100 protein-coding genes, 1 tRNA gene, 1 pseudogene and 2 riboswitches (1 of these 104 cut by a window edge) are annotated in these 115,343 nt (G+C 47.5%); of the genes and pseudogenes, 38 read left to right on the forward strand and 64 right to left on the reverse strand.

The window, feature by feature from the left end; translation table 11 throughout:
- The 5 genes from DWZ03_RS04715 to DWZ03_RS04735 all read right to left on the reverse strand — a co-directional run.
- Positions 1-1,929: the 5' portion of a SusC/RagA family TonB-linked outer membrane protein gene (locus DWZ03_RS04715; protein ID WP_005836952.1), read on the reverse strand. 1,251 nt of this gene lie to the left of the window's left edge; 1,929 of the gene's 3,180 nt are visible here — the first part of the coding sequence; its start codon is at positions 1,927-1,929; the stop codon falls past the left edge of the window.
- A 166-nt stretch (positions 1,930-2,095) separates the two neighbouring features.
- On the reverse strand, positions 2,096-3,013 hold the full coding sequence (locus DWZ03_RS04720) for a dihydrodipicolinate synthase family protein (RefSeq protein WP_005829247.1): 918 nt from the start codon (positions 3,011-3,013) through the stop codon (positions 2,096-2,098).
- Positions 3,014-3,050: 37 nt separating this feature from the next.
- Positions 3,051-5,519, reverse strand: coding sequence for a sodium:solute symporter family transporter (locus tag DWZ03_RS04725; RefSeq protein ID WP_120129011.1), 2,469 nt, complete (start codon positions 5,517-5,519; stop codon positions 3,051-3,053).
- A gap of 11 nt (positions 5,520-5,530) precedes the next feature.
- Positions 5,531-6,277, reverse strand: coding sequence for a FadR/GntR family transcriptional regulator (locus tag DWZ03_RS04730; RefSeq protein WP_005829254.1), 747 nt, complete (start codon positions 6,275-6,277; stop codon positions 5,531-5,533).
- 335 nt (positions 6,278-6,612) lie between these two features.
- Positions 6,613-6,685, reverse strand: a tRNA-Gly gene (locus DWZ03_RS04735).
- 141 nt (positions 6,686-6,826) lie between these two features.
- Here DWZ03_RS04735 and cobU point away from each other — a divergent pair.
- From cobU to cobC, 4 genes are read left to right on the forward strand one after another with little or no spacing between them, the layout of a single operon-like run.
- On the forward strand, positions 6,827-7,348 hold the full coding sequence (cobU, locus tag DWZ03_RS04740) for a bifunctional adenosylcobinamide kinase/adenosylcobinamide-phosphate guanylyltransferase (RefSeq protein ID WP_044467842.1): 522 nt from the start codon (positions 6,827-6,829) through the stop codon (positions 7,346-7,348).
- A 30-nt stretch (positions 7,349-7,378) separates the two neighbouring features.
- Complete coding sequence (gene cobT, locus DWZ03_RS04745) at positions 7,379-8,416, forward strand: nicotinate-nucleotide--dimethylbenzimidazole phosphoribosyltransferase (protein ID WP_120129013.1); 1,038 nt, start codon at positions 7,379-7,381, stop codon at positions 8,414-8,416.
- A 1-nt stretch (position 8,417) separates the two neighbouring features.
- Positions 8,418-9,161 (forward strand): adenosylcobinamide-GDP ribazoletransferase, encoded by a 744-nt coding sequence (cobS, locus tag DWZ03_RS04750; RefSeq protein ID WP_120129015.1) that lies wholly within the window; start codon positions 8,418-8,420, stop codon positions 9,159-9,161.
- A gap of 16 nt (positions 9,162-9,177) precedes the next feature.
- Positions 9,178-9,717 carry an alpha-ribazole phosphatase gene (cobC, locus tag DWZ03_RS04755; RefSeq protein WP_005836947.1) on the forward strand — a complete coding sequence of 180 codons (540 nt, stop codon included), beginning with the start codon at positions 9,178-9,180 and terminating at the stop codon, positions 9,715-9,717.
- Here cobC and DWZ03_RS04760 read toward each other — a convergent pair.
- From DWZ03_RS04760 to DWZ03_RS04780, 5 genes and pseudogenes are all read right to left on the reverse strand, one after another.
- Positions 9,698-11,659: a sensor histidine kinase gene (locus DWZ03_RS04760; RefSeq protein WP_120129017.1), complete on the reverse strand. Its 1,962-nt coding sequence runs from the start codon at positions 11,657-11,659 to the stop codon at positions 9,698-9,700. The two genes, cobC and DWZ03_RS04760, sit on opposite strands and share 20 nt — an antisense overlap.
- Positions 11,656-13,536 (reverse strand): annotated as a pseudogene (locus tag DWZ03_RS04765) (ATP-binding protein). The gene DWZ03_RS04760 and the pseudogene DWZ03_RS04765 overlap by 4 nt, the downstream one beginning before the upstream one ends.
- 108 nt (positions 13,537-13,644) lie before the next feature.
- Positions 13,645-14,613 carry an adenosylcobinamide-phosphate synthase CbiB gene (gene cbiB, locus DWZ03_RS04770; RefSeq protein ID WP_120129019.1) on the reverse strand — a complete coding sequence of 323 codons (969 nt, stop codon included), beginning with the start codon at positions 14,611-14,613 and terminating at the stop codon, positions 13,645-13,647.
- 3 nt (positions 14,614-14,616) lie between these two features.
- Positions 14,617-15,651, reverse strand: coding sequence for a threonine-phosphate decarboxylase (locus tag DWZ03_RS04775; RefSeq protein WP_057255893.1), 1,035 nt, complete (start codon positions 15,649-15,651; stop codon positions 14,617-14,619).
- Positions 15,644-17,161, reverse strand: a complete 1,518-nt coding sequence (locus DWZ03_RS04780; protein ID WP_195657440.1) for a cobyric acid synthase — start codon at positions 17,159-17,161, stop codon at positions 15,644-15,646. Before DWZ03_RS04780 ends, DWZ03_RS04775 begins: the two co-directional genes overlap by 8 nt.
- Before the next feature lie 177 nt (positions 17,162-17,338).
- Here DWZ03_RS04780 and DWZ03_RS04785 point away from each other — a divergent pair, with 177 nt between their 5' ends.
- The 4 genes from DWZ03_RS04785 (at position 17,339) to pncB (ending at position 23,586) form a co-directional block, all read left to right on the forward strand.
- The gene (locus DWZ03_RS04785; RefSeq protein ID WP_016273658.1) at positions 17,339-18,766 is read left to right on the forward strand and encodes a TolC family protein; all 1,428 of its coding nucleotides are present in this window, start codon (positions 17,339-17,341) and stop codon (positions 18,764-18,766) included.
- Positions 18,767-18,778: 12 nt separating this feature from the next.
- Positions 18,779-19,774 carry an HlyD family secretion protein gene (locus DWZ03_RS04790; RefSeq protein WP_005829289.1) on the forward strand — a complete coding sequence of 332 codons (996 nt, stop codon included), beginning with the start codon at positions 18,779-18,781 and terminating at the stop codon, positions 19,772-19,774.
- Positions 19,771-22,161, forward strand: a complete 2,391-nt coding sequence (locus DWZ03_RS04795) for an ABC transporter permease (RefSeq protein ID WP_120129023.1) — start codon at positions 19,771-19,773, stop codon at positions 22,159-22,161. The genes DWZ03_RS04790 and DWZ03_RS04795 overlap by 4 nt, the downstream gene beginning before the upstream one ends.
- 240 nt (positions 22,162-22,401) lie before the next feature.
- A complete protein-coding gene (gene pncB, locus DWZ03_RS04800; protein ID WP_005829296.1) occupies positions 22,402-23,586 on the forward strand; it encodes a nicotinate phosphoribosyltransferase in 1,185 nt (394 codons plus the stop codon).
- Positions 23,587-23,617: 31 nt separating this feature from the next.
- On the opposite strand, the gene DWZ03_RS04805 is transcribed toward pncB, so the two are convergent.
- From DWZ03_RS04805 to DWZ03_RS04845, 9 genes are all read right to left on the reverse strand, one after another.
- A complete protein-coding gene (locus tag DWZ03_RS04805; RefSeq protein ID WP_120129025.1) occupies positions 23,618-24,187 on the reverse strand; it encodes a cob(I)yrinic acid a,c-diamide adenosyltransferase in 570 nt (189 codons plus the stop codon).
- 3 nt (positions 24,188-24,190) lie between these two features.
- Positions 24,191-24,784: a zeta toxin family protein gene (locus DWZ03_RS04810; RefSeq protein WP_005829300.1), complete on the reverse strand. Its 594-nt coding sequence runs from the start codon at positions 24,782-24,784 to the stop codon at positions 24,191-24,193.
- Positions 24,784-24,981 carry a hypothetical protein gene (locus tag DWZ03_RS04815; protein WP_005836934.1) on the reverse strand — a complete coding sequence of 66 codons (198 nt, stop codon included), beginning with the start codon at positions 24,979-24,981 and terminating at the stop codon, positions 24,784-24,786. The genes DWZ03_RS04810 and DWZ03_RS04815 overlap by 1 nt, the downstream gene beginning before the upstream one ends.
- Before the next feature lie 143 nt (positions 24,982-25,124).
- Positions 25,125-26,867, reverse strand: coding sequence for a fimbrillin family protein (locus DWZ03_RS04820; RefSeq protein ID WP_120129027.1), 1,743 nt, complete (start codon positions 26,865-26,867; stop codon positions 25,125-25,127).
- Positions 26,868-26,926: 59 nt separating this feature from the next.
- Positions 26,927-28,000, reverse strand: coding sequence for a fimbrillin family protein (locus tag DWZ03_RS04825; RefSeq protein ID WP_120129029.1), 1,074 nt, complete (start codon positions 27,998-28,000; stop codon positions 26,927-26,929).
- Between the two features lie 11 nt (positions 28,001-28,011).
- Complete coding sequence (locus DWZ03_RS04830; RefSeq protein WP_005829307.1) at positions 28,012-29,151, reverse strand: fimbrillin family protein; 1,140 nt, start codon at positions 29,149-29,151, stop codon at positions 28,012-28,014.
- A gap of 37 nt (positions 29,152-29,188) precedes the next feature.
- Complete coding sequence (locus tag DWZ03_RS04835; protein ID WP_229076308.1) at positions 29,189-30,235, reverse strand: DUF5119 domain-containing protein; 1,047 nt, start codon at positions 30,233-30,235, stop codon at positions 29,189-29,191.
- A 345-nt stretch (positions 30,236-30,580) separates the two neighbouring features.
- Complete coding sequence (locus tag DWZ03_RS04840; protein ID WP_005836693.1) at positions 30,581-31,627, reverse strand: tyrosine-type recombinase/integrase; 1,047 nt, start codon at positions 31,625-31,627, stop codon at positions 30,581-30,583.
- Positions 31,628-31,795: 168 nt separating this feature from the next.
- A complete protein-coding gene (locus DWZ03_RS04845; protein WP_120129031.1) occupies positions 31,796-33,184 on the reverse strand; it encodes a cobyrinate a,c-diamide synthase in 1,389 nt (462 codons plus the stop codon).
- A 94-nt stretch (positions 33,185-33,278) separates the two neighbouring features.
- On the opposite strand from DWZ03_RS04845, the gene DWZ03_RS04850 reads away from it, so the two are divergent.
- Together DWZ03_RS04850 and DWZ03_RS04855 are read left to right on the forward strand one after the other, a co-directional pair.
- On the forward strand, positions 33,279-34,709 hold the full coding sequence (locus DWZ03_RS04850; RefSeq protein WP_120129033.1) for a phosphotransferase: 1,431 nt from the start codon (positions 33,279-33,281) through the stop codon (positions 34,707-34,709).
- A 25-nt stretch (positions 34,710-34,734) separates the two neighbouring features.
- The gene (locus DWZ03_RS04855; protein WP_120129035.1) at positions 34,735-35,475 is read left to right on the forward strand and encodes a nucleotidyltransferase family protein; all 741 of its coding nucleotides are present in this window, start codon (positions 34,735-34,737) and stop codon (positions 35,473-35,475) included.
- Positions 35,476-35,582: 107 nt separating this feature from the next.
- Here the strand turns inward: DWZ03_RS04855 and DWZ03_RS04860 are convergent, their stop codons facing one another.
- From DWZ03_RS04860 to accC, 4 genes are all read right to left on the reverse strand, one after another.
- Positions 35,583-37,268 carry a putative transporter gene (locus DWZ03_RS04860; protein ID WP_044467460.1) on the reverse strand — a complete coding sequence of 562 codons (1,686 nt, stop codon included), beginning with the start codon at positions 37,266-37,268 and terminating at the stop codon, positions 35,583-35,585.
- Between the two features lie 127 nt (positions 37,269-37,395).
- Positions 37,396-38,928 (reverse strand): acyl-CoA carboxylase subunit beta, encoded by a 1,533-nt coding sequence (locus DWZ03_RS04865; protein WP_044467659.1) that lies wholly within the window; start codon positions 38,926-38,928, stop codon positions 37,396-37,398.
- 54 nt (positions 38,929-38,982) lie between these two features.
- Positions 38,983-39,498 carry a biotin/lipoyl-containing protein gene (locus DWZ03_RS04870; RefSeq protein WP_057087685.1) on the reverse strand — a complete coding sequence of 172 codons (516 nt, stop codon included), beginning with the start codon at positions 39,496-39,498 and terminating at the stop codon, positions 38,983-38,985.
- Between the two features lie 31 nt (positions 39,499-39,529).
- Positions 39,530-41,041 carry an acetyl-CoA carboxylase biotin carboxylase subunit gene (gene accC / locus DWZ03_RS04875; RefSeq protein ID WP_120129037.1) on the reverse strand — a complete coding sequence of 504 codons (1,512 nt, stop codon included), beginning with the start codon at positions 41,039-41,041 and terminating at the stop codon, positions 39,530-39,532.
- Between the two features lie 134 nt (positions 41,042-41,175).
- Positions 41,176-41,381: riboswitch (cobalamin riboswitch) on the reverse strand.
- A gap of 42 nt (positions 41,382-41,423) precedes the next feature.
- Positions 41,424-41,632, forward strand: a riboswitch (cobalamin riboswitch).
- A gap of 121 nt (positions 41,633-41,753) precedes the next feature.
- Here accC and DWZ03_RS04880 point away from each other — a divergent pair.
- From DWZ03_RS04880 to DWZ03_RS04960, 17 genes are all read left to right on the forward strand, one after another.
- Complete coding sequence (locus DWZ03_RS04880; RefSeq protein WP_120129039.1) at positions 41,754-44,114, forward strand: TonB-dependent receptor; 2,361 nt, start codon at positions 41,754-41,756, stop codon at positions 44,112-44,114.
- A gap of 21 nt (positions 44,115-44,135) precedes the next feature.
- Positions 44,136-45,440, forward strand: a complete 1,305-nt coding sequence (locus tag DWZ03_RS04885; RefSeq protein ID WP_005829365.1) for a hypothetical protein — start codon at positions 44,136-44,138, stop codon at positions 45,438-45,440.
- Between the two features lie 17 nt (positions 45,441-45,457).
- A complete protein-coding gene (locus tag DWZ03_RS04890; protein ID WP_117681281.1) occupies positions 45,458-46,405 on the forward strand; it encodes a sirohydrochlorin cobaltochelatase in 948 nt (315 codons plus the stop codon).
- A gap of 69 nt (positions 46,406-46,474) precedes the next feature.
- Positions 46,475-47,989, forward strand: coding sequence for a PepSY domain-containing protein (locus tag DWZ03_RS04895; protein WP_005836677.1), 1,515 nt, complete (start codon positions 46,475-46,477; stop codon positions 47,987-47,989).
- A gap of 15 nt (positions 47,990-48,004) precedes the next feature.
- Entirely contained in the window at positions 48,005-51,919 is a 3,915-nt protein-coding gene (locus DWZ03_RS04900; RefSeq protein WP_120129041.1) for a cobaltochelatase subunit CobN, read from the forward strand.
- 12 nt (positions 51,920-51,931) lie between these two features.
- Positions 51,932-52,489: a hypothetical protein gene (locus DWZ03_RS04905; RefSeq protein WP_118274007.1), complete on the forward strand. Its 558-nt coding sequence runs from the start codon at positions 51,932-51,934 to the stop codon at positions 52,487-52,489.
- 33 nt (positions 52,490-52,522) lie between these two features.
- Positions 52,523-53,128 (forward strand): MotA/TolQ/ExbB proton channel family protein, encoded by a 606-nt coding sequence (locus DWZ03_RS04910; protein WP_005829373.1) that lies wholly within the window; start codon positions 52,523-52,525, stop codon positions 53,126-53,128.
- A gap of 21 nt (positions 53,129-53,149) precedes the next feature.
- Positions 53,150-53,482 carry a DUF2149 domain-containing protein gene (locus DWZ03_RS04915; protein ID WP_005829376.1) on the forward strand — a complete coding sequence of 111 codons (333 nt, stop codon included), beginning with the start codon at positions 53,150-53,152 and terminating at the stop codon, positions 53,480-53,482.
- Positions 53,483-53,597: 115 nt separating this feature from the next.
- Positions 53,598-55,667, forward strand: coding sequence for a TonB-dependent receptor plug domain-containing protein (locus tag DWZ03_RS04920; RefSeq protein WP_207805201.1), 2,070 nt, complete (start codon positions 53,598-53,600; stop codon positions 55,665-55,667).
- Between the two features lie 34 nt (positions 55,668-55,701).
- On the forward strand, positions 55,702-56,526 hold the full coding sequence (locus DWZ03_RS04925; protein ID WP_120129046.1) for a sirohydrochlorin cobaltochelatase: 825 nt from the start codon (positions 55,702-55,704) through the stop codon (positions 56,524-56,526).
- A 209-nt stretch (positions 56,527-56,735) separates the two neighbouring features.
- Positions 56,736-57,635 (forward strand): helix-turn-helix domain-containing protein, encoded by a 900-nt coding sequence (locus DWZ03_RS04930; protein WP_005836667.1) that lies wholly within the window; start codon positions 56,736-56,738, stop codon positions 57,633-57,635.
- 99 nt (positions 57,636-57,734) lie between these two features.
- Positions 57,735-59,144: a precorrin-3B C(17)-methyltransferase gene (gene cobJ, locus DWZ03_RS04935; protein ID WP_120129110.1), complete on the forward strand. Its 1,410-nt coding sequence runs from the start codon at positions 57,735-57,737 to the stop codon at positions 59,142-59,144.
- 99 nt (positions 59,145-59,243) lie between these two features.
- Positions 59,244-60,509: a precorrin-6y C5,15-methyltransferase (decarboxylating) subunit CbiE gene (gene cbiE / locus DWZ03_RS04940; RefSeq protein WP_120129048.1), complete on the forward strand. Its 1,266-nt coding sequence runs from the start codon at positions 59,244-59,246 to the stop codon at positions 60,507-60,509.
- A gap of 11 nt (positions 60,510-60,520) precedes the next feature.
- Positions 60,521-62,374 carry a precorrin-4 C(11)-methyltransferase gene (cobM, locus tag DWZ03_RS04945; protein ID WP_120129050.1) on the forward strand — a complete coding sequence of 618 codons (1,854 nt, stop codon included), beginning with the start codon at positions 60,521-60,523 and terminating at the stop codon, positions 62,372-62,374.
- Between the two features lie 32 nt (positions 62,375-62,406).
- On the forward strand, positions 62,407-64,302 hold the full coding sequence (cbiD, locus tag DWZ03_RS04950; protein ID WP_120129052.1) for a cobalt-precorrin-5B (C(1))-methyltransferase CbiD: 1,896 nt from the start codon (positions 62,407-62,409) through the stop codon (positions 64,300-64,302).
- On the forward strand, positions 64,299-64,973 hold the full coding sequence (locus tag DWZ03_RS04955; protein WP_120129054.1) for an outer membrane beta-barrel protein: 675 nt from the start codon (positions 64,299-64,301) through the stop codon (positions 64,971-64,973). The genes cbiD and DWZ03_RS04955 overlap by 4 nt, the downstream gene beginning before the upstream one ends.
- A 67-nt stretch (positions 64,974-65,040) precedes the next feature.
- Positions 65,041-66,126, forward strand: coding sequence for a linear amide C-N hydrolase (locus DWZ03_RS04960; protein WP_120129056.1), 1,086 nt, complete (start codon positions 65,041-65,043; stop codon positions 66,124-66,126).
- 13 nt (positions 66,127-66,139) lie between these two features.
- Here DWZ03_RS04960 and DWZ03_RS04965 read toward each other — a convergent pair whose 3' ends face one another.
- The 7 genes from DWZ03_RS04965 to DWZ03_RS04995 all read right to left on the reverse strand — a co-directional run bounded on the left by DWZ03_RS04965 (position 66,140) and on the right by DWZ03_RS04995 (position 73,735).
- A complete protein-coding gene (locus tag DWZ03_RS04965) occupies positions 66,140-67,519 on the reverse strand; it encodes an MATE family efflux transporter (protein ID WP_005829402.1) in 1,380 nt (459 codons plus the stop codon).
- The gene (locus DWZ03_RS04970; RefSeq protein WP_120129058.1) at positions 67,516-68,535 is read right to left on the reverse strand and encodes an ABC transporter ATP-binding protein; all 1,020 of its coding nucleotides are present in this window, start codon (positions 68,533-68,535) and stop codon (positions 67,516-67,518) included. The genes DWZ03_RS04965 and DWZ03_RS04970 overlap by 4 nt, the downstream gene beginning before the upstream one ends.
- Complete coding sequence (locus tag DWZ03_RS04975; RefSeq protein ID WP_120129113.1) at positions 68,528-69,565, reverse strand: iron ABC transporter permease; 1,038 nt, start codon at positions 69,563-69,565, stop codon at positions 68,528-68,530. Before DWZ03_RS04975 ends, DWZ03_RS04970 begins: the two co-directional genes overlap by 8 nt.
- The gene (locus DWZ03_RS04980; RefSeq protein ID WP_120129061.1) at positions 69,565-70,734 is read right to left on the reverse strand and encodes an ABC transporter substrate-binding protein; all 1,170 of its coding nucleotides are present in this window, start codon (positions 70,732-70,734) and stop codon (positions 69,565-69,567) included. Before DWZ03_RS04980 ends, DWZ03_RS04975 begins: the two co-directional genes overlap by 1 nt.
- Positions 70,735-70,836: 102 nt before the next feature.
- Positions 70,837-72,192, reverse strand: a complete 1,356-nt coding sequence (locus DWZ03_RS04985; RefSeq protein WP_120129064.1) for an FAD-dependent oxidoreductase — start codon at positions 72,190-72,192, stop codon at positions 70,837-70,839.
- Positions 72,193-72,196: 4 nt separating this feature from the next.
- Entirely contained in the window at positions 72,197-72,787 is a 591-nt protein-coding gene (locus tag DWZ03_RS04990) for a DUF417 family protein (RefSeq protein ID WP_044468336.1), read from the reverse strand.
- Positions 72,788-72,877: 90 nt separating this feature from the next.
- Entirely contained in the window at positions 72,878-73,735 is an 858-nt protein-coding gene (locus DWZ03_RS04995; protein ID WP_005836651.1) for an AraC family transcriptional regulator, read from the reverse strand.
- A 123-nt stretch (positions 73,736-73,858) separates the two neighbouring features.
- Here DWZ03_RS04995 and DWZ03_RS05000 point away from each other — a divergent pair, with 123 nt between their 5' ends.
- The 6 genes from DWZ03_RS05000 to DWZ03_RS05025 all read left to right on the forward strand — a co-directional run bounded on the left by DWZ03_RS05000 (position 73,859) and on the right by DWZ03_RS05025 (position 82,164).
- Positions 73,859-74,566, forward strand: a complete 708-nt coding sequence (locus DWZ03_RS05000; protein WP_016273623.1) for a precorrin-2 C(20)-methyltransferase — start codon at positions 73,859-73,861, stop codon at positions 74,564-74,566.
- A 91-nt stretch (positions 74,567-74,657) separates the two neighbouring features.
- Positions 74,658-75,053, forward strand: coding sequence for a DUF1573 domain-containing protein (locus DWZ03_RS05005; protein ID WP_005836647.1), 396 nt, complete (start codon positions 74,658-74,660; stop codon positions 75,051-75,053).
- 97 nt (positions 75,054-75,150) lie between these two features.
- Positions 75,151-77,142, forward strand: coding sequence for an OPT family oligopeptide transporter (locus tag DWZ03_RS05010; protein WP_120129066.1), 1,992 nt, complete (start codon positions 75,151-75,153; stop codon positions 77,140-77,142).
- 18 nt (positions 77,143-77,160) lie between these two features.
- The gene (locus tag DWZ03_RS05015; protein ID WP_005836645.1) at positions 77,161-78,048 is read left to right on the forward strand and encodes an alpha/beta hydrolase; all 888 of its coding nucleotides are present in this window, start codon (positions 77,161-77,163) and stop codon (positions 78,046-78,048) included.
- 8 nt (positions 78,049-78,056) lie between these two features.
- Positions 78,057-81,278 carry a glycoside hydrolase family 2 TIM barrel-domain containing protein gene (locus tag DWZ03_RS05020; protein ID WP_120129068.1) on the forward strand — a complete coding sequence of 1,074 codons (3,222 nt, stop codon included), beginning with the start codon at positions 78,057-78,059 and terminating at the stop codon, positions 81,276-81,278.
- A gap of 97 nt (positions 81,279-81,375) precedes the next feature.
- Positions 81,376-82,164, forward strand: a complete 789-nt coding sequence (locus tag DWZ03_RS05025) for an N-acetylmuramoyl-L-alanine amidase-like domain-containing protein (protein ID WP_120129070.1) — start codon at positions 81,376-81,378, stop codon at positions 82,162-82,164.
- Between the two features lie 77 nt (positions 82,165-82,241).
- Here DWZ03_RS05025 and DWZ03_RS05030 read toward each other — a convergent pair whose 3' ends face one another.
- The 16 genes from DWZ03_RS05030 to DWZ03_RS20445 all read right to left on the reverse strand — a co-directional run bounded on the left by DWZ03_RS05030 (position 82,242) and on the right by DWZ03_RS20445 (position 98,444).
- On the reverse strand, positions 82,242-83,807 hold the full coding sequence (locus DWZ03_RS05030; protein ID WP_120129072.1) for an ATP-binding protein: 1,566 nt from the start codon (positions 83,805-83,807) through the stop codon (positions 82,242-82,244).
- 125 nt (positions 83,808-83,932) lie between these two features.
- Complete coding sequence (locus DWZ03_RS05035; protein WP_120129074.1) at positions 83,933-84,883, reverse strand: MraY family glycosyltransferase; 951 nt, start codon at positions 84,881-84,883, stop codon at positions 83,933-83,935.
- 97 nt (positions 84,884-84,980) lie between these two features.
- The gene (locus tag DWZ03_RS05040; protein WP_035448386.1) at positions 84,981-85,877 is read right to left on the reverse strand and encodes an NAD-dependent epimerase/dehydratase family protein; all 897 of its coding nucleotides are present in this window, start codon (positions 85,875-85,877) and stop codon (positions 84,981-84,983) included.
- Positions 85,878-85,934: 57 nt separating this feature from the next.
- The gene (locus DWZ03_RS05045; RefSeq protein ID WP_035448384.1) at positions 85,935-86,780 is read right to left on the reverse strand and encodes a glycosyltransferase family 2 protein; all 846 of its coding nucleotides are present in this window, start codon (positions 86,778-86,780) and stop codon (positions 85,935-85,937) included.
- A 287-nt stretch (positions 86,781-87,067) separates the two neighbouring features.
- Entirely contained in the window at positions 87,068-88,039 is a 972-nt protein-coding gene (locus DWZ03_RS05050) for a glycosyltransferase family 2 protein (protein ID WP_035448383.1), read from the reverse strand.
- A 20-nt stretch (positions 88,040-88,059) separates the two neighbouring features.
- Complete coding sequence (locus tag DWZ03_RS05055) at positions 88,060-89,211, reverse strand: glycosyltransferase family 4 protein (protein WP_035448382.1); 1,152 nt, start codon at positions 89,209-89,211, stop codon at positions 88,060-88,062.
- Between the two features lie 21 nt (positions 89,212-89,232).
- Positions 89,233-89,997: a glycosyltransferase family 25 protein gene (locus DWZ03_RS05060; protein WP_035448381.1), complete on the reverse strand. Its 765-nt coding sequence runs from the start codon at positions 89,995-89,997 to the stop codon at positions 89,233-89,235.
- Positions 89,998-90,017: 20 nt separating this feature from the next.
- Entirely contained in the window at positions 90,018-91,259 is a 1,242-nt protein-coding gene (locus tag DWZ03_RS05065) for a hypothetical protein (protein WP_133303147.1), read from the reverse strand.
- Positions 91,222-92,241 (reverse strand): glycosyltransferase family 52, encoded by a 1,020-nt coding sequence (locus DWZ03_RS05070; RefSeq protein ID WP_227232477.1) that lies wholly within the window; start codon positions 92,239-92,241, stop codon positions 91,222-91,224. Before DWZ03_RS05070 ends, DWZ03_RS05065 begins: the two co-directional genes overlap by 38 nt.
- A gap of 49 nt (positions 92,242-92,290) precedes the next feature.
- Positions 92,291-93,553 (reverse strand): lipopolysaccharide biosynthesis protein, encoded by a 1,263-nt coding sequence (locus DWZ03_RS05075; RefSeq protein WP_120129076.1) that lies wholly within the window; start codon positions 93,551-93,553, stop codon positions 92,291-92,293.
- Positions 93,554-93,627: 74 nt separating this feature from the next.
- Positions 93,628-95,325 carry a DUF6044 family protein gene (locus DWZ03_RS05080; RefSeq protein WP_120129078.1) on the reverse strand — a complete coding sequence of 566 codons (1,698 nt, stop codon included), beginning with the start codon at positions 95,323-95,325 and terminating at the stop codon, positions 93,628-93,630.
- 10 nt (positions 95,326-95,335) lie between these two features.
- The gene (locus DWZ03_RS05085) at positions 95,336-96,301 is read right to left on the reverse strand and encodes an NAD-dependent epimerase/dehydratase family protein (protein WP_120129080.1); all 966 of its coding nucleotides are present in this window, start codon (positions 96,299-96,301) and stop codon (positions 95,336-95,338) included.
- A gap of 4 nt (positions 96,302-96,305) precedes the next feature.
- On the reverse strand, positions 96,306-96,635 hold the full coding sequence (locus tag DWZ03_RS05090) for a DMT family transporter (protein WP_230628266.1): 330 nt from the start codon (positions 96,633-96,635) through the stop codon (positions 96,306-96,308).
- Positions 96,636-96,658: 23 nt separating this feature from the next.
- Positions 96,659-97,258, reverse strand: coding sequence for an HAD-IB family hydrolase (locus tag DWZ03_RS05095; RefSeq protein ID WP_035448372.1), 600 nt, complete (start codon positions 97,256-97,258; stop codon positions 96,659-96,661).
- A gap of 1 nt (position 97,259) precedes the next feature.
- A complete protein-coding gene (locus DWZ03_RS05100; protein WP_207805202.1) occupies positions 97,260-98,141 on the reverse strand; it encodes a decaprenyl-phosphate phosphoribosyltransferase in 882 nt (293 codons plus the stop codon).
- 153 nt (positions 98,142-98,294) lie between these two features.
- On the reverse strand, positions 98,295-98,444 hold the full coding sequence (locus DWZ03_RS20445; protein ID WP_138298612.1) for a helix-turn-helix domain-containing protein: 150 nt from the start codon (positions 98,442-98,444) through the stop codon (positions 98,295-98,297).
- A 152-nt stretch (positions 98,445-98,596) separates the two neighbouring features.
- On the opposite strand from DWZ03_RS20445, the gene DWZ03_RS05105 reads away from it, so the two are divergent.
- The gene (locus DWZ03_RS05105; protein WP_171029017.1) at positions 98,597-99,226 is read left to right on the forward strand and encodes a BT4734/BF3469 family protein; all 630 of its coding nucleotides are present in this window, start codon (positions 98,597-98,599) and stop codon (positions 99,224-99,226) included.
- 54 nt (positions 99,227-99,280) lie between these two features.
- Positions 99,281-101,056 carry a DUF3987 domain-containing protein gene (locus DWZ03_RS05110; RefSeq protein ID WP_044468501.1) on the forward strand — a complete coding sequence of 592 codons (1,776 nt, stop codon included), beginning with the start codon at positions 99,281-99,283 and terminating at the stop codon, positions 101,054-101,056.
- A gap of 124 nt (positions 101,057-101,180) precedes the next feature.
- On the opposite strand, the gene DWZ03_RS05115 is transcribed toward DWZ03_RS05110, so the two are convergent.
- On the reverse strand, positions 101,181-101,399 hold the full coding sequence (locus DWZ03_RS05115; protein WP_005829478.1) for a DUF4248 domain-containing protein: 219 nt from the start codon (positions 101,397-101,399) through the stop codon (positions 101,181-101,183).
- A 208-nt stretch (positions 101,400-101,607) separates the two neighbouring features.
- Here DWZ03_RS05115 and DWZ03_RS05120 point away from each other — a divergent pair, with 208 nt between their 5' ends.
- Genes DWZ03_RS05120 through DWZ03_RS05125 form a run of 3 tightly spaced genes read left to right on the forward strand, consistent with a single transcriptional unit; the run spans position 101,608 to position 102,656 of the window.
- Positions 101,608-102,093, forward strand: coding sequence for a DNA-binding protein (locus DWZ03_RS05120; RefSeq protein WP_009038578.1), 486 nt, complete (start codon positions 101,608-101,610; stop codon positions 102,091-102,093).
- Positions 102,094-102,132: 39 nt separating this feature from the next.
- Entirely contained in the window at positions 102,133-102,240 is a 108-nt protein-coding gene (locus tag DWZ03_RS19930; protein WP_005829485.1) for a smalltalk protein, read from the forward strand.
- 2 nt (positions 102,241-102,242) lie between these two features.
- A complete protein-coding gene (locus DWZ03_RS05125) occupies positions 102,243-102,656 on the forward strand; it encodes an N-acetylmuramoyl-L-alanine amidase (RefSeq protein WP_044468502.1) in 414 nt (137 codons plus the stop codon).
- Between the two features lie 13 nt (positions 102,657-102,669).
- On the opposite strand, the gene DWZ03_RS19935 is transcribed toward DWZ03_RS05125, so the two are convergent.
- The 17 genes from DWZ03_RS19935 to DWZ03_RS05205 all read right to left on the reverse strand — a co-directional run bounded on the left by DWZ03_RS19935 (position 102,670) and on the right by DWZ03_RS05205 (position 115,231).
- Positions 102,670-102,807, reverse strand: a complete 138-nt coding sequence (locus DWZ03_RS19935) for a hypothetical protein (protein WP_162612924.1) — start codon at positions 102,805-102,807, stop codon at positions 102,670-102,672.
- Positions 102,808-102,911: 104 nt separating this feature from the next.
- Positions 102,912-103,307 (reverse strand): HEPN domain-containing protein, encoded by a 396-nt coding sequence (locus tag DWZ03_RS05130; protein WP_034529826.1) that lies wholly within the window; start codon positions 103,305-103,307, stop codon positions 102,912-102,914.
- Positions 103,307-103,630 carry a nucleotidyltransferase domain-containing protein gene (locus tag DWZ03_RS05135; protein WP_371413541.1) on the reverse strand — a complete coding sequence of 108 codons (324 nt, stop codon included), beginning with the start codon at positions 103,628-103,630 and terminating at the stop codon, positions 103,307-103,309. Before DWZ03_RS05135 ends, DWZ03_RS05130 begins: the two co-directional genes overlap by 1 nt.
- Positions 103,631-103,709: 79 nt before the next feature.
- Positions 103,710-104,723, reverse strand: a complete 1,014-nt coding sequence (pseI, locus tag DWZ03_RS05140; protein WP_009038591.1) for a pseudaminic acid synthase — start codon at positions 104,721-104,723, stop codon at positions 103,710-103,712.
- An 8-nt stretch (positions 104,724-104,731) separates the two neighbouring features.
- Complete coding sequence (locus DWZ03_RS05145; RefSeq protein WP_009038592.1) at positions 104,732-104,956, reverse strand: acyl carrier protein; 225 nt, start codon at positions 104,954-104,956, stop codon at positions 104,732-104,734.
- Positions 104,957-104,960: 4 nt separating this feature from the next.
- Positions 104,961-106,541 carry an HAD-IIIC family phosphatase gene (locus DWZ03_RS05150; protein ID WP_087332517.1) on the reverse strand — a complete coding sequence of 527 codons (1,581 nt, stop codon included), beginning with the start codon at positions 106,539-106,541 and terminating at the stop codon, positions 104,961-104,963.
- Positions 106,538-106,942 (reverse strand): VOC family protein, encoded by a 405-nt coding sequence (locus tag DWZ03_RS05155; protein WP_009038594.1) that lies wholly within the window; start codon positions 106,940-106,942, stop codon positions 106,538-106,540. The genes DWZ03_RS05150 and DWZ03_RS05155 overlap by 4 nt, the downstream gene beginning before the upstream one ends.
- 6 nt (positions 106,943-106,948) lie before the next feature.
- Entirely contained in the window at positions 106,949-107,551 is a 603-nt protein-coding gene (gene pseH, locus DWZ03_RS05160) for a UDP-4-amino-4,6-dideoxy-N-acetyl-beta-L-altrosamine N-acetyltransferase (protein WP_035448359.1), read from the reverse strand.
- Between the two features lie 87 nt (positions 107,552-107,638).
- Positions 107,639-108,631: a UDP-2,4-diacetamido-2,4,6-trideoxy-beta-L-altropyranose hydrolase gene (gene pseG / locus DWZ03_RS05165; RefSeq protein ID WP_081028740.1), complete on the reverse strand. Its 993-nt coding sequence runs from the start codon at positions 108,629-108,631 to the stop codon at positions 107,639-107,641.
- Positions 108,612-109,295 (reverse strand): pseudaminic acid cytidylyltransferase, encoded by a 684-nt coding sequence (pseF, locus tag DWZ03_RS05170; protein WP_057252550.1) that lies wholly within the window; start codon positions 109,293-109,295, stop codon positions 108,612-108,614. Before pseF ends, pseG begins: the two co-directional genes overlap by 20 nt.
- Entirely contained in the window at positions 109,292-109,627 is a 336-nt protein-coding gene (locus DWZ03_RS20155; RefSeq protein WP_227224503.1) for a DapH/DapD/GlmU-related protein, read from the reverse strand. The genes pseF and DWZ03_RS20155 overlap by 4 nt, the downstream gene beginning before the upstream one ends.
- Before the next feature lie 286 nt (positions 109,628-109,913).
- Positions 109,914-111,077, reverse strand: coding sequence for a UDP-4-amino-4,6-dideoxy-N-acetyl-beta-L-altrosamine transaminase (gene pseC / locus DWZ03_RS05180; RefSeq protein ID WP_087332518.1), 1,164 nt, complete (start codon positions 111,075-111,077; stop codon positions 109,914-109,916).
- The gene (gene pseB / locus DWZ03_RS05185) at positions 111,074-112,096 is read right to left on the reverse strand and encodes a UDP-N-acetylglucosamine 4,6-dehydratase (inverting) (RefSeq protein WP_022400702.1); all 1,023 of its coding nucleotides are present in this window, start codon (positions 112,094-112,096) and stop codon (positions 111,074-111,076) included. Before pseB ends, pseC begins: the two co-directional genes overlap by 4 nt.
- A gap of 14 nt (positions 112,097-112,110) precedes the next feature.
- Complete coding sequence (locus DWZ03_RS05190) at positions 112,111-112,599, reverse strand: UpxZ family transcription anti-terminator antagonist (protein ID WP_009038601.1); 489 nt, start codon at positions 112,597-112,599, stop codon at positions 112,111-112,113.
- Between the two features lie 35 nt (positions 112,600-112,634).
- Positions 112,635-113,171, reverse strand: a complete 537-nt coding sequence (locus tag DWZ03_RS05195) for a UpxY family transcription antiterminator (RefSeq protein ID WP_044468630.1) — start codon at positions 113,169-113,171, stop codon at positions 112,635-112,637.
- Positions 113,172-113,712: 541 nt separating this feature from the next.
- Positions 113,713-114,822: a PspC domain-containing protein gene (locus tag DWZ03_RS05200; RefSeq protein WP_044468510.1), complete on the reverse strand. Its 1,110-nt coding sequence runs from the start codon at positions 114,820-114,822 to the stop codon at positions 113,713-113,715.
- A gap of 82 nt (positions 114,823-114,904) precedes the next feature.
- Positions 114,905-115,231 (reverse strand): PadR family transcriptional regulator, encoded by a 327-nt coding sequence (locus DWZ03_RS05205; RefSeq protein WP_009038604.1) that lies wholly within the window; start codon positions 115,229-115,231, stop codon positions 114,905-114,907.
- Positions 115,232-115,343 lie beyond the last annotated feature (112 nt).

Below are 115,343 nucleotides of genomic sequence, written 5' to 3' on the forward strand. Positions count from 1 at the left end.
ACTTATAAAACCGATATTCTGCATAAAAGGCTCATCACTCATAACCCATCCGACAGACAATCCGGGGAAGAATCCCCATTGGTTGCCTTTGGCAAAACGGGAAGAGCCGTCCTCACGGAAAGTAGCAGTCAACATATATCTTTTCAGATAATCATAGTTCAATCGGCCGAAATAACCGATATTCACATCTTCCTGCTTGGTCGACGTTGCATCGGAATAAACAGAACCTCCGTTCAATGTCGGTATCTTGTCGGAGCTGTGTCCGGTAGTGGCAGCATACACATACTTGTACAAATATTGCTGATAGGAATATCCTACCATCGCACTGATGCTGTGTTTATCGGCAAACGTTCTTGTATAGCTGGTGTAGAATTCCAGTTTCTTCCGTTGCTCATCCGTCATGTTGGTAGTCGCCTTCCGCGTTCCATTCATCGGGTTGGCACGCATGAATGTATCTCCATGGCTGTTTTGCGTAAACAAAGAAGCGGTGCCCACAGCATGCCATCCTTTCAAAACTTCCCAATCAAGAGAGCCGACTAACCCCAAACGGTTGGTACGCTGATTGTTATCATTAAAATACGAGTAGAAGCTCGGATTCGGAGACGAAGAGTTTGGACCTGGCGTCGGGGTTCCGTACCATTCATTGTCAGACACCCAATATTTACGTTGAACAGCCGGGGTCATCAGTCCACGGGAAATCACCTGATACTGACTGGCATACTCTTCGCTATTCGTCTGGCTGTAATCTATGTTGCTACTGAAAGTCAGGTTCTCTCTGATTTTGGCAGTTACATTAGTACGGGCGTTAAAACGGTCGAATGCCGTGCCTACACCTACACCGGAATCTTTCATATAGCCAATACTGCCCACATAGCTCAATTTCTCCGTACCTCCTTCTATCCCCACATAATAATTTTGCCAAAGAGCATTCTTGAAACAAGTACTGGCCCAATCATTATCTTCAAAAATCAAAGTCTTACTGGGATCCAACGGATCAGCCACAGACTTCCATCCTGCCGGAATGCTCTCTCCATCCCTCAGGTAACGGGTAGAAAACTTGGAAGCATCCGTATTGCCGGAACTATAAGCATATCCGTCAAGGTATAACTTTTCCGGACTGGGTCCGGAAGCCCAACGATCGCGCATGATAGTAACAGCTTGGGTAGCATCCAGATACTCAATCATCCGCTCCACATTCTCGTTTGCAAAGGAAGCCTCAAACGTCACTCGAGGAGCACCGCTTTTTCCTTTTCTTGTCGTAATCAGGACAACTCCATTCGATGCACGCGAACCATAAATAGCAGAAGAAGCGGCATCCTTCAAGACTTCGATAGATTCGATGTCATTGGGATTGATACCCGCTGTACTGCGCTCTACGCCATCAACTAATATAAGAGGAGAATTACTCTGACTGATAGATGAACCACCACGAATCAAGAACGTAGCCTCTGCACCCGGAGTATTGTTCTCATTGTACACGCGTACACCCGCAATTTTACCCTTCAGCCCTTCTCCCACAGTATTGATAGGAGTTGCCTTCAATGTTTCTCCATCCACCTTGCTGATGGCGGATGTTACGGTACGCTTGGATTGGGTACCATAACCTACAACCACCACTTCATCCAGCCCCATGGTGGTCGGTTCCATCCGGATGTTAAGAATCTTTTGATTAGTAATCAGGATTTGCTGTTCATCATAGCCCACATAGGAAAATACAAGAGTTTCCCCCTTGCTTACTTTCAGCTGGAAAGCGCCATTCATATCCGTAATAACTCCTCGAGTCGTACCCTTCACAGCGATGGAAACTCCTGGAAGAGTTTCACCAGTATTGTCCACTACTACACCTGATAGGTTAAATTCTTGTGCCCAAAGCAAAAATGGGCAAAATAGTAGAAAAGTTATGAGGTGAAAATGAAATATTTTTCTCATCTTTGTTACGATTTTAATAATAAATTGTTTCAGTAATTTATTTAAGGGGAAACGGGAAGTGCCAATACTCGTTTCCCCTCCCTTTTCGGGGGTCAAACTTAAGTTGGCCAATGAGTTTTTTCATTGGATGTATTGTTGCAATATCTCCATAGGCAATCGTTTTTAGTTAATTAATGTATTTGAAGAATTCCGTATTTTTCAATTCGTTTCTTGTCTCCTCCAGCTCTTCTTCAGAACAAGGAGCTATCGGCAATCGACATGGTCCACAGTCTATTCCTGCCAGTTTCATGAATATCTTACCGGCTCTGACTCCTCCCCCATGCTTTATCAGCACATCAATGATTTCAACAGATTTCCATTGCATTTCACGGGCTGTTTCAAGGTCTCCCTTTTCCATGGCTTCCATCACAGCTTTGTATATACCCGGAACATAGTTGTAGGTACTGCCTACGGCAGCCTTAGCTCCAACCGACAATCCGGTAATCAGTATCTCATCAAAACCGTGCAAGACTTCGAACGCCCCACCGTCCGCATGAATGCACTGCTGCATCTCCATCAGGTTGTTATGAGTAAACTTGACTCCCACCAGATTGGGAATTTGCTTCTTGCCCTCTATAAGGAACTTGTGTACCGGCAAGGAAACCCCGGTTATGGACGGCATGTTATAGTAATAAAACGGCAAGCGGGAAGCCGATGCAGCTATCGGCTTGAAAAAACCTATCAGCTCATCTACAGAACCGGGCTTGAAAAAGCAGGGCGCCATGGCTGCTATCATATCAGCTCCAATAGCTTGCGCATGGGCTGCCAGCTCGGCACACTGAACCTGCGACATGCCACCTACATGCACTATCACTTTCAGTTTTCCCTTGGCTGCCTCCATCCATTTTTCCGCAACAGCCTTTCGTTCTTCTGTTGTCAGAGAAACGGATTCTCCCGTCGTGCCACAAATAAACACTCCCGTCACACATTTCTTTTGCATCAGAAACTCTGCATACGGCCCGATCACCTGCAAATTTAAGGAACCATCTTCGTGCATTGGCGTAAATGGTGCAGCGATTAATCCTGTTAAAAGTCGTTTGTTCATAAATAAAATTATATTATAATTAATGATAGGTTCAAACCTATTTTTTCTTAAAGAACAAGCTTGTCAGATAGCCTATGACAAAACATGAGATAAAGCCGGACGCCGTGTACAAAAGCAAATGGAACGTCTGGAATCTGGCAACAAACAATTGTACGATGATACTTGCGACTATACCAATGATTGCTCCTCCGGAATTGGCGCGTTTGGTAAGCATGCCCAACATGAACAGTCCTCCCATACTGCCCAATATGAGCCCGAGTATCTTGTTGAATTCGTCCCACAATGAAGCGATATTCCATGTTGCCATAAGAAAAGCAAAAGATAGACTAATGATTCCTATCACACAAGTTGCCATACGTGCCGCACGCAATTCATTGCCCCCCTCTCCCTTATGAAAGAAACGTGAATAAATGTCTACTATATAAGCTGTGGCTGCCGAATTCATACTGCCGCTCAAAGTGGACATTGCCGCTGCGAAGATGCCCGAAATAAGCAGCCCTACAATACCGACCGGCAATTGGGTAAAAATATACCACGGAAAAATGGCATCGCCGTTAGGAATACTGATACTCAGATTCTCAGGATACACCTTGTAATAGGCATAAAGCGCAGTGCCTATAAAGAAGAAAATCAGTGTGGCGGGAACAGTCAATATCGCATTGGTCCATACACTCTTCCGTGCCTCTTTCATCGAAGAGGTAGTGAGATAGCGCTGCACCATACTTTGGTCCGTCCCATAGGTGGTAAGATGGGTAAAACATGCGGCAATAATGACGGTCCACATCGTAGCATCCTTCAAGTCAAAGTTCGTCGCTCCCAAATCGAACTTACCGTTTGCCACGGCAATATCAATCGTTTCACCCAATCCGCCGGGAAGAGAACACGAGATGTATATCACTGCAAATATCGCTCCTCCCAACAGTATAATTACTTGAATGGCATCTGTCCATACAACCGCCTCTATTCCCCCTATCATTGTATATAGAATACTACAGACTCCCATAATACCGATACATAGGAATATATCCAATCCAGTCACCACATTCAAAGCAATGGAGGGCAGAAAAAGCACAACGCCCATACGCCCTACCTGGAAAATAATAAAGGCCAGACTGCAAATAATCCGGATAAAGACATTGAAACGTATCTCCAGATACTCATAGGCAGTCGTTATATTCAATTTCCGGAAAAAAGGAATAAAGACATAAACAATAACGGGGGCAACAAACACAATACCGGTATTGAACAACACATAACTCCAGTTCGTGGCATATGCCTTGGAGGGTATAGCCATGAAGGTGATGGCACTCAACGCGGTTCCGAAAAGACTCAGCCCGGCAGCCCACCACGGAATGCGTCCTCCACCCTTGAAATAGTCATTCGTACTTTTCTGGCGCCGTGAAAAGTAAATTCCAATTCCGGCCAATACGGCAAAATAACCGATAATCACAAGGATATTGACAAGTCCCAACCCCTTTTCCAAAGGAACAATATCCCCTTGAAGGCTGTACAGTCTATTCGTTCCGGAACTGGCATTGCTACCGAGTATAACGAAGGAACGGTTTCTTTGCAAGACTTGCATGGTGTCATAGGTACCTGGAATACATTCAGACTTGACAAGAGTCTGCGTAATTGTATGATATTTCCATAAAGTATTCTCTTTTTTAAGATGCTGTGTATCTTCCGGCTCTTTCTGAAAAAGAAGTATATGGTTGGCTCCGCTGGCGACAGCAGCACATATTCCTTTCGGAAAATCCGAACCTAATGAACTCCATTTACCCAATTGGGGGTTATAGACATATCCATCAGTCAAGCAAGAAGACAACCCTTCTTCCGTTTCCGTCTGTCCACCCAATAAATACAGACAAGGGGAAACGCCGTTGTTCTGTACCACGAGAATTGCATCTTCCCGGACGCATCCCGGATAGCCCGGTAGTTCTTTCCATCCTCTGGACTTGTTCGACAAGTCCAGCACAAAAAAAGAATCCGATAACCTGGACGGACTTACCGACTTCCTGCCTCCAAACAAATATACCTTATTGTCCAGTAGTGCTCCTGCCGCGTTAGACAACGGAAAAGGAAGTGGCGGCCAATCTTCCGAAACATTCAGTTTGCCCTGCTGCATTGTGACAAGAAATACATCTTTGTAGCATTGGGAAGAATCACGCCCTCCAATACACAAGATACCGTCAGAGAGTGTTATGGAAGCGCCATAAGCCAACGGCTTGGACAACACATCTTCATACAAAGCGAATCCGGCATTTTCAGAAAGGCATACCGCATTTCTTCCCCATCGGCTATAATCGTCGGAAGTGCCGCCTGCCAAGACAATTTGTCCGCCAAGTACTCCGGAAAAGAGTCCCAAAGTGTTGTGTTCCTCATTAAAAACACTCTCGTTGCCCCACTTTATCTGCTCAGAATGAGAAGCATCTGCAGCTCTTAGGCTTTGCCCCCAAAACAAACAAAGGCATACCAATGCAACACAATTATTTACAATCCGTGTCATTTGTCATATTTTTATTGTGATTGACCCTTATTCTGTTCTCCTAACACTGCCCTATCATAAATCAGCTTCTTATAGACATAAAAGTGTTGCTCGATAGCATTTCTGTAGCCCATTTCATCCTTATTCTTGATAAAGTTCAATAAATCGGTGTGAGTTACAATCTTTCCCTTTTTCTCCAGTTCTATATTTATAGCTTCCACCCGTTCCCTCAAATTGGTTTTTACAAAGTTCATAACCGGATGAATGATGCTTTGGAACTGTACAATCGTCTTATTCCCCGTTATTTCGTATAGTTTTGAATGGAAAGTATATTCGCTGAGATTGGCATATTCGTTGTTCCCCAATGCAACGCCTGCATTAACAATCTCTTCCAGTTCCATAATATCCTGCTCTTTAATATTATGAAATATGTCACTACTGATTCCTATCTCCAAGGCAACCCTAAATCCCAAAAGATCGAGAAGTGATTCCTGGCTCATAATACGGGGATCAACCACTCTCTTCATTCCCCCTAAGATGAAAGGCTCAGTTAATATCATTCCACGACGTGTACGGCTTTCAATCATTCCCATCATTTTCAGACGGCTAAGAGCTTCCCGAAGAACACTACGAGCTACCCCCAACGCTGACGACAACTCAATTTCGTTAGGGATAGAATCACCCACTTTCAAGTCCTGACTTCTGAAATAATTCAATAACTTGTCTTCCACTTGGTCTACCAAAGTAATCGACTGCCCATCAATTTTTAAGTTTTCCATATATTAAATCGTGTTATTATTAGTCCTATTAGTATTATTTGTCAGACAAATAAATGGATAATTTTTAATAAAAGCAACATATAAAGAATATATTATCACTTCTTTTATATTTATTAACTTTTAAAGTGTTGCATTTTTGCAAATTTACTATTCACGATGTAATATATATTTCGGCTATATTACATATGCGAACAAACAATAAGAAAAACAGAAAAAGGGGAAAAACAATATAAGTGCAGCTTAAAAAATAGTTTAGAAGAATTATTAATACCTGAGAATGAATGTTCTTAAAAAAGAAAAAGACTGAATAACTAAGTATTCAGCCTTTTATAAAGAGCGGCAAGCGAGACTCGAACTCGTGACCCTCAGCTTGGGAAGCTGATGCTCTACCAACTGAGCTACTGCCGCATAAACATTTCCAAGGTCATGCCTTAAAAACGGTGGCAAAGTTAATAAATTCCTTCCTAAAAAAACAAACGTTTCGTCAAATATTTCCTATTTTTGCTCGGGAAAACAAAGATATTCTTTCAAAATACAGACTAAATACCAATGAAACGAATCATACTCATCACCGGAGGAGCACGTTCCGGCAAAAGCACCTATGCGGAAAAGTTGGCACTCGAGCTCTCTCCCACTCCCGTTTATCTTGCCACAGCACGCATTTGGGACGAAGAATTCCGCCAGAGGGTAATCCGGCATCAGGAACGCCGGGGACCGGAATGGACAAACATCGAAGAGCAGAAAGAACTCAGCCGCCACCGGCTGGAGGGACGGATCGTCCTGATAGACTGCATCACCTTATGGTGTACCAACTTTTTCTTCGACCTGCATTCAGATACCGACCGGGCACTTGCCGCAGTAAAGGCAGAGTTCGACCGCTTCACGGCACAAGACGCAACCTTCATCTTTGTAACCAATGAAATAGGTATGGGAGGAGCTTCCGAGAACGAACTGCAACGAAAGTTCACGGACATGCAAGGCTGGATGAACCAATATGTAGCCGCCCGTGCCGACGAAGTGATACTGATGGTATCCGGCATCCCACTTACCGTAAAAAACACTCATTCATAAAACAACAAACAATTAAAATTCAACAGACTGATGAAAACATTTCATATCACCCGTCCGGACGAGTCAATCCGTCCCGCATTGATTGACAAAATCAACAACCTGACCAAACCCAAAGGTTCATTGGGCATTTTAGAAGAACTGGCACTCCAAATCGGACTCATACAACAGACATTATCCCCCACCTTGAAACATCCGCAAAACATTATCTTCGCCGCCGACCACGGCATTGTCGAAGAGGGCGTCAGTCTGTCTCCAAAGGAAATCACCTGGCAGCAAATCAGCAACTTCCTTCATGGAGGGGCAGGTGTCAATTTCCTCTGCCGGCAGCACGGCTTTACCCTGAAAATAGTAGATGCAGGAGTAGACTACGACCTCCCCTACGAGAAAGGCATCATCAATATGAAAGTGCGCAAAAGTACCAGAAATTATCTGCACGAGGCAGCCATGACGGAAGAGGAAATGGAGATGTGCCTGGAACGGGGTGCCGAGGTGGTGCGCCAATGCCATGAAGAAGGCAGCAATGTCCTCAGCTTCGGTGAAATGGGTATCGGAAACACCTCTTCATCCTCCCTGTGGATGACCTGCTTCACCGGTATTCCTCTGGAACAATGTGTCGGCGCAGGTAGCGGACTCGACAGCGCGGGCATCCGCCACAAATACGAAGTGCTGAAACAGTCTATGGAGAACTACAAGGGCGACGGCTCTCCCCGAGACATCATCCGCTACTTTGGCGGACTGGAAATGGTGATGGCCATAGGCGCCATGCTGCAAGCTGCCGAGCTGAGGATGATTATCCTTGTTGACGGATTCATCATGACCAACTGCCTGCTTGCCGCCGCCAGGCTCTATCCGGAAGTGACGGATTACGCCATCTTCGGACACTGCGGAGACGAGTCGGGCCACAAACTGGTACTCGACGCCCTGCATGCCCGTCCGCTGCTGAACCTGGGACTGCGTTTGGGAGAAGGAACGGGGGCCATCTGTGCATACCCCATTGTCGACTCGGCCGTGCGGATGCTCAATGAAATGGATAACTTTGCACATGCCTCCATCACCAAATACTTTTAACATGAATAATATCTTAGCAGCATTCATCATGCTCACCCGACTGCCCTTCTGGAAAATCAAGGAAGTACCGGCAGAGTGTTTCAAGCATGTGGTTCCCTATTGGCCGCTTGTAGGCTGGCTGACGGGAGGCGTGATGGCGGCAGTGCTGTGGCTTGCCGGACAGATTATGCCGGTGTCACTGGCATGGATTCTTGCCCTCATCGCACGCCTGTTTGTCACCGGTTGCCTGCACGAAGACGGGCTGGCGGACTTCCTCGACGGCTTTGGCGGCGGCACCACCCGCGAACGAACACTTGCCATCATGAAGGATTCCCACATCGGAAGCTACGGTGTCATCGGATTGATATGCTATTTCCTGCTGTTGCTCCAACTTCATCACCTGCCACTGGGACTTCTCTGCATCCTTGTGCTCAGCGGTGACTGCTGGTCCAAGTTCTGTGCCTCCCAGATTGTCAACTACCTGCCCTATGCCCGGAAAGAGGAAGACAGCAAAAGCAAGACCGTCTACAACCGCATGAGCCGGCACGAGTTACTGGCCGGATTTCTTTGTGGCCTGCTTCCTTTCGTACTGCTGCTGCCTATAAAGCTGTGGATTGCCACCCTCTTCCCACTGCTCACCTTCTTCCTGCTCTACCGATTGATGAAGCGGCGCCTACAAGGATATACGGGTGACTGCTGCGGGGCCACTTTCCTGCTATGCGAACTGTCCTTCTACTTGGGAAGCCTTATTCTAATTATAAATTAACAACTGAAAATTAAAGATGGAAGTAATACTCATTCGACACACTTCGGTAGATGTCCCTCCGGGCGTATGCTACGGACAGACCGATGTTCCCCTGAAACCTACGTTTGAAGCGGAAGCCGCCGTAACAGCAGAAAACCTGAAGACATACCTTCCGTTCGATCACGTCTACACCAGTCCCCTAACCCGCTGCGTGCGCCTCGCCACCTATTGCGGCTATCCCGATGCAGAACGGGACAAACGGATTATGGAAATCAATTTTGGCGACTGGGAGATGAAGCCGTTCGAGCAGAATGAGGACCCACGCCTGCAGGAATGGTATGCCGACTACATGAACGTGGCAGCTACCGGTGGAGAATCTTTTACCATGCAATACCGGCGTGTCAGCCAGTTTTTGGACGAATTAAAGAAGAAGCCCTATACACGCGTTGCCATCTTCGCACACGGAGGCGTATTAATCTGCGCACAACTCTATGCCGGAATCCTTAAAGCCGAAGAAGCCTTCGACGCATTGACGCCCTACGGCGGCATCGTCCGCATCAATCTCGACAAGGAATAGTGAACGAAATAGTAGGGCCTTCCTCCGCTTCGGTTTGCACCTTGTAGATACCTCCAAAATAATGAATAAAATGGGCATTGATTTCATGGCGAATCAAGCTCGTTTTATTCTCAAAATGTACCTTTGCAAACGGGGCGTTGACCACGTCGAAATAGAGGGCCGACCTAGTGCGGTCCCGTCTGATGCGGATAATCGCCTCATAACGGGCAGTGTCATTCTCTGACGGAGTCAGCATGCTGACAAGCAATGTATCGAACCACCTTCGGTCCGTCCTCGCAAACTGTTCCTTGAGGTCGGTCTGCAGGCTGACAGACACAGTGCTCTCCTCACGGCCGTTCACTTTATCCAGCACCTCACTGCACAACTGAATAATGTCACACTCCTCGTCCTCATACTGAATCTTGCCGGACTCCAAGCGGGACAACTCCAGAATGCTGTTGACATAATTCAGCAGACTTTCCGCATTGGTCTGAATCATCTGTCCGTACTCCCTCTTAGTCTCTTTATCCAGCTCCTCTTTCCCGGTCAGCAATTCGGCAAAGCCCACCACCACATTCAGCGGAGTACGTATATCATGGCTGATTTCCGATTTCAGACGTTCCTTCGCGATGTTGTCCGTCTCTGCCTGCAAAGCGGCTTCAGCCGTCTTCTTCTCTACGACAGCAATCTTTCCGGAGACATAGCGCGTATACAGATAGAAAAGCAGCATCAGCAGCAGGCAGACACCCAGGAATATAAATCCTATACGGTAATTCATGTCCTGAATCTTCTGCTTCTCCAACAGCAGCTCGTCAATGTGGTAAATCTCCTTCACCTGCTTCAACTGGTTGGCCGAGAAGGCATTGTTCAGCGAATCCTGCTTGCGTATGAGGTAGCGCCGGGTCTCGATGGCCCCGTCAATGTCCCCCTTGTCATATTGCGTACTCGCCTTGTAGTTTATCAAAGTGGCAAAGGTGGAGACGTAGTTGTTCAGTACCGTAGGGGTCACCTCGTCTATCAATGCGATGCTTTTGTCATACTCATCGGTCTTGGCATAGTATTGAAGCTGTATCAACTGGACATTCAGCCAGAAGACGGGATCTACATGCGGCTCAAGCAGTTTTTTTACTTTCTCGATATGCTCATGCGCCACTGTAAAGTTCTTCCGGTTCATGTAGTGCAGGATATACTTCACTTCGCAGTCAATCTCGAAATTGCTCCAGTTCTTCCTTGTCTCGGGTTCTTTGGAAATAACCGTCTGCAACGTCATGTCCATTTCATGCAAATAGGGCAGCTTCAAGCTGTCTTTACCGCCATTGCCGTATACCTGGGCAATACGCGACAGTATATCCACCTTCAGGCTGGCCTTTGTCTGGGGAGAGAAATTCCGGTAAGCCTCCAAGAAAGAGTCCAGTGCCTCATTCGGGCGGCTGGACACTCCGTAGGCACATCCCAGACTGTTATACGCCGCTATCATCCCGTTATTGCTATGGTGGAGTTTTGATTCCTCCAACGTCTCCTTAGCCACATACACCGCTTTCTCTATCTGTCTCTTGGAAGCCAGGGCGCGGCTGATGGCAGCCTTCTGCTCCAGATAATAATCGTAAGTGCCTACCTGGGGGACAAAATCCTTCAGCACATCCACCCAATACGACAGACTGTCCGGGTCGTGTTTCTTGTCATAACATGCCGCCAGATAGTAAGCGCCCATATTCTCATAGAAAGCGTTCTTCTGCCGCCGCGCCTCCTCGTACAGACGGGTGGAAAAAGTCATGTTATAGGGAGCATACTGGTGCTTGTAGGCCATGTCACGGAGATACGTCAGCCGGACAAGGGTGGCCGGCAGGGTATCGGCAACCTTCAGGATGCTGTCCTGATACCGGACAGCCCCCGTGTCTTCTGCCAGCAGCGGACAAATATATCCGCAAAACAAAACATGGATGAGAATCAGTATTCGTTTCATTGCGCCGTTCCTCCGTGTAATGCGGGATTATACTTCAAAGGATGCGTAAAACAGAAACGCGCGCCACGGGTGTACCCACTGTCCACCCACAGCTTGCCGTTCATATATTTCACAATCAGTTGGCAGATGGAAAGACCCAGTCCGCTTCCCTGCACAAAATCATTCAGCTTTTCAAAGCGTTCAAAAATCAAGTGCTGCTTTTCCGGTGGAATGCCACATCCGGTATCCGTCACGGAGAAAAGTGCCGTACCGGCATCAGCCATCTTCAGTTCCAGCACGATGGAGCCTTATTCCGTAAACTTGGCGGCATTCACCAGCAGGTTTATCAAGACTTGGCGGAGGCGCGCATCGTCCGTATCCAGCATCAAGACGGACAAATCCGTGTCAAAACGCATTTCAACCTCCAGCTTGCGCGAGGCCATCACGGTCTCCACGACCTCATTACACAACTTCACGGCATCATGCGTGCGGATGTTGAAGGTTATATTGTCATTCTCGAAATCCGAGAAATCCAGAATGTCATTGATAAGTTTCAGCAACTGAAAGGAATTCACCTTGATAATTTCGGAGAACTCCCGGCGCGATTCGTCATCGAACGACTCGTCCTCATCCGTCAGTACCGCCGAGAATCCGACAATGGCATTCAGCGGCGTACGTACCTCATGGCTCATGTTCGAAAGAAACATATTCTTCCGTTGTATGGCTTGCACCGCTTTCTCCTTCATCGCCTCCTGCCGCATTTGGGAACGCTTCAAACGGAATATCTTCTTCCAGCCCAGCACCAGGAGGAATATCAGAAACAGTACGGACACAATGATGCCTGCCAGATAGAAACGCATGGATACAATGCGGTCGCGTTCGTTCTGGTAGGCCAGTTGGTCGGCCTGGAAACGGGTACAGAGCCGGTCTATCTCCTTGGGATAGTTCTTCTCGAACGAAGTCTTGATATACGAAAAGACCTTGCCGTACTGTCCGTAGGCTTCTTCCTTGTTCCCCATCTTCACCAGTAAATCCGCCTTTTCGAGCAGAGCTTCCTTGTAGATGTTATGGTTTATCCGGGCATATTCGGTTTGAAGGAAATCATTGTAGGCGGTCAAGGCTGCCTCATGCGCTCCGGTGGCCACCAGATAACGGGCATCTATAATCAGAAGGTATTGCCGTATCTCCGGAATCAGTTGCGTTTCAAGCTGGCCTATCTGTACCAGACAATGGCTGGCAGCTTTCAAGTCACCCTTGAATAATTGGCAGGAAGCATTGGAGATGTGGCGCATGGCCAGCTCCAGCGGAGAAAGCCGGTCTTCCGGATAGAGGTTCAGACGTGCAAGATAACGCGAGGCACCGTTTACATTCCGTATGCGCAGGTTATAATCTATCAGTTCCACCAGTAGCATACGGATATGCACATCCTCCCCGTCCATCCCATCCAGCAGTCTCAAGGACTCCTCATAAGCGGCACCGGCTTCCCGGAGCCTGCCGGTATAGCTGTACACCTCTCCCATGGCATTCAGCGCAAGGGCATTGCCGAAGGGGTAGGCAAGCGCGCGGGCTTTGGAGTACATCTGGTCGCTCTGGGCAATAGCCATACGGATTTCTCCACGGAAAAGGGAGGATTTTATAAGTATTCTTTCCAGTTCGAAATAGGTGTAATAGCGCTGGGATTCATCCAATTGGGACAAAAGGCCGTCGGCATTCAGCGAGTCACACTCCTCCCGGGTCAGATAGTCGAAACCGAGGCTGTTGTGAAAAGTGGAGATGACCTCATGGACTATACTTTCCTTTTCTTTAGTCCAAGAATCCGCTTTATCTGTTGTCGATGCAATTATTGTGCTCCCGAACCAAATAAAGAAAAGGAATATATATAGTTGCTTTATCCTCATTTATAAGACTTTGTCTGCTTTAAAAGTTACATTTTTAATGCAACGCGGTCTTGCAAAGATATTATATCTTTTTGGAACGGACAAAGAATCAGTTAAAATAACAACATTTTAAAAACAAAAGGAAGCCAAGGTCGATGTCACTATTACGGCAACCACCATCCACCACTCCACACGCCGGTTGATGCGGACAGCCACACGCATATCTTCCGTCTTCAGAGGCCGTTCATTAGAACCGATATAAGGTTTCCATACCTCCTCGCCGAAATAGTTGTGCGGACCTCCGAAACGGCAGTCCAGAATACCGGCAAGGGCGGCTTCCGGATAACCGGAATTGGGACTGGCATGCTGGCTGCCATATCTGCCCACAAAAGCAAACAAGGAAAGACGACCGGAAACCAGCACCATCAGAAAGGCTGTCAGACGAGCAGGAATATAATTGGCAACATCATCCAAACGGGCGGCGAAACAGCCGAACCAACGATAGCGTTCATTCTTGTAGCCGACCATGGAATCCAGCGTGTTCACCATCTTATAGGCAAGCATGCCCGGAACTCCCAACAGCAGATACCAGAACAAGGGGGCAACTACCCCGTCACTCAAATTCTCTGCCAAAGTCTCCAATGCCGCGGTTCGTACCTCCTGCGCCGAGAGTGCAGACGTATCACGCCCTACGATACGTGCCACTTGCATCCTCCCTTCCTCCAAGGAACGGTCCACCGCCTTGAACACCATACGCACTTCACGGACCAGTGTAGTACCTGCCAGGCAATAGAATATCAGCAGTATCTGCACCGTCAGAAGCATGCCCGGAGAAAAGAGTGCCGCCAAGCGGAGCAACAAAAGCGTAATGACATATACCCCCAAGACAAGAGACACCGCCACAAACGCACCTTTCAGGAAACACGAATCGCCCCGGTTCAACCGGTGCTCACAGAAAGAAATGGCTTTGCCGAAAGCCACCACCGGATGGGGCAGCCACGCCGGGTCGCCCAGCCAATGGTCGAGCAGCCAGGCAGTGAGAAGCGGCAGGTTCAAGTTGAAGGCGACACCCAAAAGTATAAGCACATCTTCTTCCATCGGTTATTCCTCCTCAAGCCATTGTCCTATTGCTTTTACAAGCCTGTCATTCTCCTCCCGGCTCTGGGCGGCTATACGGAAGAAGCGCTCATTCAGTCCGTCGAAGTTGGAGGCGTCCCGAATCAGGATGCCATGCTCCCCTGCCAGATAGTCTTTCAAAGCGGAAGCCCTACCCATACGGAGGCACACCAGCATGAAATGGGTTTCGGTGGCCCATACCTCCAGTCCTCCCAATGCCTCGAGCGCACTGCGCAGGCGGGCAGCCTCTTGCAAGTAAGACGCCACATCCAGCGGATTGGGAACATCATGTTCCAGCAGATGGAGCCCTGCCTCAATGGCAAGCTGGTTGACCGACCAGGGCATACGGTTGGTACGCAGACGGTGCAGCAGGTGGGGGGCGCCGGTGACATATCCCAGTCGCAGACCGGGAACGGCATAACGCTTGGTCATGGAGTGCAGCAGCAAGACGTTGGGAAACTCCGCAGCCTCGGCAGCAGAGAAAAGCGGACGCAAGGTGAAAAACTCGTAGGACTGGTCGATGACGAAACAGACCTGCGGATTATGACTGATAAGTGTTGCCAGATATTCCTTCTCCACAACCGTTCCGGTAGGGTTATTGGGATTGCACAGCCACAGCATGCGCACCTCTTCCGGCAAGCGATACCCCTCGCTCTCCGCAGGAAGCCGGTAGAGGGAAGTGACCCGATGGCCGTGCATGCGGCAGGCATCGGCATATTCACTGAAAGTGGGCTGCACAATGGCGGTGTTTGTCCCGCGGAAAGTCTGTGCGGTAAGATAGATGGCTTCGGTAGCTCCGTTCGTCACGCACACTGCCTCGGCAGGAAGACGGTGGCGGCGGGCAAGGCAGGCCTCAAGCGTGTAAGGCTCCGGTTCGGGATAGTTGCCGATGCCGTCAATCCGGGCACACAGATGCGCCTTCAAGGCAGAGAGGTCTACCCTGTTGTAAACGTTCGAGCTGAAGTTTGCCGTAATGGGACGGCTGTATTTATAGGAATCGTCTCCGTGTCCTTCAATCATGGTTCTTTGTCAATATTTGGTAGATAAGCGGCAGGTTGACGTGGCGGCGCACGTGCTCGGCAAGCCTATCGTATTGTTCTTCTTTGAATGTATGGTAATCGAAAGTGCCGGCATTCCCGGACAGTTTGTCTGCAAAAGGCGCAAGCAGGAAATCTATGAATTCCGGATTGTCGAGAATGCCATGAATATAGGTCCCCATGCAGGTGGAGTCCACGCAGTAACCGTCGGTAGAGCCGTTCTCCAGAAGATTCAAGGGAGAATCGGGAGTACCTTCCACAGGGGTGGTCACTCCCATATGGATTTCATAGCCCTGCATGAATGGAGAATGGAGAGTGGAAGATGGAGAATGGGGATTGCACAGACCGAACTTCACCTGACGGGTCACCTTCTCTCCCGACATGCGGGTACTGATGGGCAACAGCCCCAGTCCAGGCAGGCGTTCGATGTCCCCCTCCACATGCTCAGGGTCGAGCACCTCCTGCCCCATCATCTGATAGCCGCCGCAGATACCCATCACGGTGGCACCTTCACGGTGGGCACGGATGATGGCAGCCGCCACACCGTTACGGCGCAATTCGTAAAGGTCACCAAGCGTGCTCTTGGAACCGGGCAGCAGGATGACGTCGGCCTTTGCCAACTCATCCACATTGTTGGTATAGAAGAGATGTACGCGCGGGTCACGCTCCAGCACATTGAAATCGGTGAAGTTACTGAGGTGGCGCAGCAGAATGACGGCGATGTTCACCTTTCCCTTCTCGGCACGGACAGACTTTGCGGCAAGCGCCACGGAGTCTTCTTCTTCGATATAAATGTCACGGTAGTAAGGTACTACCCCGACAACGGGAATGCCGCAAAGTTCCTCCAGCATCGTAATGCCCGACTCGAAGAGACGTATATCCCCCCGGAACTTGTTGATAAGAATTCCTTTAATGCGTTCCCGCTCATGGGGACGAAGCAACATCAGCGAACCATAGACACTGGCAAACACACCGCCACGGTCAATGTCCCCCACAAGGATTACATCGGCTCCGGCATGCAGGGCCATCGGCAGATTGACAAGGTCGGTATCCCGCAGATTGATTTCGGAGATGCTTCCCGCGCCTTCCAGCACAACGGGATTATAGCGAGCGGCAAGGCGGTCGTAGGCAGCACAAACCTCCCGGCGCAGCTCGTCGCGTCCTTCCTTGCGGAAATACTCATAAGCATTGCGGTTGCCGATAGGACGCCCGTTAAGAACAACCTGCGAGGTATGGTCCGACTGTGGTTTCAGCAGTAGCGGATTCATGTCCGTGTGGCAAGGCACTCCGGCGGCTTCTGCTTGCACAGCCTGGGCACGGCCTATCTCCAGCCCTTCGGGAGTGGCAAATGAATTGAGCGCCATATTTTGTGCCTTGAACGGTGCGGGCTGATAGCCGTCCTGCTTGAAGATGCGGCAGAAGGCAGCAGCAATGATGCTCTTCCCCACATCACTGCCCGTCCCGGCAAACATAATCGGATGAAGTTTCTCCATAAATTCCATTTTAGCGAATGCAAAGATAGTGCAAATCCGAATATCTCTCCCATTCATAAGCCATATCTTCGGAAACTATTCGTTATATTTGTAACGTTCTATTCAAAAAGATGACTACTGAACAATTCCCACCTCCTCTTGTTTAGAGAAACAAGAACCCCTAAACCGAACGAACTTATGAATAATCTATTATGCCGGAGATTCTTTCCGGCTGCTGCCTGCGTACTGCTTGCCATCGGTGGAGTGGCCGCACAAACCTCCCTTCCCCTTAGCTTCGGTGATGCCCTAAGGCAGATGCAAAACGGCAACCGCAGCCTGAAAATAGCCGACAAGGGAATTGAAGCCGCCCGTGCGGAACGTGACAAACTGAATGCCCTCTGGTACCCCTCCCTGCAAGGTGCCGGTACGTTCGTGCATCTTTCCGAAAAGATAGAGGTAAAACAGCCCCTTTCCCAGTTCACCGACCCGGCAAAGGACTTTGTGCACAACATCGTGCCGGACGACCAATTCATCAGCAGCATACTCGACCAGATAGGCTCCCATACCCTCGCTTTTCCACTGGCTCCACGCAACCTGACTTCCGTCGGCCTGACCGCCGAATGGGTCGTATTCTCCGGCGGCAAGCGCATCCGGGCCTCGAAGATAGGCAACACCATGATAGACATTGCCCGCGAAAACCGGGGACAGACCGATGCCACGCAACGCACCCTGCTGGCAGAAAGCTACTTCGGGCTGAAACTTGCGCAAGAGGTAGTACGCGTGCGGCAGGAGACTTACAACAGCCTGCAACGCCATTACCAGAATGCCCTTAAACTGGAAGCTGCCGGCATGATAGACAAGGCAGGCCGGCTCTTTGCCCAAGTGAATATGGATGAAGCTGCCCGTTCACTGGAGGCTGCCCGGAAGGAGGCCTCCGTCGTGCAAAGTGCCCTGCGCACCCTGCTCAACCTGCAAGACACATGCAGCATCCATCCTACTTCGGAGCTTTTCATCAACGACCAACTGCCCGCCAAAGAGGAGTTCCTGCAAGCCATGCGGGTGGAGAACTACACCGTGAACCAACTGCAACTGCAGTCACAGATTGCCCGCCAGCAGCTCCGCATCGACCAGAGCGGCTACCTGCCGGACATCGCCGTATTCGGCAAGCAGACCCTCTATGCCCACGGCATACAAAGCAATCTTGTCCCCCGCACCATCGTAGGTGTGGGCTTCACCTGGAACCTGTTCGACGGACTGGCGCGTGAGAAGCGCATCCGCCAGTCGAAGATAGCCCAGCAGACCCTTGCCCTGGGACAAGAAAAAGCCAAAGAAGACCTGAGCGTAGGCATCGACAAGCTCTACACCCAACTGCAAAAGGCACAAGACAACGTACGCGCCTTGAATACCACCATCGAGCTGAGCGAAGAGCTGGTGCGAATCCGCAAGAAATCCTTTGCCGAAGGCATGGCAACCAGTACCGAGGTCGTAGATGCGGAAACGATGCTGGCAACCGTCCGCGTGGCGCGTCTGGCAGCCTATTACGAATATGATGTGGCACTGATGAACCTGCTGGCTATCTGCGGAACGCCGGAACGGTTCGAGAAATATTTCGAGACAACTTATTAAAACCTACCCTTTATGAAAATCAATAATAAAAGCATCAGCATTGCATTCGTCATTATCCTGGCCGCAACGGTCATCATTTCGCTTGCCGGCATATTACTCATGAGCCGGCAGCCCCTAGTCCTGCAAGGACAAGTGGAAGCAACGGAAATACGTATCAGCGGGAAGCTGCCCGGACGTGTGGACTCCTTCCTCGTACAAGAGGGCGACTGGGTGAAGGCAGGCGATACGCTTGTCGTCATCAACAGCCCCACCATCGAAGCCAAATACCGCCAGGTGAATGCCCTGGAGCAGGTGGCCCAGGAGCAGAACAAGAAGATAGACGCCGGTACCCGCCGCCAGATTGTGGCCACCGCCAGGCAACTCTGGAACAAGACGCAGAGCGACCTTGCCCTCGCCAAGACCACTTACCAACGCATTGTAACGCTTTATAAGGACAGTGTCGTCACCTCCCAGCGGCGTGACGAGGTGGAAGCCATGTACAAAGCCGCCCAAGCCGCCGAACGTGCCGCCTACGAGCAATACCAGATGGCCGTGGACGGAGCGCAGAGCGAGGACCGCGCCTCGGCCCGTAGCTTGGTGGAAGCGGCGCAAAGCACTGTCGATGAAGTCTCCTCCCTCCTCGTCGACTCCCGTCTCACCGCTCCCGAAGACGGCCAGATAGCCACCATCTTCCCCAAACGCGGAGAACTGGTGGCTCCCGGCACTCCCATCATGAGCCTCGTCGTGATGGACGATGCACACGTGGTACTGAATATACGCGAGGACCTGATGCCGCAGTTCAAGATGGGAGGTACTTTCCGTGCCGATGTCCCCGCCATCGACGGCAAGGACATTGAATTCCGCATCTATTACATCAGTCCGCTGGGCAGCTTCGCCACCTGGAAATCCACCAAACAGACGGGCAGCTATGACATGCAGACGTTCGAGATACACGCACGTCCCACACAGCAGGTAGAGGGATTGAGACCGGGGATGTCCGTACTTTTAAAAATGAAGAATGAAAAATGAAAGATAAAGAATTTGGCTGCGCAATGAAAGCGCTTCGCATGGTTATCCGTCGCGAATGGCACCGCATGACCTCCCGCCGTCTATACCTCGGCGTCTGCGTCGTGCTACCCTTACTCTGTCTGTTCTTCATGGCCACCATCTTTGGAAACGGACAGATGGAGAACATTCCCGTGGGTATCGTCGACCTGGACAACACTGCCACTTCGCGCAATATCTCCCGGCGCATCTCTGCCGCCCCCACCTTCCGTGTGACGGAGCACTTCACCGACGAAGCCGACGCCCGCCGGGCATTGCAACAGAAGGACATATACGGCTACCTCGTCATCCCGCCCCGCTTCGAACAGAAGGCGGTGACGGGAACTGGCGCAACGCTCACCTATTATTACCACTATGCCCTTCTTTCGGTAGGCAGCGAGCTGATGGCAGCGTTCGAGAATACGCTTGCCCCCGTGGCGCTCTCGCCCATCGTGATGCAGGCCGAAGCTCTGGGAGTCAGCGGAGAACAGATACAGACCTTTCTGCTCCCCGTAGAAGCCAGTACCCATCCCCTCTACAACCCGGACATGGACTACTCCATCTACCTGAGCCAGCCTTTCTTTTTCGTACTGTTCCAGATACTCATCCTGCTCACCACCGTCTACTCCATAGGCAGCGAACTGAAATTCGGCAGCGCCGGCGAATGGCTGGAGATGGCACGAGGCAATATCCTCACTGCCGTAGCAGGGAAACTGCTGCCCTATACCCTCATCTTCTCGTCCATCGGTATCCTGGCAAACTATGTACTGTTCGGCCCGCTACATATCCCCTTCGCTGGCAGTCTGTGGCTGATGAATGCAGTGACCGTGCTCTTCATCATCGCTACCCAGGCATTGGCGGTCTTTATCTATTCTGTCTTTCCCAAGATTGCCTATATCATCAGTGTAGTATCCATGGTGGGGTCGTTGGGGGCTACGCTGTCCGGAGTCACGTTTCCCGTTACAGCCATGTATGCGCCCGTGCATGCGGCCTCCTACCTCTTCCCCGTGCGGCACTTCACGGAGGCGGCACAAGCCATGATTTACTTCGATGCAGGGTTTGCCTACTTCTGGCAGTCGGTAGCTACACTCTTCATCTTCCTATTGACGGCACTGCTGATACTGCCGTTGCTGAAATGGTGGATAAAAAAAGAGATAAGGGAAGAAGCAATCTCCACCTCCCCATCACCTTGTCCACCTACCGTATTGTCAACAGCTTCCGTCATCCGCCACGAGTGGCATGCCATCGCCACCAATCCCGCCATCCTGCTCGTGCTGGCAGGCGGTATCTTCCTCTACGGGCTGCTCTACAACTACATGTACGCCCCCAACCTGGTGCGCAAGGCTCCTGTCGCAGTGGTAGACCTCTCCCACTCCGCCCTCAGCCGCGAATACATCCGACTGCTCGACGCCACTCCCCAGACCGCCGTCTACGGCCAGACACCCAACATCCTCGAAGCCCGCCAATGGATGAAGCAGGGCGACGTGGCAGGCATCCTTTACCTGCCTGCCGACTTCGAGGCACGTGTGGCACGGGGCGAGACTTCGGTCTTCGTACTCTATGCCGCCACGGACGCTTTCCTCAACTTCAAAGGACTGCAAGAATCCAGTGCGCGCGTCATGCTTGCCGTGAACGATGCCCACCGCATGGAGGGCACCGTATTCCTACCTCCGCAAGGGTTGCTGGCAGTGGCTTCGTCCGCTCCCGTCAGCGTGTCCGGCACGGCGCTCTACAACTATACGGAGGGCTACGGTTCCTATCTGATTCCCGCCGTCCTAATTGTCATCATCTTCCAGACGATGCTGATGGTGATTGCCATGCTAACGGGCGAGGAAGCGGAAGCCCGAAGAAAAGGAATACGGCTGATGCGTGCCGACTCATTGAAGGATACATTACGGATTGTCGGGGGCAGGACCTTCGTATACTTCATGCTGTATGTGGTGTTCTCCCTATTCCTGCTGGGACTGCTGCCGCATCTGTTCAGCATCCCCCACATCGGCAGCGGAGGAGACATCGTCACAATGATGATACCCTTCCTGCTGGGCACGAGTTTCCTTGCCCTGGCCGTCTCCCGCTGGTTTACAGACTCCGAAGCGCCGTTGCTGATGATAGCCTTCTTCTCTGTGGGCTATATCTTCCTTTCGGGCGTGTCCTATCCGCTGGAGCTGATGCCGTGGTATTGGCAGACAGCCCACTATCTGTTTCCGGCAGGTCCTGCCGTACTTGCTTTTGTAAAACTGAATTCAATGGGTGGAACGCTGGCCGACGTATGGCCGCAGATGCTGACGATGTGGATACAAGTATTGGTCTATGGAACTTTGGCGCTCTGCACTACACGCCACCTCTACGGAGAAGGAAAAGTGAAGGCATAAAAAAAGGCTATCTATCCCAGACAGCCAATCTTTTGTTAACCTTAAATCTAATACTATGAAAAACACATTGCAAATATACGGACTTCTCCGAATTCTCCAAAATTTCCGCCCATAACAGCCTTATTTATAACATGGTTTAATAGGAATATGCCGTTGTTAACAGATAGAGGCTGGTCAAATAAGAAATTTTCACTATCTTCATCCCCAAAATCGAACATCATAACTAAAGAATATTTTGCCATGATTCATACCATACTCGATACAGACCTTTACAAATTCACCACCTCGTATGCCTACATCAAATTGTTTCCCTATGCCATGGGCACTTTCAGCTTCAAGGACAGAGACGACACCGCCTATACGGACACGTTTCTGAAGGAACTGCAAGAGGCGGTGGACAGCCTGGCACAGACCGTACTTACTGCCGAAGAGCTGGAATACATGACCCGCCACTGCCGTTTCCTGCCGAGGGTCTATTGGGAGTGGCTCTCCTCCTTCCGCTTCCAGCCGGAGAAGGTAAGCATCCATCTGGACGAGGACCGGCACCTGAACATTGAAATCACGGACTATCTGTACAAGGCCACCCTTTACGAAGTCCCCCTGCTTTCTATCGTATCCGAAATAAAGAACCGTTCTTTGGGAAACGTGGCCGACATGGACGGCATACTCTGCAAACTGTCCGAAAAGGTGGCACTCTCCAACCGACACCAGCTGTATTTTTCAGAGTTCGGCACCCGGAGACGCTTCTCGTTCGAGGTACAGGACAAAGTCATAGACCGTCTGAAGGAAGCCGCCGAATACTGTACCGGGACTTCCAACTGCCACTTCGCCATGAAATACGGCATGAAGCCTATGGGGACGCATCCGCATGAATGGTTCATGTTCCACGGCGCACAGTTCGGCTACAAACACGCCAACTACATGGCCTTGGAAAACTGGGTGAACGTGTACGACGGTGACTTGGGCATCGCACTGTCCGATACCTATACCTCCGGCATTTTCTTAAGTAACCTGAGCCGCAAGCAGGCCAAACTATTCGACGGTGTACGCTGCGACTCCGGCGATGAATTCGATTTCACCGACAAGCTCGTTGCCCGCTACCGCGAACTGGGCATCGACCCTACCACTAAAACCATCGTCTTCAGCAATGCGCTCGATTTTGGCAAGGCACTCGACATCCAGGAGCATTGCAGGGGCAAAATCCGCTGCTCCTTCGGCATCGGCACCAATCTGACGAATGATACCGGATTCAAGCCCTCCAACATCGTAATGAAACTGACGCAATGCAAGATGAACGTCAACCAGGAATGGCGCGAATGCGTGAAGCTGTCCGACGATGCAGGAAAGCATATCGGCAGCGAAGCGGAAGTACGGGCATGTCTGTATGATTTAAGGCTCGGACAGCAAATAGAACCCCTATGCTGAAAACAGCTTCCCGGCGGTTAGCGATAAGTGCTTACTGTCTTTTCCTTTTGTAGGCAAACTCTTGCCATTTCTCCTCCGGCCAGTCCTGCCGCTGCATCTCCATGCGGGCCATGACGAAGAACAAGTCCGAAAGGCGGTTGATGAAGCGCAGAATATCCTCGTTCACAGGGTCTTGGCGATGGAGTGTCCACAAACGGCGTTCGGCACGGCGGGCCACGGTACGGGCAAACTGCAGTTGGGCTGATATGGGAGTGCCACCGGGCAAAAGGAAGTAGCCGTTGTCCGTCAGCAGGACGGTCATGGCATCCATCTCCTGCTCACAGCGTAGCGTGAGCTCTGCGGCAGAAAGCGGATTAGGATTTACCACTCCCGAGGGAGTGGCCACATGGCTCATTACCACCATCAGTTCCCGCTGGACAGCATGCAGCAACTCCTGCCAACCATCTTCTGCCGCCAGCATGGAGCGCACGATACCAATCACGGCATTCAATTCATCAAGGCATCCGTTTGCCTCGATACGGATGTCATCTTTCGGCACGCGCGTGCCACCATGAATACCTGTTGTTCCTTTGTCTCCAGTTTTGGTATAGACTCTTTTCATTCTCTATTTGATAAGGAACTGTGCCCACTGCGGGATTTCCTCTACATATTGTTTGAAGAGGGTCCCGTTTACAGTGCGGAACAATAATCGAGGAATTTGATTTTCTATTGAATTATCGTAGACATATACCCTATCAACCAAGGATATTGCTTTGCCTATATTCAATAACGATTTATAATAACGGGAAATAATTTTGGAAATGGGAACTTCATGCCCTCCATTCAAATAGCGCTGTGTAATACGCCGTACATTTATCTCAGGATTATTTGTACAGACAAAAAAAATGCGAATAAAAAATCCTGCTTTTTTTGCTTCTTCAACAAATGCAAGTTTTTCGTCTGAGGAAAAGACTGTTTCAAATACAAAATCTTGCCTTTTCCTTAAACACTCATAACGCATTTTAGTCGCCAATTCTGCTGCCTTCAATACTGCAACGGGAGAATTCCAATCACCATATTGTTCTTGCGCTATATTATCAGGATTAATGTAAAGGCTATTTTCTGCCCATTCATTATGAAGCAGTTGCACTGTCGTAGAAGTTTTACCCGAACCATTCGGACCAGCTACTATACAAAGTGTCGGATTTTTTTCGTTCATCACATGGATATATCACTTACATTTTTAGCTCTATATGCTTTCAATTTTTCTCTCACCTCTTGCATTCTCCGCTCCAATTCTCTTTTTGCCTTGCGAGAACTTTCACGGGCCGCAACAGCCACTTGTTCCATCAAAGCATGCAGTTGTTCATCAGTAGGGTCTTCCAAAGAAGACAAGCGATAAGTATTCAGTTTCATAATCATAATATATTTAAATGAAAACAAAGATACTCCACTATTTCGAGAACACAAACGAAATTACATAAAATATCAATGCGCTATCCGGACTTTTTCATAATGAATTCAAACTTAGATTAGAACTGTTTTTAATCAAGGAATGATTAAAAAGCAAAAAACGGCCGGACATGCCATACAGAAGTCTTATTATATCCTTGTAAACAAACCCTTTCCCATTTGTATAAGGGATCATCGATATGCCAGAGAAGCATCCAGTTTCTATCTTTATCATATTGAGAACTGCAACTGAAACCAAGTCTGTGATTCACGTTAAACTGCGGTAACGATTTACCAACTTTGGATAACTGTCCTTCTAATTTATCTAACGTTTCCAGTCCCCACTTTTCGTCTTGTAAACCATTACCGGTATTGTGCCGAAAGTTTTCCGGAGATTTTCCACAAATATTCACCAATACATCAAACCATTGCCCTATGCTTGGCAGAAACCACGGACTACGTTCGATCCCATCCGGCACCTTATTGCTGTTATTGTAAGTTTTCACCAGATAAAAAGCACGACAGTCGCTTACAAAAGATGCATCACCCTCATGATTTGCCAGCATTTGTAAAGTTTCAGAGTACCCGTTCATGTTATTCTTAATTCTGCTAAAATCATGCTTTGACTTCACATCGGCTATTGATATTGTATCAATATCCGCTTCGATTAAATCCATCGGTCCCCAATTCCCTTCTTTCAAACTATCCAACATCATCACATAGGCATGATTCCATCCTTTTTTATTACACCTCTCGTCTGTCATCCTTTCCGGATCGCAAGTAATTACCATTCCGATAGCATTTTCATAATCATAGATTTTCCCATCTTCTTCCAACTTCCCGTTTCCGGGATGTACTTCTATTCTTTTATCGATTTCGTTCTGAAAGACAAAATCCCCGGGATAAAGCTTTCTTTCTATACTTCCTTTACCGGGTACGGGACTAATAACCTTCAAGGTATAGCATTTTCCAGAAGTAAAACTGATGGAGCTGCCCGGATAATTTATCTTTATATTCGTATCATCTCTGCCATCGGTAGTCATATAGTTTCCGGTAACCCGTGCATTTGCTTGCGGCGGAACAATGGCACAATATTTCAAAGAATCTATCTGATATGGAGTAATACCGTTCAGACTCACATTAATAGCCGCCGAGTCTGTTCCTAAAACCCTCGATTCCCTATGGTAAACAAAGCCTGCTTTTTCTGGTGCAAAACAACCTACGTATACTTGCGGTTGCAACACAAGCAATGCAAACTGGTGTTGAAACAGCAAGTTCAGGATTATTCCGGAAGAATTGTCAATAGCAGGTACGCCGGTGGCAACCAACAAATCGCTGACAATATGCTTTTCTGTTGTGGACTGGTCCTTCGCAGGTTGCAGTTTTTCATTCCCGGTCAGTGAAGCAATAGCTCCGTCCATACCTTTTGAGAGATCTATTGTGATATTCTTCCTATATGGATAGTAAGCGACATAACTCACTCCATCATACCAATAAAGTGTACCATTTCCCACCGGATTCCAACTGCCGCTTGACATATTGTAAACCAATTTGGCATTATCAATATTATCCATTATAGCACCGTCCTTTATGGCAAAAACACCAATCGAATCACCATCGACAAACTCCATTTTAAAATGTTCGTCCCTTACAGAGGTACGTGTAGAGGACTTTCCTGCATTGGAGAGCTCTTCAAAATCAGCGACTATAGCCCGGACTGTAAAGGGTACTCCCTCACAGCACTCCTTCATACCTCCATTGTTTGCTTCGTATTCGTCAGTGCATGCACTACACACTAAAAGGATGCCCCAAAAGACTATTCCAGTGAAAAATTTCATATATCTTTTCATATTATCTTACTTTAAACAGATTGGCATCTTTTTGCGAAGTCCAGAATTACCCCGTCAGGTCAATCAGTCTCTTGTTTTGCTTCCGTTCCAATAACTGTCTCGGTTTCAGCATTCTCTTCCCATGATACGGGACCGTTCTCCGGTATCACAGTAATTGCCTTTCGTGCTATACCTATAGTATAGCTGACGGCCCTTCCCGAAGCCCAATTATCAGTCAGAGGCAAAGACTGGTTTTCCATACTGACAGTTTGAACAACAAGAGCATTATTACTATCTTTGGCCGTATATTGATAAGAAATATTGAACTTACTTCCTGCCCCGGCAGGAAGCAGAAAGAAGGTTGCAAGCAGTTTCTTTTCTTCTATAATTGTATCCGGTACCGGAAAACTTATTATACCGGTGGTAAAGTTTTCCTTTTCATCAGCCGATGGATATGTCCACTTCCAGCCTATGTCACTATCTGCTGTAGGATTATAATAGGTAAGCAATCCACTCTTCATTCCCGTAATTGAGAAGGAAGTTACTGACTTTCCCTCCGTATTATCATTACTTTTTATATAGACATTGACCTTGGTCAGTGTATGGTGCAGTTTGAAAGTTACATTACCATTGTTTTGATTCATTACCGGAGTTGCGGCAAGAAAATCTATCTGATTATTTACAGCTATCGGAACGGTATACCCCAACACCGGAAATCCGCTTGCCGTTCCTTCATCCTGAAAAGAGAGGTAACCATTTTCCACTTCATTCACGTAAGGGGCATAAGCAAAGAAACTGATTTTATCCGTGGTGGAATTGTCCGACCAAAACTTGACCGGACTATAAGACCATGTTCCCTCATCCTGTTGTTTTTCCACAAGCTGGTTATACATAAAATTCGGTATGGCAGTATTCTCGTTGAATTTTCCATGTGTAAAATATGCAAACACTCCCACATTCTTAAGTTCACCGGCAGTGGCAAATTTCCCGGTTCCCCTCGTCATTGTAATAACTCCAGAAAAGCCGATAGGAAGATTCTCCTGCGGAAGTCCGTTCTTACTTTCTTCCCCACTGCATGCTCCCAACAACAAAAGTAATGCAAGGAGGATGCTACACAACCGCTTCATCCCTATATCTTCTGCTTTTCCTTTCATACTCCTTCTACCTAAATGTTACTTTCCCCATTACTGGTCCATCCCGTCATATTGTCATCAACAGCAATACTGATAGCATTCATCTTGATGGTCAACACGTAAGTATGCTGTGTCCCTTTTTTAAAAGTTCCTTGCGGCAATTTGACTTCTTTATCCGTCACAGTACTTGTCAGATTACTACTATCATTCACCTTTGTCACAACATCATAACTAATCTTTAGGCTCAAATCCCCTTCCTTGGCTGTACCGTTTTGGTTATTCACAGGAATGAAATAAAGAGCTTCCTTTTCTGAGAACAAAGCTGTTGCATCGGTATTACTACTCACGTCGACAGCACTCTTCTTATACCCCCATTGGTCAATGCCTGTTCTATTCACAAACTCACTAAGGTCTTGCTCAGCCGAAAAATAGGATGCGGAAGGTGAGATGGCATTCCAAGCATCAGTACCGAAATCATAAACCGCTTTGTTGTAAAGTATTCCACTTCCCGGAGACAGTTTTAATCCTGTTACAAAGATTCTTGTTTCAGCGCCCAGATTCACGTCCGGCTTCACCTTGACATTGGCTATTTGGGTAAGCACATGGCTGAATTTAAACTGGACTGTTCCTTTGTTACCGACATTGCTCTCAGAAGTCAAGTCTTTTATGGTAGTACGGCAATCCGTTACTAAATCCACCATATCTTTCCAATTATTTGAAGTTTTTACTTCAAAGGTGATTTTAGGAGCCTCTTTATCACTTTGTGCCGATAAAATTATTTTTTGGTCTGTTCCCTCTCCCGGATTGGATTCATAAGGTGCATAAGCGAAGAAAGTTATTTTATCATCATTCGTCGGCCAAAAACGCAGAGAAGCATACCCCCAACTACCGGAAGTCCATGTAGCATGTTCATTATACATAAAATCGGGTGTTGTACTCGCTTTCTCACTATCCCATCCTTCCTTGCTTGTTTTATAGGCAAAAATACCGAAACCGGCATCCGCTTCTTTCAGCGTGGACGTAGTGGTTTCCGTTCCTCTGGTCTGTACTCCCGTATATACATCCAAACCGATTGTCCGGTCTGCATCCGGATTTATCTCCGTAACTTCATTTTGCGAGCAACCGGCTATCGTCAGCGCTGCCATTGCCATCAATAAACTTTTCGTTCCCATCTTCTATTCATTTTTTCAATTAATATTAATTATGTCCTCAAATATCTATATCACTGTTCACTTCATCCTCCCAGTCATCCACGTTGGCGTCAAAACCCGAACTTCCTTCAACTTTCACATTCGGTACTTTTTTTTCGCACGTCATGTCGATGAAAATGCTCATTCTTCCATCTCCTTCTTCCAACTGGCTTATTTTCAGATCATCAAAACTTTCTTCAAATGTGGTTTTCCCGTCCACCAATTCTGCTCTCAAATGCAGGTTATGTGAAATCTCCGTATCAAAACCAAACACGCTGATAGAGGCGCTTAGTGTTCCGTCCGTCGCCGATCCGGAATTATAAACGGGATTACCGAGACAAAACTCCTGCGCCACAGTCTTTTCTGAAATCTGTCCCGAAGCGAGAAACACAGATTCTGCAATACCATCCAATTTACAAGTGGCATTACGTATATTGTTCATTCCTTTAATACGGATTTTAACTGTTATCTTTTGAGTCAGTTTTTGGGGAAGGAAACAGAGCTGGCAACCATTTTTACTACCGTCAATCTTTTTGCCCCCCCAGTTAGTCATGCCCGATGAATAGTTTCCCGACATGCCCGGAGTCACTTCAAAACTTTCCATACAATCGGCTGCAAGTTCGTCGGGACTATCCATAATGATTATCTCCGTGGAAGGGACATCCTTTGTCACCACATTTGTGGCATGTGCCTCCAACGTCCGGTAGGCATCTTCTCCCCTAAAGCCCAGGTTACCAAAATCGTCAAATGAACGGTTAAAGAGAACAACGTCATAACGTCCTTCTTTCAGATACACAGTCTTATACGTTCGGTCGCCCATCAGTACCATAATGGGACTACTGCCGTCTGTAGGATAGAATACAGTGGTGGCACCATAATCCTGTTCCTTCTCATTCAATCCCGACCGACTCCAATCGGCACTGATCATGATTTCAGTTTCAAGGGAGTAAACCTGCTCACGGTGACTACAAGCGACCAACATGAAGAAGGTGAAGTTGTAAAACACCCACAATAGCAGCATGTTTCCCGATGCAAAAAGCAAGTGTTTTATTTTTATAAGTATCATTATAATTTGCTTTGTCAAGCCGTTACTTACCAAGTAACGGATAGTCTTCTCTATCCGCAATAAAAAAAGCTGTTTTGGGAGTCATATAATGATGTAAAGAAATATATTCCGTTTTTGAGGCATCAGAAATGGAGGAGCACTTTGTGTGTTTTTCAGAATACACACCGGAACAATATGTATTTTTTCGTGTGTTGTGTCGGTAAACAAATAAAATGATAAGATTTTTATAGAAAACTAAACTATTATTTGGATTTATGAGGAAGAATTCCAATCTTTGTGAATCAAACTATCCGTTACTTGGTAAGTAACACTTCCCTTACCAGAGCCATTGTCAGACGGCATTTTTCATGCAACTTTCTTTTCATTGTATCCTGCGACCGAGATTATCAGTTCTTCATTGGCCGCATCCACCTTTTCATTCTCAAAAGGTTTCAGGTATGTTTCCGTCACCTTGATAGAGAAATGGCCCAATGCCTTGCTGATGATGCCGATACTCATTCCTGCATGAAAAGCCAACGTAGCCCATGTATGGCGCGCCACATATGAGCTGAGCTTCACACCTGGCAGCAACAGAGACGCTATTTTTTCCAGTTTCAGATTGAAGCCACGAAGAGCCCGAAGATAATCCATATACAGTTCTTTATCCTTTTTCACCTTCCCGGCCCGTTTCTTCTTACTCTCTTGTTTGTGTAGAATCGGAAAGAGATAGATGGAATCCGGATTCCTGTTTTTAAACTCTTTCATCAGTTCCATCGCTTCTTTGGGAATACGCACCGTCATCTGCCGTCCTGTTTTGTGGCGGCTATATACAATGCGGTTCCCTTTCACATCTTGTTTACGCAAATAAGCGAGGTCAATGAACGGCATTCCTCGGAATAGGAACATCAATAAGAAATAAGCCAACACACACCGCAGATCCGAAGGCAATTTTCTTAAGTCTGTACACAGCAACGTATTCATCTGTTCTAGTTCCAGCGCCCGTTTAGTCTGTGATTCCACTTTTGTGTACACGTCATCAAACAATTTCGGGTTATAGGGCAGCACCTTTTCACCGACCATCCGGTGATATACCGCCTTCAAGTTCCGCATATAGGTGGAAATGGTATTCAAGCTCAACCCTTTAGGCTCTCTTTTCCGCTTCCTCATTCCTTCCCGTCTCATCCATTCTTCATACTCCTTCAACCTGCCTGGCGTAAAGACCTCATCCACCGGCATCGGCATTCCTGCCCCACCGTAAAACTCCGCGATAGATTTCAACGCATACGTATAGGTATGTGCCGCCGAGCGCTTCTTATCCGCTTCCAACTGCTCAATCACCGTCTGCATATAAGATGCCAAATCCGGCATCTTCATGGGGCTCCCCATTTCTACATTCTTTTCTTTTTTACTCATAATAAATCTGATTTTCAAATCCGCACCCTACGCATATCCTAAAAAGGCCACGTTGATGGGAAAAATTTATGAGTACAAAGTAAATTATATAAGAAAATTATAAAGAATATATAAGGATAAATAAATTTGTTCACTAAAACAAACCGGTTCAAAGGAGGTTCTGCAAGATTAGAGTTCACCGAACAAAGCCATCACATCCACCTCGCCCCAATACAGATGCGTATAACTGGCTATCAGGTTCTTATAGCGAAAGACGGGAGTGGTTACCTTCCCTCCTTTGGCATTGTAGACCTGCGCTATCGAAAGAGGAAGACTGCACGCACCACCTTCTTTTCCATCGGTTTCGGGCACGGCAAACTGCGTATAATGGAATTCGTGTCCTTTAAGCCGCCATCCGTTATAGTCGAACCGGCGGTATCCCAATGTCAATTTCCTGCGTTTACGCTCGTTCGTAATGCTGAAAGGCAATACTCCTACCATCTCATTTCCAATATTGCCTACACAGCTCCCGGCGCTTCCCCCGTCCGTATCCCCATCAGAAAGAACGGACTGCGAAAGATATATCATCCCCCCGCATTCTGCCAGCGTCCTGCCACCGGCCTCTATATAGCTGCGGATAGACTCCCTGGCAAGCCTTGCCCCGGCAAGTTCCTCCAGACGGTTCTCGGGATAGCCGCCGGGCAGATAGAGCAAATCCGTCTCTTGCGGAATAGCCCGGTCCTGCTCCGGATTGAAGAAAGTGACCGTGCCCATACGGCGCAGAATATCCAGATGCTCCGCATAGAGGAAGGAAAAGGACTCTTCGTTGCGCGCTACCGAAATATGCAGCTTCCCCGGCTCTGATAGTACCGACTTCTCCTCCACAGCCGCCGCAGGCAATGGAAGCCCGATTGTCGAGAGCAGCAGTTCCCAGTCCACATGTTCCTCCAGCAAGCCTGCCAGCATATCCAGTCCCTCCGTCTCCTTAGAACGGCTGAAATCCAGCCCCAGATGGCGCGACTCCTGCTCCAGTTCCTTCTGCTTGGGCAGATAGCCCAGACAAGTCACGTTCAAGTCTTCACAGACCTCCTGCAGCATCCGGTAGTGGCGGGGCGAGCCGACACGATTGAAGATAACCCCCGCAATACGTATATCCGGACGGAAATTGATGAACCCCGACAACAAAGGAGCCATGGAATAGGCAGCCGACTTGGCATCAACCACCAGCACCACAGGAATACCCAAGAGCCGAGCCACTTCTGCCGACGAGCCCCGGTCGCGGTCGTACCCGTCGTACATGCCCATCATCCCCTCGACCACGGCAACATCCGCATCCGCCGAATAGCGTGCATACAGACCGCCTACGTGCTCCGGAGATGCCATGAAAGTATCCAGATTGATGGAAGGACGGCCGCATACCGCCTCGTGATACTTGGTATCTATATAATCGGGACCGCACTTGAAAGGCTGCACCTTCAGACCTTTCTTCACAAACAATGCCATCAGTCCACGACTGACGGTGGTCTTTCCACTGCCCGATGTAGGGGCGGCTATGAGAAACTGAGGAATGGAATCCATTATGAAGCTATCAAATTAAATATTTTCCTCCTGCAAAGGTAAGCATATCTCCGACAAAAGTTTTATCTTAGCTGCGAAAATAAAACATACCACCATGATAACCGAAGAACTTAAGAAACTCTACATCGCACATACCGGACACGAACCGGAACAGATTGACGAACTCCCCTCCTCCGGCTCCAACCGCCGTTACTTCCGCCTCATCGGAAGTCCTACACTTATCGGCGTCAGCGGAGAGTCTGTGGAGGAGAACCGCGCCTTCCTCTACATGGCAGAACATTTCCGCCAGAAAGGACTGCCCGTACCGCAAGTGTTCATCCACTCCGAAGATGATATCTATTATCTGCAAGAAGACCTGGGCGACTCGCTCCTATTCAATGCCATCGAGAAAGGCCGCAAGACCAGCGTATTCGGTGAGGAAGAGAAACAGTTGCTGCGCAAGACCATCCGTCTGCTGCCCGCCGTACAGTTTGCCGGAGCCGACGGCATGGACTTCTCCTACTGCTACCCGCAGGCAGAGTTCAATAGCCGCAGCATTCTGTGGGACTTGAACTACTTTAAATACTGCTTCCTCAAGGCTACGGGAATGGACTTCCAGGAAGACCGGCTGGAAGACGACTTCCAGAAGATGGCAGACGTGTTGCTCCGTAGCAGCTCCGCCACCTTCATGTACCGCGACTTCCAGAGCCGTAACGTTATGATAAAGGACGGCGAACCGTGGCTCATCGACTTCCAGGGCGGACGCAAAGGTCCGGTCTACTACGACGTTGCCTCCTTCTTGTGGCAGGCCAAAGCAAACTATCCCGACAGCCTGCGCCAAGAGTTGCTGAAGGAATACATCGACGCCCTGCGCAAGTACCAGCCCGTGGACGAGGCTTATTTCTATGCCCAGCTTCGCCACTTCGTATTGTTCCGCACCATGCAGGTGCTGGGTGCCTACGGTTTCCGCGGTTACTTCGAGAAGAAGCCCCACTTCATACAAAGTGTCCCCTTCGCCATCGAGAACCTGCGCCAGCTGCTCCAGGAGCCTTATCCTGAATATCCCTACCTCTGCCAGATTCTACGCGAACTCACCGAGCTGAAACAGTTTACAGACGACCTGCAAAAGCGCCGCCTCGTGGTGAAAGTCACCAGCTTTGCCTACAAGAAAGGCATCCCCGAAGATTCCACAGGCAACGGAGGAGGTTTCGTCTTTGACTGCCGCGCTGTGAACAACCCCGGCAAGTACGAGCGTTACAAACCCTTCACGGGACTGGACGAACCCGTTATCCGCTTCCTGGAAGACGACGGCGAGATAGCCGTATTCCTGGAGCATGCCTACGCCCTTGTCGACGCTTCCGTGAAGCGCTACATGGAACGCGGCTTCACCAATCTGTCTGTCTGCTTCGGCTGCACCGGCGGACAGCACCGCTCCGTGTACTCGGCACAACACCTGGCGGAACATCTGCACAAGAAGTTCGGCGTGCAAGTGAACCTGATACATAGAGAACAGAATATTGAACAGACGTTTAAGGCCAAAGTTTAATGTGCTAATGTGAGAATATGCCAATATGAAAGCCATGATTTTCGCCGCCGGCCTGGGCACCCGGTTGCGCCCCTTGACGGACAACATGCCCAAGGCCCTCGTTCCCGTAGCAGGAAAGCCCATGCTGGAACGGGTGATACTGCGGTTGAAGGAAGCAGGATTCAACGAGATAACGGTCAATATCCACCACTTCGGGGAGCAGATTATCGACTTCCTCCGTGCCCACGACAACTTCGGCACGGAGATTCACATCAGCGACGAACGCGGCATGCTGCTCGACACCGGAGGAGGCATCAAAAAGGCACGCCCCTTTCTGGACGGACAAGAACCTTTCCTGGTGCACAACGCGGATATTCTGACGGACATTGACCTTGCAGGTCTCTACCGCCACCATCTGGAGAGCGATGCGGAGTCTACCCTGCTTGTGAGCGAGCGCAAGACTTCCCGCTATCTCCTTTTTGACGACGACTACCACCTGCACGGCTGGATAAACAAGTCCACCGGAGAGGTGAAACCGGCAGGCTTCGACTACCGGGAAACGAAGTACCGGGAACTCGCCTTCGGAGGTATCCACATCATCTCCCCCTCCCTCTTCCACCTGATGGACGATGGGCAGTGGGACGGCAAGTTCTCCATCATTCCTTTCTACTTGTCCGCCTGCACAAAGGTGTATATACAAGGCTATCCGCTGCAAGGATTCCGCTGGTTCGACATCGGCAAACCGGAGACACTGACGCAAGCGGAGGAATACTACAAACAAAAATAACAAGTAATGTAAAGCTGCCTGACATTACTTGTTAGCTCTCTTTACATTACTTGTTATCAAATCAATCCGTGTACCACAGATTGGCACAGATTATCCATAGTGAACCCCTACGCCAACGCCAGTATCAGCAACTGAGCCGTCAGCACCCGCAGGAACATAGCCAGCGGATAGACCGTGGCGTATCCCACCGCAGGGGCATCGCAGGATGTCAAGTCCGAGGAATAGGCCAATGCAGGCGGATTGGTGTTAGCTCCGGACAGCACACCTATCAGCGTATAGTAGTTCAGCTTCCAGAAATAGCGCCCCATGAATCCTGTCACCAGCAACGGAACGACCGTGATGATGGCCCCATAGCCAATCCACACATAGCCGCCTTCGTAGATAATGGTATCGATGAATCCCTTTCCTGCACCCAACCCCACGCAGGCCAGGAACAAGGCGATACCGATTTCGCGTATCATCAGATTGGCACTCATCGTCGTGTAGGTTATCAGCTTATATTGAGGCCCGAAACGGCTGATGAGGATGGAAACCACCAACGGTCCACCGGCCAGTCCCAGTTTCACGGGTTGGGGAATGCCAGGGAACATGAACGGCAGACTGCCCAAGATACATCCCAGGGCAATACCCAGGAAGATAGGAATCAAGTTGGGATGGTTGAGACGCTTCAGCGAGTTTCCCAATACCTTCTCCGCATGGCTCACGGCAAGCTCACTGCCTACAATCGTCACACGGTCTCCCATCTGCAACTGCAAGTGGGGAGTTGCCACCAGATCCACGCCCGAACGGTTGATACGGGTGATGCAGGCACCGAAGTTGTTACGTATCTTGAGCTGAGACAGAGACTTGCCGTTCAGTTCCGGCTTGGTGATGAGGATGCGGCGTGAAATCAAGTTCTTGTCCTCCCGTTCCCACTCCACCGAAATTTTTCTTCCGAAGAAGGCAACAATGGCCTCCACATCTTTCGGGTTGGCAATGAACAGAATTTCATCCTGCATGTGCAGCACTGTATCGGCATTCGCCAGTTCTGTTTCCTGACTGCCGGTGTGCCGGATGCGGGAGATGACAAACGCACGGTTCAACAATGGTTTCACATCTCTGATCCGCTTGCCGTCTATTGCCTCATTGCGTATCTCTACCGATATGGGACGCACGGTCAGCTCCTGCAGATGGCCCAGCCCGTGCTCGGCATCCTCCTCTTCTTTTTTGGTGTTAATCCGCATGAAGAACTTCAAGGCAAGCAGCGCCAGGATGCAGCCCACTACACCCAACGGATAGGCAACGGCATATCCGAGTGCGATTTCCGGAGCATCCACCCCGTTGAGGTCACTGTTTGCCTGCTGGGCAGCACCCAGACCGGGGGTATTGGTCACGGCTCCGGACAAGATACCCACCATCGTAGTAATGGGAATTCCGGTGGCAAAGTGCAATACAATGGTGATAACCACGCTGAGGAAGACGGAAAGCATTGCTACCATGTTCAGCGTAAGTCCACCCTTCTTGAAAGCGGAGAAGAATCCCGGTCCCACTTGTAGACCGATGGAATAGACAAACAGTATCAAGCCGAACTCCTTCAGGAAGTGCAGCAGATGTTCGTCGAGGTTCATGTCGAAATGTCCGAAGACAATGCCCACAAACAAAATCCAGGTGACACCCAGCGAGATACCCGCCACCTTCAACTTGCCCAGCATGATACCGAAGGTGATGACCAGGGACAGAATTAGGACAGAGTGTGCCACTCCTCCGCCCCAAAGGTTGGGATAACCCTCAAAGAGGTTTCTTAATAGTTCCATAGTTTCTATCTTTAGTTTTTACTTTTCAGCCTTATTGTTTAATTCTTAATTCTCTATTTAAAAAGTGTATCCCCACAGAAATCACTTCTCCGGGGATACGCATTTCACACATAAAAAATAACTACTATTATAAAGGCATGTTGCCGTGCTTTTTCGGTGGATTGCTCTGATTCTTGTTGTGCGCCATCTCCAATGCCTGCACTAGCTTGTAGCGGGTATCGCGCGGCATGATGACCTCGTCTATGAGGCCACGCTCGGCAGCGCGGTAAGGGTTGGAGAACTTGCTTTCGTACTCCTTGATAATCTCCTGCTTCTCTTCGGCAGAGGACTTACGGTAGAGGATGTTCACTGCACCCTCGGCACCCATCACGGCGATTTCCGCCTGCGGATAAGCCAGGTTCACGTCGGCACCCGTCGGTTTGCTGGACATCACGATGTAGGCGCCGCCGTATGCCTTGCGGGTAATCAGCGTTATCTTGGGCACGGTGGCCTCGGCATAGGCATAGACAATCTTGGCGCCGTGGCGGATGATGCCGTTGTGCTCCTGCATCGTTCCGGGCAAGAAGCCGGGAACATCTTCGAAGGTTATCAGCGGGATGTTGAAGCAGTCGCAGAAACGGATGAAGCGTGCCGCCTTGTCGCTGGCATCAATATCGAGCACACCCGCCAAATAGGCAGGTTGGTTTGCCACGATACCTACCGAACGCCCGTTCAGACGACCGAAACCGATAACGACGTTCTTGGCAAAGTGAGGCATCACTTCGAAGAAGTACTGGTTGTCCAGCACCGGTTCTATAATATCCTTGATGTCATAGGGCATGTTCGGGTCTTCGGGGATGACGGTCTGAAGCGTCTCTACCCGGCGATGGATATCGTCGGAACAGGGAGTGAAGGGAGCATCCTCCATATTGTTGGACGGCAGGAAGCTCAGCAGCTCGCGGATGCTCATCAGTGTCTCCTCCTCCGTATTGCACATGAAGTGGGTAACGCCGCTCTTGCTGCTATGCGTATAGGCACCGCCCAGTTCCTCCTTGTCCACCTCCTCGTGGGTCACGGTCTTTACCACGTCCGGACCGGTGATAAACATGTGGCTCTGCTCCTTTACCATGAAGATAAAGTCGGTAAGCGCCGGAGAGTAGCATGCCCCACCGGCACACGGCCCCAGAATGGCGGATATCTGCGGAATGACACCCGACGCAATGGTGTTCTGATAGAAGATGGAGGCATAGCCTGCCAAGCTGTTCACACCTTCCTGGATGCGTGCGCCGCCCGAATCGTTGAGGGCAATGACGGGAGCACCGTTCTTCAGGGCAAGCTGCTGCACCTTTACAATCTTTGCGGCATTCGTCTCGCTGAGCGAACCGCCATGCGCCGTGAAGTCGTAGGCATAGACAAATACAAGGCGGCCGTCTATCTTTCCGTAACCGGACACCATGCCGTCTCCGGCAATCTGTTTCTTCTCCATGCCGAAGTTGGTGCAACGGTGGTTCACGAACTTGTCCAGCTCATTGAACGAGCCTTTGTCCAGCAGCATGTCAATACGTTCGCGGGCAGTCATGCGGCCGGAGGCGTGTTGTTTCTCTATCTTGTCTACGCCCCCACCCAGCGAGGCACGTTTATCCAGTTCCTCAAACTGGCGGTATATTTCTTCTCTGTTCATATTTGCATTTACAATTTAGTGATTTATAATATACGTACTGAATGCGACTCGGGATTATTCCTCCTTTATCAACTCCAATTCAATCAATACCTGGTTGGCATTCACCGGTTCGCCCTCGCTCACGAGAATGTTGCGGACGATGCAGTCGGCATTTACCTTATAGTTACTCTGCATCTTCATGGCTTCCAGCACCACGGCAATGTCTCCGGCAGCCAGTCGGTCGCCCACCTTGACGGGGATGCTTACCACCTTGCCCGGCATCGGAGCCAAAATCTTGTCGTCCTGCTTCTCGTCGGCTCCTTTCTTCATGTGCAGATACTTGGCTTGCGTGTCTACAATGTCTACGTGGAAGGAACGCTGGAGCATGCTGATGTCATAGCTCTTTCCTCCCTCGCCGCGCACAAGGCCTGCGTTGAACGAGTTTCCGTTGTGCAGGATGGAGCAACTTCCGTTCTCTGCCATCACAATGTCCACTTCGTAGGGCTTTCCGTCAATGGTAAGTTGTACCTTATTCCCTTCCTTACCCACCAGGGTAATGTCTGCGATACGGTCTCCTATATGTATTTCCATTATTAATTCTCCATTATCAATTATCCATTCCTTAAATCCTGAGCACTCCCTTCTGCAATCCGAATTCCCTCCAACGGCTGATGGGGCGGCCATCGGACAGCTGTGCCGAAACGTTCTCCTCCAGATTAACCAGATAGTCCATATAGGCAGCTATCATGGCGATGTTCTCCAACTCTTCGTTGGCAGTGTTGGTACGTACCAGCATGCGGGCGTTCTTCTCGATAAAGAGGGTGTTGTACTCTCCCTTCACAAAGTCGGGCACGTGCATGATGCGCTTCAGATAGGCAAGGTTGGTCTTTACGCCCGTAATCTTGTACTCGTAGAGCACACGGCGCATACGCTCGATGGCATACTGGCGGGTGGTTGCCCATACGATGAGCTTACCTATCATGGGGTCGTAGTAGATGGGGATTTCATAGCCGTCGTACACGTAGCTGTCAATGCGGACACCGATTCCGTTCGGTTCCGTCAGTTGCTTGATGACACCGGGAGACGGCATGAAGTTGTTTTCCGTATCTTCGGCACAGATGCGGCACTCTATAGCATGACCGCGCTGGAACAGGTCCTCCTGCTTGAGGTGCAACACCTCGTCGTTGGCAATACGGATTTGCTCTTTCACCAGGTCTACGCCTACCACCTCTTCCGTGATGGGGTGCTCCACTTGCAGGCGCGTATTCATTTCGAGGAAATAGAAACGGCGGTTCTTGTCTACCAGAAACTCGATGGTACCTGCACCGGAGTAGTTCACTGCCTTTGCTGCGGCAACCGCCTTCTCCCCCATCTCCCGGCGCAATTCCGGCGTAAGGAAGGGTGACGGGCTTTCTTCTACCACCTTCTGATTGCGACGCTGCACGGAGCATTCGCGGTCGAAGAGGTGGATGACGTTGCCGTGGTTGTCGCCCAATATCTGGAACTCGATGTGGTGGGGTTCTTCCACGAACTTTTCCAGATAGACCGTGTCGTCTCCAAAGGAGGACATGGACTCGGAGCGTGCCGTGTTGTAGGCTTCCACCACTTCGCTCTCGCTATGGATAAGGCGCATACCTTTACCACCGCCACCCATAGACGCCTTCAGCATCACGGGGTAGCCTATCTCGTTGCAGATGCGCACGGCTTCTTCGGCACTCTGCAAGGGTTGTTCCGTTCCGGGAACCACGGGTACGCCTGCCGCAATCATTCGCTTGCGGGCAGCTATCTTGTCGCCCATCGCCTCCATCGTCTCGGCGGCGGGACCGATAAAGATAATCCCTTCCTCCTTGCAACGGCGTGCAAACTCCGAGTTCTCCGACAAAAAGCCGTAACCCGGATGGATGGCATCGGCACCGCATCGCTTTGCCGTGGCAATCACTTTTTCAATATTCAGATAACTCTCTTTTGCCACGGCCGGTCCTATCGGATAAGCCTCATCGGCATATGCCACATGATGAGAAGTACGGTCGGCATCGGAAAAGACAGCAACCGTAAGCAGTCCCATCTCCCGGCACGAACGCATGACGCGCAAGGCAATCTCACCTCTGTTGGCAATCAATACTTTCTTAATCATTTTACTTTTTCTTTAATATATAAAGGATATATATAGTCACACCACAATGCGGACATACCTTTAACAAAGGCATTCCATTTCTTGTTTAAATGTTCAACTAATATCTTCGTACTGTCTTCCTAACCCACGAGCAAAGGCAGCCTTTAATGAATGGCAGGTCTTCTGACTGACTCCTAATCCTGAAGCCTTCCCGATATTTCAATGCATATCAGTGGCAAGGGTGTTTTTCATGATATAAACGGAGCTTCACAGCAGCGGGACTGTCCGGGATTTACACCCGATTCCCTTTTAATCCAGATGATGGAAACATGCATCCGGAACCAATTCGCGGACAAAGATAACAAAAATTATCAGGAGTATTCGCAAACCTAATAGTTTTTGTTATCTTTGTCCCAGTTTTGGTTTCACCTCTCCCGGTTCTGTTGGAGATGAGTGATGAAAAAGGGAATCAGGTGCAAATCCTGAACAGACCCGCTGCTGTAAGTCCTTCCAAAATCTTTGAATATTCTACAAGCCACTGTCCGCCCGGCGGATGGGAAGGCATTCAAAGAGGGATAAGTCAGAAGACCTGCCAAGACAACATAGTTTTAGTGCTTTCGGGGAATAAAGCAACAAAACATTGAGTCGAGGCATTCTTTATCCATATAAAGGAATCTTTCTCTTTGTTCATTTTTCCTTGAGGGCAAGTTACGAACGCTTATAAGGAACTGAAATGAGATTCATCACAGGACTGCTATTTACATTTATTTGCCTGCTTCCTGCAGGTAGTATGGCACAGAATAAGGTCACCTTATCCGGAAAAGTCATAGACCAGCACGGGACACCGATAGCCCAAGCCACCATTGCTGTGGAAAACACCACCTCCGGCACCTATACGGATGACCGGGGGAAGTATTCACTGCAAGTCGCTCCGGGTAAACATACCTTCGTCGTCTCCTTCCTGGGCTACCAAACCGTGAAACAATCCCTCGACATCCGGCAGGATAAAAAACAGAACTTTACATTGCAGGAAAGTGCCGTAACGCTGAGCTCTGTCGAGGTTTACGGAAAGACCCAAACGCAGAAAGTGAAGGAAGGAGCCTTTGCCGTCAATGCACTCGACATCAAGCCGATAGTAAACTCACTGAATAACCTCAACGACCTGGTGAACCGTACAACGGGCATTAAGGTGAGAGAGGAAGGCGGAGTTGGCTCGGACTTCGACCTTTCCATCAACGGCTTGTCCGGAAATTCAGTCCGCTACTTTTTGGACGGAATGCCACTGGACACCAAAGGAAGCGGTGTTTCACTCGCCAACTTACCCATTAACATCATAGACCGGATTGAGATATACAAAGGAGTAGTCCCTGCCAGCTTGGGAACAGATGCACTGGGCGGCACCATCAATATCATTACAAAGCAGGAAAAAAAGGATTATCTGGATGTATCTTACGGCATCGGCTCCTTCCATACCCACAAGGCAGACTTGAATGCACAGTTCGTAGAAAAGAAAACCGGACTAATAGTCCGGCCCACCGTTGGCATCAACTACTCCAAAAACGATTATAGAATGAAGAATGTACAGATGCGCGACGAAAGCGGGGACAACTTCATATATGGCAATCCCAAGCGTTTTCATGACGGCTACTTCTCTCTACTGGCACAGGTGGAAGCCGGATTTGTCAACAAATCCTGGGCTGATGCTTTCTTTGTTTCCGCCTCCTATTCAAAAACAGACAAGGAACTGCAGACGGGGTCTGTTCAAAACAAAGTATACGGAATGGCAGAAAGGAATTCCGATTCCTGGAACATCTCTGCCCGCTATCAGAAGTACAACTTCATCCTGAAGAACATGCAACTGAATGCCTCCCTCTCCCACACCTGGGACCATTCCTTGACCGTGGACACTGCCTATCGGAAGTACTATTGGGACGGAGGATACATCGTGAGCCAGCGCAACGAGATTATGGGCAAAGAACCATCCATGCGCCACAACAAGCGTCCGCTCACCATCATGCGCACCAACCTGGACTATCAGCTGAATACCCATCACAGCTTTAATCTGAACTACCATTTGAGCCGTACCGGAAACGACCGCTTCGATGACCTTGATACCAGCTTCGAGCCGTCAAAAGATGTGGTTACCAAACATATCCTGGGACTCTCCTACAACCAGTCTCTGTTGGATGGCAAGATGGAAAACGTATTCTTCATAAAAGACTACATCAACCATCCCAATATCCGGCAGACCGACCAATCCAGCGTGACCGGCTCGAAGGATGTGCAAGGCTCCACCACCAAGAACTACCTGGGTTACGGTGCCGGACTCCGGTATATCATCGTGGAACCTTTATCCATCAAAGTATCCTACGAGCATAGCGTAAGACTGCCCATCGCCCGCGAGCTGTTGGGAAACGGTACCACCATCTATGCCAACGTGGCACTGAAACCGGAAAACAGCAACAACTTCAATGCCTCTCTGTTCGGCACATGGCACCCGGGCAATGGACATACATTCTATTATGAGATGAGCGGATTTTTCCGTAAGGTAGACAACTACATTCAGACCAGCATTGCCGAGAAAGAGGGTACAATGCAATATACCAACGTCCCGGCTGTCCATGTAAAAGGTGCGGAAGGGGAAATGCGCTACGACTGGCAAGGCAGACTGCAACTCGCCACAAACGTCAGCTACCAGGACACTCGCGACCAGCAGAAGTACAAGGGTGACGGAAAGCCCTCTGCCACCTATAACAACCGTGTGCCCAACCGCCCGTGGCTATTCGGTAGCGTAGAGGCTTATTATACCTTCCGCAACATTGCCCTGCCCGAAAGCAGATTGCGCCTGGGTTGTACCTATCAATGGGTACACTGGTACTTCCTGACCTGGGAAGCTTACGGCGCATATGATAACAAGGCACGCATTCCCGCCCAGCACATCTGTAATGCCGACATCACTTACTCATGGAGACGCGGACGCTATAATCTGGCTTTGGAGTGTACCAACTTCCTCGACAAGACAGCCTATGACAACTACAAGCTGCAGAAGCCCGGACGTGCTTTTTTTGCTAAATTCAGACTATTCATTAACTAATCATTTAATAATTCATTCAAAATGAGAAAATTCAAATTTACACTGATTGCCTTTATGGCTGCCATGATGGCACTGTCATTCACAGCGTGTTCCGATGATGACCCGGAACCTAATCCTAATCCCGACCCGGAAGTCAATGAGGATAACTATCACTTCGACCTATTTGTCACCGTAGACAAACACGGTGGGATGAGTAGCAAGAATACCACTATTGTCCATAGCGTCAACTCATTGGCCACAGAGCAGGGTGTCATCACTGTGAAAAGAGAAGGTTCGGAACTGGGAGATTATTCCATGGAGACTATCTCAAAAGGAAAATATTACTACCAAATACCCGCAACCAACGACCGTTTCGTAAAATATCAAATCAAGAACAATGCAGTTCAGGTTATTGCAGAACGTCCTTTCAAGGCCAACAGCTATAAGGTACGTTCCTACACACATGCCTGGATTGATGACAACACACTCGTCATCATGTCTACCAATGGTAAGAAGGACAAGATTCTTTATACGAAACTGAACGCAGAGGACTTGACTATCCTTGCTGAAGGTGAACTCAACATACCAGCCCCCACCAACTGGCTCAAACTGACAAGCTCCGGTATCCTCACCTACCGCAAATCAGACAACAGATTGTACTACTTCTACTATTGGAAAGAGACAGACGGTTTGACGAATATAGACCAGCAAGAGCCTAACTTCCATACAGCCATTATCAACCCCTCTACCATGGAAGTAGAAAAAGATGTACTCTCTCCCATCGAATGCGAAATGGCAGGAAGCGCTTACGGAGAACTGATGCAAAACTGCGTAATGTACGACGAAGCAGACAATCTCTACCTAGCTTGTTTCCACGAAGAAGATAACGCTTTTTTCAAAGGCATCCTGCTACGTATCAACAAAGGCGAAACAGAATTCGACGCTTCCTACAACGGCTATCCCAATGCCGACGGCAAATTGCTGACCATTCAATATCTGGAAGGGAACAAAGCCTTAGTGTATGCACGTAATGACAATGCCGATAGACCCGCTGCAGATAAGCAACCCGGCATCGACGCTTACTCTCACTACTACGCCATCCTCGATCTTACCACCGGAACCAAGACACGCTTAAGCTATGATGGCAAGGAAATCGGTTACAGCGGCGGTCGCTTCTCACAGCGTTCTGTCATCTTCAACAACAAAGCATACATTGGTGTAAACACTGAAGAAGATGCCAACGCCGTTATCTACATCTATGACATCAAGACCGGTAATGTAGAGAAAGGAGCCGAAGTGGACGGACGCTTCTACTTCGATATGATACGTGTCATAGAGAACGATTAAAACAAGCATCAGTATTTATGAAGAATTTGTTTGTCTTTTTATTCCTTTGTAATTTCCTCCTCCTCTGCCATGCGCACGGGGGAGGCAACTACGAGCACAGCGATATGCTTGCAAGTATGAAACCCGGTGACAAGGCCGCCCTGCTCATGGTGCACTTCGGCACTACGCATGACGATACCCGTGCCCTTACCATTGATGCCATCAACGCCAAGGCACAAGCCGCCTTCCCGGAGTTGAAGTTCCAAGAAGCCTATACGTCGCGCATCATCATCCGCCGCTTGAAAGAGCGCGGCATCACGAAGCTGACTCCACTGGATGCCATGCTGAAACTGCGCAGCGAAGGTTACACACACCTCATCGTACAGAGTACCAACATCATTGACGGAGTAGAAATGGAATCCCTCCGCCGGGATGTGGAAAGCGCACTACCCTTCTTCAAGGAAATACGTGTAGGTACTCCCCTGCTCTACTCTATCGAAGATGCAGAGAAAGTGGCAAGTATTCTGGGGAACCGCTACAACGCCCCGGCACAAAGCAAGAAAGCTACCAAAGAACACTTCGTCCTTGTGGGCCACGGCACCTATACCCCCAGTACCGCCATCTACAGTCAGATGGACTATATGCTGAAAGCAGGCGGACTGACCAATTTCCATGTGGGCACCATCGAAGGTTATCCAACCTTTGACACCATGCTGGCACAACTGAAAGCCGGGAAAGCCAAACGTGTGACCCTCATACCCTTCATGTTTGTTGCCGGAGACCATGCCAAAAACGACATTGCCGGAGAGTGGAAGGAGATGCTCGAGAAAGAAGGCTTCACCGTCAGTGCACAACTGGAAGGACTGGGACAAATTCCGGAAATTCAAGAAATATTCATTGACCATATCCGTTTCGGACTGAAGCACCGCATGCTGGACATCATGACGAAGAAGGCGGCCTATGCTGCCGGAAAAGACACAGAATAATATACCCATTAGTGGGTATTTAGTGTTCTTGAATCATCTTGTACTTTTGCAGGAAAAACGCGAACGACAATGAATGTTATCACCAAACTGATGTACTCTATTCATAGGATACTGGGCACTTTGCTCTGTATCCTATTTCTCATGTGGTTCCTCTCCGCCTTCGTGATGATGTACCACCGCTTTCCCCGTGTCAGCGCCAAAGAGAAAATGCAAAAGCTGGATATGCTCTCCCAAACCGGAGACTCACTTCCGGACATCTCCTCCGTCACAGCCCGCCTGCCCCGTGGCGTAAAGGTCAGGTCTACGATACTGAACCTCAATGCCGGACACCCCGAGTTCAGCTTTAGTACCACAAAAGGCACGCTTCATTTCCTTGCCGATTCCACCATCTCACGACCCTCTCTGGACAGTGAACACCTGCACCGGACAGCAGCTTTGTGGTGTTCTTCTCCCATTACCCGTATCGACACCCTCCACTCTCTGGACCAATGGATTCCCTTCGCTGAACTGAAAAAGGAAATGCCCATTTATAAAATATACTTTGCCGACGATGCCGGGACACAGCTCTATCTGAGTTCACAAAACGGTGAGGCCTTGCAGTTCTCCAACAGAAGCGAACGCTTCTGGGCATGGCTGGGTGCCATTCCCCACTGGGTATACTTCACCTGGCTGCGGCAGGACACCGTCCTTTGGACTAAGACCGTCATCTGGCTCACAGCTCTGGGTTGTCTCATGGTCATTGCCGGCATTTGGGTAACTGTGGATGTATGGCGTAAGACGCACCGAAGCCGCCATCCCAAGTTCTCCCCCTACCGAAAAAGATGGTATCACTGGCACTACGTCAGCGGAATCTTTTTCGGCATCTTCGTACTGACCTTCACCTTCAGCGGCATGATGTCTCTGGCAGACATTCCCGAATGGATTCATAAACCGGCACTGAAGAAAGGCAGCGCCACACGCACGCTCCATGCCCGTGCCCCACAACCGGAGGATTACCCCTTGGACTACCGCCGTGTCATAGCTGCCTATCCCCAAGCTTTGCAGATAGAGTGGCGCAACTTCCGCGAACATCCCTACTACATCGTAAAAGATAGAAAAAACGAGTATTACATCGATGCCGCCGACAGCCTGCCGCGTCCGTTACAACTCTCCGAAGAAGAAATCCTGAAAGGCGTGGAAAGCATTTATACCTCCCAGCGTGATTCTTCACAACATATCCCCGGCATACGTATCTCCCGGCTCGAACATTTCGAGACCTACTATCGCGACATGAGCAATATGTATCGCGGACGACCCCAGCTTCCCGTCTGGAAGATAACGGTGGACGACCCGGACCGGAGCGTCTATTACATTCACCCGGAAACGGGAATCATCCGCCATGTAGACACCTCCTCCCGCTGGAAATACTGGAGCTATACAGCCCTGCACCGCATGCGTCTGCCCGGTCTGAACTCCAATGCCACCCTGCGCAAGACTGTGCTTTGGGTATTGCTGCTTGGAGGTACAGCCGTTTGCATCACGGGTGTGGCGTTAAGTGTGAATTATATAAGAAGAAAATGTTGTAAAAGACAAAAACGCTATTAACGAGAATAAACTTGTATGAATAAGAAAAGACTTGGAATATTCCTCGGCAGCATAGCCCTATTGATTGTCTGCAGCTTTGCGGCCTATCAGTACTGGCTTGCTCCTACACATATACTTATTATCAACGCAACCCTGGCACAAGCTGCCGACATTGCCCTGAACAATGACTGCGCCCGGATAGAAGTCACCTGCATAAAAAAAGAAGAGGTGAAGGACCTTTCCGGCTATGATGCCATCGTGATGTACAGCAGAGGGCTATACCTTGACGACGGCCAGATTGCCGAAGTGGAACGGGTGGGTGCCAGCGGAGTACCAGTCTTTACGAATACGTTACGAAATTTCACCCTCTCCCTCAATCACAATGTTACCAATGAACAACAGCATACGCTACGGGAGTATCTCAAGAACGGCAACAAGCACAACTACCGGAATGCCTTACTCTACCTGCGCCACATCGCCACTCCCCACCGGTGGGGACACCAGGATTACGAGCCTCCCATCCCATTGCTGGAGAACATGTTCTACCACCGCGAATACGGCCGCTACTTCAGTACTCCGCAAGAGGTGACCGCCTATCTGAAAGAAAAAAATCTCTACCATGAGGACGGACGCAACCTTGCCCTGATTTCCGGACTCAACTTTCCGATGGAAGGAAACCGTGCCCACGTAGATTCCCTCATCACGTGCTTGACACAAGCAGGCTTCAATGTCTATCCTTTCACAGCCGGAGGTCAACCGCGTGCCGATATGATACGTACCCTCCATCCCGATGCAGTAGTCTACCTGCCTATGGGACGGCTGGGCAATGACTCACTCATCAACTGGCTGCACCAGGAAAACATTCCTTTATTCATGCCCTTCCCGCTGATTCAGCCCCACGAGGAATGGCTGGACCCGGATACCCCCGTCAGCGGTGGCACACTGACCGCCCGTGTAGTGGTGCCTGAGATAGATGGAGGCATGCTACCCCTCTGCATCGCTACCCAAAACGAAAACAAACAAGGATACTATCTGTACACCGCTGAAAATGAACGGATAGATGCCGTAGTGGACCATATTACCAAGTACATGTCCTTGAGAGACATGTCCAACAAAGAAAAGCGCGTTGCTATCTGTTACTTCAAGACTCCGGGAAAAGACGCCCTGCTGGCAAGCGGTATGGAAGTGATTCCTTCACTCTATAACTTCTTGAAACGCCTGCGTTCGGAAGGGTACGACGTCAGTGGACTGCCTGCTACTGTAGAGGAGTTCGGCAAGCGGATACATCGTGACGGTGCCGTCATGGGTTCGTATGCCAAAGGAGCACAAGAACAGTTTTTGAAAACGGCACACCCGATATGGCTTTCTACCGAGCAATACGAACAATGGGCACACGAAGTACTCCTTCCCGAGAAATATCAGGAAGTGACAGACAGATATGGAGATGCGCCCGGCAATCTGCTGGTAACAGAGGACAGTATTGCCATTACCTGCCTGCAATTCGGCAATATCCTACTCTTCCCCCAGCCCCGCCCGGCATTGGGAGATGATGAGTTCAAACTGGTGCATGGAATGCCGGTAGCGCCGCCCCACAGCTACCTGGCTCCTTATCTGTATATGCAAAAAGGATTCAAGGCAGATGCAGTGATTCACTTCGGCACCCACGGCAACTTGGAATACACGCCCGGAAAGAATGTGGCACAGTCGCAGGCCGACTGGTCGGATGTACTGATTGGTAACCTCCCCCACTTCTATTTCTATACCACCGGAAACGTAGGCGAGGGTATCATTGCCAAACGCCGAACACATGCCGTACTGGTCACCCATCTCACTCCGCCCTACGTGGAGAGCGGTATGCGCCAACGCTATTCGGCCTTGCTGGAAGATATTCACAAAGTGCTGGACGAAGGGACTGCCAAACACCGGGCTCTGGGAATGAACATCAAAAAAGAGGCCATGCGCCTGGGGCTGCACCGCGACCTCAATCTGGATTCCATATCCGGCGAACCCTATACAGCCGAGGAGTTGGAACGTCTGGATGCCTTCACCGAAGAGATAGCCAACGAAAAGATACTGGGTGCGTACTACACCATGAACGAGCCTTATTCTGACCGCGACCTGCTGACCACCACTCTCGCCGTCGCTGCCGACCCGCTGGCATACGAAACGGCCCGCAAGGACCGCGATAAAGGCAAAATCACCACAGAGCAGTTGCAAGACTTCACCTATATAGCCCACCACTACTTGCCTGCCGCCAGGAAAAGACTGACCGCCTTACTCCAGAATCCACCCAAGGATACTGCATCTGTAGCACCGGAGCTTCGCCCCGCCCTACTCTATCGCGAACAGTTGCTTGCCTCCTCCGTCAACGAACAGAATGCCATGGTGCGTGCACTCAGCGGAGGAACCGTATTCCCTGCGCCGGGAGGTGACCCCGTACTGAACCCGAACGTTCTGCCCACCGGACGCAACATGTACAGCATCAACGCCGAGAATACTCCCAACCCAAGGGCTTGGGAAGATGGAAAGCGATTGGCAGAAGCGACTTTAAAACAGTACATCAGCAAGCACGGCGAATATCCTCGGAAAGTAAGCTATACCTTCTGGGCAGGCGAATTCATCAATACGGAAGGAGCTACGCTGGCCCAGGTATTCTGGATGCTGGGAGTAGAACCCGTACGCGACGCCCAAGGCAGAGTGGTTGACCTGAAACTGGTGCCCAGTGAAGAACTGGGGCGTCCGCGCATCAATGTGCTGGTACAAGTGTCCGGACAGCTACGCGACATAGCCGGTTCCCGCTTGAAGTTACTGACCGATGCTATACGTCTGGCATCGGAAGCCGGAGATGAGACCTATCCCAACTATGTGGCATCGGGTACACTGTTGCAGGAAAAATTACTGGTAGAAAAAGGGGCTTCCCCCAAACGTGCCCGTGAAATGTCTGTGATGCGTGTATTCGGACCGATCAACAGCGGATACAGTACCGGTATGATGGCCTATACCGAGCACAGCGGCTCGTGGGAAAGCGAAAAGGAGATAGCCGAAGGATACCTCAACAATATGGGTGCCTCTTATGGGGACGACGGAAATTGGGGAGACGTCCAGGAAGGTTTGTTTGCCTCGGCACTGTCCGAAACGGATGTTGTCATCCAGCCCCGTCAAAGTAACACATGGGGGCCCATCTCCCTGGATCATGTATATGAATTTACGGGTGGACTCTCGCTCACCGTCAAAACCGTGACCGGCAAGGAACCGGATGCCTATATGGCAGACTACCGCAACCGGACCAACCGCCGCATGCAGGATGCCAAAGAGGCCATTGCCGTAGAGACACGTTCCACCATCTTGAACCCTACCTTTATACAAGAGCGGATGAAAGGCGGGGAAGGTTCGGCGCAGATGTTCGGCGAAATCTTCCGCAACATCTTCGGCTGGCACGTCATGCGTCCGTCGGCCATGGACAAAGAACTGTTCAATGACTTGTATAGAATGTATATAAAGGATGAGAATAAGCTGGGCATTCACGAGTACTTCCTCCGCGTCAATCCCGCCGCATTCCAGGCTATGACAGCCGTCATGCTGGAAAGCGCCCGCAAAGGTTACTGGAAAGCATCTGATGAGCAACTGAAAACTACTGCTTCCCTGCATGCACAAATCACACGCGAGAAGGGTGCCGCCTGCACAGAGTTCGTTTGTGACAATGCCAGGCTCCAGTCGTTCGTTGCCGACCAGTTGGGCAATAGCGAGAAGCAGACCTATACCCAGAACATGAAGGAGGTACACGAAGCATCCGCAACCGATGGCAAGGATGTCGTACTGAAAGAACACAAACTGACTTCCGAACAAACGGTACGTAAGAACAGAGTGAATGGAGTGATTGCAGGCAGTCTTGTCGTCATCACCTTCATCGGACTGGTCGTATTGTTGAAGAGAAAGAAAAAGAATAAATAGAAACAGAGTATTATGGAATACGTCATTCATCTGTTAGCCCTATTCATCGCCCTCAATTTTCTATTGAAGGTGGGGTTCTATCCACGCTGGGGAATGTGGACGGTTGCCGCAGGCTGTGCCTTTTTTGCGTGGCTGGTGACTCCATGGATGACGGAACAGTCCAAGACCGTGGTGGCATCTTTTTTTGCCTCCCGTCCACAGATGTTAAACTTGTCGGTATGTGTCACCCTGGAAGCCGCCGTAATGATAACTTTCTGTTTCGACTGTTTCGCAGAAATGCGTACCCGCAACACGGCATTCAAACAAGCAGTCACCCTCTTCCTGAAGCTATATCCCGGCATACTGATAGGCGGAGTAATATGCTATGTCCTGGCACTGCTGCTTTTCACTTTTCCCGGAATAGATTTCGGCAGTCTCTCATGGATAGCAGCCGGCGTTACTTTCCTTGCAGTTTGTGCTGGGAGCCTTCTGCTGCGGCATGCTATCGGTGATAAACCACTGCGCTTGGAAGTACTGTTCATTGTTAATATTTTCATTGTTATATTGAGCATCATTGCCACGGGCTATTGAAATAAATTAAAGAATTAAAAACTAAAAAGATATATGGAAACAATCTCAAACACACTGTTCTGGATTTCAAACGGGCTGCTGGTTCCCGTCGTAGTCCTGCTGCTGCTATTCTTTCTACGTGCCATTATCCTTGCGGGAGGTTTCTTCGGTGAGTTCTACCAGCGGATGAAATTACAGAAGCAATTCACTGAAACACTGGAGAACATCACCCCAGAGAATATAGACGGACTACTGCAGCAACTCCCATCGGCAGGCAACTCCCCTCTCCTCCGCAACTTGTCCAAATTGTCCGCACACCGGGACGACGCTGCCTACTGCGAACACCTGCTTGCCAACTATGAAATGGAAGCCGAGAAGGAGTTGGGACGTTCGCGTACATTCATCAAACTGGGTCCCATGTTGGGACTGATGGGTACCCTCATCCCGATGGGTCCCGCACTGGTGGGGCTGGCACAAGGAGACATCTCCTCCATGGCCTACAATATGCAGGTGGCTTTTGCCACTACAGTGGTAGGGCTGGTCATTGCTGCTGTCGGCGTCATTACCCTGCAAGTGAAACAACGCTGGTATGCCCGCGAAATGAACGACTTGGAATATCTGTACAAAGTGATAAGCCGCCAAACGGCCGAAAAGGAATAACGGACTAACGATACGAAAACTATGAAGAGTAAGAGAAACAGATTACTGCACAGCGATTCGGACTCCGACCCCATGGGTACGGTAGCCAATCTTTTTGACGTAGCGATGGTCTTTGCCGTAGCCTTGATGGTGGCTCTCGTCTCCCGCTTCAATATGACGGAGATGTTTTCTAAAGAAGACTTCACCATGGTGAAGAATCCCGGAAAGGAAAATATGGAAATCATTACCAAAGAAGGGCAGGAAATCAAGAAATACACTCCCAGCGAAGACCAAAAGACCTCCGGTAAAAGAGGAAAGAAAGTGGGAGTTGCCTATCAGCTTGAAAATGGAGAGATTATCTATGTGCCGGAATAAGGGAATACAGTACCTATTAATAGCTATTTGGCCATCGCAGTATAACAACTATTAAGTATTTCACCCTCCGATAATGGTATGTACCTTTGCAGCGTTATATAAAATAAAACAATATATGATAAAGAAAAGACTTCTCACAGCTCTCCTTATGGGAGGAATCATCGCCACCGGTGCCTATGCACAAGCAGAAAAAGGTGACAGCGACGATATGACCAAGAAAACTCACGAGTTGAACCCGGTGGTAGTAACGGGTACAGGTACACATCAGCGACTGAAGAATACCCCGTCTCCCGTATCGGTTATCACTGCCAACGAGATAAAGCGTGCCGGTATCACCGACTTCCAGCAGGCCTTGACCATGATGGTGCCCTCGCTCTCCTTCCGTCCGAACGCGATGGGGTCCTATCTGATGATGAACGGACTCTCCAACAAACACGTGCTGATATTGGTGAACGGACGCAAGGTTACGGGAGATATCACCGGTAACATCGACCTCAACCAAATAGACATGACCCGCGTCAAGCGCATCGAGGTACTGAACGGAGCCGCTTCTTCCCTTTATGGTTCGGATGCCATCGGCGGTGTAATCAATATCATTACCAACGAGCCTAAAGATGTGGTAGCCTTCAGCAGCAATAGCAGCTATACGAGAAAGAATCAATTCTCCCAAGGCTTGAATCTGGACATCGCCCAAGGAAAAATAGGGTCCTATACTTCCTATAAATACGACCACTCCGACGGTTGGCAAAACAGCCGTCTGACAGAAGATGGAGAAGACATCATCGAAACGATTGCCCCGCTCTCCCTGGGCTACAGCTCGAATAACTTTTCGCAGAAGTTTACCTATGATGCTACGGAACAGCTTTCCTTCTATGCCAACGGCGGATACTACAACCGCGGACTCGAACGTCCGGTAGAACGCGAAGATATCACCGGCGGAAGCAAGTACAACACTACCTACGAAGGTTATAACTGGGGGGCAGGCGCCAAATACAAACTGAGTAAACGCAACGTTATCCAGTTTGACTATTCAGGAAACAATTACGCATCACGCTACAAATACCTGATAGAAAACAGCGGATACCTGCCCGGACAGTATGCGCTTACCAAGCTTCAGAAATTCCATGATGCCGAGTTGAAAGGTATCTTCGGTTTTACAACCAACAGCACTACGGTGTTCGGTGTAGACTATCGCCGTGAGGTGCTCCGCCGTCCCGACTCCGATTTGGACAAAAGTGTCTATACGGCATCAGCCTACGGACAGCATGAAGTGAAGCTCTGGAACCATCTGACCGGTGTTGTGGGTGTACGCTACGACCATCACGAACAGACGGGCGGACGCTTCACCCCCAAAGTGGCAGCCATGTACAACATAGGCAACTTCAATGTACGTGCCACCTATGCTGCCGGATTCCGCGCTCCGGGAATTGACGAGCTCTACTACCACATGTTCAAGAAGACAATGGGTACACGAGCCACCATCTCATTGGGTGACGAGAACCTCGACCCCGAACGCAGCAACTATTACTCCATCAACATGGAATACCGCACCAACCGTTTCAGTGCTTCCGTCACCGGTTACCTGAACTATGTAAAGAACATGGTAACTTCCAAATCCACTAAATTCGATGACCTACCGGAAGCAGAGCAGAACCAGTTGCGTGAAGAGTTCCCCGAAATCGGTGACCTTTCATCCACGAAAAACCTAAGTGTCAAGAACTACTTCAATTTCGAGAAAGCTACCGTTAAAGGCTTTGAAGTGAACTTGAACGGCAATCTGTTCCCGGGCTTCACCCTGGCCGGAAACTATACCTACGCCTATGGACGCGGTCTGAACGAAGGAGGCGAATGGCAAAACATCGAACGCAGCATACGCCATACAGCCACCATCACCGGAAACTATACACACAGCTGGAGCGACTATACCTTGAACCTCAACCTGAACGGTCGTCTGCAAAGCAAAGTCTATTATCCGGGTGACGCGGACGGCAATGCTCCGGGTTACGGCATCTGGAACCTCAATACCCGCCATACCTTCGACGGCTTCCGCAACTTTGTCATCGAACCGGGCATCGGCATAGACAATATCTTCAACAAGAAAGACAACCGCCCGCTGAACAAGAACTTCGCCTTGTATTCCCCGGGACGTTCGGTAGTAGTCAGCCTGGCACTCAGACTAAAATAATCTCTCCATAACGCATTTAGAAACAACAACAATTATGAGACATTTTTTCATCACTCTCTATTTACTCGGCATCAGCCTCTTCTCCTCCGCACAACAAGAGGAGAAGGCGGCTTTGCTCATCACCCATTATGGCAGTTCAGACCCTCAGACACGTGCCTTGACGCTCGACGTCGTGACCCGTGAGGCGCAGGAAGCCTTTCCGCAGTTTACAGTACGCGAGGCATACATCTCGCCGATTGTACGAAAAAGACTTGCCAAAGAGGGCGTGTACAAAGACAGCCCTACGGATGCACTGTTGAAACTTCGCGCCGAAGGCTACCGGACCATCTACGTCCAGAGTACCACCTTGATAGAAGGCAGTGAGATGACCTCCGTCCGCAGGGATGCAGACAAGCTCCGTCCCTTCTTCAAGGAGATAAAAGTGGGGAATCCCCTGCTCTACTCCGTCGAAGACTGCGAGAAGGTAATCGGTATACTGACCGCCGAACAGCCGGGAAAGAAAGAAGACATTGTCTATGTGGGGCACGGCAACCAGCTACCCAGCACGGCTACTTACGCCATGCTCGACTTCATGATGAAAGCCCATGGACTGAAGAACTTCCACGTCAGCACCATTGAAGGATATCCTACCCTGGACGCAACCCTGCTGCAACTGAAAGAGACACGCCCCAAGAGCGTGACATTGGTTCCGTTGCTACTGGTATGCGGCAACCATACCAAGGAAGACATTGCCGGCGTGTGGAAGACGGAACTTGAAAAGCAAGGCTATCAAGTGAATGTACGCATGCAGGGACTGGGCGAAAACAAAGCCATCCGCCAGCTCTATATGGAACACATCAAAGCCATGCTAAAAGATTGATAACCAGCAAGCGTAAAAGGGCTACACCTTTTACATACCAAGGCTACACCCTTTGCTCCGGATGGCTACACCATTCCGGACAAAGGGTGTAGCTCTTTTCAATGTACACAGATTACGGACATTTGTAACCATATTACGGATTCCTCCTCCTGCGATATGGTACTTTCCGGATTATTCTCTACATTTGTACAAAACTAACAGGAACGTTTATGGAAGAAGTAATCAAGCTCAATGCTGTAGACCAATACAACAAGATGTTCGGTCTCGAAACCCTGCATCCGCTGGTCAGCGTAGTCGATTTGTCCGAAGCCACCGGATATCCCAGGCATTTCACCTTGAACTATGGCGTATACGCCCTTTTCCTCAAAAACACCAAATGCGGAGACATACGCTATGGAAAACAGTATTACGATTACCAGGAAGGCACGGTAACCAGCTTCGCCCCGGGCCAGGTGACCGAGGTCAACATGCTGGAAGGTATGCAGCCCAGCGCCTCCGGCCTGCTGTTCCACCCCGACCTGATAAAAGGCACCTCACTGGGACAGGGAATAAAACAGTACTCCTTCTTTTCCTATTCCTCTACCGAGGCGCTGCATTTGTCCGAAGACGAGAAAGAAATCTTCCTCGACTGTCTGAAGAAGATTAAGATGGAAATCCAACGCCCCATCGACAAGCACAGCAAGGGGCTGATTGCGCGCAACATCGAACTGCTGCTGGACTACTGCATGCGTTTCTACGAACGCCAGTTCATCACCCGCTCGGCAGCCAACAAAGACATCCTGATGAAATTTGAAGCACTGATAGACGACTATTTCCAGAGCGACAAACCGCAGACCGAAGGACTGCCTTCCGTGAAATACTTCGCAGACAAAGTGTTCCTCTCCTCCAACTATTTCGGAGATTTGGTGAAGAAGGAAACCGGAAAGACGGCGCAGGAATATATCCAGAACAAAATCATCGACCTGGCCAAAGAAATGATTATAGGAAGCGGGAAGACGGTCAGCCAGATTGCCTATGAGCTGGGATACCAGTATTCGCAGCACTTCAACCGCGTGTTCAAGAAGAACGTAGGCTATACTCCGAGCGAATACCGGCACTTGCAGGTTTAGACAATAAAGTTTCACCACAGATTACGCGGATTAGCACAGAGTTTTTTCGGTTTCGTCAAATATAAGTTCTATCTTTGTATGCCAATAGAACATATGGATATGAAACACCCCAAAATAATTGTTGCCGGCATCGGACCGGGCAATGAATCGGATATAACTCCCGCCGTAATTTCCGCTTTGCAAGAATCAGATGTAGTGGTGGGATATAAGTACTATTTCCAATTTGTAACCCCTTATCTCCACCCCTCAACAGCATGCATAGATACCGGCATGAAGCGTGAGCGCGCCCGTGCCGAGCAGGCTTTCGAGCTGGCAGAGCAGGGAAAGACGGTCTGCGTCATCAGTTCTGGGGATGCGGGCATTTATGGTATGACGCCGCTTGTCTACGAGATGAAGCGGGAAAGGAACAGCGACGTGGAAATCGTTTCGCTGCCGGGCATCAGCGCTTTCCAAAAGGCAGCCTCACTGCTGGGAGCTCCCGTAGGACATGACTTCTGTGTCATCTCCCTTTCAGACCTGATGACTCCCTGGGAGCGTATTGAAAGGCGTATCATCGCAGCCGCTGCCGCCGACTTCGTGACGGCAGTCTACAACCCCAAAAGTGAAGGACGCTACTGGCAGCTTTACCGCTTGAAAGAACTCTTTCTGCAGGAAGGACGCTCACCGGAAACGCCCGTGGGATATGTGCGCCAGGCAGGACGCCCGGAACAAGCGGTACACATCACCACACTGGGAGATTTCAATCCCGAAGAGGTGGATATGTTTACAGTCGTATTGATAGGCAACTCACAGTCCTACGAATGGAACGGAGCCTTCATCACTCCGCGCGGCTATTACCGGGACACGAATACCGAAGCCACGGGCATCGGGCAAGACATCATGATTCGCAGTTTCCGTACCATCGAAAAGGAACTGAAGAACAAGCATATTCCCCTCGACCATAAATGGGCTTTACTCCATGCCATACATACCACCGCCGATTTTGAAATGGAGTATCTGCTGCATACGGACGAAGGTGCCGTGGCTTCCTTGTATCAAGCCATCGAGAAAGGCGGAATCAAGACCATTGTCACAGACGTCACGATGGCAGCCAGCGGTATCCGCAAAGGAGCTTTGCAGCGGCTGGGCGTAGAGGTGAAATGTTACCTTGGCGACCCGCGTACGGCGACGATGGCTGCAGAGAAAGGCATTACCCGTACCCAGGCAGGCATCCGCCTGGCTGTGGAGGAGCATCCCGATGCATTCTTTGTATTCGGCAATGCACCTACGGCACTTATGGAACTCTGCGACCTGATACGTAAGGGCAAGGCACATCCGGCGGGCATTGTTGTCGCACCGGTAGGCTTTGTGCATGTGCAGGAGTCCAAACACATGGTGAAACCCTTTACGGAAATACCCAAGATTATCGTAGAAGGACGTAAGGGAGGCAGCAACCTGGCTGCCACGCTGGTGAACTCCGTGTTGTGCTACAACGATGCGGAGCAGTTGCGCCCGGGCAGGGATGTGTAAGTGAAAAGAGACATTCCATAACATTACTTGTTACGACCGATAACATTACTTGTTATGCCCCCTTACATTACTTGATATTTTCATAAGATTACTCATTGAATGAAACACAGATTTATAATCATAGGAATGGATGACAACCGTTCCCCCTTCTTTCCACCGGAAGCACTGGCACAGATACGGAAGGGGAAGGTCTTCTCCGGTGGCATACGGCATAAGGAGATTGTCGGTCCTCTGCTGCCTGCCGGAGCCGAATGGATTTCCATCACCGTACCGCTGGACCGCGTCTTTTCCCGTTATGAAGAAATATTTGCCCGCTTCGAAGAGACGGCGACGGACGACTCCATCATTGTATTCGCTTCCGGCGACCCGTTATTCTTCGGTTTTGCCAATACCATAAAGCGTAAGCTTCCCGAGGCAGACATTCTGCTCTATCCCGCTTTCAATTCCTTGCAGACATTGGCACACCGCCTCGTCATGCCGTATGACGACATGCGCACCGTCTCCCTGACAGGACGCCCGTGGCAGGAGTTCGACCGTGCCCTCATAGAGCGTGCACCCAAAATAGGCATCCTCACCGACCGCGAACATACCCCGGTCACCATTGCCGCCCGCATGCTGAAATACGGGTACTCCCATTACACGCTATACATCGGCGAACATCTCGGCAATCCCGAAAAGGAACGCATACGCCGGATGACACCCCAGGAAGCGGTTTCCGGTGACTTCGAACATCCCAACTGCCTGCTGCTGGACAGCCATCTCGGACAATGCCGCACAAACTCCCTGCACGGTAGCGAAGCCCCAGACTTTCCAGTCCGTCCCTTCGGCATCCCCGATGAAGAGTTTGCACATCTTGACGGACGCGCCCGCATGATAACCAAGGCTCCCATCCGCCTGCTCACCCTGCAGGCATTGGAACTGAACCGCCGCCGCGTCTTCTGGGACATCGGTTTCTGTACCGGTTCCGTCTCCATCGAAGCCCGCCTGCAATTTCCTCATCTCGCCGTCATCTCCTTCGAGATACGCCCCGAAGGAAAAGAGCTGATGGACACCAACTCCCGCCGCTTCGGCGCACCGGGCATTACGGCGGTAACCGGAGATTTCCTGCACACCGACCTCACTCCCTTTGCCCGCCCCGATGCCGTCTTCATCGGTGGACACGGCGGACATCTGGAGGAAATGATAGAGAAAGTGAAACAAGTGCTGCACCCCGAAGGCTGCATCGTCTTCAACTCCGTATCGGCAGAAAGCAAGGAGGCGTTCTGCCGAGGAATCGAGCGGAACGGAATGGTGCTCCACCCTTCCACCCATATCGCCTTGAACGAATATAACCCCATTGAAATTATGAAAGCCACGCTTTCTTAAACATACCCATTATGAAAACAGCTATTATTCTAATCTCCGAAGCCGGTTTGAGCATAGCCCAATCACTGCTCAACGAACTTCCCGACTCCGAAATCTTCACCCTCAGGCACGAAGAGGGATGCACACATATAGAATCCGCCGGCAAATTCACAGCGGAAAACTTCAACCGCTATGATGCCTTTGTCTTCATTGGCGCCATGGGAATCTGTGTCCGCACCATCGCTCCTTGCGTGAAGAACAAATATACCGACCCTGCCGTGGTTTGCGTGGACAGTACCGGTAAATTTGCCATCTCCGTACTTTCCGGACACATCGGAGGAGCCAACGAACTGACCCACCAGGTAGCGAATATCCTCGGGGCCGAACCGGTAGTCACCACGCAAAGCGACTGCACCGGCCTATGGGGACTCGATACCCTGCCCCAACGTTTCGGGTGGTTTCCGGTCATCAACGCCGAGCCCTCCACCCTCCTGTTGGCAGAACTTGCCAAGACGCCCGAAGAGAAAAAAAGAGTATGCATGAACGAGCATATCAGCCTCTTCGTTTCCGGCAAGCCCACCGCCCTGCTGCTCACGGTGCGCAATGAAGGCACGGACTGGATGGAGGCGCACCTGCCGCCTCATGTAGAAGTATTCTACCGGGTGCAGGACATTAAACCTTCACGCTTCAAACTGATTCTGTGCGTATCTCCCCAAGTCCCCAACTTCCCGGAAATGCCTATGATATGCTACGTGCCCTGTGTCGTACACCTCGGCATCGGCCTTGCCCGGCTGGCAGGTCCCGTACGGAAAGTGGAGAAAGAGATTATGAACACGCTGAAGGAATACGGTATCATGCCCCAAAGCATCGCCTCCATCTCCACGATTAAAGCCAAAAGTGACGAACCGGTAGTGAAAGCGCTCCAAAAGAAGTTCCCGGTCTACTTCTATACAGCCGAGGAACTGGCAGAGATAGAGGTGCCCCATCCCAGCAAAACCGTCATGAAGCACATGGGCACCCCCAGCGTCAGCGAAGCCGCCGCCTTGCTGAGTGCAAACAACTCCCGGCTGCTGGTGCCCAAGAAGAAAGGAGAGAACTATACCGTGGCCGCCGCCCTCGACATAAGAACTGTGCGCCAGGGCCACATCGAAATAGTAGGTGCCGGCCCGGGCGACCCGGACCTGGTTTCCGTACGCGGACGCCAAATGCTGGAACGCGCCGACCTCATTCTGTATGCCGGCAGCCTCGTTCCCAAGGAGCTGACTCTCTGTGCCAAGGCCGGAGCTACCGTACTCAGCTCCGCTTCCATGGATTTGGAGGAACAATTTGAAGTGATGAAGAAGTTCTATGACAAGGGAAAATTCATCGTACGCCTGCATACGGGTGACCCATGTATCTATGGTGCCATTCAGGAACAGATGAACTACTTTGACCAGCACGGTATGAGCTACCACATCACCCCCGGCATATCCTCCTTCCAGGCGGCGGCAGCTGCCTTGAAGTCGCAGTTCACCATTCCGGAAAAAGTGCAAAGCATCATCCTAACACGCGGCGAAGGACGCACGCCCATGCCCGAACGCGAAAAGCTACATCTCATGGCACGCTCACAAAGTACCATGTGCATCTTCCTCAGTGCAGGCATTGCGAAGCAGGTGCAGGAAGAGCTGTTGCAGGAGTATCCGGAAACTACCCCCGTAGCTGTCTGCTACCACTTGACATGGAAAGACGAACAAATATTCAGGGGGGAACTCAAAGACCTTGCCAGAATAGTGAAGGAAAATAACCTCACCTTGACAACCATGATTGTCGTAGGCGAAGCCATCGGCAACCGTGAAGGTCTGTCACGGCTCTATGCACACGAGTTCAAGCATCTGTACCGGAAATAAATCAACGATTAATCACCCATAAACATTCAAACATGATATTAATATTTGGCGGAACCACCGAAGGACGCATAGCCATCCAAACCCTTGAAGAAGCCGGAAAAACTTTCTACTATTCTACCAAAGGGGATGAGCAGGACGTACTTCTGCATAATGGCATCCGCCTGCAAGGCGCGATGGATGCAATAGAAATAGAAACATTCTGTGCACAGCATCACATAAAGCTGCTGATAGACGCCGCGCACCCCTTTGCCACACAGCTGCATGAGACTCTGGAACAAGTCTCCGTGGAATCGAATATCCCCGTCATCCGTTTCGAGCGTATCTTCCCGAAACGCGATGAAGAACACATCACCTGGTGCAGGGATTATGACGATGCCATCGAGAAGATACAGAAAGAAAAGATTTTCATCTTACTTGCACTGACCGGCGTACAGACCATAGGTAAGCTGAAGCCTTTGTGGCAGAATGCCTGCTGTTACTTCCGCATCCTCGACCGTGACAGCTCGCGCAAGCTCGCCCGGGAACAGGGCTTCTCCGAGAAGAACCTCTACTACTACACACCCGGAGAAGACGAGCAAGTCCTGATGAAACAGCTTCATCCCGAAGCCATCCTCCTCAAAGAAAGCGGGATATCCGGCGGATTTTGCGAGAAGGTGGAAGCTGCCCGGCAACTGGGTATACGCATCTTTGCCATCCGACGCCCCGAGACATCCGGCAAGTTTATCTGTGTAAACGGCGAGCATGGCCTGCGCCGCATAGTCGAGAAACATTTACCCGACTTCTTCCCCCTGCGCAGCGGACTGACTACCGGAACATGTGCCGCCGCTGCCGCCGTAGCCGCCACCTGGGATGTATTCAATATCTACTTCAAAAAGCGTCCTACAGAATTTCCGGTAGTTCTTCCCAACGGAGAAACCATACAGGTTCCCGTAGAGCCGCAGCACCATATTCCCCACTCCGACCTTCTGGAAAACGGTGACGGCATGTTCGAGACAAGCGCTACCGTCATCAAGGATGCCGGCGACGACCCGGACATCACCAACGGGATGAAAGTTGTGGCCAATATAGCCATACCTTTCCGCATAGACGACCCGCTGCCGGAAGACACTCCCCAGGACGACTACAACATCATCGTCTGCGGCGGCGAAGGCGTAGGTGTCATCACCATGCCCGGTCTGGGACTTGAGCTCGGTAGCTCTGCCATCAACGACACCCCACGCGAAATGATAAAGAAGAACGTCAAGCTATGGCTTGAACGCCTCCATATTGCCAAACAGCCCAATCCTATTCTCATTACCATCTCCATCCCCGGTGGAGAAGAAATAGCCAAACGCACCTTCAATCCCCGCCTCGGTATCGAAGGAGGCATTTCCATTATCGGGACCTCCGGCATCGTGAAGCCATTCTCCTCGGAAGCCTTCATCAATTCCATCCGGAAGTCCATGGAAGTGGCAAAGGCAACCCGGAACCCTCGTATCGTCATCAGCTCCGGCGCAAAGAGCGAACGTTTCATCAAGGCGTATTATCCCGACCTCCCCACCCAGGCTTTCGTGCATTACGGCAACTTTATCGGCGAAACCTTGAAAATAGCAGCCGAAGAGCAAGTACCGCACGTCACCCTCGGCGTGATGATGGGAAAGGCCGTGAAACTGGCCGAAGGCAATCTGGATACCCACAGCAAGAAAGTGACCATGAATAAGGAATTCATTCAAGACCTGGCACGCCAGACGGGATGCAGCGAAGAAACACTTGCCGCCATCGGACAGATGAACCTGGCGCGCGAACTCTGGGACATCATTCCCGAAGAGCTGCTGGAAAAGTTTGGCAAGGCACTGATTGAGCTCTGTCACCGGCACTGTGACCCCTTGCTGCCCAACAGCGAACTAACAGTATTACTCATAACCGAAAACGGAAAAATTTACTCATGAAGAAGAAGATAATCATTACCGTCTGTATGGCAATGACCGTACTGACCGGCCTGGCACAAAGCCCGCTGTCCTTTCATGCAAAAGCAGGAATCGGTACCTCCCATTTTCATGGAAAACACTCCAGCAGTGACACCCAAATAGCTTACAAAGCTGGTGTCGGTACAGTATATGTCCTCAACAAGACCTGGGTGCTGCAATCCGCATTGGAATTCGTGTCCATCGGCGGTAAAGACGAGATAAGCCACATAGGCAAGGCCAAAATGCATGAACTGTATCTGCAAATCCCCCTCATGATAGCGGCCCGCCTCCATCTGGGCAGGGATTATCATGCCTCGCTGAGCGTCGGCCCTTATGCGGCCATAGGCGTGGCAGGCAAGACCTCCGGCGAGACCTACGATTATAGCAGCAGCAGTATGCAGGGAGGATACCAGTTCAAGATAGACACTTTCGGCAGTATGGTAGACGGGAAAATGGGTAACAACCGTTTCGATGCAGGTATTGCCCTGGGACTTACTTTTGAATACAGAAGATTCATCATCGGTGCAGAGACACAAGTGGGACTGGTAAAAGTCAATGAGCAGATAAACCAGATGATAGGTCATTCGGAAGAAGGAGGATATTTTCCCAAGAACTTCGCCGCATTCTTTACGCTGGGGTACCGGTTCTGGTAAGGGAACATTTTGCCATACAGAGTTGTTTAGTATACAAACAGATACTCAACAATATAAACTGAATAATATGGCAAAAAGAATTCCTATCCTGCTGGCAGCAATGACAGCCCTCACCTTCGCCCCTCAAACAGCAGAGGCATGTACCGGTATCACCCTGACGGCCAAAGACAATGCGCACGTCGTAGCTCGCACCATCGAATGGGGAGGCAGTGAGCTGAACAGCCAGTACGTCATCGTACCGCGCGGTTATTCGCAACAATCACTGACACCCGGAGGCAGTCTGCCCGGCATGGAGTTCACCTCACGCTATGGCTACGTAGGCCTGGCAGTGGAGCAAAAGGAGTTCGTGGCCGAAGGACTGAATGAAGCCGGGCTCTCCGCCGGGCTGTTCTACTTTCCCGGATATGGCAAATATGAGGAGTACGACCCCACACGAAAAGCGTCGAGCATAGCCGATTTACAATTGGTATCATGGCTGTTGGGAAGCTTTTCTACTGTGGACGAGGTAAAGGAGGCTATTGAAAATGTAACGGTCATAGCCATTGATCCGCGTGCCTCCACCGTACATTGGCGGATTGCAGACAAGACCGGCCGCCAACTGGTATTGGAGTTCATCGACGGACAGCCCCGTTTCTATGAAAACAAACTGGGAGTATTGACAAACTCCCCCGGCTTTGACTGGCAGATGACCAACTTAAACAATTATGTGAACCTCTACCCGGGCAGTGCCGAAAGCAAATCGCTGGGCAATGTGACTATAGCCCCTTTCGGTTCGGGAAGCGGCTTTTTGGGAATTCCGGGAGATGTGACTCCCCCTTCCCGCTTTATCCGTGCCGCTTTCTACCAGACTTCTACACCACCACAGAATACCGCACAGGAAACCGTTCTCCAATGTTTTCAGATACTGAATAACTTTGATATACCCGTAGGCATCGAGTTTCCCCTCGGCCAGGTTCCTGCCAATATTCCAAGTGCCACCCAATGGACATCGGCCACAGATATGACAAACGGTATCATCTACTATCGCACCATGTACAACAGTACAATCAGAAGCATTGATTTGAGACAGATAGACTTCGGGCGCATCGAGTACCATGCAGCTCCCCTCGATAAAGTGAAGCGGCAACCGATAGTTCCCGTGAAAATTGAATAGGGACGCAGAAACTTCAAGATTGCCGCTGTTGCAGTTGTTCCGCCTCCTTCCTCTTCATCTCCGCCAGCACCCCGCAGGTCAATGGAATGGCGAGGAAGAAGGTCAGCATGTCCGACGCCGCCTGGCACATCTCCACCCCTTTCAGTCCTAAGAAATAAGGAAGAATGAAGATGAGGGGGATGAAGAACAGCCCTTGACGGGCAGAGGAAAGTATCGTAGCGCGTACGGGCTTGCGGATAGTCTGCAACATCATGTTGCTGACCACAATCCATGCACCCAACGGATAGGTGATGAACTGCCAGCGCAATGCTGCCGCACCGGTAGCTACAACAGCAGGGTCTCCCTTGCGGAAGATGGAGACAATCTCCTCGGCATATCCCATACCTGCCACCGCACAAACCAGCAAAAAGAAAAAGCCTACCTTCACACAGAACCAGAATCCTTGGCGCACTCTGGCATACAGCCCGGCACCATAATTGAATCCGCATACCGGTTGGAAGCCTTGCCCGAAACCAATTAGGAAAGCATTGATAAACATAGAGATACGCGTCACAATGGACATCCCCGCAATAGCTGCGTCACCATATGCACCGGCCGCCACGTTCAGCAAAATGGTTGCCACGCTTGCCAGTCCCTGCCGGGTGAGTGACGGAGTTCCACCCCCAATAATTTCCTTGATGAAAGCCAGTGTAGGCGTAAAGTTTCTGTAACGTATACGTATATTTCCTCCTCTGCGCCCCATATATAGCAAAAGGATGAAACTACATATCTGGCTGACTACTGTGGCCAGTGCGGCACCGGATATGCCCATATCGCATACAAAAATCAGGATAGGGTCGAGCACCACGTTGATGACCGCCCCACTCACAATCCCCACCATGGCATACGCCGCATTACCTTGAAAACGTATTTGGTTATTCAGCACCAATGAGGCGGTCATAAAAGGAGTACCCAGCAGAATGATTCCCAAATAGCGCTCCGTATACGGAAGAATAGTAGGCGTCGACCCCAAAGCAAGGGAAAGCGGTGTAAGGAACAGCAATCCCAGCACAGCCAGAGCCGCTCCGATAAACAAGGCAAAAAAGAAGCCGGTGGATGCCATCTTCTCGGCACTCTCCGTTTCCTGCGCCCCCAACTTACGGGAGATGTAGTTCCCCGAACCATGACCGAAGAAGAATCCCACAGCCTGGATAATGGACATCACAGAAAACACGATACCTACGGCAGCCGTAGACTGGGTATTTATTTTACCCACAAAATAGGTATCTGCCATGTTGTAGAAGGACGTCACCAGCATGCTGATGATGGTCGGCACAGCCAATGACGTAATCAGCCGGGGGACCGGAGTCGTCGTTAAGTGGACATAATTATCCTTTGCAGAATGGTGCATCATAGGGAATGGAATGACAAGACTATTTGCAGCAATTTCTCAATGGAGTACACTGTTACCGGCTCCTTGCCCGGTCGATGGAATACGAAGCTGCCGTCTCCCTTCAAATCTCCGGTTTCGATATAAATCTCCGATTCAACATTCCGGTTTGCCAGAATCCCGTTTCTCTGGAGTGCCTTGCGCACCATGGCATACTTCTGCCCGTGACCCGCCAAACGTATCCGGGAGGTATATTCATTGGCTACCCTGAACAGTCCCGTTTCCAAATCAAAGGCAATACCCTTACGGGCAAAGAAGTTGCTCAGACTGCCGTTCAGCGAAAGGTCCTCGGGTGTACCGATGGTCACTCCGTTCACCTTATCCATCAGCCATATTTTGTCCGCTATCTGCAGGGCCAGTTCCAGGTCGTGGGTAGAAAGGAAAATCGTCTTGTCCGTTTGCCGGCTGAGCTGGTGAAGCAGTTGCATCATCTCTACTTTACTGGGAAAATCGAGGAAAGCTGTCGGTTCATCCAGATAGATGACAGGAGTTTCCTGGGCGAGCGCCTTGGCTATCATCACCTTCTGCCGTTCACCGTCACTCAGCGTATGCACCATGCGGTGTGCCAGATGGGGAATGCCTACCAGGGCGATGGATTTGTCCACCACAGTCTTGTCCTCTTTCGAAAGGGTTCCCCAGAAACCGGTGTAGGGGCTGCGCCCCAGACCTATCAGTTCTACGACGGACATATTGCGTATATCGCACTTCTCTGTCAGCACCACACTGATGACGCGCGAAAGCTGCTTGTCGGTATAGTCCCCTATCTCTTTTCCTTCAATAAATATGTTTCCTCCAAGTTTAGGCTGGAAGGCGGACAACGTACGGAGCAACGTGGACTTCCCCACTCCATTAGCTCCCAACAAGCAAGTCAGCTCACCACTGTTGATTCCGGCACAAATGCCGTCTGCCACCACTTTCACATCCCCCTTACCGGGGTAACCGATGGAAAGATTCTCTATATGTATGGTTTCCTTATTCATTCAATTCTCCTTTCCGTTTTCTAAAAAGTACAGAAGCCACTACCGGCGCACCTACCAGTGCCGTCACCGAGTTGACCGGCAAAGCTCCCTCGAAGCCGGGCATACGGGCTATCAGATTGCAGACCAATGCCAGGGAAGCGCCTACCAGCAATGTGGCAGGCATCAGCACCCGATGGTCCGAAGAGTGGAAGATGGCACGGCACAGATGGGGAACCGCCAGCCCGATAAACATAATCGGACCGCAATAGGCCGTTACAATAGCCACCAGCACACCGGAGCATGAGATAACCAGCAGGCGTGCCCGCTTGATGTTCAGTCCCAGATTGCGTGCATAGCCATCGCCCAGCAGCAACAGATTCATCGTCTTTATCAGCAGGAAGGACAACGGAAGCAGCACAGCCATGATGCAGACAAACAGCACCATCTGGTCGCCCGAGACACGGGCAAAGCTGCCCAATCCCCAAATGACATACGCACGTATATCCTCCTCCACACTGAAATATTTCAATACGCCGATGACGGCACTTGCCACATAGCCTATCATCACACCGATTATCAGCAGCGTCACGTTGCCCTTCACCTTCTGGGAGACATAGACAATGAGCGCCATCACAGCCAGCGCACCGATAATGGCGGCAACCGACAAGGCAACCTCGCCCATATACCCCAAACGGCTCAATGCCACACCGCCCATCGCCCCGGACAGCAATACCACACAAGCCACACCCAGGCTGGCACCTGAACTGATGCCCAATACCGAAGGCCCTGCCAGCGGATTGCGGAACACCGTCTGCATCTGCAGACCGCTGACCGACAGCCCTGCTCCCGCCACCAATGCCGTCAACGCCTGGGGCACGCGGGACTTCCAGATGATATTCTGCCAAATAACGGATTCTTCCGTATTTCCCCACAATATATTCCACACGGAGCGCAAAGGAATGTGAACCGACCCCAAAAGCAGGTTCAGCAGGAAAAAAAGAAAGATAGATGCCAGTGTCAGCAACATCAACGGAAGTACGGGTCTTTTTATCATTTCAGCAGTTCGTAGTAAGTCGGTTTATAGTCAGGCAACAAATCGGGATGGAAAGCATGTATCAAGTCTTCCAATACAATTTCGGGCTGCATGGGCATACTTTCGTAGAAGGGTTTCTCACGCATGTTGCAGTATACCACTCCCTTCTCACGAAACGCACGGAAGTCGGCATAACGCGGGTCGAGGGACTTCAAGGCATCATACGTGAATGTCCCGTCATAGCTGTTGACAATGCGCCAGTAGTCGGCACTCTCCGCCTGGCTATATACGGTTTCAAAATCCAGCGTGACACCTCCCGAACGGGGATCGTCTTTCAAGAAATAATCCGCACCGGCATCACGGAACAGTTCGGCAAGAAAGCTCTTTCCTCCCACTGCATACCAGTTGCCACCCCGTATCTCGCCGCTGAATACCACCGGACGCTTCTTCACGTTGGCAGCCAGCTCCTTCAATTCGTTATAGCGCTTCTCTATCGCAGCAAACTTTTCATTCGCCTCCACTTCCCTGCCAACGAACATCCCGATGAATTTTATCCATTCGGCCTGCCCCAGCGGAGTCATTTCCTTGTACCCCAAATGGGGAACCAGTGGAATACCGATTTCACGCATGGCATCATATCCGCCCCGCTTAAAAGGAGAGATGAAGATAACATCCGGATTCATGCTCATTATCACTTCATTGTCAAAGTTCCCTTCGATGCCTATCTTCACGGTCTCGCCGGACTTCAAACGGTCGTTCATCTCCTTGTTGAAGAGATGGCGCGTGCTGGTGATGCCCACCACACAATCGCAAGCGTCCAGACGGATGAAGTTGGAAAGTTGCAGGGATGTCATACACATGACGTGCTCTACCGGCGTTTCAATCACCGTATAGTCGCTCGGTATGCCGACAGGCTTTATGCCTTTCGGTACCAGCGCATAGTGGAAAGTGCTGCTGCTTTCTTTTTGAGGGTCGTGTATATCCACCAGACGGACATGGTGCGGAAGATATTTCACCGTATAGCCTTTGGCATAGCACGGTACAATGGTAGCTGCCGTGTCTGTCGTAACCGGAGAATAGCCCGTTTCGGAAGAAGATTCGGTAGTAGTCTGTCTTGATTTTAAGCCGCAAGAGGTTACGCATAAAATGCACAGCAGTGCAATGCCTATGGCAGATATCCGGGTCATGACTATTGGGGTTTATAGAATTCGGGCACAATATTCGTCATTTTTGGGGAGATACGCAAATGCTCTTCCTGCAAATTGACGGATATTGTGCCTAAATAATCTTTAAAAGCCCATCAAGTCATTCAGTGCTTCACTCATGCTGGGATGTGTAAAGACAAAATCACGGAGGAAGGTATATTCCTGCCCGGTCTTCATAGCCATTGCCACCAGGTTGATGACCTCGCTCGATTCCGGACCAAACAGCGTACATCCCACTATCTTGTCCGTATCGGCGTCCACCACCACCTTGAAGAGTCCGTTCGTATCGCCCAAAGTCCTGGCACGCGGAATGGCGGCTACCGGCAGCTTGTTGACCTTTATATTCAATCCCTTCTTGCGTGCTTCCGCTTCGCTCAGCCCGATGCGTGAAAGCGGCGGGTCGATGAATACCGAATAGCTCACCGGGTCACGGTCGGACACCTTGCGTTCTCCCGCCCCGAAAAGGTCTTCGCGCAGAATGCGGTAATCATCCAAAGAAATGTAGGTAAACTGCAAACCGCCCTTTACATCACCGATAGCATGTATCTTGGGGTTGGTAGTCTGCAAATAGTCGTCCACCACAATGGCACCGCGCTCATTCACCTCTACACCTGCCGCCGCCAGATTCAAGCCAGCCGTATTCGGACGCCGGCCGGTAGCCAGCAGGATGGCATCTGCGTGTAACTGATGTTCCTCTCCCGTGACCGCATCCCGGTAAATGACGTCAGAGTCTTTCACGGACTGCACGCGTGCATTCAGCCTGAAAACGATTCCTTTCTGTTCCAATACCTCCCGGACACTGTCCGCAATGTCCCGGTCCTCCCGGGATATCAGTTCGGAAGAGCCCTCGAGCACCGTGACTTGCGAACCGAACGAAGCATACATGGAAGCAAATTCCAGTCCGATGTATCCCCCGCCTACAATGACGAGCTGTGCCGGCAGCTCAGTCAGTTCCATAATGGAGGTGCTGGTATATACCCGTGGGTTACCTTGTATCCCCTCTATCGGTGGAATGACGGTTTCGGCACCCGTATTGATGAATATCCGGGGAGCTTGCAATTGTAATGTCCCTTCCGCCATCCCAACTTCCACCACATCCGGACCCGCAAAGGAGCCGATGCCTGTATAGACCGTTACATGAGGATTGTCGGCCAGATTGTGATAATTCTTCTGACGCAGGAAAGAGACGACCTCTTCCTTCCTTGCAATGGACTGACGATAGTATGCCTTCTTGACCTCCCAAGAAGCGTCTTTATCCGCCTGCTTTGCCGCATGCACCAATGTTTTTGTGGGAATGCAACCGATATTGATACATGTCCCTCCGTACATCTTTTCCGAACGCTCCACTACGGCGACGTCCAGCTTCCGTTTTGCCAACTCGGCAGCCAGCGTCTTTCCGCCTTTGCCGAATCCGATGATAATGGCATCATACTGTTTCATACGTCTATTTCCTTAATTGGTTCAATACTCTTTTTGCACTGTCAGACAGTACGACAATGGCACCGGCAAGAATGGCCGTATCCTTGATGACCAAGCGCCCTGCCCCCGTCAGCAACGGAAAGCCGTGCTCCCCGCTTCCCAAGTCGGGCACCCACACCTCAGGGGTTGTCACCAGGAAAGAGAGGGTACCCATCGTCATGACAATGGCAAGTGCGGCTCCCGCCAGTCCGATTTTCGGAGAGAATATCCCCAGAAATGTCAGGATGCCGATGGCCATAATCAGAATGCCCAGACCGTGGGAGAAACCATACGTATTGTTCTCCACGTGCCACTGATGTTTCGCCTCATTGAACTCGCCCTCTTTCAGCTTATACTCCTTGTACTCCGGGGCACTCTTTGTATAAAAGAAGCTCATGAACGGGCTGTTCGCCACAAAAGGGACAATCCCTTCAGCCTCATAATTCCAGAATTTCAACCCACCAATCCATACGAAAATAACCAGGATGGCTACACGAATCAAATTAACACCCAACTTTTGAGTGGAAGCGGCCAGCGTCAACGCAGCCATAAACAAGTTTTGCAATTTCGTTTTCATCTTTGTTCTACTTTTTAAATGGTTTCAGTAATATGACTTGATTTTTGTTTTTGCAAAGTTCCTTGTTTTCCACCACGTACGAAATGGCAATTATTCCGCAACAGTTGGCAATTCTTCCCGTTTCACTCTTTTCCGGTAGTCCGAGACACTCTCGCCGGTCATTTTCTTGAAAAAACGGCTGAACGCGGACAAGTCTTCGAAGCCCAGAATGGAGCTGATTTCCTTAGCGCTTTTGTGGGTATACAGCAGCAATCTCATGGCTTCTGCCTCAATGCGGTCATGAATCACCCGTAAAGGGGAAGGCAACCCGCAGGTCGAGAACAGATTGGAAAGTGTCTTGGGAGAACGGCAAAGAATATCGGCATAATCCTGCACTTGCTTCTTCTCCTTGAAATGCCGGTCCACTAATACGTAATACTGCCGGATGATGTCAAACGTCTTTTCCTTCTCCTGCCCCACCCCGAAACGCTGGCGCGCAATGCGTGTGCAGGTAATGATGAAACGTTTCAAGACAATCCGCAGCATCTCCTCCTGCAGATTGTCATGGATGACCGATTCCTGCCGGAAAATGCGGACTATGTCATGCAAGTTGGAAGACTGCCCGGCAGAAAGTGCCAGTTTCATCACCTTGGAAGAGCCATAAAAAAGGAATCCATTGCAAGAGACCTCGTTGTCATGTCCATAGATGCAATAAAAATTGCTGTTGAATACAAACGTCAGGTATTCACCGTCCACCTCTTTTACCTCCAGGTGATGCAACGGGGTCAAGGTCACGATTTCATCCTTTTCCAGGCGCATGGGGATATGGTCTATTTCCAGAGTCAGCGTACCGCTCTGTACCCAAATGAATTTATACAGAGTCTTGTCACGTTGCAGCGACGCACGCTCATGGTAGCTGGAAGTCATGGCTATGTTGCCATTCAAGCGGGTGTTCAGTTGATAATCCATAAAAAACAGATTGTTTTAGTAAATAACAAAGATAGCGAATATCTTGTTTGCTACTGATTATTTCCCCACTTTTGTAGCCGTTTTGCTGTTCTTTAATTTTTAACCTTTAATGTCTTCATGCAAATGTTCCCCGTCATATTTGTATCTCTCGGTCCCGGCGAACCGGAACTGATTACCGTAAAAGGCTTGAAAGCCCTGCAGACAGCCGACTGTATATTCTGTCCCGAGACACTGGCCAAAGATGGAAACAGAGTTTCACGCGCAGCCGACATCCTATTGCAACTCGACATTCCGGAAAACACGGTGCACCGCTTTCCACTCCCCATGAGCAAACAGCGCGAAAAAGCCCTGAGCGCCTACGACGAGGTCTATATGGAGAGCTCCACCCTCCGGCAACAAGGAAAGAAGGTCTGTATCGTTGCCGAAGGAGATGCCGGATTCTACTCTTCCATACATTATGTATATGACAAACTGCAGGCAGACGGCATCCCCGTGAAGCACATCCCCGGTATCCCCGCCTTCATTGCCGCCGGCGCACTGGGCGGGCTCCATGTGGCCAGCCAGGAAGAGCGGCTGACGGTGATACCCGGCATTACTACGACAGAAGAGATAGAGAAACTGACAAGCGAAAACAGTGCGGTTGTCATCATGAAGCTGTCCAGATGCACCGATGAGATTCACCGCTGCATCCGCCTGCATCCCGAATACCGGTATCACTATTTTGAGAATGTAGGCACTCCGGAAGAGAAGTATATCAATGACAGCAAGCGGATAGCGACCATTCGCTTCCCCTATTTTTCCCTGCTTATCATTCGTACAGAGACCTTTTGAGCCCGATTTAATACAATTTCGCACGCCATAGGCATTATTTTAATGAAAATGGGTTACCTTTGCGCCGTTGAAATATAAAAAAGATAAGAACATGAAGAAAGTCGTTTTTTATATGATGCTGCTGGTTATGAGCATCGGTTATGCCTATGCACAAGGAAAGGCAGACATCAAATTCGAACAGACCACCCACAACTTCGGCACATTCTCCGAAAACAGTCCTGTGGTCAGCTACACCTTTAAGTTTACGAACGTAGGCGATGCTCCGCTTGTCATCCATCAGGCTGTAGCTTCCTGCGGATGTACCGTTCCCGAATATTCACAAGAACCGATAGCACCGGGAAAGACTGGAACAGTGAAAGTAACTTATAATGGAACCGGAAGATACCCCGGACACTTCAAGAAATCCATTACCCTGCGCACCAATGCCAAAACGGAAATCATGCGATTATTTATCGAAGGGGACATGACCGCTAAAGATGCCAAATAAGCATTTTACCATACAGAATTAAGGAGATTTTTTTAAATCTCCTTTTTTTTTGCTTTCTTTGAAGTCTATTAAAGAAAAACATAAAACTACAAAACCTATGAAACAAGAAGAAGAACCTATTACCGGACTACCGGAAAATGCGTTCCGTGAATTGAAACCGGGAGAAGTGTACAACCCTCTGATGAGCCCGGATAAGAAGTATTCAGAAGTAAATGCCTGGTCGGTGATATGGGGTATTCTGATGGCCATCCTCTTTTCGGCCGCAGCCGCCTATCTGGGGCTGAAGGTGGGGCAAGTATTCGAAGCCGCCATCCCCATCGCCATCATTGCCGTCGGCGTATCGGGTGCCGCCAAACGCAAAAACGCATTGGGCGAAAACGTCATTATCCAGTCTATCGGTGCCAGCTCGGGCGTCATCGTGGCAGGTGCCATCTTCACCCTTCCGGCACTCTATATTCTCCAAGAGACCTATCCGAAAGAAATCACCGTCACCTTTGCACAAGTCTTTATCAGTTCCCTGCTGGGAGGTGTGCTGGGTATTCTCTTCCTTATCCCCTTCCGCAAATATTTCGTGAGCGACATGCACGGCAAGTATCCCTTCCCCGAGGCGACAGCCACCACACAAGTGCTCGTCTCCGGTGAAAAGGGCGGCAGCCAGGCAAAACCATTACTCATGGCAGGTATTATCGGAGGTCTATACGACTTCATCGTGGCAACCTTCGGCTGGTGGAACGAGAATTTCACTACCCGCGTATGCGGCTTCGGCGAAATGCTGGCCGAGAAAGCCAAGCTGGTATTCAAGGTTAATACGGGTGCTGCCGTGCTCGGTCTGGGTTATATTGTGGGACTGAAATACGCGTCCATCATCTGTGCCGGCTCACTGGCCGTATGGTGGATTATCATCCCCGGTATGTCCATGATTTGGGGAGATTCCGTACTGAACCAATGGAACCCCGAAATCACGGCAACCATAGGCGCTATGGCTCCGGAAGAAATCTTCAAATACTATGCCAAGAGCATCGGTATCGGTGGCATTGCCATGGCAGGTATCATCGGCATTATCAAGTCTTGGGGCATCATCAAGAGTGCCGTAGGACTGGCTGCCAAGGAAATGGGAGGTAAGTCCAACGTGGAAGCCAGTGTGAAACGCACACAGCGGGACATCTCTATGAAGATTATCGCCATCGGTTCCATCATCACGCTGCTGCTAGTTGTTCTCTTCTTCTACTTCGATGTGATGCAGGGCAACTTGACACATACCATTGTAGCTATCCTGCTTGTTGCAGGTATCGCTTTCCTGTTCACCACCGTGGCAGCCAATGCCATTGCGATTGTGGGCACAAACCCCGTATCCGGAATGACGCTGATGACATTAATCCTGGCATCCGTAGTCATGGTAGCCGTAGGGCTGAAAGGTCCCGAAGGGATGGTTGCGGCACTGGTGATGGGCGGTGTTGTATGTACGGCACTGTCCATGGCGGGAGGCTTCATCACAGACTTGAAAATCGGTTACTGGCTGGGTAGCACGCCTGCCAAGCAGGAGACCTGGAAGTTCCTCGGAACCATCGTTTCTGCCGCTACTGTAGGTGGTGTAATGATTATCCTGAACAAGACATACGGTTTCACCAGCGGACAGCTGGCCGCTCCGCAAGCCAATGCCATGGCGGCCGTTATCGAACCGTTGATGAACGGTGTGGGTGCGCCCTGGCCGCTATACGGTATCGGTGCAGTGCTGGCCGTCATCCTCAATTTCTGCAAGATTCCCGCACTGGCATTTGCATTGGGTATGTTCATCCCATTGGAACTGAATGTTCCGTTGGTAGTGGGCGGTGCCATCAACTGGTACGTGACCAGCCGCAGCAAGGATGCCGCTCTCAATGCCGAACGCGGGGAGAAAGGTACCCTGCTTGCCTCCGGTTTCATTGCCGGCGGTGCATTGATGGGTGTGGCAAGTGCTGCCATGCGTTTCGGAGGAATCAACCTCGTAAACGATGCATGGTTGCAGAACACCTGGTCCGAAGTGCTGGCGCTGGGTGCTTATGCCATTCTGATATTCTACCTCATCAAAGCTTCCATGAAAACCAAATAACTTTTAAATACCAAGAACATGAAAAAGATTCTACTTTTATCTTTTCTATTTGCAGCGACCATGTTATCTGCACAAAAGCCCGTTGAGCTGCCCCTATGGCCCAACGGTGCCCCCAATAACAACGAACTGACCAATTCCGGACAGAACCATAACAACGAATGGGTGTCCGATGTCACCACCCCTACCCTTACGGTGTACCCTGCCTCCCACCCCAACGGCATGGCCATCATCATGTGTCCGGGAGGCGGCTACGGGGGGCTGGCCATGAAGCACGAGGGACACGACATGGCTCCCTGGTTCAACACACAAGGCATCACCTATGCAGTACTGAAATACCGTATGCCCAACGGGCACCATGAAGTGCCCCTTTCCGATGCCGAACAAGCCATCCGCATGGTACGCGAACATGCCGCCGAATGGGGTGTCAATCCTCAGCGTGTAGGCATCATGGGCGCTTCTGCCGGCGGCCATCTGGCAGCTTCGCTTGCCACACTATACAGCAGTGACAAGACCCGTCCCGACTTCCAGATCTTGTTCTATCCGGTGATTTCCATGCAGAAAGGCGTTACCCATGGAGGTTCCCGTAAGAACCTTATCGGAGAAAATCCATCTCAGGAGCTGGAACAAAAATACTCCCTCGAAAGACAAGTGTCCCCACGCACTCCGCAGGCTTTTATCATGCTTTCTTCGGACGACGACGCAGTGCCACCCATCAACGGCATTGGCTATTTCCTCGCCTTGCGTGACCACAAAGTGCCTGCCAGCCTGCATGCCTACCCTACCGGCGGACATGGCTGGGGATTCCGGGACAACTTCACCTACAAGCGTCAATGGACGGAAGAACTGGAGAAGTGGTTGCGTGAAGGGCTCGTATTCCCGGTCTCTGAACCTACCACAAAGAAATAAAAGCAATTATGAATAAAAAGTATTTTTTACTCACTTGCCTCGCAGCGTTTCCCTTTGCCCTGACTGCTCAGGAGAACAATCGCTACGAAGAGATTACCAACCCCAAGCTGACAAGCATCAACCGGGAGCCTGCCCGCAGCACGTTCACCTCCTACGTCACGGAGGCTGATGCCGTCATCAATGACCGCAAGAACGGAACCTTCCGCTTGTCCCTTAACGGGAAATGGAAATTCCATTACGTGGAAGCCTTCGCCGACCGCCCCACGGACTTCATGATGGACCGTGTGGACGCCAGCCGCTGGCCGGACATCAATGTACCCGGAAACTGGGAGTTGCAGGGATTCGGTACGCCCATCTATGTGAACCAGCCTTATGAATTCTGTTCTTCGGGCTATCCTCCTTATTGGGACAAGCCCAATCCTCCATACGTTCCCCAAGAATGGAATCCCACCGGCACCTACCGCCGCGAGTTCACTCTTCCGGGAGACTGGGACGATAAGGAAATTTTCCTGAGTGCCGACGGCGTACGCGGGGCAGCCTTCTACTACCTCAACGGCAAGTTTGTAGGCATGAGTAAAGATGCAAAGACTCCGGCGCGTTTCAACGTCAGCGCCATTGCCAAGAAAGGGAAGAATGTCATTGCCATTCAGATACACCGCTTTTCCGATGCCAACTATCTGGAATGCCAGGACTTCTGGCGCATCAGTGGTATCGAACGGGACATTTACTTATATGCCCAGCCTCAAATCCATCTCACGGACTTCAAGGTGGAGTCTCCTTTGGATGAGAACTACCGGAATGGTATCCTCAAGGTAAAGGTGCAGTTTACCAATGAAAGCGGACAAAATTCCCCATTTGTCGTTGGTTACCGCCTGCTGGACAAGAACGACCAGCAGATAGCCCAGTCCTCTACTCAGGTCAGCGGTGACCAAACGGAAGTGGAATTCACCAAGAAGACCATCCAGGAACCCCTACAATGGACAGCCGAAACGCCCAACCTCTATACCCTCGTCGTCAGCTTGAAGCGCCCGAACGGAGATGTGATTGAAGCGACAAGCTGCAAAGTAGGTTTCCGTACAGTGGAAATCAAGGACAAGCAACTGTTGGTAAACGGACAACCTATCCTCGTGAAAGGCGTGAACTATCACGAACACAACGAGAATACCGGTCACTATGTCTCCGAAGAACTGATGAAGAAAGACTTCGAGCTTTGGAAGAGATACAATGTCAATACCGTACGCACTTGCCATTATCCCCAGCAGGAACGTTTCTACGAACTCTGTGACGAATATGGTATCTACGTCATCGACGAAGCCAATATCGAAAGCCACGGCATGGGTTACGACCTGCGTGTAGGCGGCACGCTGGGAAACAATCCGCTCTTCATGAATGCCCACCTCGACCGTACCATGAATATGTACGAACGGGACAAGAACCATCCGTCAGTCATCATCTGGTCGCTGGGCAACGAAGCCGGGAACGGATTGAATTTCTACGTCACCTACAACACCTTGAAGACGCTCGACAGCCGCCCCATCCAGTATGAGCGTGCATTGTTGGAATGGAATACGGACATCTACTGCCCGATGTACGCTTCCCCTTCCTATCTGGAGAAGTATGCCCAGAACAAGGAGATGACGCGTCCCCTCATTCTTTGCGAATATGCCCATGCCATGGGCAACAGTCTCGGCAACTTCCAGGAGTATTGGGACATCATCGAAAAATATCCCATCCTCCAGGGTGGCTGTGTCTGGGATTGGGTAGACCAGGGCTTTGCCGCCAAGACAGACAACGGGCGCAAATACTGGGCCTATGGCGGCGACTATGGCGAGAACGGTACCCCCTCCGATGGCAATTTCTGCATCAACGGCGTGGTATACCCCGACCGCAGTGTCAAACCACAGACGGAAGAGATGGGGAAGGTCTACCAGAACATCAAGTTCCTTGATTTCGACAAGCAGACTTCCACCGTGAAAATCCGCAATGATTTCTCCTTCACCAATCTCGACAAGTACGACTTCTACTACATCATCCGCGACCACGGAAAGGAAGTCTACCGTGGCAAGATTGAAAATATCCATGCTGCACCGGGCAAGACGGTAACCACCGGCTTTCTGAACGGCATACCCAAAGAGAAACAGACAACGGGAGATGTGCGCATCGAGTTCTATGCAGCCATCAAGACGGCAGAGCCTTTCCTCCCCGTCGGCACAGTCATCGCACGCGAACAGACCTACGTCCATACCTTCTACAAGAAAGAGGCTACGGCACAGAAGCCCGCCACTTCTAAGGAAGAGGGGAATCTGGTGGTGTTCTCCGGTCCCGACTTCAAGGCCACCTTCGACAAACAAAGCGGACTACTCATCTCTTATCTGTACAAGAAGCATGAATACATTCTGAACGGTCAAGGCCCTCAACCCTTCTTCTGGCGTGCACCAACGGACAATGACTATGGTGCAAAACTCCCCGTCCGTCTCAAAGCATGGAAAGAAGCGAGTTACCAGAAACCGAAAGCCGAAAGTTTCCATGTGTCCAAAGGTAATGATTCTACCACTGTCAAGGTGACCTATCTTTTTCCGCAGACAGATGCCCATTGGGACATCACCTATAAGATATATGCCAACGGAGTTATCAAGGTAGATAACCGCTTCATGGCCGAAGGAGACCAAGCTCCGATGATACCGCGTGTAGGCCTGCGGATGCAGTTGCAAGAGACCTTTACAGACTTGACCTACTACGGTCGCGGTTCGAAGGAAAACTACCGGGACCGCCGTACCTCCCAGTTTATTGGAGAGTATACTATCCCGCTCAAGGATATGTACGAGCCTTACGTCCGCCCGCAAGAGAACAACCATCGCACAGACATCTATTGGTGCGCCCTTACCGATAAGACACAACGTGGCTTGCTACTCATCGCCGACCGCACCTTCGAACTGAACGCCTCCAACTATCCCCTGGAGAGCATGGATAGCGGCGACACGATTGATAACGGTGCTCCGCGTACCGAAAAGACCCATCACCGCCACCTCACCGACCCTCTGCCGGAAAAGATGGTCGATTTATTCATTGACTACCGCATGATGGGTGTCGGTGGAGACGACAGTTGGGGCGCAACCGCCCATGAACCCTATCTGATCCGTCCGGGCAAAGAGAATGCCATTGAATACGGTTTCTCCCTTGTTCCGTTCGATAAAAAGGAGGATTATAAATATTTAATCCGGCAATATTGAATTTAATCCCTCCGGATTAAGCTTTTATAAAAAGGATGTAGTAAATTTGCTGCATCCTTTTTACGTTCAAGAACAATAATAATCAAAAGAAAGAAAAATGAAAACAATGACTAAATTTATGTTCAGCGCCCTCTGCGCCGCGGCCATGGTAACTTCCGTTTCTGCCCAGGGAGGGAAAGATATGTTGAGCAATGGAATAAAGTATCTGGATGTGCCATACGTGGCCCATACGTTGGAGGCAGACGGTCCCGAGGAACTCGTCATCAACTGCGATGAGGTAGACTGCACTACGCTGGTGGAATATGTGCTGGCAGAGACACTCACCCCCAAATTGGCCGACGGGGACATCTCGGAAAGCGCTTTCGCCGATAACCTGCAAAAAATCCGTTACCGTAACGGTAAAATCGACGGGTACACTTCCCGCCTGCATTATATTGCCGACTGGATAAACAATGGCGTACGCAACGGCTTCCTTCAGGATGTAACGGGCGCCATGAGTCCCGACACCGAACGGTTGTCCATCTCCTACATGTCTTCCCACCCCCAACTCTACAAGCAGCTGGCAAATTCTCCGGAAAACGTAGCCAAAATGAAAAAGATTGAACAATCCTTGTCCGGCAAGGAAATTCACTATCTTCCCAAAGCCAAACTTCCCGCCGATGGTCTCCCGTGGATTAAAGACGGCGATATCATAGCCATCACCACCAACACTCCGGGGCTGGATGTAGCCCACATGGGAATCGCTTTCTATGCGGATAGCAAACTCCTGCTGGTACACGCTTCCTCTACCGACAAGAAAGTGGTCGTCTCCAAAGTCCCCTTGTCCCAAATGCTGAAAGACAATAATAAGTGGACGGGAATACGGGTACTGAGGATGAAGAAATAAAATGAAATACTATATATGGAAAAGGCGATGAAGATTTGATTCTCCATCGCCTTTTCCATATATATGATTGTTCGTTCCTATTCCTTTACGACAATATATTCATCAATATTCCGTGTTTCTTTACTGAAGTTCACACCTACTTTCACTAATTTTCTGCCATCCAAGGTATAAGGAATCAGATACCCCTTCTCATCTATTTGTTTCAGAGCTGCGTCGGCCGTACCGTCCAGTTTAAACTCAAAAACATAAATAGCGGTAGGGGTATGAACGACTGCGTCCGCACGGCCGCGGCTACTGCGAACCTCGGACCGGATGAACTGTCCCAGCAAAGTAAACACTACATGAAAAATAACCTGATAATGACGTTCCGTATCATCACTCAACTCGTACGGAATACCGGAGAAGAATATCTTAAGACGCTCCATAAACGCCTCCACATCCCCACTCTTCAATTCACGCATGAATTTAGCGATGTGGAAACCAGTTTCATCATCAGTAACTTTAGTATAAAAAGGAACCAGAAAATTGAGGAAACCATAACAAACTTCATCATTCGGAAATTGAAGCGTATAAAGGCAAACCTCTTTATCATAAGCTTTTATAGTCAAGTAACCGCTCTGATAAATCATAGGCAGAGGATTATTAGCTTCTGCACGATATTCAGAGAAGGCAGAGGCAGTAACCTCTACGCCATTCAGCAAAAGGCGAAGATCATAGTCACTCTTTTTTAATAAATCCACCAAATAAGTAGGTGTACCCGTCTGAAACCAGAAGTTGCCGAACTTCAATTTCTGGAATACATTCAGAAGGCTGAAAGGGTTAAAAAGCCCCACCGAAGTATCTTCACAAAAATGATAGCCGTCATATTTCTTTGCCAAACGAAAAATCGTTTCCTCCAAAGTCAGTTCTTCATTCTCACTTAACCGTTGTATTTCCGGGCCAAATGTTTTTATAAGTTCATCTTGTGTAATGCCGCACAAAGCATTGTATGCTCTATCCATGCTTATATCATTCAGCTGGTTCAAGTCACTGAACACACTTACTTGCGCAAACTTGGTCACTCCGGTCAGGAAAACAAAACGAAGATAACGGTCAGCGCTCTTCAAGACACCGTAGAACGCTTTCAATATTTTCCGATACTCATCCAGCAAGTTCTCATCCAAGACCGCTTGAAGCAATGGCTTGTCATACTCATCAATCAGCACAACAACCTGCTTTCCTGTCTGCATGCATGCCTGCTCTATCACGTAAGCAAAACGCTCTTCCGGACTACGGTCTTTCTTCTCCTGACCATAGAGCAGCTCCCATTTCTCCAGATACTGATTAAGCATAGCCGTCAGGTCAGCAGCAGCTTCATATTTCCGGGCATTCAAGTCAAGATGTAGAACAGGATACTGTTCCCACTTCGTTTCCAACTGTTCGATGGCCAAGCCCTGAAACAAGTCTTTGCGTCCTTGAAAGTAGGCTTCAAAGGTAGAAAGAAGCAGACTCTTGCCAAAACGACGGGGACGGCTTAGGAAATAAGGAGTAGAAGTAGATGCTATTTGATAAATCATAGCCGTCTTATCTACATAAAGAAAATTCCCTTCACGAAGTTTATCAAAAGTCTGTATGCCTATCGGCAGTTTACGCATCTGTTCCATGTTATTATAACCTGATTGGTGTATGACAAAGGTACGATTTATATTTCAAAAATAAGACGAAAGGCGATGGAGATTTTAGTCTCCATCGCCTTTCATTATTCTACTAATCATCATTTCAGTATTACTCACGTAGACTGGTGCAATCCGAAATATTTCTTCATAAAACAGATATAAAGAAAACAAAGCAAAAGAATTATACCTGCCAAATACCAATAACCATAACCCAAGCACGTTATATATCCTACGATTATGATTGCCTGCACTGCCATGTAAAAAGAAGAAACCATTACATGAGGAACTTTCAGTTCATTCGCCATTATCTGATACAGATGTTTGCGATGCGGCAAGCCGATATTCTCATGAAGCATCAGACGGTGGATGATAGTCAGAACACTGTCTACACCGTAAACGGACAAAAGGACTATCCAGCTGAAATCTTCTGTTTCAATGATAAGCCTGCCTATCAGGAAAAGAAGGATAAAAGCAATACTCACGGAACCCACATCACCGGCAAAGCATTTGGCACGCTTGCGGAAATTGAAGAAGCAGAAGACAAGGACGGAACAGATAACGGTATAGATGAAATCCGCTTCCACAAAAGTCACCACCTCTTTATTGATATAGGCCAACGCAGCAAGAACAACCAGAGAATAACCACCGGTTATGCCGTTAATGCCATCCATAAAGTTGTAGGCATTGATGATGCCCGTACAGACGATTAATGCAATGAGTATCCACCACCACGACAAGGAGAATAATCCCCACTGATAAAACATCAACGCCATAGCCGAGAAATGAAAAAGCAGTCTTGTTATTTGTTTGGTGGGGTTTATATCATCCGCAAAACTGATGAACGTCACCAAAGTCAATGCCAGCATAAACCAAAAGTAGTCAAAACCACTCGCCAGAAAATAAGCCAATGCACCGAAGTAGAAGATAATTCCCCCACCCCTTAAAGTGACTTTCGTATGAGAACTCCGCTCATTAGGCATGTCAATGATATTGCACTTATCTGCTATCTTAAAATAAAAAAGTTCTGCTAGAAATAGCAGAACCAAAACCATCAAATAATACATCATCCGTTTTTGATTATCCAGTAAAACCAAAGCTGAATACATGTAAATCCCAAAGATATAATACCCAGCCCTATCAATATGACATCTAAATATACATTCATTCTATCTTGAAGTTTTCCAATACACGGGTCGGCTTCCATCCCAATTCACGCATCGCCTTTTCGTTACTGAAAGTAAGCGATTCTGTGATTTTCTTCAGTTTCAAAGAATTGATAGGCGCTTTCTTTCCTAAGCAATCTCCTACCAAAGCCATACATTTAGCTGCCCAATAAGGTATTGAGAAAGGTAATTTCTTGTCCAATTGCCTGCAAATAGTAGTCTCAAGTTCTCTGAAAGTGGGGTGATGACTGTCACATACATTGTAGATGCCTCCCTTTTCTGCCAACAGAGAGACCAACTTTGCAATATCCTGTACCATCAATACACTCTTTCGTGCCTGACCGCCAGCAATGCTGAGGTATTTCCCACTACGGATACCATGAATCATAGCCCCCAGATTTCCCGGAGGGTTAGGACCGGCAATCAAGGAAGGACGGATTATACCTAAAATGACATTATGTTCGTAACACCACTTTTGTAGATATTCCTCCGCAAGACGTTTACTCATGGCGTATGGTGTATCTCCATCCAAAGGATGGTCTTCCGTAATATTCTCACCATAAGCACAACCGTAAACTGCTACAGTGGAAATAAAAATGAAGGCCCGTGGCACTCTTCTCCGCTCCAATGCAGTACAAAGATTCTTTGTACCTTGCAGATTCACATCAAAGAACACCTGTCTTTCCGCTTCCGTTTTAGGAACAGAATGTGCCTTTCCAGCAACATGAAGAACAATATCATACCGTTCACGCAATACCGGAATCTCCTTTGCTATATCTATAGTATAATCATCCTTCGGCGACAGCCCCACAGTCTTAACGCCATACATCCCCTCCAAAAGAGGACGCACATTGCTACCCAAGAAACCAGAAGCTCCAGTAAATAAAAGTTTCATGAAAAATATATTAGGAAAATCACTAGTAAAAACTCAGTTATTTTATTGTCGATAGTTCTATCGATTAGTTAATTTCATATTCGTATATGCTAATTTCGCTTTTTTATTTATCTCCCGCCTTTCTTTATCAAAAAACCACCCCCATTTATTTAAATAATAAACGGCAGCCTTAACATGTATCCAAAACAAACGAATTTTTTTATGAGATCCTTTCTCAAAAGCATGAGTAATTGTGGCACTTGGATAATACATTGTTCTATATTTCTGAAAAATACGACGATTTAAATCAGTATCTTCTCCATACATAAAAATCCCTTCGTCAAAAACTCCAACTTCTTCAATAACTGATTTGCGAAGAAACATAAAGCATCCTGATAAATATGGAGCATTCATTTCCTTATCATAACCGCTAAAGCGCATCTCAAAATTATCATTAATACGCTTCTTGATACTCTTAAAAGGAATAAACATTCGACCAATCCAGTCCATAGGAGTAGGCAGAAGCTTGCACAAATATTGCAAATCACCATTAGGATAAATCACTTTAGGAAGCACATTGCCCACATCAGGATTAGCCTGCATGTACTCATAAAGAGCCTCAATCACCCCTGCTTCAAAATAGATATCCGGATTGAGCACCAAATGGAATTCTCCCATTTTATCAAGCTGACGCATAATCTTATTATGTCCCGCACCAAATCCATTATTGCAATTCATAAAAAGGTACTCCACTCGTTCATCTAATGACGCTAATGATTTCAACTCATCTATAGGCGAATTATCCACCAGATAAATCCGCACCTTCAGATTTGTGTTTAAAAAACTCCAAATAGCCCTCTTCAGTTCTTCTATATTGTTTTTATAGAGCACTATAGTAGCTGTTACTTGATATTGATTGTTCATACACTTATTATAGATTATTGCGTTTTTTTTATTACAAATAAGGAACTCATAAAATCCTTTAGTTCCGGATATTTCTTATCCTTTTCAGTTAGACAATCATTATAAAAGTCCACAAAGCATCTTTTTACTTTTGTAAAGCGTGATAGTATACACAGTCTGTGTAAACCCAATACCACCACAAACCACGATGTTCTTATCGAAATCTACACACTATTCTTTTCCAATTAAATACAATTACTTGACATCTTATATTTTGTCAGTAGTTTCAACATAACTATTACGAGTCTTTACCGAAAACTTAAAACGATTTTTTGTGTTTTTATAAAAGATTTAATGAGCAGAAAGGATCGATTCCTAACAAGAGCAAGGAAAACTCTTTTCCTAAAAGGGAAATGACAGTAGTATTTATTATGCCGCCAATTAGGATACAGAACCTCAAAATCATCAATAAAGCGAAGTACTATTCGTTTGTCAACGCCCGAGAATAAAGCACGGAAAACAGCACCATATAACACTAAATTAATACATCTAAACTCTTTTTCTCGTATCAAAGTATCGGGTATATTCTGGCGTATATAATTACTTGCTTGTAAAAAGCCCTTATAAATATTAGGATTAACGGATGTTGATAAAGAATTACTACGCGCAAAATAGTTATAAAATGCTTCGGGCAAATAAGCAATACTTTTTGATTCATATACCAATAATGGAACTACCGCAGCATCTTCGCTATTGTAAAAACAAGGCATTTTTATTTTCTTTATGATGTTGGCTTTTATACATATACCACACACGCTATCGCCCGTTAAAGCCATAAAATCAGATTTTACAAATCCGTCACTATAAAATGGAATAGAAGAAATATGAAAAGTCTTCCCACTTTCATAGCAACGGTTATAATCAAAAAATAGCAAGTCAAGCATATCTGATTCCATACGCTTTTTTATTGCTTCCACAAAATCGTCACGATACCAATCGTCAGAATCTAAAAAAGCAACATATTTTCCTTTAGCTTCTTTTACCCCAAGCTCTCTGGCTTTACCAGGTCCCCCATTATAAGGAGCATTGATTAGAGATGCCAAAATCGAATTTGAGTCGATGAAATTTTGGAGAAAAAGACAAGTATCATCTGTAGAGTAATCATCTACAAAAATCACCTCAAAATCTTGACACGTTTGACGTTGCAAAGACTCTATGCAACGACTCATCAACTTACCACAATTGAAACATGGAATTATTATTGATAGAAATATATTCATACAAAAAGGCAAAAATAAATTTAAGATTTTGAACTAATTTCCCGAAATAGGTTCTGCCATATTCCCATCACACGAGATTCAGTATATTCTTCTGCTTTATGACGCGCAGAAACACTCATTTTTCTTAGATTTGCATTATCATTAATAAGAGTTATTATGGCATTTGCCAAGCCAAGTGAATCAGAGGAGCCAACAACAATTCCGTTTAAGCCATTAGTTATAACATCAGATGCGCCACAAGGATAATCAACTGTTACTATGGGAAGTCCATGAGCCATTGCTTCAAGCATCACCATAGGAAAGCCTTCATATCTTGAACTCATAGCTAAAAAAGAAGCGTTTAAATACTCAGAAGCAATCTGTGAAGTTGAAGGAAGTAAGCTTACTGATTCGGATAATGACAATTTGTCAATTAATTGTATAATGCTATCTTTATCATCACCATTCCCACGTATTACAAGTCGCCAATCAGGACATTTTATATGTACTTTACTCCATGCTCGAATTAAAAGATGAAAATTTTTTTGGTATGATAATCGACCCACACTCAACACTATTTTATTATTTAGAGGAGCAAGCTTATCCGGGAATGTAGGAAGATAGTTTGGAATCACCATAATATTAGGTAAATCTCCCCACGAACGCTTGTCACGTTCGGTCAAAACAACAAATTTATCATACTTTCGAATTATTTTCAACCAGCTTTTTAGTCTCATGGATTGTATCGTTCGTTTCAACCATGAACGCGCTTCTATCATTTTTGCCTCTCGAGAAAAATGATACTCTAAAATTTTAGAACTACCGTCCTCTACATCGCACAGAATGTCAAAGTCATAGTCGAACATTGAAATTACGATGTCCGCCTTTTCTTTCAACAATACGTCCCTTAGACGCATTCGGTGTATAGCTTTCTTTTTTTTTGTAGCAAACAACCTGAAAGGGAGGGGTAACTGTGCATCATCTTCATAATTAATTCCTAAGTCAATACAACGTACATCTTCAAAAAGATAAAAAAAAGGCTTGCGATTTTTTTGGTCGGTTGTTATGATAATAACTTTGTTTGATTTACCATCTACCCCTTTCGCATGAGAAAGATAATTAGCCTTGTTAGCCAATACACGCTCCATACCTCCGGAATTATACATTCCTGTTATTGTGTAAACTATCTTCATTCTTTAATACCTTCAATTGATTTACAACAAATCGTGAGCTATCGGTTTAAACTTCTCATAGTTTCCTTTTCTTTCTAACCATTTACGTATAAATAATCGTTTAAAGTGCGTAATGCGGTAAAGCATCTGATTAACGGTGGTCCTTTTTGAAGAAGCACCAGATATTGTACTCTCCACACTTTCATCCGTAGGATGGTTTATAACAAACGGAGTTACTCCTAATATCTGAATACCTTTTTTGCGCCAGTAAAACCAATCATCAGCAGTAACAAACGGTCGTTCTTCCTTCATTAGCAGCACAGCTTTACGATTTATTACATAAGCATAAGTAAAAAATGCATCAAACACTTTTACTATCCTAATATCATCAATATTAATTACATCTTCACAATGCCAAAACCATGATGAAAATAATATGACTGTGGGTAGTTCTTGTTTGTCAAGCCAATTTTGCACTGTATGTATTGAGTGAATAATACGATTCACATCACCCAATACAGCATCATCTTCTAAGAGTAAAGCATATGGCAAATTCTGATCGATAATGGCCTGGAAGCATCGTTGATGACTCATGGTACATCCCACTTCACCAGGACGAGCTTCTCTAAAATAAAGTGATTTAAATCGTTTTAAATTAAAAAGTTGATTCAACTCTTGCGTGTTCATTTTACGTCCATCTACAGCATCAATAAATTCATAGTCTATAGAACGCAAGGCTTCCATTTGTTTTTTTATTGCATCTCGGCGTTCTTCGCAATCCTGCAAATTAACTATTAAAGCTTTCATATTCTCCTAATATAAATTATTTAATGACCGCTCTTTTGCCAAAGATAGAGATCTGCAGTATTAGGGTCAACATTATTATAAATCCAATTAACATCATAATCCATTTGAAGTGCAACAGGGTAAGGTGCAAATAAGTATGGCCAACGTGTAACAGTATGTTTTCTATAACCTATCACTTGACCAGTTATGATGCTAAACAAGAAAACACCAAACACTATTTGAATATTTTTCAATTTAGCATTATATAATAAATAGAAAACACCAACACCATAAAAGAAAAACTGTACACGTCCATTGATTGCCGAATAATTAGACGTAAACGCCCATAACAAAAACAAATTATACATTATAGACGATTGATGACTAATAGGGACATATAATATGAAGAAAACAAATAATGACAAAGATGCGACCTGACCAATCCATATAGGCAACCAGAAGAAAACATTACCTGAAAGATAGCTAGTATCGCTATATTTACCTTCAGTATACATCAGCAGATAATTATTAATTTCACCTAATGGAAAGAGTTGTAAGATTAATGGAAGTGATGAAGAAATCAAAAACAGCACTACAAAAAATATCCAAAAGTTTTTTTTTGTATGTGGGAAAATTTTTAATTTATTTGCTACGAGCAAAGGTACAACGAATATAGTTGCAAAGTGAACAAATATAGCAACTACTATTATTATATAATCAATAAGCCCCGTTTTATTTAATAAGTATCTTCTACACAACACAAGAGAAATTAATGTAGCTGCAAATCCATAGCGCAAGCCAGAAGAAATACCTCCAATAGGAACCACCAAAATAACCATCCATAAAACCAACCAACGATTGAGGCATTTTATTTGTGGAGAATCAAGCATGCAATCATATATGTAGAAATATATAAGGTAGGCAATGACCACCCATCCAAAACGAACAAAACCGTATGTCAACCCTAACTGAATAATTCCAAATTCATAAAGGAAAAGTATGAAATCAACTTTTATATTAAAGGAAAGATAAAGCAATAATTCATCCCAATTCCATGTTTCCATTTCATAGAATAATTCAGCATGCCTATACGCGTCAGCAGTAGGTAGGAACAACAACATTGAACACAGTCCCATAAACAACGCAAACAGCACGTAAGCATTTCGTTTTCGTCTATAACATCCATTTATCACCATAGGCATGGCAAGTATAGGGCAGCAGAAGAAAATGATCCAAACGAACCAATCAGTTCTGAGCAAGGCCTTCAATAGTGTCTTGTCCATAAAGTTCTATCAATTTCGGGTGACATTTAACACCTAAATAGTGTAGATTTGATTGGGGGGGAAACGAATATATGCTGGTACTATTAATGGTGTAGACATCATCGAAGTGAATGCCCAAAAGAGCAAAAAGTTCGGCGGGTACTTTCTTAGAATATACTTTCACTCCCGGAAATGCCTTTTCGTAATCCAAATTATCACGCGGGTGCGTCTTAATCACCACTTCTTCAGAATTGTATTTATCAATAATCTTACGATATATTTCGATAAGATTATCATCTCCAATCTGTATATTGTAAGGTTGAGTTAATATAATCACTTTTTTTTCAGCCAACATCAACAAGTCATCATCAGTAATTCCAAACAAAGATGTAATGTAGTCCTTGGCATCACTCTTTTTCCACAAATCCTGAACATTTACAATTTTTGCTTTAGATTTCAAGCACTCCGGTATGGAGGCCAATTCTGTCAGTACCACTTCTTTTGCTTGATCGGTTAGTCCATAATCACCCTTCACAATATTGGGACCATAAATGAATTGCAAAAGTTTTTTATGCTTTCGTAGCTGGGGCTTTATCAACCATTTCTCATCGTAATTACCTAAACCATCTTCAATTACCACCATGGTTCGTTTATGCAGCAATGCGGATGAAAACCACAAGTGATCGTGTCCATAAATGGGTAATGTCTTTAAAAAAGGCCAATGCCAATAACAAGTACGGTAAAGAAGAAAACGATAAATACACCTGACAAGACGAGGCATCGCTTCCATTTTATGTAAAGAGAGAAATTGCTTATATTTCAGCTTACTCTGTACTTCAACTGAGATTGCTTCTGAAACAAAAAAATAAGTTGATTCAAATTGCTTTTTACCATAAACAAGCAGATACAACAGCATTGAATAAACAGAATCCACAAAACATACCGCAGTAATTCCATTAAACTTTTTCATACTCAAATCTTTTACAAGAGAGACTACACTCATACTGCAGTCCTTTTTTGGGGTCAATACATCCTTTTTTTTCCATAACCATCTACGTCTTCACATATTTATTCAGAAGTAAATTAGCCCGATACACCACAAGTGCCACCATGATGAACTTTAAGAACACATAAATCAGGCAGGTATAATAGAGACTATATTGCGTCAGCCACATCGACAGCATCAAGTGAAGTAACGAAGAAAAAAATGTAATCATCATCAAATCTTTGGTTTTGTCATAATAGAACAAATAGTTGGTGTAAAGAAAATAAATACACTGAAAGTAACCTGACAAAGCCAATAAGTAGAAGTAAGGAAGCGAAGCTGCATATCGTGGCAATACCAAGGGAATTAAGATAGAGCAAACGGCCAGTACCGCAACAACTCCTATCGTATAAACAATGAATATGGCTTTAATCTGCCGTTGCAATCTCTCCCATTTGTCATCCAGATTAGACGACAAAACCTGATAGATAGATACCGAATTGGTTTGATTAAAGGCAGAGCCAATCATGTCAATGATATTGCTCAAGTTGAGAGCAAAACTAAAGATTCCTACCTCTGCAAACGTATAATAGTAATTGATAATATACCTATCACCTCCCTGCTTAATCCAAGAAGTGGCCAGATGAGGAATAAGTGGAACACCCCACATCAAGATAGGTCTTATCTTGAACCACGAAATACCCTTAAACAGAAACAGACGATATCTACAGCAAACGTAAATAGCAATCAGCCCATAAAGCACTGCGCAAGTTACCTGTGCATAAATACGTCCTTCCCATCCAAGTTTCATTGCCACTACCAGCAGCAACGATATAGCAAAGTTTACTATAGCAAAGCTACAACTCAGCAAACCATAAAAAATGAGTTTCTCACGGATGCGGAAATAATCAAGAACTATCTGGAAATAGCAGTTCATTAAGGCAATGGCGAGCGCAGACCACAAAAAAGCAAGTCGCAGCTCCGTCATTCGCGCCAAAGCCGAGTTACCCACTAATAGCACCAATGCAAAGAAAGAAGCTACGGCAAAAGTAATCAAGAAGACAATGCTTAAACTTTGCCGAAACTCGTCCCGGCTCTTCCTGAAAAACGACACCGACACATATCCATTCGTTGAGAGAGACACCAGAAATCCCAGAAAAGTGACGATTGTATTGAACAAACTCAACGTTCCGTACTCTGCAGGAACGATGTATTTAGCCAAAATGATCAGAAGCAGGAAGCCCACACCCTGATTAAAGAAAGAGAAGAGAGAAAACAGCCCACCCTTAAGAAGGATCTTATTATTACGAAGTTGGGATATTATTGCCATTAAATCAAAAATTCGACAGTTTACTTGCTATCATTTCATTTTCCATATCCCATCTTGATTTTCTATCCACAAAATTACTTCATTTCATAAACATACATTGTATAAACCCCTTCGACACTATCCCACTTCCCTACAAAGTCAAACCCCAAATCTGCCGCATTGGAAAGTTTCGCACGACTAAGTATATACTTGCCGCCAAATTCATTGCGAAATACATCGGCATTAATAAGTAACTCAACCGATTGTTCACACTTTTTCCGAGTGGGCTGATAGTCCACACCTTCACAATAAAGGTAGCGGCGACCACCCCAAATATCATAGTAATGGCGGATTTCTTCGTTCACGTTGAGTTGTGGCTCAATCAAACGACGGTATTTCAACATATCTTTATAGGGATAGCAGGAAAGATATCCACCGATACAATTAAAACCATTGTACATCAATATCATTTCATGATAGCCTACAGCAGCTACCGGTTCACCTTTATAATTAATATCCTTCTTTATCTTCGTAAAAAGAGCTTCGTCATAAAACTCCTTCCAAGTGAGATGATCTTTCTTTAGTGAAGGAATCGTGTTCGCTGCTAATGAATAAATGGAGTCGTTATAAGTAGTACGCGACAGCATTATATAACCTAACTGGACAATCAGAATAAAAGGTACAATCCGTTTGAGATACCGATTACGCAAGCACATCATAAGGCTGGCGCTGAAAGCTACGTACCAAAAGAGACGGTTGAAGACAAATAAGCGTGCAAAGGAAAAACCATCTAGGGCGGAGATTAAATTTTTAAGGTCATCGAACCAAAAGGCTTCATCTGCTGCTGCTACGAATGAACAAATAAACGCCATGGTTCCACAAATAAAAAAGACAGATTGCTCTTTTGTAACGGTTTTGTTTCTTATCCACTGCCAAGCCACATAACAGCACGTAATAAAACAAACTGGAAATACCACGTATTTCTGAATGGTAGAAGCATGATAAAAACCCTCCACAAAATAATGGTACAAACCAATAGCAATGTTGATTGGTTCTATAATAAAGTGATTCCGATTCAGGTCTTCACCAACGGCAAACTGCATGTAGAACAGTTTAAAGTTGAATATCACCACACCAATGCATAACAGTAAGAATGCCACAAATAGTGTGGAGTGAAAACGCTTGCTTTTTATTGAAGCGATAACCATACCCGCTAACCAAAAGCCACAGGCAAACAAAGCACTGCAATGAAACTCCATCAAGAAGGGGAGGAAAAGTGCCGCCAACAACCACCATTTACTTCCTCCCTTATAAATATTATAAAACACGATACAAGCCAACGGTATGGATGCCACTGAGATAGACCAAGCAGGGATTACCGGTAAAATGGCAAAAAGCAGAGAAGTGAATAATAGGATTTCACGATGTTCCTTTCCAAATAATATACACTGCAACTTGTACATCGAAAAGAAGCCAACGAGCAATGAAATTAAATAAATCAATACGTAGGCGACATAAGCCGGTAAGAGGTAATAGGCAAAGTTCTGGATGGTAAAACCTCCCCAGCCGAAATAGACAGCCGGTGTGTTATCCATGACTCCGGTAGATACATCAAAAGAGAAAAGTCCAACCTTTTTAGCAATTGACCAAAAGGGTGGAAATTGGTCTAAGTTATCATGAACAGTGATGTAATTGTTCTCCCCAAACAAAATAAAGGGAAGTATCATCATAAATAAAGCACCAAACACAATCAGCTTTGTAAAAAACAACACATTCTTATTCTTTAGTTCCATGGTCCAAATTTTATTGCTTTTTATACATTTGATAGGCCTCCTTCAGCATATCCTCGTCATTATATTGAGGATGCCAATCCAAATCGTCTTCTGTCTGCTTAATATCAAGAATATACTCTTCATCTGCTATCATGAATTGTTCTTTGTACATGATGGTCAGGCCGATGCTATCAAAAATATTGAGTATAAACTTAACTAATTTCCCCGGGGTAGGAATCACAACTGAGTGTGAATGGGCTGATGCAATTACACCTTTTAAAAGTGTACGTATATCGGGTGAGTTTTTGGAACCGAGATTGTACTCCTTATTAGGCAAACCCTTATCAATGGCGCAGAGAATTGCACTCACACAATCGAATACAGAAATCATCTGATAGTGATTCTTTCCGTTACCAATGGTGGGAACAGGCAAGTTCATATCAATCAGTTTGAAGAGTTTCACCAATATACCCAAACGGCCGGGGCCGTTAATCATACGGGGACGGAAGATGGTGATATTCATACCCTTCTTCCGATATTCAAAGCAGATTTCTTCACATGCTTTCTTGCTCTGACCGTATGGGCCGAAAGGATTTTGCGGATGTTCAATGTCAACAGGCAAGTATTGAGGTTTTCCGTAGGTCATATCTGTCGTGAACATCAGGTAATTTCGACATCCCTTGTTGTAAATCGCTTCAAGGATATTCTCTGTGCCAACAGTATTTACGCTAAAGAAGTAGTTTCTTCTATCACGGGGCACCTTGGTATGGTATTGATTAGCAGCAAGATTGATAATTATGTCATCCACAGAAATGGGTATAGTAGACAATTGTTGCTTATCACGAATATCAGTCTGTCGATACTCGCAACCCTTTGTAACTCGTTCATCAAGGGTTGGGTGTAAGTCACATACAACCACCTTTTCATTTCTCTCCAGCAAGGCATTCGCCAAGTAACGGCCCACAAAGCCATTACCTCCAAATATAAAATATTTCATCTTGTCAACTTCTAGAGATTAAATAAACACCAACACAAATCACCATTATGCCAGCAATGCGTGTGAACGTCAGTGATTCATCAAAGAAATAGTAACCCACCAAAGCTGCCACCACATAACCGATACTTAGGAACGGATAGGCAAAACTTACTTCTACTTTGCTCAATACAGCCATCCACATCAAAATGCTCACAGCATAACAAACCATGGCTCCCCACAACCAGAGGTTGGATATCATGGCACCAAAATTTTGCACCATGCCACTCATACCGACTTCACCTACAATCAGCATACCCTTGCGGATACAAAGCTGAGCAGCGCAATTTAGCAGCACACTAATAAGAATTAAAAGAATATTCATCTATTGAATTGTTTGTAATATGATTCATCCGAAAAAGCAAGGAGTTCCTTATCTCCTCGACTGTCTCCATAAACTACCAGTCGGTATTGAGTTCTGTCAGGATAGAGCTGCAGCAAGCGTTTCACCTTCTCTTCGCCATAGCAATTGGCAGTAGCGAAACGACCCGTAAGGTGTCCGGTTCCTGATAACTCCAGCTGAGTCCCCAAAACTTGATTAATGCCTAAGCTCTCAGCAAATGGCTTTACCCAATTATCAATGCTGGCACTGATAACGACTATTTCATCGCCTCTATATAGGTGCTGTTTTATCTGTTTAACCGCATCCTGATAGAGCAAATTTTCACCTCTCTCCATAAAGAATCTATAACAGACTGCATCGAACTCATCCAAATTCACTCCTTTAAAAAAATAGGAGAAAATCATCTGCTTGGTCTTCCAATTGGGATAGAGGTGACACTTCATAGCCAACAACCAAGGCAGATGAAGCAAAAAGCCAAGATAAAAAGCTGTCTTGCCTTTTGCGAACTTGATGAACTCAAGCAGTGTATCTCGATTGGTAATGGTACCATCGAAGTCGAATGCAACAATCTGTTTCATCTTAGCAATAGAGTATGAGAATAAACGTCAATATCCAACCTATGATACAGAGTTGTACAAAGCGGTCTTTCATCAGCACCTTAGTGGGACTTCCACTCTTTACATCGACAATAGTGATTTGCAAATAGCGGACGATGCCTGCCAATACAAAGACGGAAGTGGCATAAAGGTATTGCGTATGCATGCGCTCCACAACCTCCTCACTCACCGTGTACATGATGTAACAAACCATCGTAATGCTAGCAATAATACCAATGGTTTGATTCATAAACTCAAGGTTATAGCGGTTGACGTTTTTTCGAGCCGACACTCCAGTTTCTTGGTAGATGACCACGTCATCCCGACGTTGGGCAAAAGCCAAGAAGAGAGCCAATAAGAACGTCATCAAAATAATCCAATGAGAGAGGTGAATACCCACAGCTACACCACCCACAAAAATGCGAAGTACAAATCCGAATGCAATGATAAATACATCAATAATCGTAATCTGTTTCAACTTCACACAGTAGGCAATATTAAGAAGTAGATAGAAACATATTATGCCAAATAAATACCATTTTTCCCTTCCTGTATAAGTAACAAGTAAAAGCAGTGACATTGTGACAAGTATCGCACTAATACCATATCCCATCCCTTTTGATATTTTTCCTGAAGCAATAGGGCGTTTACACTTCTTGGGATGTTGCCTATCAGCCTCTACGTCCCAAATGTCATTGAAACAGTAAATCGCACTGGCGGCAAGACTGTACGCTACAAATGCTCCCACCACTACCAATAGTTTATCCAGATCCGTCAATTGACGGTCGAAAAAGAGCGGCAAAAAAATGAATAGATTCTTCAGCCATTGATGTGGGCGAAGAAGTTGAATAATTGACTTTATCATATAATTTATATAAAAGTGACTGAGAGCAAGGCACCTTCTCTTATTCCTTCTTTCTCACCTTAAACCATTCATCCAGCCACCCATTAATCACCCGCCTGATTTCCTCATCCTCCAAATCCCTGAAATAGTAGAAAATCAGCGATAAGTAGGCGCTTAGTCTTGCATCGAGCCCTTTTTTATATGGATATACGTTTTTGTACTGATATGAGCTTCCAAAGCAAGTTCCGCGATAGTAATCTTTCTCATTTTACGTAAAGTTTCGATAAAAGCACCCAATGAAGAGTGCATACAGTTTTCATTCATGTCAATTTTCGGTTATGTGAATTGTATAATAGTTTCTATAATGTTATAGATTGTTATTTATACTTTAGCCAGCTTAAAATCTTTTCCGTATACGGAAAAGATTGGGTGAAATAAGTTACCTAACTTTGCACAATAATTTAAAAAAACATACGATGAAAAACACTCTTAAAATGTCGCTATTCATGCCGCCCATCTCACCCGTAAAAGATGCGGCAACCGGAAAAAACGTAAAAAGCGCCACGCTGACTCCACTGCGGACTATGAATCTCGAGGAAGTGTACAAACTAATCACCTCCAATGAACACCTTGCCACACTGACACTTGCTGTAAGAAACGCCGCACTGCGAGGCGACGAAACCGCCTGCCGATACCTAAAGCAGCAAACACTGCCCTACGTCACCCCCTGCGGCGTATTCACCCGACGACGGAGCGACTGCCTCACGGAATCCTCCGGCCTGGTTGTAGTCGATATCGACCACCTTGAATCCGCAGAAGAAACGGAAAACTTACGGCAACAACTGTTTGATGACCCCTATCTATGCCCTGCGCTGGTGTTCATCAGCCCCACCGGACGGGGCGTAAAAGCGTTTGTTCCCTGTCTTCACGGACAGAATCCTGCAGAAGGAATACAATGGGCCATGAACTACGTCCACTGCATGTATGACGCCGAAAACACACAACCCGGAAAAGGAGTGGACACTTCGGGGAAAGACCTCGTACGCGCCTGTTTCCTCTGCCATGACCCGAAAGCACTGCTCAGAAAAGTTGTGAACTTCGAATGATGAGTCATTGCAAATCACCGACTACAAATTACTAATTATAAATTACCAAATCCGATGGAACCACTATCTTCATTGCACCTTCTGGCCGAAGCAGTCAGAAATGCAGGAGCAGACATTGCTCCAACCTATCAAGAATATATACAACTGGCATTTGCCATTGCCACCGACTGCGGAGAAGCAGGACGGCATGATTTTTTAAGTCTGTGCAGCCTGTCGTCCAAGTACGACCGACGGGCAGCCGACAAGCTCTTCAGCAATGCCCTGAAGACCGGCCGTAACGACGTGCATCTGGGAACCGCCTTTCATCTGGCCGAGCTTTGCGGCGTGAAGATTCAGCATGAAGCCGCACCCGCCATTGGTACACTTGGTACACAAAGTTCACCCCTCTCTTCTACCTCACACACACGCGCACGCGAGGAAGAGTCCGCATCGGGCATTGAACCACTGTCTCCATTACCCACTTTCGACGAACACCTCCACTGGCCTTATCCCCTGAATCGCATCATGAGCTGCGGAACCTCCCTCGCCCAATACGATGTACTGCTACTGGGTGCCATCACCGTATTGGGTGCCAGTATGGGAAAACACGTCCGATGTTCCTACGGAGGAAAAATGATGTCCCCCTGCCTGCAAACCTTTGTAGTAGCCCTACCTGCATCCGGCAAAGGAGTGCTCTCCTTGGTACGCCTGCTTGCCGAACCCATTCACGATGAAATACGTGAGCAGGTAGACGAAAGTATGGCATGTTACCGCCGCGAAAAAGCAAAATACGACACACTGGGCAAGGAACGCGGAAAAACGGAGACTCCCGTAATGCCTCTCAACAAGATGTTCCTCATCTCGGGCAACAACACCGGAACCGGCATCCTGCAAAACCTGATGGACTCCGACGGTACCGGACTGATATGCGAAAGCGAAGCCGACACCATCTCCACCGCCATCGGTTCGGAATACGGACACTGGAGCGACACCATGCGCAAAGCCTTCGACCACGACCGACTGTCCTACAACCGCCGCACTGACCACGAATACCGAGAGGTAAAGAAAACTTATCTTTCCGTACTTCTGTCAGGCACCCCCTCACAAGTGAAACCCCTGATTCCCACTGCTGAGAACGGGCTCTTTTCCCGCCAAGTATTCTACTACATGCCTGCCATACATCATTGGCAAAACCAGTTCGATCGCAATGACAGCGATCTTGAAGATACCTTCAAGGCTCTGGGCATGGAATGGAAGGACAAACTGAAAAACATTGTCATGAACGGAATATTCACCCTTCACCTTACAGACGGACAGAAAGATGAATTCAACCGGCTCTTCTCCCGGCTTTTCGTACGCTCCGGACTGACCAACGGAAACGAGATGTCAAGCAGCGTGGCACGTCTAGCCATCAACATCTGCCGCATCATGGAAGTGGTGGCCATGCTCCGCGCAATGGAACAAGGGGAAATCACCGCCTCGCCTTACGTGTCGCCCGACCCTCACACAGCCACAGACAATCTGAAAGACCACATTGTCAGCCGATGGGATCTCCTCATTGCTTCCGATGACTTCCATGCCGTACTCTCACTGGCCGAAAGCCTGTACCGGCATACCACCCATATCCTCTCCTTCCTGCCCAACACCGAAGTGGCAAGCCGCGGCAATGCCGACCGGGATGCGCTGGTAGACAGCATGGAAGAAGAATTCACACGGGCCTCTTTCCTGCAGAAAGCCGGAGAGATGGGCATCAAATCGGAAACCGCCTCCACCTGGCTCAAACGTATGCAGAAACACGGGCTGGTGGAAAATGTGGATGGCAAGGGAAACTACCGGAAACCCAAAGTCTGACATTCACTTCGCTTCACGCACGCGTATGTGTGTGAGGCGAAAGGATGGATGAACCTCTGTACCAAGTGTACCAACCTCAGGTTTACGCTTCCCAACCTGACCTTTACGCCGCCCAACCTCAAGTTTAAGGCTCTCCCAGTGCAGCCACTATCAGCCGCACCTGGGCAGGCGTATAAGAGCGGGAACGGGAAGAACCGCCCAAGGCGGAAAGTCCGTCACGCAAATCGGGACAAAGGTCTATCCAGTGTTTCAGTTTGCGGAAGGCAGCCTCCGGACAAAGATTGGGACAATAGATTTGGGCCAATTCAGTACGCCCGTATGTACGTATGACAAAAGAATCCATAGTTGACAGTTACGATTTATATTTCATCAAAAGTAACTATAAATCATGACATTATCAAACTTACAAGCGTAAATAACCGACTAAAACAGACCCAAACAGACGAGAACCTGCAAAAACCGGCAAACGCCCGTATCCACAGCCTTATCTTTGCATCGTTGAGTTCAACACAGCAAATGTTTTTATCCTTTAACTTCTAAATTTTAATTGTATGATTCGTTACAAAAAGTATCAAGTGACGGGCGAAGATAGCCCGCTGAAAGGCCTCTGGTATGCACGCCCCGTAATCGAAGAAACCTTCGACATCGAAAAGCTGGCCAAGCACATGTCCAATCACAACACCCCCTATTCGAGTGGTGTCATCAAGGGGGTACTGGCAGACATGGTTTCCTGCACCAAAGAATTGATTCTGGACGGCAAGAACGTGAAACTGGATGACCTTGCCATCTTCTCCGTAGGAATCGTCAGCAAGAAAGGGGCGCAATCCGCTGCCGACTTCTCGCTGGCCAACAACGTGAAGGGGCTGAAGCTCCGCGCCCGTGCCACCGGCGAACTGAGTAATGCCCAAATCAACCTGGATGGACAGCTGAAGGAATCTTCCCTGTACACCGTAGGCGGAAAAGCTCCCGATGGCAGTGGTTCCGACGGCGGTTCCGGAGGAAGTGACGGTGATCAAGGCGAGAATCCGTTAGGATGAGAATAATTACAAATTACTAATTATCAATTACCAATCATCATGAGTGAAGACAAAAAGTCAAAATCCGTGTGGGGCATTGTCCTCAAAGTAATCATCACCGTAGCTACCGCCATAGCGGGAGCTTTAGGTCTGGGCGCTTGCAAATAGCCATGCGTACGATTACCCTGCTCATTGTTCATTGCTCAGCCACGCCTCAAGGCGTGGCCCTGGGCTTTGAGGATTGCCGCCGCGACCACATCCACCACCGCGGCTTCCGTGACATCGGCTATCATTTCTATCTGACCCGCAACGGCGAAATACACCGCGGCCGCCCGTTGGAAAAAATAGGTGCGCATTGCCTCAATCACAACCGCCACTCCATCGGCATCTGTTACGAAGGAGGGTTGGATGCCGAAGGCTGTCCTGCTGATACCCGCACTTTGGAGCAGAAGGCTTCGTTGCTGGCACTGCTACGCGAGTTGAAACGCATCTTTCCACGGGCACTGATTATTGGGCATCACGACTTGAATCCGGTGAAAGCTTGTCCGTGCTTCGATGCGGAAAGGGAGTATAGGGGGCTGTAAAAGGCTCCCTTTTTTATTCTATATCCAAATTCATCAACCCCATGCGCACTTCTTTATTGGGGATATCCAGCGTATAAAGATGTGTAAGCGGAGAATAATTCTTTATCGTCACATACCCGCTTTGATAAAGCAACGGGGTGATATTTGTCATTCGTTCCGTAGGGGCATTGTTTACTTGCAAAGGAACAAAATCTGTTCGTATTTTGCTAACGAAGGGGGATGAAAGATACTAAAAAAAGAGGGGAAGAAGGAAATCTATTTTTCTGTAATCAATCTATCAACTTCACTTATCAAGAATGAAATCTGAGGGTACAAATTATCAATTTCATCTTTGGTAAACTCTTTGAAATCATCATAATCACTTGACTGCCTTTTATCGTAAATTTTAGAAAAGATGCGCCCGCATTCAGACGACAACAAATTCGTCTTTACAAAATGAAGTCCAAAAGCTTGTCGAACTCCCATGTGACTTTTCACTTCAATTCCATGCAAAATCAACAATGCTGAAACCATATGAAAACAAGCGTAATACATCCTATTTACAGCAGAATTCCATAGTTCATTATCTATCAAGACATCAACATCATGCATCAAGTCACATGCCTTTTGACGCCTATAATTGACAATATCACGCTTTATATCCTCTTCCATCACAGCAACACACCATCTTTCATTACATTATAATAAAATACAGTCTTTCTCTTTGCTGCCTCCCAAGCTTTACGAGTCATCACAATCGGGCTAATAATAGTACCTGTTTCTATTTCCAAATCATATATTGGAGCAGTAATGACATCCTCCTCCATAGGAGAAACTGTATCTTTATCCACTAAAATCAGAATATCAATGTCACTATTCTGTTTTGCCTCTCCACGTGCCTCAGAACCATAAAGAATAGTCTGAGAGTTGGGAGCAACACTCTTTATCATATATTTCAGACGCTTCACCAATTCCTTGCGATTCATATAGACTATGTTTTTAGTGTTTAGACTACCGCAAAGATAGTTTTATTTTTAAGAATTGCAGTAACAATATTCTCTTTTTTGATGACCTCTAACTATTCACGAACTCCCATGCAAATCTCGTTCCTTTCTCCAAATCCTGATTTACTTTCTTTCCCAATATATCTTTCAGATACTTAGGGTGCAAACCGAAGCCCGGACGAACGGAGCGAACGTTCTGCTCTGTAATCACTTCTCCGGCTTTCATATCCTCGGCTACATAGAGCGAACGGGAGAACTCCCTTCCCGACTTCATCTTATCAGTAAGTTCATACGATACTGAGCCGATAGCCGCTTCGGCCATGCGTATATCTTTCACCATTTGGGCAAACTCCTGCTCGTTCATTGAGAATGAGGCATCGGGGCCGCCAATACTACGGTCGATAATAAAATGCTTTTCAATCATGGTTGCACCTTGTGTCACAGCCACTACGGCAGACACACTGCCAATGGTATGATCGGACAAACCGGACTTCACTCCATAGCGCTCGGCTAAATCCTTTATCATGCACAGATTGGCTTCCTCAATGGGGGCAGGATAAGAGGAGGTGCATTTCAACAGCGTAATATCATCATTGCCCGCCGCACGGCAAGTATCTACAGCCAACTGAATGTCTTCTTCAGTGGCAATGCCGGTAGACATCACCATCGGTTTCATCTTCTTGGCGGCATACTCTATTAAAGGAATATCCGTAATTTCAAAAGAGGCAATTTTGTAAATGGGGTTGCCCAAGGATTCCAGGAAATCTACCGCAGTTTTATCAAACGGTGATGAAAAACAGATAAGTCCTTCCTCCTTGGCCACACGAAACAATTCTTCGTGCCACTCCCAAGGGGTATAGGCTTGCTTATAGAGATCGTACAAACGCATGCCGGCCCAAACACTTGTAGAATCAGCCATAAACTCCATTTTATCATTATCCAACGTTATGGTATCAGCTGTATATGTTTGGAGCTTGATAGCATCTGCACCTGCACGTTTGGCAGCACGAATTGTTTCTATGCCTATCTGCTTGCTGCCATTATGATTCGCCGACATCTCGGCTATGATAAATGTTTTTCCCATAATGGTTCTTATTGTAACTTGTTTGAAATAATATTTTTGATGTCAGAGAAAGATTTCATCAAACTGATTTCATTAGGCTCAAGCTCTACTTCGAAAGTATCTTCCAATTCTATAACCAGATTCAAATGGTTCATACTATCCCACTTTTCGCAATTATTCTGAGAGGTATTCTCATCTACATCTGTTTTTAAAACAGCTCTCATCACATCCATTATTTCTTCATTCGTAATCATAACTTTATTGTTTAACTGTTATTGAATAATAATCAGGTATTGACAAATCTAATTTGTCAATATTCGCCATATAGTATTTAACACCCTCTTCTACTCGCATCACAGAAAAGCCAAGCCGGTCATAAAAATCAGCCACTTGTCTGTTTTTGAGAGTAGGAATAAATTTTGCTTCTAAAGCTGACACACCATCCTCAACCAACAATTTAAATACAAATTTAATGAAAGCCGTTTCAATACCTTTACCTAATATACGACAACTAAGCAATATATTCTCAATACTATTATCAGCGATGAAAACTGCTCCCGTGATACCATTATCACCAAATTTATCTGAAACTCTGATGCAATAGATTTTCCATTGATTATCCAGAAGTTGTCTGACATCAGCTTCAGAATAACGTTGGGTCGTTAAATTAAACTGATTTGTTTTTTGCGTCATCTGAGCAATTCGTGATATATTGAATGAGTCCACCTTCTGAAGCTCAATTTTAATTTCTAATGAACGAAGAAAATCTTCAAAGTTTAAGAATTTGGCTTGTTCGCGTGTACGTTCCGCATTTGCCTTATATTGTTCCGTCTTCTTTTTATCTTCACCGGTAATTTCGTAAACTTCAAAATAATCACGAACTAATTGCATGAAAAACTGCGGTAACATATATGCTTGTTTTGGAAAGTCCGGGACAGCCACCATAGGCAAGGTCTGTTTTACTAATTCACGCTCTGCCGGATTGTCATCAATGAACACCATACTATCAAGACCTATGTTCAGCTCTTTAGACAGTTCCACGATATTCGAAGCCTTGTCATTCCAATTTATACGAATAGCAACAAAATCTTTTTTCCTTAAAACCATAAACGGATTTTGCTCCCAAGCTTCGAATACATCTTCTTCGTTGTTCTTACTACAAACAGATAAAATAATACCCTCTTTACTTAACGCAGACAGCGCTTCCTGAAAATATAAAAATGCCTTACCTGGATAATCCCCGCCAATTTGTATACCATTAATGCCTTCCTCGCCAAGGACTCCACCCCACAAAGTATTATCCAAATCAAGAATGAGGCATTTCTTTCTCTTTAAAGCTATATTCTGTATTTTAGAGTCTACCCATGTAGCAAATTCACTAGTAATTTTAGAAGATATATACATTTGAGAAATAAAATAGAATTTCCATCCAATCAATTCCTCTGACCTATAACGGGAAGTAAACTCAGAAAAGTCAATCACCTTAAAATTTACATTCGTTCCAGCCATATTATACAGTTGGGTATTATACCGGACGATAGCCTCCCTTACAATAAAATTGGCATCAGTAAATCTCGTAGGAAAGATGTCTACCAATGTGAATGCTACAAATTCTTTCCCTTGTGGAACCTGCGAGAAAACAAGCTGCATTTTTCTAATATATGCATCAATTTCGTCAGCCAGTTGCTTCTGATTCCATCTTATGGGTATTTGATACATCCACAAATACAAAGATGTATTTTGAGGTATATATGATATATCTTCGTAACCAGAATACTCCACTTCGTCTGTGCCGAAGATATTTTCCAGCGTATTGTTTCTAAAAATAAAGAATTTCATTTTTGTTCTAATAATTCAATTAAACCGATATCTTTATTATAGAGAAAAGCTACCCGATGATTATTGAGAGCTACTGCTTCTGCCGGATAGCTTACCACCATGAACCTCATTTTACGAAGCCGTGCGATGGCATCTTCTATATTTTCTACACTATAACAGCAATGATACGGACAAACTCCATTCTTCTCAAGATTTTTATTGATTGGAGAATTCTCATCAACAGGTTCAAGAAGTTCAATCATAGGCTCTCCTTCTTTTGTAAGGAAACAGATATTTACATTCTGTATTGGATCAAATATCACAGATGAACAAGAATATCCCCCATCAATGTAATAATACATTGTTTTTTCAATACTGGTAACAGCGTATCCTATATGGTGAAAATGAAAATTTGATAACATGATTCTCTATTTGCGTTTATCTCTAATAAAGCGGACCAATTTACGTATATCATTTCTATATACTGTAGTACTTCTATAATGAAGTTCTGAAAGCTCCCATTCAATGAATTTCCGGTTATGACAACATCCGTCGGATTCCACCGTATCACCCAAAACAAAGCCTAAAAACTCATCCAATAACAATGCATCGGTATTGTTTATATCAATTGAACCTACCAGTTTTATACATTTTGCAACCTCAAAAGAAAAACAGATGATAGTATAAACAAAATCAAGTCCCCCTCCACTTTTCATTTGGGAAGGTGCCATATAATAGCCTAATTCAGCGATTCTTCTTTCATGGTCTATATCGGTCAGATTGAAGACTCCATAGGGAACATTATCTTTTGTTACTAACCAATAGTAACAATCTTCTCGTTGAGCAAGGGTTTTCGTAAAATTCAAGTGATTTTCAAGAGATATTACATCTGTATTATACATAAACTGCCTTATCTCAAAAGTATTCCTCCAATCCAATATTTGCTTTAGGAGTTCTTCCGACAAAATAGAGAAGTGTTGGAAAACATAACCATTATATTTATAAACCGCTTGTTTGTCTATTTGTATCATTCAATTGCTAAATAATTAAAATTATCTGTTCTATTCCTGCATCAATTGTCCATTATGAGAATTTTTCCAAAAAGAATGCGATTATCGTCAATGCACATTTCTTCCCAATTCTTCAAACAGATTAATATAGCGTTCACGAATACCACCTTGTATCTGCAAGTTATCAACCCCAGCAATCTCTAAAGATGTCAGAGGTATGGGATTATCCTTAATATTTCCTAAAGGAAGAACTCCTCCAGTAGAGGTTAACAGTGAATAATAATCAGCCTGATTATCTACATACCAACCTACAGCCAACTTGGCACCACAAGCAATGGCCTCGAGACTCACAGTACTTGCTGAACAGATTACCCAATCGGAAGCACAAAAAAGTTCGGCCATCTGTTGAGCTGTTAAATTGGAGCAATAAGACACTCGCCTATCCCGTACCCTCGGCTTTTGAGGTTGATAAGCATCACCTACCACTGCAGTTATCTGACTGACAGTAGGCAATTGCATAGCTTCACGAATGTAATGGCCAGTAAAGTCAAAGGAATCCACACCACCAAAAGTAATGGTTATACTTTCCGTACTACGTTTTGCACAAGAACAGAGTTTGTTTACAGCCTCTATAAACGGGCTACGCAGTAATGCCCAATCAAATCCCAAACAGAGCTTGGTGTAAGGTTCCACGTCGAAAAGTGCAGAATTGGTCTGACCATGGTTAATCACGACATCAGCCACATAGTGCTTGTCGTGCATATCGTCAATGCACACCAGGCGGCAGCCTTTTTGCTTGATGGCACGCTGATAATCGGTAGTGAAGAAATAATTGTCGAGCACCACAATTTCATCACCTTGCAAATGGGAAAGGAAATCAGCAGAATGCGTTTCCTCTTGCAAGGGGATGAAAGGACATACCTTCTCCATCTCACTTACCTGATATGAGGTAGGATGGCAAGTAAAGAAGGTACAATCGAAATCGTCCTTCAGCATATCGGCCAAAGCCAGAGTACGGATAAAGTGACCGTAGCCGATGGTAGCGCTTGCGTCGGCACGGAAATAGATTTTCTGCATTACATCATCTATGAAGTAACTCATACTTCATTTCCGCCAATGTCCAGTCGGTCAGCGTATCGAGGTCCTGCACTTCGAGTTCGGAAAGTACCAGTCCGGCTGTGTTCTTCCCCCAAAAAGTCCGGCTCTCCACAAAAGGAGCAGTACGAGAGAAATAGAATTGGCCGGCATCATGATAAATCGGCTCTAAATCTTGGGAACGTGTATTCATGTATTCGGGATAAACCATACCGATTCTCCCGTCTACAATATGAAGGCTACGCTGTATAGGATAGGAATAAGCCACACAAGTGAAAACGGAGTCAATCTCCGAATTCATTTTTCCGTATGCTTCCCGAAGCCTTTCAGGAGTGACAAAAGGAGCTGTCGAGTAAATGCAACAAACTGTATCAAATTCCCTGCCTCGCTCTTTATACATCTCTAAAACTTCAAGAATTACATCGGCCGTGCCGGCATAATCATTCGAGGTCTCAGCACTGCGCATAAAAGGAACTTTGGCCCCGTATCCGCAAGCTATCTCCGCTATTTCTTCATCATCGGTCGAAACCATTACTTCGTCAAAAAGTCCGCTCTGCAAAGCCGCCTCAATGGAGTATGCAATAATAGGCTTGCCCATAAAGGTTTTGATATTCTTACGCGGAATACGTTTACTGCCGCCACGGGCAGGAATAATACAGATATTTTTCATCGTTTAGCCTTTATAATTAAATGGGGAGAATACCCGAAAACAATTGAATTGTCCGGCACATCCTCATCTTTCACACCAGAATTTGCCCCGATAATCACATTGTCACCTATCCGGCAGTTACCGATAATAGAAGAATTTGCACACATCCGCACATTTTCACCTAAAACCGGATAAATTCCTTTATTGTTTCCCACCGTGCAATTTTGCCCAAAACTGAATCCTTCACCATATTCAGCCCGTCCCATAACGCTACCGACCGGATGATCCAACGTAAAATAATGAGGAAGATTTACCTCATGATACAAATCACACCCATTCATTATCTTATTCAAATAATACAACTTATCTGCCAATAAACGGTTATCAGTATCTTGAGAAATGGTGTTAGCAAAAAAATAGAGAAAAATTGTATATTGTGCACTTTGATAAGGGTTGAAGTATGTCTCTCCGTCGCATGAGTAATACTTATTTTTCGTACGGGAAAAACAATATTCACAACGAGATATCACCCCCCCATTTTCATATTTATTAACATCTCATCTTCTTCACTCAAGAAGAAAAAAGAGGAAAGTTGCTGCAAAAGCTGCTTTTCAATAGCTTCAATAGGAATGGAAGTAATCATTGTTTTATATATTCTATAACCTTTTCAATCACATACTCCTGTTCCTCGTCCGTCAACGTGGGATACATCGGAAGACTCAGACAATGTTCGTAATACTCTTCTACTATAGGTAAATCGCCTTTCCTATTTCTCCACTGCTGATAGTAAGGCATCAGATGAAGCGGAGCATAATGAACCTGCGCATAGACATTGTTCTCGTGCAGATAATTATAAAGGCCCAAGCGGTCAGCTACTTGAATGATATAAAGGTGATAAGCATGATAGACATCGGCAGCATTGAACGGAGTCTTGATACCATCTATTCCGGAAAACGCTTCATTATAGCGTCTCACGATTTCATGGCGGCGGTCAAGACCTGCTTTCGCACGCTCCAGCTGAGAAATACCCAAGGCAGCCTGAAAATCAGTCAGACGGTAATTGTAGCCTAACTCCTGCATCTCGTAATACCAGCCACCATGATGCTCGTGCAATAAAGCAGGGTCTTTCGTAATGCCATGCGTACGGTAAAGACAAAGCTTGTCATAGAGCTCCTTGCTGTTGGTGGTCACCATGCCTCCCTCACCCGTAGCGATATGTTTCACGGGATGGAAAGAGAATACGGCACAGTCGGCAAAACAACCATTGCCACAATGTTGTTTCTTGCCTTTACTGTCCATGAAATAGCCACCGGGAGCATGACAGGCATCCTCGATAATCCACAAGCCGTACTCGTCGGCAAGCTTTCTGAACTCTTCCAGATCCAAAGGATAGCCTGCAAAATCAACCGGAACAATACCTTTGTAAGTACCGCGGGGAGAAGCTTTAAGCATGGCTTCGAGTTTACGAATATCCATGAGGTAAGTATCCTTGTCAATATCACAGAATACCACCTCGCCGCCACAATAGCGGATGCAGTTGGCACTGGCAGCAAAGGTCATGGGAGTGACAATCACCTTGTCGCCCGGCTTTACATTCAGTGCGGTAGCTGCAAGATGAAGCCCCGAAGTGGCATTGTTCACCGCTACGGCATATTGTGCACCTACATATTCGGCAAATTTCGTTTCAAATTCCCTGATTTTGGGACCTTGTGTCAGGTAATCGCTTTTCAGGGTATCGATGACTGCCCGGATATCCTCATCTGTGATATGCTGACGACCGTATGGAATAGGCTTGCTTATCATTTCACCTCGAAATTAGGGTCAACGTATTTCTTTATATTCTCGCGCATAGTCTCTACTGTCTCCCACTCCGTATTGTTGTCACTGCTGTAGTGGAAACCGTCGGGAACGGGTACTGCATTGTGATGTCTGATGAACTCTTCGCGACTGTGCTTGAAAGATACGGAAGGAAGAATGACATAATATCTGCCCAAATCGATTGTATCAAGAGCATCGGTTACAGTAATCATCTCCTCGTGCAGCTTCTCTCCCGGACGGATGCCCACTTCCACCTGCGGCAGATTGGGTGCAATGGCGGTAGCCACGTCCTGGATATGATAGGAAGGAATCTTAGGAATAAAGATTTCACCACCCAGGTGATGTCCGATGGCATACATGACCAAAGCGACACCGGCTTCCAGCGAAATGTTGAAACGGGTCATGCGCATATCGGTTATGGGAAGTTCCTTCGCCCCGTTGTCACGCTTGTTGATAAAGAAAGGGATTACGGAACCGCGGGAACCCATCACATTGCCATAACGGACTACGGAGAACCTGATGTTCTTGGAACCGCTGATATTGTTGGCAGCAGTAAACAGCTTGTCGGAAGTGAGCTTGGTGGCGCCATAAAGATTGATGGGGGCACATGCCTTGTCGGTAGAAAGGGCCACCACATGCTGTACACCGGTGGCAAGAGCAGCCTTTATCACATTCTGCGCACCGTGTACATTGGTTTTGATGCACTCTTCGGGATTGTATTCAGCGGTATCCACCTGCTTGATGGCGGCTGCATGGATAATCACGTCCACTCCTTCGCAAGCCCGCGTCAGGCGTTCGAGGTCACGGACATCACCGATAAAGAAACGCAGTTGCGGATACTTATGACCGGGATATTTCTGTTTCAGCTCAAATTGCTTCAGCTCATCGCGGGAGTAAATAATGATTTTCTTTACTTGCGGATAATCACGGAGGATGGTTTCCACAAACTTCTTTCCGAAGGAACCCGTTCCTCCGGTAATCAATACGGATTTATTGTTAAGCATTATAATGAAAAGTTTTATTCATCGATATATTCCCACGGATAGGGATTGTCTGTCACATTCTGAAACTCATCAACCGCTTCCTGCTGTTCGGGAGTAAGTGATAAGGAATCCCAGGAGGCGATGATGGAACGGCCTTCGTCGGCCAAAGACTCGTCGAACACTTCACCGTAGCAGGCGGTAAGCAGACGGAGCTTCAGTAAGGAAGCGGGAAGGGCATCGAGCACATCCCAACAACAGTCCAGCACTTTCTGGACATGCCGCTGCTTTTCGCCATGGTCCACAAAAGAGGCGCTGTAACCCATAAGAAGGGCAAGACAGACATTTGCCTGCTCTTCGATGGTAGTGCCTTTTACACCCGACCGGTACAAAGCCATGGTAAGACGGTAGACCTCACCGTTCCGCCGTGACAAGTCATCGCTATAGACGGGACTGCCGTCCATACCCAAATACATCAGTTCGTGCGCAGCACGCTGAAGAGTGATTGCTTCTTCGGAAAGAGACATAAGCAATTATAGAATTAAAAATTAAAAATTAAAGTTCAGCCGATTACTTCTATAAGATCGGGATGGATAGTGGCCATGGCAACAGCTATGACACCTTGTATTTCGATAACCACGCGACGGTCACGTGCGCCCTTTACCTTCAGAAATATCCCCTCTTGCCCCTCAAATTCACCGCCGGTAATCCGGACTTTGGTACCCTTGGACAAGTTCAATTCATCCGGTTGAAAATAAAGAAGATGATCATCGTAAGTGCCGGATACGGCAATGAAACGCTGCATCTGACCGTCTGGGACAATAATCTTCTGCCCACTGCGGGTATCGGTGATATATTGCAGATAAGTGACTTGAGACTTGACACGCTGCACATCGGAAGGACGGGCATGGACAAAAAGCAGATTATGAACGACCGGAACCAGAGCACGGACTTTTTTCCCTTTTTTTATACATATCTTGTATTGCATAGGAATGAAACAGCCCAAATTTTCTTTCTTTAGCAGACGCATGGCATCCGGTTCTCTGCGGTAGGTGGCACGCATAGCATACCAGATTTCGGCCTCTTTCTCTATTCCCATTTTATGCTTTTGTTCAGACAAGGGTGTTCTCCTGGGGCTTTGAACCTCTTGCATACACTTGAAATTCAATTACTTGCGGACACTTTATGTAGAATACGACAAGCTTTATGCCCTTCTTGTCAACAGATTTTTTGCAGTCATTCATTACCTGACAGGTAAAATGCTGTAAACGAATCTATTGCAAGCAAAAAGCGTTCAATAGACGTTCGTTTTTTGAACGTCAATATTTAAGAAAATTAAAGAGGGAAGATTACTTAAAAATTAGTAAAAGGAAGAAGTTAGAGAAATACAATGCAATAGGCTTACTGACAAAGTATTATACTCACTAAAAAGAAATTTATAGAATATTTTTATTAAACATTTTGCGAGATTCAAAAATACACGTTATCTTTGCGTTCATTAAACGAACGTTTAAAAAACGCCTTTTCCAAACGCAATATTTCACTGTATAACAACCAATTACACCCAATAAAAAAATATCGTGTTTATAGAAATCTGATTTCCACAAACACGATATCAATTAAAAAAGAAATTACTATTCTCAGAAATTAAAGATACCCAATTCCGGGAAAGTAGCCCCCTGCACTGCAAAACAGATTCCGAAGCAAGCTGCACTTACAATCCAAAGGATAACCAGCGTCCACTTCAAGCCGGAGTTCATCGGCTGCCACTTGAATATCTGGCTAAAGATGGCCCACACAAGGCTGACCAAAGGAATTCCTACCAACAAGATACCTGCAATGTACATCACAATGGCAGACAGCGGAGAAGTAGGCAGTACCACATCAGCCATCGGGAAAAGGGAAATGAGAGCTGCACCACCACCAACAGCCACCGCTATCGCAGCAAACAACAGCGCCACGAATACCACTCCAAACACAAACAGTATCGGACTGCAAATAATGGCGAATATCACCAGACAGATTTTCAAGAACCAGCCGACAATCATCACCAATGCATCTCCCAACTTCTGCAAGAAAGTACGGGGTTTATCCGACCTCATATAATCATTCACCCCATTGGCAACCTTCTCAAAACCGTCCGTCACCGTCTTTCCGATATTCTCCACCGTAACGGCCTCGCCACGCATACTCAACTTCTCGGCTGCTGTGCGGGCTTCCGGTATAACCAGCCAACACACGATATAGACCGGTATCAATGTCCCTACCCCACAAATCAAGATGACAAGCAGTAACAGTCGAAGTAAAGTTACATCCCATCCCAGGTAGGCAGCCATTCCACTGATGACACCACCCAGCATTTTGTCATCCGGATTGCGGTATAGACGACGGCGTGTAGTGCCATAAGCGGTATTGCTGTTCCAAGCACCGGCACCATAGCCGCCCCCGGCACTCGTGCTGCCGGAATCGGCACTAGCACTCTCTCCTTCCGCCTCCATATCTTCCGGCTTTCCCATGCGGGCAATCACCTCTTCCACATCGGCTATCGTGATTACTTGCGAACCGGCCGACAATTTCTCGGCAAAGAGTTCGGAAATACGGCGTTCAATATCATCTACAATCTCGTCGGCACCTGCTTCCTTGCGGAAGTGCATCTTGAGATTACTCAGATAATTATCCAAAAGACGGTATGCGTCATCATCAATATTGAAAACGGTTCCACCTAAATTTACAGTTAATGTCTTTTTCATAACACACTATTTATTTACAATTTGACTATTTACGATTTACTATTTACCATTCGGCGAATGCAGCATATTCTCTGTGGTCATTTCAAGAATTGCTGATGTGATTCACCGTCTCGTTCAACTCTTTCCAGGACATTTCCAGTTCACCGAGAAAGACTTCTCCTTTTTCCGTCAACCGGTAATACTTACGTGGAGGACCTTGCGTAGACTCAATCCATTCATAACCCAGCAAGTCGTCGTTCTTCAGACGGGTGAGCAACGGATAAAGTGTACCTTCCACTACAATCAGTCTGGCTTCTTTCAACTTCTGAATGATATCCGAAGCGTAAGCCGGCTCCTTGTGCAGCAGCAGCATGATGCAATATTCAAGCATGCCCTTGCGCATTTGCGACTTTACATTGTTTACATCCATAATGGTATTTACTATTTGACAATTTACGATTTACTATTTGGCTGCGCAATAGAGTAATGAGTGTCCTCATTCATTCTATTGTTGTTCCTTGTATGGCACAAATATATGTATT

The organism is Bacteroides sp. AF29-11 (genome assembly GCF_003602895.1).
In the GTDB taxonomy this organism is placed as follows: domain Bacteria; phylum Bacteroidota; class Bacteroidia; order Bacteroidales; family Bacteroidaceae; genus Bacteroides; species Bacteroides uniformis.

Excerpts from the sequence above, each read along its gene's own strand:
- DWZ03_RS05205 (WP_009038604.1), bottom strand. The coding sequence starts at position 115,231 with ATGGATGTAAACAATGTAAAGTCGCAAATGCGCAAGGGCATGCTTGAA.
- DWZ03_RS04955 (WP_120129054.1), top strand. The coding sequence starts at position 64,299 with ATGAAGAAGAAGATAATCATTACCGTCTGTATGGCAATGACCGTACTG.
- DWZ03_RS04795 (WP_120129023.1), top strand. The coding sequence starts at position 19,771 with ATGAAAGATAAAGAATTTGGCTGCGCAATGAAAGCGCTTCGCATGGTT.
- pncB (WP_005829296.1), top strand. The coding sequence starts at position 22,402 with ATGATTCATACCATACTCGATACAGACCTTTACAAATTCACCACCTCG.
- DWZ03_RS04785 (WP_016273658.1), top strand. The coding sequence starts at position 17,339 with ATGAATAATCTATTATGCCGGAGATTCTTTCCGGCTGCTGCCTGCGTA.
- cbiD (WP_120129052.1), top strand. The coding sequence starts at position 62,407 with ATGATATTAATATTTGGCGGAACCACCGAAGGACGCATAGCCATCCAA.
- DWZ03_RS05130 (WP_034529826.1), bottom strand. The coding sequence starts at position 103,307 with ATGGAAGAGGATATAAAGCGTGATATTGTCAATTATAGGCGTCAAAAG.
- DWZ03_RS05035 (WP_120129074.1), bottom strand. The coding sequence starts at position 84,883 with ATGTATTATTTGATGGTTTTGGTTCTGCTATTTCTAGCAGAACTTTTT.
- pseC (WP_087332518.1), bottom strand. The coding sequence starts at position 111,077 with ATGATAAGCAAGCCTATTCCATACGGTCGTCAGCATATCACAGATGAG.
- DWZ03_RS04970 (WP_120129058.1), bottom strand. The coding sequence starts at position 68,535 with ATGAATAAGGAAACCATACATATAGAGAATCTTTCCATCGGTTACCCC.
- DWZ03_RS05150 (WP_087332517.1), bottom strand. The coding sequence starts at position 106,541 with ATGAAATTCTTTATTTTTAGAAACAATACGCTGGAAAATATCTTCGGC.
- accC (WP_120129037.1), bottom strand. The coding sequence starts at position 41,041 with ATGATTAAGAAAGTATTGATTGCCAACAGAGGTGAGATTGCCTTGCGC.
- DWZ03_RS05120 (WP_009038578.1), top strand. The coding sequence starts at position 101,608 with ATGATTCGTTACAAAAAGTATCAAGTGACGGGCGAAGATAGCCCGCTG.
- DWZ03_RS04960 (WP_120129056.1), top strand. The coding sequence starts at position 65,041 with ATGGCAAAAAGAATTCCTATCCTGCTGGCAGCAATGACAGCCCTCACC.
- DWZ03_RS05195 (WP_044468630.1), bottom strand. The coding sequence starts at position 113,171 with ATGGGAATAGAGAAAGAGGCCGAAATCTGGTATGCTATGCGTGCCACC.
- DWZ03_RS04820 (WP_120129027.1), bottom strand. The coding sequence starts at position 26,867 with ATGAAAAGATATATGAAATTTTTCACTGGAATAGTCTTTTGGGGCATC.
- pseF (WP_057252550.1), bottom strand. The coding sequence starts at position 109,295 with ATGAAAAATATCTGTATTATTCCTGCCCGTGGCGGCAGTAAACGTATT.
- cobT (WP_120129013.1), top strand. The coding sequence starts at position 7,379 with ATGAAAACATTTCATATCACCCGTCCGGACGAGTCAATCCGTCCCGCA.
- DWZ03_RS04915 (WP_005829376.1), top strand. The coding sequence starts at position 53,150 with ATGAAGAGTAAGAGAAACAGATTACTGCACAGCGATTCGGACTCCGAC.
- DWZ03_RS04730 (WP_005829254.1), bottom strand. The coding sequence starts at position 6,277 with ATGGAAAACTTAAAAATTGATGGGCAGTCGATTACTTTGGTAGACCAA.
- DWZ03_RS04895 (WP_005836677.1), top strand. The coding sequence starts at position 46,475 with ATGAATGTTATCACCAAACTGATGTACTCTATTCATAGGATACTGGGC.
- DWZ03_RS04855 (WP_120129035.1), top strand. The coding sequence starts at position 34,735 with ATGAAAGCCATGATTTTCGCCGCCGGCCTGGGCACCCGGTTGCGCCCC.
- DWZ03_RS05155 (WP_009038594.1), bottom strand. The coding sequence starts at position 106,942 with ATGTTATCAAATTTTCATTTTCACCATATAGGATACGCTGTTACCAGT.
- DWZ03_RS05095 (WP_035448372.1), bottom strand. The coding sequence starts at position 97,258 with ATGAAACAGATTGTTGCATTCGACTTCGATGGTACCATTACCAATCGA.
- cbiB (WP_120129019.1), bottom strand. The coding sequence starts at position 14,613 with ATGGAAGAAGATGTGCTTATACTTTTGGGTGTCGCCTTCAACTTGAAC.
- DWZ03_RS05060 (WP_035448381.1), bottom strand. The coding sequence starts at position 89,997 with ATGAAAGCTTTAATAGTTAATTTGCAGGATTGCGAAGAACGCCGAGAT.
- DWZ03_RS04780 (WP_195657440.1), bottom strand. The coding sequence starts at position 17,161 with ATGGAGAAACTTCATCCGATTATGTTTGCCGGGACGGGCAGTGATGTG.
- DWZ03_RS05040 (WP_035448386.1), bottom strand. The coding sequence starts at position 85,877 with ATGAAACTTTTATTTACTGGAGCTTCTGGTTTCTTGGGTAGCAATGTG.
- DWZ03_RS04815 (WP_005836934.1), bottom strand. The coding sequence starts at position 24,981 with ATGAAACTGAATACTTATCGCTTGTCTTCTTTGGAAGACCCTACTGAT.
- DWZ03_RS05010 (WP_120129066.1), top strand. The coding sequence starts at position 75,151 with ATGAAACAAGAAGAAGAACCTATTACCGGACTACCGGAAAATGCGTTC.
- DWZ03_RS05045 (WP_035448384.1), bottom strand. The coding sequence starts at position 86,780 with ATGAACAATCAATATCAAGTAACAGCTACTATAGTGCTCTATAAAAAC.
- pseG (WP_081028740.1), bottom strand. The coding sequence starts at position 108,631 with ATGAGTTACTTCATAGATGATGTAATGCAGAAAATCTATTTCCGTGCC.
- DWZ03_RS04830 (WP_005829307.1), bottom strand. The coding sequence starts at position 29,151 with ATGGGAACGAAAAGTTTATTGATGGCAATGGCAGCGCTGACGATAGCC.
- DWZ03_RS04865 (WP_044467659.1), bottom strand. The coding sequence starts at position 38,928 with ATGAACAGAGAAGAAATATACCGCCAGTTTGAGGAACTGGATAAACGT.
- DWZ03_RS04760 (WP_120129017.1), bottom strand. The coding sequence starts at position 11,659 with ATGAAACGAATACTGATTCTCATCCATGTTTTGTTTTGCGGATATATT.
- DWZ03_RS04980 (WP_120129061.1), bottom strand. The coding sequence starts at position 70,734 with ATGACCCGGATATCTGCCATAGGCATTGCACTGCTGTGCATTTTATGC.
- DWZ03_RS04840 (WP_005836693.1), bottom strand. The coding sequence starts at position 31,627 with ATGAGTAAAAAAGAAAAGAATGTAGAAATGGGGAGCCCCATGAAGATG.
- DWZ03_RS05190 (WP_009038601.1), bottom strand. The coding sequence starts at position 112,599 with ATGTCTCTTTCCGAAGAAGCAATCACTCTTCAGCGTGCTGCGCACGAA.
- DWZ03_RS05070 (WP_227232477.1), bottom strand. The coding sequence starts at position 92,241 with ATGAGTGTAGTCTCTCTTGTAAAAGATTTGAGTATGAAAAAGTTTAAT.
- DWZ03_RS05025 (WP_120129070.1), top strand. The coding sequence starts at position 81,376 with ATGAAAACAATGACTAAATTTATGTTCAGCGCCCTCTGCGCCGCGGCC.
- DWZ03_RS05005 (WP_005836647.1), top strand. The coding sequence starts at position 74,658 with ATGAAGAAAGTCGTTTTTTATATGATGCTGCTGGTTATGAGCATCGGT.
- DWZ03_RS04835 (WP_229076308.1), bottom strand. The coding sequence starts at position 30,235 with ATGATACTTATAAAAATAAAACACTTGCTTTTTGCATCGGGAAACATG.
- DWZ03_RS05055 (WP_035448382.1), bottom strand. The coding sequence starts at position 89,211 with ATGAAGATAGTTTACACAATAACAGGAATGTATAATTCCGGAGGTATG.
- DWZ03_RS04995 (WP_005836651.1), bottom strand. The coding sequence starts at position 73,735 with ATGGATTATCAACTGAACACCCGCTTGAATGGCAACATAGCCATGACT.
- cbiE (WP_120129048.1), top strand. The coding sequence starts at position 59,244 with ATGAAACACAGATTTATAATCATAGGAATGGATGACAACCGTTCCCCC.
- DWZ03_RS04725 (WP_120129011.1), bottom strand. The coding sequence starts at position 5,519 with ATGACACGGATTGTAAATAATTGTGTTGCATTGGTATGCCTTTGTTTG.
- DWZ03_RS05105 (WP_171029017.1), top strand. The coding sequence starts at position 98,597 with ATGAAAAACACTCTTAAAATGTCGCTATTCATGCCGCCCATCTCACCC.
- pseB (WP_022400702.1), bottom strand. The coding sequence starts at position 112,096 with ATGCTTAACAATAAATCCGTATTGATTACCGGAGGAACGGGTTCCTTC.
- DWZ03_RS04845 (WP_120129031.1), bottom strand. The coding sequence starts at position 33,184 with ATGGATTCCATTCCTCAGTTTCTCATAGCCGCCCCTACATCGGGCAGT.
- DWZ03_RS19935 (WP_162612924.1), bottom strand. The coding sequence starts at position 102,807 with ATGACAAATATCACCCCGTTGCTTTATCAAAGCGGGTATGTGACGATA.
- DWZ03_RS05000 (WP_016273623.1), top strand. The coding sequence starts at position 73,859 with ATGTTCCCCGTCATATTTGTATCTCTCGGTCCCGGCGAACCGGAACTG.
- cobJ (WP_120129110.1), top strand. The coding sequence starts at position 57,735 with ATGAAACACCCCAAAATAATTGTTGCCGGCATCGGACCGGGCAATGAA.
- DWZ03_RS04810 (WP_005829300.1), bottom strand. The coding sequence starts at position 24,784 with ATGAACGAAAAAAATCCGACACTTTGTATAGTAGCTGGTCCGAATGGT.
- DWZ03_RS04885 (WP_005829365.1), top strand. The coding sequence starts at position 44,136 with ATGAGAAAATTCAAATTTACACTGATTGCCTTTATGGCTGCCATGATG.
- DWZ03_RS19930 (WP_005829485.1), top strand. The coding sequence starts at position 102,133 with ATGAGTGAAGACAAAAAGTCAAAATCCGTGTGGGGCATTGTCCTCAAA.
- DWZ03_RS04905 (WP_118274007.1), top strand. The coding sequence starts at position 51,932 with ATGGAATACGTCATTCATCTGTTAGCCCTATTCATCGCCCTCAATTTT.
- DWZ03_RS05200 (WP_044468510.1), bottom strand. The coding sequence starts at position 114,822 with ATGAAAAAGACATTAACTGTAAATTTAGGTGGAACCGTTTTCAATATT.
- DWZ03_RS04880 (WP_120129039.1), top strand. The coding sequence starts at position 41,754 with ATGAGATTCATCACAGGACTGCTATTTACATTTATTTGCCTGCTTCCT.
- cobU (WP_044467842.1), top strand. The coding sequence starts at position 6,827 with ATGAAACGAATCATACTCATCACCGGAGGAGCACGTTCCGGCAAAAGC.
- DWZ03_RS04920 (WP_207805201.1), top strand. The coding sequence starts at position 53,598 with ATGATAAAGAAAAGACTTCTCACAGCTCTCCTTATGGGAGGAATCATC.
- DWZ03_RS04850 (WP_120129033.1), top strand. The coding sequence starts at position 33,279 with ATGATAACCGAAGAACTTAAGAAACTCTACATCGCACATACCGGACAC.
- DWZ03_RS04925 (WP_120129046.1), top strand. The coding sequence starts at position 55,702 with ATGAGACATTTTTTCATCACTCTCTATTTACTCGGCATCAGCCTCTTC.
- cobM (WP_120129050.1), top strand. The coding sequence starts at position 60,521 with ATGAAAACAGCTATTATTCTAATCTCCGAAGCCGGTTTGAGCATAGCC.
- DWZ03_RS05030 (WP_120129072.1), bottom strand. The coding sequence starts at position 83,807 with ATGGAACAGATGCGTAAACTGCCGATAGGCATACAGACTTTTGATAAA.
- DWZ03_RS04775 (WP_057255893.1), bottom strand. The coding sequence starts at position 15,651 with ATGATTGAAGGACACGGAGACGATTCCTATAAATACAGCCGTCCCATT.
- pseI (WP_009038591.1), bottom strand. The coding sequence starts at position 104,723 with ATGGGAAAAACATTTATCATAGCCGAGATGTCGGCGAATCATAATGGC.
- DWZ03_RS04720 (WP_005829247.1), bottom strand. The coding sequence starts at position 3,013 with ATGAACAAACGACTTTTAACAGGATTAATCGCTGCACCATTTACGCCA.
- DWZ03_RS05145 (WP_009038592.1), bottom strand. The coding sequence starts at position 104,956 with ATGATTACGAATGAAGAAATAATGGATGTGATGAGAGCTGTTTTAAAA.
- DWZ03_RS04870 (WP_057087685.1), bottom strand. The coding sequence starts at position 39,498 with ATGGAAATACATATAGGAGACCGTATCGCAGACATTACCCTGGTGGGT.
- DWZ03_RS04825 (WP_120129029.1), bottom strand. The coding sequence starts at position 28,000 with ATGAAAGGAAAAGCAGAAGATATAGGGATGAAGCGGTTGTGTAGCATC.
- pseH (WP_035448359.1), bottom strand. The coding sequence starts at position 107,551 with ATGATACAAATAGACAAACAAGCGGTTTATAAATATAATGGTTATGTT.
- DWZ03_RS05085 (WP_120129080.1), bottom strand. The coding sequence starts at position 96,301 with ATGAAATATTTTATATTTGGAGGTAATGGCTTTGTGGGCCGTTACTTG.
- DWZ03_RS05110 (WP_044468501.1), top strand. The coding sequence starts at position 99,281 with ATGGAACCACTATCTTCATTGCACCTTCTGGCCGAAGCAGTCAGAAAT.
- DWZ03_RS04965 (WP_005829402.1), bottom strand. The coding sequence starts at position 67,519 with ATGATGCACCATTCTGCAAAGGATAATTATGTCCACTTAACGACGACT.
- DWZ03_RS04790 (WP_005829289.1), top strand. The coding sequence starts at position 18,779 with ATGAAAATCAATAATAAAAGCATCAGCATTGCATTCGTCATTATCCTG.
- cobC (WP_005836947.1), top strand. The coding sequence starts at position 9,178 with ATGGAAGTAATACTCATTCGACACACTTCGGTAGATGTCCCTCCGGGC.
- DWZ03_RS04990 (WP_044468336.1), bottom strand. The coding sequence starts at position 72,787 with ATGAAAACGAAATTGCAAAACTTGTTTATGGCTGCGTTGACGCTGGCC.
- DWZ03_RS04860 (WP_044467460.1), bottom strand. The coding sequence starts at position 37,268 with ATGGAACTATTAAGAAACCTCTTTGAGGGTTATCCCAACCTTTGGGGC.
- DWZ03_RS05080 (WP_120129078.1), bottom strand. The coding sequence starts at position 95,325 with ATGGAACTAAAGAATAAGAATGTGTTGTTTTTTACAAAGCTGATTGTG.
- DWZ03_RS05020 (WP_120129068.1), top strand. The coding sequence starts at position 78,057 with ATGAATAAAAAGTATTTTTTACTCACTTGCCTCGCAGCGTTTCCCTTT.
- DWZ03_RS04890 (WP_117681281.1), top strand. The coding sequence starts at position 45,458 with ATGAAGAATTTGTTTGTCTTTTTATTCCTTTGTAATTTCCTCCTCCTC.
- DWZ03_RS05015 (WP_005836645.1), top strand. The coding sequence starts at position 77,161 with ATGAAAAAGATTCTACTTTTATCTTTTCTATTTGCAGCGACCATGTTA.
- DWZ03_RS05115 (WP_005829478.1), bottom strand. The coding sequence starts at position 101,399 with ATGGATTCTTTTGTCATACGTACATACGGGCGTACTGAATTGGCCCAA.
- DWZ03_RS05075 (WP_120129076.1), bottom strand. The coding sequence starts at position 93,553 with ATGGCAATAATATCCCAACTTCGTAATAATAAGATCCTTCTTAAGGGT.
- DWZ03_RS04985 (WP_120129064.1), bottom strand. The coding sequence starts at position 72,192 with ATGAAACAGTATGATGCCATTATCATCGGATTCGGCAAAGGCGGAAAG.
- DWZ03_RS05100 (WP_207805202.1), bottom strand. The coding sequence starts at position 98,141 with ATGATAAAGTCAATTATTCAACTTCTTCGCCCACATCAATGGCTGAAG.
- DWZ03_RS04900 (WP_120129041.1), top strand. The coding sequence starts at position 48,005 with ATGAATAAGAAAAGACTTGGAATATTCCTCGGCAGCATAGCCCTATTG.
- DWZ03_RS05125 (WP_044468502.1), top strand. The coding sequence starts at position 102,243 with ATGCGTACGATTACCCTGCTCATTGTTCATTGCTCAGCCACGCCTCAA.
- DWZ03_RS04805 (WP_120129025.1), bottom strand. The coding sequence starts at position 24,187 with ATGAAAAGAGTCTATACCAAAACTGGAGACAAAGGAACAACAGGTATT.
- DWZ03_RS05065 (WP_133303147.1), bottom strand. The coding sequence starts at position 91,259 with ATGGACAAGACACTATTGAAGGCCTTGCTCAGAACTGATTGGTTCGTT.
- DWZ03_RS05050 (WP_035448383.1), bottom strand. The coding sequence starts at position 88,039 with ATGAATATATTTCTATCAATAATAATTCCATGTTTCAATTGTGGTAAG.
- DWZ03_RS04930 (WP_005836667.1), top strand. The coding sequence starts at position 56,736 with ATGGAAGAAGTAATCAAGCTCAATGCTGTAGACCAATACAACAAGATG.
- cobS (WP_120129015.1), top strand. The coding sequence starts at position 8,418 with ATGAATAATATCTTAGCAGCATTCATCATGCTCACCCGACTGCCCTTC.
- DWZ03_RS20445 (WP_138298612.1), bottom strand. The coding sequence starts at position 98,444 with ATGAATGAAAACTGTATGCACTCTTCATTGGGTGCTTTTATCGAAACT.
- DWZ03_RS04910 (WP_005829373.1), top strand. The coding sequence starts at position 52,523 with ATGGAAACAATCTCAAACACACTGTTCTGGATTTCAAACGGGCTGCTG.